At 64.1% G+C, this 110,059-nt stretch carries 110 protein-coding genes and 2 pseudogenes (1 of these 112 cut by a window edge); 61 read left to right on the top strand and 51 right to left on the bottom strand.

Annotation, left to right across the window (positions count from 1 at the left end):
• From AC1TXO_RS19900 to AC1TXO_RS19890, 3 genes are all read right to left on the bottom strand, one after another.
• Positions 1-375, bottom strand: the 5' portion of a protein-coding gene (locus AC1TXO_RS19900; protein ID WP_486403322.1) for an ATP-binding protein. 2,478 nt of this gene lie to the left of the window's left edge; only the first 375 of its 2,853 coding nucleotides appear in the window; it begins with the start codon at positions 373-375; its stop codon lies off the left edge, out of view.
• Between the two features lie 895 nt (positions 376-1,270).
• Positions 1,271-1,801, bottom strand: a complete 531-nt coding sequence (locus tag AC1TXO_RS19895) for a cyclic nucleotide-binding domain-containing protein (protein ID WP_486403321.1) — start codon at positions 1,799-1,801, stop codon at positions 1,271-1,273.
• 6 nt (positions 1,802-1,807) lie between these two features.
• Positions 1,808-2,548 (bottom strand): SDR family oxidoreductase, encoded by a 741-nt coding sequence (locus tag AC1TXO_RS19890; RefSeq protein WP_486403320.1) that lies wholly within the window; start codon positions 2,546-2,548, stop codon positions 1,808-1,810.
• Positions 2,549-2,703: 155 nt separating this feature from the next.
• On the opposite strand from AC1TXO_RS19890, the gene AC1TXO_RS19885 reads away from it, so the two are divergent.
• Both AC1TXO_RS19885 and AC1TXO_RS19880 read left to right on the top strand, forming a co-directional pair.
• On the top strand, positions 2,704-3,594 hold the full coding sequence (locus AC1TXO_RS19885; RefSeq protein WP_486403319.1) for a LysR family transcriptional regulator: 891 nt from the start codon (positions 2,704-2,706) through the stop codon (positions 3,592-3,594).
• 79 nt (positions 3,595-3,673) lie between these two features.
• A complete protein-coding gene (locus AC1TXO_RS19880; protein ID WP_486403318.1) occupies positions 3,674-4,534 on the top strand; it encodes an alpha/beta fold hydrolase in 861 nt (286 codons plus the stop codon).
• Between the two features lie 6 nt (positions 4,535-4,540).
• Here the strand turns inward: AC1TXO_RS19880 and AC1TXO_RS19875 are convergent, their stop codons facing one another.
• From AC1TXO_RS19875 to AC1TXO_RS19860, 4 genes are all read right to left on the bottom strand, one after another.
• Positions 4,541-5,428, bottom strand: coding sequence for a LysR family transcriptional regulator (locus AC1TXO_RS19875; protein ID WP_486403317.1), 888 nt, complete (start codon positions 5,426-5,428; stop codon positions 4,541-4,543).
• A 118-nt stretch (positions 5,429-5,546) separates the two neighbouring features.
• Complete coding sequence (locus AC1TXO_RS19870) at positions 5,547-6,443, bottom strand: bestrophin family protein (RefSeq protein WP_486403316.1); 897 nt, start codon at positions 6,441-6,443, stop codon at positions 5,547-5,549.
• 21 nt (positions 6,444-6,464) lie between these two features.
• Positions 6,465-7,469, bottom strand: a complete 1,005-nt coding sequence (moaA, locus tag AC1TXO_RS19865) for a GTP 3',8-cyclase MoaA (protein WP_486403315.1) — start codon at positions 7,467-7,469, stop codon at positions 6,465-6,467.
• A gap of 144 nt (positions 7,470-7,613) precedes the next feature.
• Entirely contained in the window at positions 7,614-8,072 is a 459-nt protein-coding gene (locus tag AC1TXO_RS19860) for an Lrp/AsnC family transcriptional regulator (protein ID WP_486403314.1), read from the bottom strand.
• Positions 8,073-8,222: 150 nt separating this feature from the next.
• Between AC1TXO_RS19860 and AC1TXO_RS19855 the strand changes: the two genes are divergently transcribed.
• Positions 8,223-9,392: a trans-sulfuration enzyme family protein gene (locus tag AC1TXO_RS19855; RefSeq protein ID WP_486403313.1), complete on the top strand. Its 1,170-nt coding sequence runs from the start codon at positions 8,223-8,225 to the stop codon at positions 9,390-9,392.
• Between the two features lie 61 nt (positions 9,393-9,453).
• On the opposite strand, the gene AC1TXO_RS19850 is transcribed toward AC1TXO_RS19855, so the two are convergent.
• Positions 9,454-9,690 (bottom strand): HP1242/YdcH family protein, encoded by a 237-nt coding sequence (locus AC1TXO_RS19850; protein WP_486403312.1) that lies wholly within the window; start codon positions 9,688-9,690, stop codon positions 9,454-9,456.
• A gap of 277 nt (positions 9,691-9,967) precedes the next feature.
• Between AC1TXO_RS19850 and AC1TXO_RS19845 the strand changes: the two genes are divergently transcribed.
• The 4 genes from AC1TXO_RS19845 to AC1TXO_RS19830 all read left to right on the top strand — a co-directional run bounded on the left by AC1TXO_RS19845 (position 9,968) and on the right by AC1TXO_RS19830 (position 14,136).
• Positions 9,968-11,605 (top strand): phosphoethanolamine transferase, encoded by a 1,638-nt coding sequence (locus AC1TXO_RS19845; protein ID WP_486403311.1) that lies wholly within the window; start codon positions 9,968-9,970, stop codon positions 11,603-11,605.
• A 103-nt stretch (positions 11,606-11,708) separates the two neighbouring features.
• Complete coding sequence (gene rnd, locus AC1TXO_RS19840) at positions 11,709-12,842, top strand: ribonuclease D (protein WP_486403310.1); 1,134 nt, start codon at positions 11,709-11,711, stop codon at positions 12,840-12,842.
• On the top strand, positions 12,839-13,132 hold the full coding sequence (locus AC1TXO_RS19835; protein ID WP_486403309.1) for a YcgL domain-containing protein: 294 nt from the start codon (positions 12,839-12,841) through the stop codon (positions 13,130-13,132). Before rnd ends, AC1TXO_RS19835 begins: the two co-directional genes overlap by 4 nt.
• 71 nt (positions 13,133-13,203) lie before the next feature.
• The gene (locus tag AC1TXO_RS19830) at positions 13,204-14,136 is read left to right on the top strand and encodes a D-2-hydroxyacid dehydrogenase (RefSeq protein WP_486403308.1); all 933 of its coding nucleotides are present in this window, start codon (positions 13,204-13,206) and stop codon (positions 14,134-14,136) included.
• Positions 14,137-14,220: 84 nt separating this feature from the next.
• Here the strand turns inward: AC1TXO_RS19830 and AC1TXO_RS19825 are convergent, their stop codons facing one another.
• Positions 14,221-14,814 (bottom strand): nitroreductase family protein, encoded by a 594-nt coding sequence (locus AC1TXO_RS19825; RefSeq protein ID WP_486403307.1) that lies wholly within the window; start codon positions 14,812-14,814, stop codon positions 14,221-14,223.
• A gap of 147 nt (positions 14,815-14,961) precedes the next feature.
• On the opposite strand from AC1TXO_RS19825, the gene AC1TXO_RS19820 reads away from it, so the two are divergent.
• Both AC1TXO_RS19820 and AC1TXO_RS19815 read left to right on the top strand, forming a co-directional pair.
• Positions 14,962-15,411: a YcgN family cysteine cluster protein gene (locus AC1TXO_RS19820; RefSeq protein WP_486403306.1), complete on the top strand. Its 450-nt coding sequence runs from the start codon at positions 14,962-14,964 to the stop codon at positions 15,409-15,411.
• A gap of 41 nt (positions 15,412-15,452) precedes the next feature.
• Positions 15,453-16,661 carry a hypothetical protein gene (locus tag AC1TXO_RS19815; RefSeq protein ID WP_486403305.1) on the top strand — a complete coding sequence of 403 codons (1,209 nt, stop codon included), beginning with the start codon at positions 15,453-15,455 and terminating at the stop codon, positions 16,659-16,661.
• 111 nt (positions 16,662-16,772) lie between these two features.
• Here AC1TXO_RS19815 and AC1TXO_RS19810 read toward each other — a convergent pair whose 3' ends face one another.
• Both AC1TXO_RS19810 and AC1TXO_RS19805 read right to left on the bottom strand, forming a co-directional pair.
• The gene (locus tag AC1TXO_RS19810) at positions 16,773-17,114 is read right to left on the bottom strand and encodes a YgaP family membrane protein (protein ID WP_486403304.1); all 342 of its coding nucleotides are present in this window, start codon (positions 17,112-17,114) and stop codon (positions 16,773-16,775) included.
• Positions 17,115-17,255: 141 nt separating this feature from the next.
• On the bottom strand, positions 17,256-20,120 hold the full coding sequence (locus tag AC1TXO_RS19805) for a dermonecrotic toxin domain-containing protein (RefSeq protein WP_486403303.1): 2,865 nt from the start codon (positions 20,118-20,120) through the stop codon (positions 17,256-17,258).
• Between the two features lie 280 nt (positions 20,121-20,400).
• On the opposite strand from AC1TXO_RS19805, the gene AC1TXO_RS19800 reads away from it, so the two are divergent.
• From AC1TXO_RS19800 to AC1TXO_RS19775, 6 genes are all read left to right on the top strand, one after another.
• On the top strand, positions 20,401-21,123 hold the full coding sequence (locus AC1TXO_RS19800; RefSeq protein ID WP_486403302.1) for a GntR family transcriptional regulator: 723 nt from the start codon (positions 20,401-20,403) through the stop codon (positions 21,121-21,123).
• Between the two features lie 95 nt (positions 21,124-21,218).
• A complete protein-coding gene (locus AC1TXO_RS19795) occupies positions 21,219-22,538 on the top strand; it encodes an NAD(P)/FAD-dependent oxidoreductase (RefSeq protein WP_486403301.1) in 1,320 nt (439 codons plus the stop codon).
• 184 nt (positions 22,539-22,722) lie between these two features.
• Entirely contained in the window at positions 22,723-24,051 is a 1,329-nt protein-coding gene (locus AC1TXO_RS19790; protein ID WP_486403300.1) for an MFS transporter, read from the top strand.
• Between the two features lie 64 nt (positions 24,052-24,115).
• Entirely contained in the window at positions 24,116-25,018 is a 903-nt protein-coding gene (locus AC1TXO_RS19785; protein WP_486403299.1) for a dihydrodipicolinate synthase family protein, read from the top strand.
• 1 nt (position 25,019) lies between these two features.
• Complete coding sequence (locus tag AC1TXO_RS19780; protein WP_486403298.1) at positions 25,020-26,510, top strand: aldehyde dehydrogenase; 1,491 nt, start codon at positions 25,020-25,022, stop codon at positions 26,508-26,510.
• 271 nt (positions 26,511-26,781) lie between these two features.
• Positions 26,782-27,693 (top strand): DMT family transporter, encoded by a 912-nt coding sequence (locus tag AC1TXO_RS19775; RefSeq protein ID WP_486403297.1) that lies wholly within the window; start codon positions 26,782-26,784, stop codon positions 27,691-27,693.
• A 34-nt stretch (positions 27,694-27,727) separates the two neighbouring features.
• On the opposite strand, the gene AC1TXO_RS19770 is transcribed toward AC1TXO_RS19775, so the two are convergent.
• Complete coding sequence (locus AC1TXO_RS19770) at positions 27,728-28,198, bottom strand: RNA methyltransferase (RefSeq protein WP_486403296.1); 471 nt, start codon at positions 28,196-28,198, stop codon at positions 27,728-27,730.
• A 73-nt stretch (positions 28,199-28,271) separates the two neighbouring features.
• Positions 28,272-28,643, bottom strand: coding sequence for a YajD family HNH nuclease (locus tag AC1TXO_RS19765; protein WP_486403295.1), 372 nt, complete (start codon positions 28,641-28,643; stop codon positions 28,272-28,274).
• A 131-nt stretch (positions 28,644-28,774) separates the two neighbouring features.
• Between AC1TXO_RS19765 and AC1TXO_RS19760 the strand changes: the two genes are divergently transcribed.
• A complete protein-coding gene (locus AC1TXO_RS19760) occupies positions 28,775-29,044 on the top strand; it encodes a hypothetical protein (RefSeq protein ID WP_486403294.1) in 270 nt (89 codons plus the stop codon).
• Here AC1TXO_RS19760 and AC1TXO_RS19755 read toward each other — a convergent pair.
• Both AC1TXO_RS19755 and AC1TXO_RS19750 read right to left on the bottom strand, forming a co-directional pair.
• On the bottom strand, positions 29,041-29,514 hold the full coding sequence (locus AC1TXO_RS19755) for a cyclic nucleotide-binding domain-containing protein (protein ID WP_486403293.1): 474 nt from the start codon (positions 29,512-29,514) through the stop codon (positions 29,041-29,043). The two genes, AC1TXO_RS19760 and AC1TXO_RS19755, sit on opposite strands and share 4 nt — an antisense overlap.
• Before the next feature lie 78 nt (positions 29,515-29,592).
• Complete coding sequence (locus AC1TXO_RS19750) at positions 29,593-31,635, bottom strand: S9 family peptidase (protein WP_486403292.1); 2,043 nt, start codon at positions 31,633-31,635, stop codon at positions 29,593-29,595.
• Between the two features lie 108 nt (positions 31,636-31,743).
• Here AC1TXO_RS19750 and AC1TXO_RS19745 point away from each other — a divergent pair, with 108 nt between their 5' ends.
• The 3 genes from AC1TXO_RS19745 to AC1TXO_RS19735 are packed head-to-tail and all read left to right on the top strand — an operon-like array spanning position 31,744 to position 33,564.
• Positions 31,744-32,250 (top strand): MFS transporter, encoded by a 507-nt coding sequence (locus AC1TXO_RS19745; RefSeq protein ID WP_486403291.1) that lies wholly within the window; start codon positions 31,744-31,746, stop codon positions 32,248-32,250.
• A 16-nt stretch (positions 32,251-32,266) separates the two neighbouring features.
• Positions 32,267-33,034, top strand: coding sequence for a class II glutamine amidotransferase (locus AC1TXO_RS19740; protein ID WP_486403290.1), 768 nt, complete (start codon positions 32,267-32,269; stop codon positions 33,032-33,034).
• A gap of 8 nt (positions 33,035-33,042) precedes the next feature.
• Entirely contained in the window at positions 33,043-33,564 is a 522-nt protein-coding gene (locus tag AC1TXO_RS19735) for a DUF2937 family protein (RefSeq protein ID WP_486403289.1), read from the top strand.
• A gap of 40 nt (positions 33,565-33,604) precedes the next feature.
• On the opposite strand, the gene AC1TXO_RS19730 is transcribed toward AC1TXO_RS19735, so the two are convergent.
• The gene (locus tag AC1TXO_RS19730; RefSeq protein ID WP_486403288.1) at positions 33,605-34,516 is read right to left on the bottom strand and encodes a LysR family transcriptional regulator; all 912 of its coding nucleotides are present in this window, start codon (positions 34,514-34,516) and stop codon (positions 33,605-33,607) included.
• A gap of 149 nt (positions 34,517-34,665) precedes the next feature.
• Here AC1TXO_RS19730 and AC1TXO_RS19725 point away from each other — a divergent pair, with 149 nt between their 5' ends.
• From AC1TXO_RS19725 to AC1TXO_RS19710, 4 genes are read left to right on the top strand one after another with little or no spacing between them, the layout of a single operon-like run.
• Positions 34,666-35,952: an MFS transporter gene (locus AC1TXO_RS19725; RefSeq protein WP_486403287.1), complete on the top strand. Its 1,287-nt coding sequence runs from the start codon at positions 34,666-34,668 to the stop codon at positions 35,950-35,952.
• Between the two features lie 9 nt (positions 35,953-35,961).
• The gene (locus AC1TXO_RS19720) at positions 35,962-36,738 is read left to right on the top strand and encodes a 5-oxoprolinase subunit PxpA (protein WP_486403286.1); all 777 of its coding nucleotides are present in this window, start codon (positions 35,962-35,964) and stop codon (positions 36,736-36,738) included.
• A 10-nt stretch (positions 36,739-36,748) separates the two neighbouring features.
• A complete protein-coding gene (gene pxpB, locus AC1TXO_RS19715; protein ID WP_486403285.1) occupies positions 36,749-37,444 on the top strand; it encodes a 5-oxoprolinase subunit PxpB in 696 nt (231 codons plus the stop codon).
• Positions 37,441-38,358, top strand: a complete 918-nt coding sequence (locus AC1TXO_RS19710; RefSeq protein ID WP_486403284.1) for a 5-oxoprolinase subunit C family protein — start codon at positions 37,441-37,443, stop codon at positions 38,356-38,358. Before pxpB ends, AC1TXO_RS19710 begins: the two co-directional genes overlap by 4 nt.
• 221 nt (positions 38,359-38,579) lie before the next feature.
• On the opposite strand, the gene AC1TXO_RS19705 is transcribed toward AC1TXO_RS19710, so the two are convergent.
• From AC1TXO_RS19705 to AC1TXO_RS19685, 5 genes are all read right to left on the bottom strand, one after another.
• Positions 38,580-39,536 (bottom strand): IS110 family RNA-guided transposase, encoded by a 957-nt coding sequence (locus tag AC1TXO_RS19705; RefSeq protein WP_486406870.1) that lies wholly within the window; start codon positions 39,534-39,536, stop codon positions 38,580-38,582.
• Positions 39,537-39,811: 275 nt separating this feature from the next.
• Positions 39,812-40,558, bottom strand: coding sequence for a hypothetical protein (locus AC1TXO_RS19700; RefSeq protein WP_486403283.1), 747 nt, complete (start codon positions 40,556-40,558; stop codon positions 39,812-39,814).
• A gap of 245 nt (positions 40,559-40,803) precedes the next feature.
• Positions 40,804-41,982: a vWA domain-containing protein gene (locus AC1TXO_RS19695; RefSeq protein WP_486403282.1), complete on the bottom strand. Its 1,179-nt coding sequence runs from the start codon at positions 41,980-41,982 to the stop codon at positions 40,804-40,806.
• A gap of 10 nt (positions 41,983-41,992) precedes the next feature.
• Complete coding sequence (locus AC1TXO_RS19690; protein ID WP_486403281.1) at positions 41,993-42,838, bottom strand: AAA family ATPase; 846 nt, start codon at positions 42,836-42,838, stop codon at positions 41,993-41,995.
• Between the two features lie 211 nt (positions 42,839-43,049).
• The gene (locus AC1TXO_RS19685; protein ID WP_486403280.1) at positions 43,050-44,123 is read right to left on the bottom strand and encodes a DUF748 domain-containing protein; all 1,074 of its coding nucleotides are present in this window, start codon (positions 44,121-44,123) and stop codon (positions 43,050-43,052) included.
• Between the two features lie 135 nt (positions 44,124-44,258).
• Between AC1TXO_RS19685 and cysK the strand changes: the two genes are divergently transcribed.
• The 3 genes from cysK to AC1TXO_RS19670 all read left to right on the top strand — a co-directional run bounded on the left by cysK (position 44,259) and on the right by AC1TXO_RS19670 (position 47,608).
• Positions 44,259-45,233 carry a cysteine synthase A gene (gene cysK, locus AC1TXO_RS19680; RefSeq protein WP_486403279.1) on the top strand — a complete coding sequence of 325 codons (975 nt, stop codon included), beginning with the start codon at positions 44,259-44,261 and terminating at the stop codon, positions 45,231-45,233.
• A gap of 162 nt (positions 45,234-45,395) precedes the next feature.
• Positions 45,396-46,331 (top strand): aspartyl/asparaginyl beta-hydroxylase domain-containing protein, encoded by a 936-nt coding sequence (locus AC1TXO_RS19675; RefSeq protein ID WP_486403278.1) that lies wholly within the window; start codon positions 45,396-45,398, stop codon positions 46,329-46,331.
• Positions 46,332-46,726: 395 nt separating this feature from the next.
• Positions 46,727-47,608 carry a DMT family transporter gene (locus AC1TXO_RS19670; protein ID WP_486403277.1) on the top strand — a complete coding sequence of 294 codons (882 nt, stop codon included), beginning with the start codon at positions 46,727-46,729 and terminating at the stop codon, positions 47,606-47,608.
• A gap of 8 nt (positions 47,609-47,616) precedes the next feature.
• On the opposite strand, the gene AC1TXO_RS19665 is transcribed toward AC1TXO_RS19670, so the two are convergent.
• Positions 47,617-48,492 carry a DMT family transporter gene (locus AC1TXO_RS19665; protein ID WP_486403276.1) on the bottom strand — a complete coding sequence of 292 codons (876 nt, stop codon included), beginning with the start codon at positions 48,490-48,492 and terminating at the stop codon, positions 47,617-47,619.
• Between the two features lie 168 nt (positions 48,493-48,660).
• Here AC1TXO_RS19665 and aceK point away from each other — a divergent pair, with 168 nt between their 5' ends.
• Positions 48,661-50,376 carry a bifunctional isocitrate dehydrogenase kinase/phosphatase gene (gene aceK, locus AC1TXO_RS19660; RefSeq protein WP_486403275.1) on the top strand — a complete coding sequence of 572 codons (1,716 nt, stop codon included), beginning with the start codon at positions 48,661-48,663 and terminating at the stop codon, positions 50,374-50,376.
• A gap of 19 nt (positions 50,377-50,395) precedes the next feature.
• On the opposite strand, the gene AC1TXO_RS19655 is transcribed toward aceK, so the two are convergent.
• Entirely contained in the window at positions 50,396-51,256 is an 861-nt protein-coding gene (locus AC1TXO_RS19655; RefSeq protein WP_486403274.1) for a DUF6279 family lipoprotein, read from the bottom strand.
• Positions 51,257-51,380: 124 nt separating this feature from the next.
• On the opposite strand from AC1TXO_RS19655, the gene AC1TXO_RS19650 reads away from it, so the two are divergent.
• On the top strand, positions 51,381-52,217 hold the full coding sequence (locus tag AC1TXO_RS19650; protein ID WP_486403273.1) for a CvfB family protein: 837 nt from the start codon (positions 51,381-51,383) through the stop codon (positions 52,215-52,217).
• Here the strand turns inward: AC1TXO_RS19650 and AC1TXO_RS19645 are convergent, their stop codons facing one another.
• Positions 52,218-52,598 carry a hypothetical protein gene (locus tag AC1TXO_RS19645; RefSeq protein WP_486403272.1) on the bottom strand — a complete coding sequence of 127 codons (381 nt, stop codon included), beginning with the start codon at positions 52,596-52,598 and terminating at the stop codon, positions 52,218-52,220.
• A gap of 103 nt (positions 52,599-52,701) precedes the next feature.
• Positions 52,702-54,174 (bottom strand): right-handed parallel beta-helix repeat-containing protein, encoded by a 1,473-nt coding sequence (locus AC1TXO_RS19640; RefSeq protein ID WP_486403271.1) that lies wholly within the window; start codon positions 54,172-54,174, stop codon positions 52,702-52,704.
• A 216-nt stretch (positions 54,175-54,390) separates the two neighbouring features.
• Here AC1TXO_RS19640 and AC1TXO_RS19635 point away from each other — a divergent pair, with 216 nt between their 5' ends.
• The 3 genes from AC1TXO_RS19635 to def all read left to right on the top strand — a co-directional run bounded on the left by AC1TXO_RS19635 (position 54,391) and on the right by def (position 56,242).
• Positions 54,391-54,570, top strand: a complete 180-nt coding sequence (locus AC1TXO_RS19635) for a CsbD family protein (protein ID WP_486403270.1) — start codon at positions 54,391-54,393, stop codon at positions 54,568-54,570.
• A gap of 179 nt (positions 54,571-54,749) precedes the next feature.
• Entirely contained in the window at positions 54,750-55,706 is a 957-nt protein-coding gene (locus AC1TXO_RS19630) for a YihY/virulence factor BrkB family protein (RefSeq protein WP_486403269.1), read from the top strand.
• Complete coding sequence (def, locus tag AC1TXO_RS19625; RefSeq protein WP_486403268.1) at positions 55,706-56,242, top strand: peptide deformylase; 537 nt, start codon at positions 55,706-55,708, stop codon at positions 56,240-56,242. The genes AC1TXO_RS19630 and def overlap by 1 nt, the downstream gene beginning before the upstream one ends.
• Here the strand turns inward: def and AC1TXO_RS19620 are convergent.
• Positions 56,197-56,646, bottom strand: a complete 450-nt coding sequence (locus AC1TXO_RS19620) for a GNAT family N-acetyltransferase (RefSeq protein ID WP_486403267.1) — start codon at positions 56,644-56,646, stop codon at positions 56,197-56,199. The two genes, def and AC1TXO_RS19620, sit on opposite strands and share 46 nt — an antisense overlap.
• Before the next feature lie 220 nt (positions 56,647-56,866).
• Here AC1TXO_RS19620 and AC1TXO_RS19615 point away from each other — a divergent pair, with 220 nt between their 5' ends.
• A complete protein-coding gene (locus AC1TXO_RS19615; RefSeq protein ID WP_486403266.1) occupies positions 56,867-57,121 on the top strand; it encodes a DUF2790 domain-containing protein in 255 nt (84 codons plus the stop codon).
• Positions 57,122-57,145: 24 nt separating this feature from the next.
• Here the strand turns inward: AC1TXO_RS19615 and AC1TXO_RS19610 are convergent, their stop codons facing one another.
• Positions 57,146-58,492: an aminotransferase-like domain-containing protein gene (locus tag AC1TXO_RS19610; RefSeq protein ID WP_486406869.1), complete on the bottom strand. Its 1,347-nt coding sequence runs from the start codon at positions 58,490-58,492 to the stop codon at positions 57,146-57,148.
• A 90-nt stretch (positions 58,493-58,582) separates the two neighbouring features.
• On the opposite strand from AC1TXO_RS19610, the gene AC1TXO_RS19605 reads away from it, so the two are divergent.
• From AC1TXO_RS19605 to AC1TXO_RS19585, 5 genes are all read left to right on the top strand, one after another.
• Positions 58,583-59,536, top strand: coding sequence for a threonine dehydratase (locus AC1TXO_RS19605; RefSeq protein ID WP_486403265.1), 954 nt, complete (start codon positions 58,583-58,585; stop codon positions 59,534-59,536).
• Complete coding sequence (locus AC1TXO_RS19600) at positions 59,514-59,846, top strand: type II toxin-antitoxin system HicB family antitoxin (protein ID WP_486406868.1); 333 nt, start codon at positions 59,514-59,516, stop codon at positions 59,844-59,846. The genes AC1TXO_RS19605 and AC1TXO_RS19600 overlap by 23 nt, the downstream gene beginning before the upstream one ends.
• Positions 59,847-59,997: 151 nt before the next feature.
• The gene (locus tag AC1TXO_RS19595; protein ID WP_486403264.1) at positions 59,998-60,423 is read left to right on the top strand and encodes a YybH family protein; all 426 of its coding nucleotides are present in this window, start codon (positions 59,998-60,000) and stop codon (positions 60,421-60,423) included.
• 24 nt (positions 60,424-60,447) lie between these two features.
• Positions 60,448-60,792, top strand: coding sequence for a YciI family protein (locus AC1TXO_RS19590; protein WP_486403263.1), 345 nt, complete (start codon positions 60,448-60,450; stop codon positions 60,790-60,792).
• Between the two features lie 48 nt (positions 60,793-60,840).
• Positions 60,841-62,076: an RNA polymerase sigma factor gene (locus AC1TXO_RS19585; protein WP_486403262.1), complete on the top strand. Its 1,236-nt coding sequence runs from the start codon at positions 60,841-60,843 to the stop codon at positions 62,074-62,076.
• A gap of 49 nt (positions 62,077-62,125) precedes the next feature.
• Here AC1TXO_RS19585 and AC1TXO_RS19580 read toward each other — a convergent pair whose 3' ends face one another.
• Both AC1TXO_RS19580 and AC1TXO_RS19575 read right to left on the bottom strand, forming a co-directional pair.
• On the bottom strand, positions 62,126-62,596 hold the full coding sequence (locus tag AC1TXO_RS19580; RefSeq protein WP_486403261.1) for a MaoC family dehydratase: 471 nt from the start codon (positions 62,594-62,596) through the stop codon (positions 62,126-62,128).
• A 33-nt stretch (positions 62,597-62,629) separates the two neighbouring features.
• Positions 62,630-63,574: a lysophospholipase gene (locus AC1TXO_RS19575; protein WP_486403260.1), complete on the bottom strand. Its 945-nt coding sequence runs from the start codon at positions 63,572-63,574 to the stop codon at positions 62,630-62,632.
• A 201-nt stretch (positions 63,575-63,775) separates the two neighbouring features.
• Here AC1TXO_RS19575 and fadD2 point away from each other — a divergent pair, with 201 nt between their 5' ends.
• Positions 63,776-65,464 (top strand): long-chain-fatty-acid--CoA ligase FadD2, encoded by a 1,689-nt coding sequence (gene fadD2, locus AC1TXO_RS19570; protein WP_486403259.1) that lies wholly within the window; start codon positions 63,776-63,778, stop codon positions 65,462-65,464.
• A 314-nt stretch (positions 65,465-65,778) separates the two neighbouring features.
• On the top strand, positions 65,779-67,476 hold the full coding sequence (fadD1, locus tag AC1TXO_RS19565; RefSeq protein ID WP_486403258.1) for a long-chain-fatty-acid--CoA ligase FadD1: 1,698 nt from the start codon (positions 65,779-65,781) through the stop codon (positions 67,474-67,476).
• Between the two features lie 43 nt (positions 67,477-67,519).
• Here the strand turns inward: fadD1 and AC1TXO_RS19560 are convergent, their stop codons facing one another.
• Both AC1TXO_RS19560 and AC1TXO_RS19555 read right to left on the bottom strand, forming a co-directional pair.
• A complete protein-coding gene (locus AC1TXO_RS19560; RefSeq protein WP_486403257.1) occupies positions 67,520-68,827 on the bottom strand; it encodes an NAD(P)/FAD-dependent oxidoreductase in 1,308 nt (435 codons plus the stop codon).
• 31 nt (positions 68,828-68,858) lie between these two features.
• Positions 68,859-70,223, bottom strand: a complete 1,365-nt coding sequence (locus AC1TXO_RS19555) for a glutamine synthetase family protein (RefSeq protein WP_486403256.1) — start codon at positions 70,221-70,223, stop codon at positions 68,859-68,861.
• Positions 70,224-70,735: 512 nt separating this feature from the next.
• Here AC1TXO_RS19555 and hrpA point away from each other — a divergent pair.
• Positions 70,736-74,641, top strand: a complete 3,906-nt coding sequence (hrpA, locus tag AC1TXO_RS19550; protein WP_486403255.1) for an ATP-dependent RNA helicase HrpA — start codon at positions 70,736-70,738, stop codon at positions 74,639-74,641.
• A gap of 202 nt (positions 74,642-74,843) precedes the next feature.
• On the top strand, positions 74,844-75,965 hold the full coding sequence (locus AC1TXO_RS19545; protein WP_486403254.1) for a beta-ketoacyl-ACP synthase III: 1,122 nt from the start codon (positions 74,844-74,846) through the stop codon (positions 75,963-75,965).
• A gap of 240 nt (positions 75,966-76,205) precedes the next feature.
• Here AC1TXO_RS19545 and AC1TXO_RS19540 read toward each other — a convergent pair whose 3' ends face one another.
• Positions 76,206-77,450, bottom strand: a complete 1,245-nt coding sequence (locus AC1TXO_RS19540) for a putative porin (protein WP_486403253.1) — start codon at positions 77,448-77,450, stop codon at positions 76,206-76,208.
• Positions 77,451-77,714: 264 nt separating this feature from the next.
• Here AC1TXO_RS19540 and AC1TXO_RS19535 point away from each other — a divergent pair, with 264 nt between their 5' ends.
• Entirely contained in the window at positions 77,715-78,842 is a 1,128-nt protein-coding gene (locus AC1TXO_RS19535) for a GNAT family N-acetyltransferase (RefSeq protein ID WP_486403252.1), read from the top strand.
• Between the two features lie 89 nt (positions 78,843-78,931).
• Here AC1TXO_RS19535 and AC1TXO_RS19530 read toward each other — a convergent pair whose 3' ends face one another.
• The 4 genes from AC1TXO_RS19530 to AC1TXO_RS19515 are packed head-to-tail and all read right to left on the bottom strand — an operon-like array spanning position 78,932 to position 83,121.
• On the bottom strand, positions 78,932-80,764 hold the full coding sequence (locus tag AC1TXO_RS19530) for an ABC transporter ATP-binding protein (RefSeq protein ID WP_486403251.1): 1,833 nt from the start codon (positions 80,762-80,764) through the stop codon (positions 78,932-78,934).
• Positions 80,765-80,820: 56 nt separating this feature from the next.
• Positions 80,821-81,378 (bottom strand): peptidylprolyl isomerase, encoded by a 558-nt coding sequence (locus AC1TXO_RS19525; protein ID WP_486403250.1) that lies wholly within the window; start codon positions 81,376-81,378, stop codon positions 80,821-80,823.
• Positions 81,372-82,184: an alpha/beta fold hydrolase gene (locus tag AC1TXO_RS19520; RefSeq protein WP_486403249.1), complete on the bottom strand. Its 813-nt coding sequence runs from the start codon at positions 82,182-82,184 to the stop codon at positions 81,372-81,374. Before AC1TXO_RS19520 ends, AC1TXO_RS19525 begins: the two co-directional genes overlap by 7 nt.
• 13 nt (positions 82,185-82,197) lie before the next feature.
• On the bottom strand, positions 82,198-83,121 hold the full coding sequence (locus AC1TXO_RS19515; protein ID WP_054893297.1) for a PA3225 family LysR-type transcriptional regulator: 924 nt from the start codon (positions 83,119-83,121) through the stop codon (positions 82,198-82,200).
• 49 nt (positions 83,122-83,170) lie between these two features.
• Here AC1TXO_RS19515 and AC1TXO_RS19510 point away from each other — a divergent pair, with 49 nt between their 5' ends.
• Positions 83,171-83,485 carry a 3-phosphoglycerate kinase gene (locus AC1TXO_RS19510; RefSeq protein ID WP_486403248.1) on the top strand — a complete coding sequence of 105 codons (315 nt, stop codon included), beginning with the start codon at positions 83,171-83,173 and terminating at the stop codon, positions 83,483-83,485.
• Between the two features lie 110 nt (positions 83,486-83,595).
• On the top strand, positions 83,596-84,195 hold the full coding sequence (locus tag AC1TXO_RS19505; RefSeq protein WP_486403247.1) for an FMN-dependent NADH-azoreductase: 600 nt from the start codon (positions 83,596-83,598) through the stop codon (positions 84,193-84,195).
• A 101-nt stretch (positions 84,196-84,296) separates the two neighbouring features.
• Here AC1TXO_RS19505 and AC1TXO_RS19500 read toward each other — a convergent pair whose 3' ends face one another.
• On the bottom strand, positions 84,297-85,178 hold the full coding sequence (locus AC1TXO_RS19500; RefSeq protein WP_486403246.1) for a LysR family transcriptional regulator: 882 nt from the start codon (positions 85,176-85,178) through the stop codon (positions 84,297-84,299).
• Between the two features lie 225 nt (positions 85,179-85,403).
• Here AC1TXO_RS19500 and AC1TXO_RS19495 point away from each other — a divergent pair, with 225 nt between their 5' ends.
• The 3 genes from AC1TXO_RS19495 (at position 85,404) to AC1TXO_RS19485 (ending at position 88,479) form a co-directional block, all read left to right on the top strand.
• The gene (locus AC1TXO_RS19495; protein WP_486403245.1) at positions 85,404-86,480 is read left to right on the top strand and encodes an NAD(P)H-dependent flavin oxidoreductase; all 1,077 of its coding nucleotides are present in this window, start codon (positions 85,404-85,406) and stop codon (positions 86,478-86,480) included.
• A gap of 180 nt (positions 86,481-86,660) precedes the next feature.
• Positions 86,661-87,536 (top strand): carboxylate/amino acid/amine transporter, encoded by an 876-nt coding sequence (locus tag AC1TXO_RS19490; RefSeq protein ID WP_486403244.1) that lies wholly within the window; start codon positions 86,661-86,663, stop codon positions 87,534-87,536.
• Positions 87,537-87,543: 7 nt separating this feature from the next.
• On the top strand, positions 87,544-88,479 hold the full coding sequence (locus AC1TXO_RS19485) for an AEC family transporter (protein WP_486403243.1): 936 nt from the start codon (positions 87,544-87,546) through the stop codon (positions 88,477-88,479).
• Between the two features lie 55 nt (positions 88,480-88,534).
• Here the strand turns inward: AC1TXO_RS19485 and AC1TXO_RS19480 are convergent, their stop codons facing one another.
• From AC1TXO_RS19480 to AC1TXO_RS19440, 9 genes and pseudogenes are all read right to left on the bottom strand, one after another.
• The gene (locus tag AC1TXO_RS19480) at positions 88,535-89,152 is read right to left on the bottom strand and encodes an isochorismatase family protein (protein WP_486403242.1); all 618 of its coding nucleotides are present in this window, start codon (positions 89,150-89,152) and stop codon (positions 88,535-88,537) included.
• A 156-nt stretch (positions 89,153-89,308) separates the two neighbouring features.
• Positions 89,309-90,175: a pirin family protein gene (locus AC1TXO_RS19475; RefSeq protein WP_486403241.1), complete on the bottom strand. Its 867-nt coding sequence runs from the start codon at positions 90,173-90,175 to the stop codon at positions 89,309-89,311.
• 102 nt (positions 90,176-90,277) lie between these two features.
• Entirely contained in the window at positions 90,278-91,189 is a 912-nt protein-coding gene (locus tag AC1TXO_RS19470) for a LysR substrate-binding domain-containing protein (RefSeq protein ID WP_486403240.1), read from the bottom strand.
• 97 nt (positions 91,190-91,286) lie between these two features.
• Positions 91,287-92,804 (bottom strand): GMC family oxidoreductase, encoded by a 1,518-nt coding sequence (locus AC1TXO_RS19465; RefSeq protein ID WP_486403239.1) that lies wholly within the window; start codon positions 92,802-92,804, stop codon positions 91,287-91,289.
• Positions 92,805-92,847: 43 nt separating this feature from the next.
• The gene (locus AC1TXO_RS19460) at positions 92,848-93,783 is read right to left on the bottom strand and encodes an alpha/beta hydrolase (RefSeq protein WP_486403238.1); all 936 of its coding nucleotides are present in this window, start codon (positions 93,781-93,783) and stop codon (positions 92,848-92,850) included.
• Positions 93,784-93,947: 164 nt separating this feature from the next.
• Positions 93,948-94,397, bottom strand: coding sequence for a cupin domain-containing protein (locus tag AC1TXO_RS19455; RefSeq protein WP_486403237.1), 450 nt, complete (start codon positions 94,395-94,397; stop codon positions 93,948-93,950).
• Between the two features lie 361 nt (positions 94,398-94,758).
• A pseudogene (locus tag AC1TXO_RS19450) lies at positions 94,759-94,872 on the bottom strand (GNAT family N-acetyltransferase); the annotation flags it as partial.
• A 112-nt stretch (positions 94,873-94,984) separates the two neighbouring features.
• The gene (locus AC1TXO_RS19445) at positions 94,985-95,464 is read right to left on the bottom strand and encodes a surface-adhesin E family protein (protein ID WP_486403236.1); all 480 of its coding nucleotides are present in this window, start codon (positions 95,462-95,464) and stop codon (positions 94,985-94,987) included.
• On the bottom strand, positions 95,461-96,105 hold the full coding sequence (locus AC1TXO_RS19440; protein ID WP_486403235.1) for a hypothetical protein: 645 nt from the start codon (positions 96,103-96,105) through the stop codon (positions 95,461-95,463). Before AC1TXO_RS19440 ends, AC1TXO_RS19445 begins: the two co-directional genes overlap by 4 nt.
• Before the next feature lie 248 nt (positions 96,106-96,353).
• On the opposite strand from AC1TXO_RS19440, the gene AC1TXO_RS19435 reads away from it, so the two are divergent.
• From AC1TXO_RS19435 to AC1TXO_RS19420, 4 genes are all read left to right on the top strand, one after another.
• Positions 96,354-96,707, top strand: a complete 354-nt coding sequence (locus AC1TXO_RS19435; RefSeq protein WP_486406867.1) for a gamma-glutamylcyclotransferase family protein — start codon at positions 96,354-96,356, stop codon at positions 96,705-96,707.
• A 100-nt stretch (positions 96,708-96,807) separates the two neighbouring features.
• Positions 96,808-97,416, top strand: coding sequence for a hypothetical protein (locus tag AC1TXO_RS19430; protein WP_486403234.1), 609 nt, complete (start codon positions 96,808-96,810; stop codon positions 97,414-97,416).
• A 407-nt stretch (positions 97,417-97,823) separates the two neighbouring features.
• A complete protein-coding gene (locus AC1TXO_RS19425) occupies positions 97,824-98,066 on the top strand; it encodes a hypothetical protein (protein WP_486403233.1) in 243 nt (80 codons plus the stop codon).
• Positions 98,067-98,280: 214 nt separating this feature from the next.
• Entirely contained in the window at positions 98,281-98,550 is a 270-nt protein-coding gene (locus AC1TXO_RS19420) for a DUF3077 domain-containing protein (RefSeq protein ID WP_054894681.1), read from the top strand.
• 298 nt (positions 98,551-98,848) lie between these two features.
• Here AC1TXO_RS19420 and AC1TXO_RS19415 read toward each other — a convergent pair whose 3' ends face one another.
• Positions 98,849-99,031, bottom strand: a complete 183-nt coding sequence (locus AC1TXO_RS19415) for a hypothetical protein (protein WP_486403232.1) — start codon at positions 99,029-99,031, stop codon at positions 98,849-98,851.
• Between the two features lie 172 nt (positions 99,032-99,203).
• Here AC1TXO_RS19415 and AC1TXO_RS19410 point away from each other — a divergent pair, with 172 nt between their 5' ends.
• The 3 genes from AC1TXO_RS19410 (at position 99,204) to AC1TXO_RS19400 (ending at position 101,481) form a co-directional block, all read left to right on the top strand.
• Complete coding sequence (locus AC1TXO_RS19410) at positions 99,204-99,353, top strand: hypothetical protein (protein WP_486403231.1); 150 nt, start codon at positions 99,204-99,206, stop codon at positions 99,351-99,353.
• Positions 99,354-99,505: 152 nt separating this feature from the next.
• The gene (locus AC1TXO_RS19405) at positions 99,506-100,714 is read left to right on the top strand and encodes an MFS transporter (RefSeq protein ID WP_486403230.1); all 1,209 of its coding nucleotides are present in this window, start codon (positions 99,506-99,508) and stop codon (positions 100,712-100,714) included.
• A gap of 155 nt (positions 100,715-100,869) precedes the next feature.
• Entirely contained in the window at positions 100,870-101,481 is a 612-nt protein-coding gene (locus AC1TXO_RS19400) for a TetR/AcrR family transcriptional regulator (protein ID WP_486403229.1), read from the top strand.
• A 75-nt stretch (positions 101,482-101,556) separates the two neighbouring features.
• Here the strand turns inward: AC1TXO_RS19400 and AC1TXO_RS19395 are convergent.
• Positions 101,557-101,973: pseudogene (locus tag AC1TXO_RS19395) on the bottom strand (MAPEG family protein); the annotation flags it as partial.
• Positions 101,970-102,284, bottom strand: coding sequence for a DUF2834 domain-containing protein (locus tag AC1TXO_RS19390; protein ID WP_486403228.1), 315 nt, complete (start codon positions 102,282-102,284; stop codon positions 101,970-101,972). The pseudogene AC1TXO_RS19395 and the gene AC1TXO_RS19390, both read right to left, overlap by 4 nt.
• A 106-nt stretch (positions 102,285-102,390) precedes the next feature.
• On the opposite strand from AC1TXO_RS19390, the gene AC1TXO_RS19385 reads away from it, so the two are divergent.
• From AC1TXO_RS19385 to AC1TXO_RS19375, 3 genes are all read left to right on the top strand, one after another.
• A complete protein-coding gene (locus tag AC1TXO_RS19385) occupies positions 102,391-103,215 on the top strand; it encodes a helix-turn-helix domain-containing protein (protein WP_486403227.1) in 825 nt (274 codons plus the stop codon).
• 106 nt (positions 103,216-103,321) lie between these two features.
• Complete coding sequence (locus AC1TXO_RS19380) at positions 103,322-103,591, top strand: contact-dependent growth inhibition system immunity protein (RefSeq protein WP_486403226.1); 270 nt, start codon at positions 103,322-103,324, stop codon at positions 103,589-103,591.
• A gap of 681 nt (positions 103,592-104,272) precedes the next feature.
• On the top strand, positions 104,273-104,494 hold the full coding sequence (locus tag AC1TXO_RS19375) for a hypothetical protein (protein ID WP_486403225.1): 222 nt from the start codon (positions 104,273-104,275) through the stop codon (positions 104,492-104,494).
• 79 nt (positions 104,495-104,573) lie between these two features.
• Here AC1TXO_RS19375 and AC1TXO_RS19370 read toward each other — a convergent pair whose 3' ends face one another.
• The gene (locus AC1TXO_RS19370; protein WP_486403224.1) at positions 104,574-105,848 is read right to left on the bottom strand and encodes a mechanosensitive ion channel family protein; all 1,275 of its coding nucleotides are present in this window, start codon (positions 105,846-105,848) and stop codon (positions 104,574-104,576) included.
• 139 nt (positions 105,849-105,987) lie between these two features.
• On the opposite strand from AC1TXO_RS19370, the gene AC1TXO_RS19365 reads away from it, so the two are divergent.
• Positions 105,988-107,310 (top strand): DEAD/DEAH box helicase, encoded by a 1,323-nt coding sequence (locus AC1TXO_RS19365; protein ID WP_486403223.1) that lies wholly within the window; start codon positions 105,988-105,990, stop codon positions 107,308-107,310.
• A gap of 63 nt (positions 107,311-107,373) precedes the next feature.
• Here the strand turns inward: AC1TXO_RS19365 and AC1TXO_RS19360 are convergent, their stop codons facing one another.
• A complete protein-coding gene (locus AC1TXO_RS19360) occupies positions 107,374-107,646 on the bottom strand; it encodes a hypothetical protein (RefSeq protein ID WP_486403222.1) in 273 nt (90 codons plus the stop codon).
• Positions 107,647-107,800: 154 nt separating this feature from the next.
• On the opposite strand from AC1TXO_RS19360, the gene AC1TXO_RS19355 reads away from it, so the two are divergent.
• The 3 genes from AC1TXO_RS19355 (at position 107,801) to AC1TXO_RS19345 (ending at position 109,874) form a co-directional block, all read left to right on the top strand.
• A complete protein-coding gene (locus AC1TXO_RS19355; protein ID WP_486403221.1) occupies positions 107,801-108,205 on the top strand; it encodes a transcriptional regulator in 405 nt (134 codons plus the stop codon).
• 99 nt (positions 108,206-108,304) lie between these two features.
• The gene (locus AC1TXO_RS19350) at positions 108,305-109,231 is read left to right on the top strand and encodes a DMT family transporter (protein WP_486403220.1); all 927 of its coding nucleotides are present in this window, start codon (positions 108,305-108,307) and stop codon (positions 109,229-109,231) included.
• Between the two features lie 397 nt (positions 109,232-109,628).
• Positions 109,629-109,874, top strand: coding sequence for a DUF3077 domain-containing protein (locus tag AC1TXO_RS19345; RefSeq protein ID WP_486403219.1), 246 nt, complete (start codon positions 109,629-109,631; stop codon positions 109,872-109,874).
• Positions 109,875-110,059: the final 185 nt, after the last annotated feature.

Below are 110,059 nucleotides of genomic sequence, written 5' to 3'. Positions count from 1 at the left end.
ACGGATGGTCACCGGGGCCACGAAGCGGTAGCCGCGGCCCGGCACGGTGACGATGTAGGTGAAGTCGCCTTCTTCGCCGAGCACCCGGCGCAAGGTGGTCATCTGGGCGCGCAGGTTGCACTCCTCGACGATCACCTTGGGCCAGACCAGCGCCAGCAGTTCGTTCTTTTCCAGCAGCTCGCCGGTTCGGCTCGCCAGCGTGACCAGCAGTTGCAGCGCACGGCTGCCCAACTGCACCAGCTCCCCGTCCTTGAACAGCAGATGCTGTTGGGGGTAGAGCACGAATGACCCAAAGCACAGGGCGTTTTCCGGATCAGGGGTATCCAGAGCGTCCAGGGTAGCTATCTTTCCGGGCTTGGTCTTGGTCAGGGGCATGATTAAACCTTTATGAATGAGTTAGTTATTGGCGATCTTCAGGGGCGCCTTTGTTGTTTCACATGTTCAGGATAAGCAGCACGATCCGACGTAAGGTCTGCCTTGGAGGCACGCTCGAACTTCAATAGCCATGGGCCATTCTTTTGTCATTGTTCGTTCATGATTCGCAAGGCATGGCGCTGAAGGACTCAGCGGCGAAGCAAGTTCTGGCAAGTATCGTGCCATGGATCCAATTGTTATCGGGTAACAGGCGTCCTTGAACTTTCGCATCACGCTGGTAACAACGGCCGTCGGCGGCTGTTTTATTCGGGATTCCGAATGTTTCATTCGTATGACGTTCGGCTGGCCGAATGAGGGTGTCCCCCGGGCGGCCGCGCAGGATGCGGCTGACGGGTGGAAGCTGTGTAATTCGCGAGCTGTAGAAATCATGACGGTGTGTACTGAAAAAAACCGTTTCGCGTCTGGCGGTTCCCCGCCATGCCTGACGAAGGCCTGTTACAGCGTGCTTTGGGCAGGGGCCAGGCGCTATTCACTGGAAGGCGGGGATAAATGACCCCGCCGATGTTCACTATTTAGAACACTGTTTTGTGTCGTTTATTAGTTGGCGGTAATCCGCCATATCATTGTTTGTGAACAATTTCGCAGTTGTCGTCTTTGTCATGAAAACCGTGGCGTGTTTGCGGTATGGTCCACGGTCGTCTCGAGGCGGGCGTTGTAATAGCGTGATTTGTTATTGGCTGTTTTTATTGGGAAAGTTTGAAAAGTTTGAGTAATTGCTCGAGAAAGTTGCGGGCAGATATTTTTTTTCGCCTGAAAACAGCAGTGGCGACAAACCGCCAGCAACGACAACACCCCGGTCCGGGAGCCGGGCCAGGGTGCAAGGGGCAGGAAAGCATCAGGGCAATGCGTGAGCGGTATCTGCTGCCAGGCGCGCGTAGAAGCGGTTGCCGGCGTCCAGGTGACGCTCGAACGGGAACCCCCGGTCGAGCATCTGCGCCATGGCCTCGGTGGGGATCAGCATCACGTAGCTGTGCTCGCTGGCGACCAGTTCGGCCGGTTCGGGCAACGCCCGCTGCTCGAACCACTTGCCTGCGGCGTCGTGTCCGCTGCGATAGCTGCGCTGGTGATAGCCCAGGCTCCAGCCACCGTCGAGCAATACCCAGTAGCCTTCATCGGTCACCTTGGCGCCGCTGCCGACGATAACGGCACCAGGCTGGGCCTCCCATTCCCGCGAATGATCGATGACCCAGCGCAGTTGCTCGGTGTTCAGCGCGGTGAAGAACGGCGTATGGCGCAGCAGGTGCAGGTAGGTCACGGAAGGAGTCATGGCGCGTTCCTCTGGCGGCTTGCGCCAGGCGCAGGCCGTGCAGGCGGCGATCAGGGCGCCGGCCAGCAGGGCTGGCCAGCGCAGGCGGGAGCCGGACATCGCGGCTCAGGCCACGCCGCCGTTGGCGCGCAGGATCTGACCGTTGACCCAGCCGCTGTCAGGGCCGGCGAGGAAGGCCACGACACCGGCGATGTCGTCGGGCTGGCCAAGGCGACCCAGGGGTGGCGCCTGGGTGGCGGCCTGGATCTGCTCGGGCGTCTTGTCGGTGAGGAACAGGTCGGTCTCCACCGGGCCGGGGGCGACGGCGTTGACGGTGATGTTGCGACCGCGCAGCTCCTTGGCGAACACCTGGGTGAAGGCCTCGACCGCTGCCTTGGTGCCGTTGTAGATGGCATAGCCTGGCATCTTCAGGGCCAGGGTGGTGCTGGTCAGGTTGATGATCCGACCGCCGTCGTTCAGGCGTGTGGCGGCAGCGCGCAGGGTGTTGAACACGCCCTGGGTGTTGATCGCGAAGTTGCGCGCGTACAGCTCGTCGCTGGTCTGGGCCAGGGGCATGACCTTGAGGATGCCGGCATTGTTGACCAGCACGTCGATGCGGCCCAGTTGCTGCTCGATGGTGTCGAACAGGGTCTGCACCTGGCCTGGGCTGGAGACATCGGCCTTGATGGCGATGGCCTTGCCGCCAGCCTCGCGCAGTTCGGCGGCCAGTGCGCCGGCCTCGGCGTCGTTGCTGGCGTAGTTGATCGCCACGGCGAAGCCGTCACGGCTCAGGCGGCGGGCGATGGCGGCACCGATGCCACGGGAGGCGCCGGTGATCAGGGCTACGGAAGAGGTCATGCTGGGCATCCTTCTGGGTGGGTGTGGGAAGGAGTGTGGACTGTTGGCGAAAAAAAATAATTGCGTGCCAACTGCGATCAGTGTTCCATTTACTTTAACTATTCACGTGCTGTCTCCGACTGCTCGACACCAGCGTAGTCGTTACCCGCCAGGAGAACCCGACCATGGACCGTTTCCAGGAAATGCAGGTGTTCGTGCGCATCGCCGAGCGCGGCAGCTTCTCCCAGGCCGCCGAGGACCTGCAGATTCCGCGCGCCACCGTGACCAACCTGATCAAGCGCCTGGAGAAACGCATCGGTGTGCGCCTGCTCGAGCGCACCACCCGGCATGTGCGCATGACCCACGACGGCGAGGCTTACTACCACCGCTGCGTGCGCCTGCTGCTGGACCTGGAGGAGACCGACAGCGCCTTTCGCAATGCCCCGCCCAAGGGCCTGCTACGGGTCAATCTGCAGGGCACGCTGGCCAAGTACTTCGTCATGCCGGCGCTGGGGAGCTTTCTGGCGCAGTACCCGGACATCACCCTGCACATCGGTGAAGACGACCGCCTGGTCGACCTGGTGCGCGAAGGTGTGGACTGCGTGCTGCGTGCGGGCCTGCTGCAGGACTCGTCGCTGATCGGCCGACAGATCGCCAGCCTCGAGCAGGTCACCGTGGCCAGCCCTGACTATCTCGCCCGGCATGGCACGCCGCAGACGCTGGAAGCGCTCGAGGGGCACTTTGCCGTGGACTACCTGTCGAGTGCCACCGGGCGCCCGCTGCCGCTGGAGTTCAGGGTCGGGCGCGAGGTGGTGGAGCGGTTGCTGCCGGCCCGGGTGTCGGTGACCGGCGCCGACCTGTACACCGGCGCGGCGCTGTCGGGGTTGGGCATCGTCCAGGTGCCGCGCTACCGGATCGCCGCGCAGTTGGCGGCCGGCAGCCTGTGCGAACTGCTGGTGCAGTGTCCGCCCCCGTCGATGCCGGTGTCGGTGGTGTATCCACAGAGCCGGCAACTGTCGGCGCGGGTGCGGGTGTTTTCCCAGTGGTTGGCGCAGCGCCTGGAAAGCGGGCTGTGACGATTGGCCAGGCGGCCAGGGAATAAACCCCGGCGATGTCCGTTTACCGGGGACAACCCCAACGACCGGAGTCGTCACCATGCCTCACCTGCGCACCCTTGCCCGCGGTACCCTGCTGCTCGGCAGCCTTGGGCTGGCCCTGCTCGGCGCCAGCGCCCAGGCCGCCGAAACCTGGGAGATGCTCCCGCCCACCCCGCACTTTGCCGGGCCGTTCAAGACCGCCGAGGTCAATGGTGTCCAGCTCGCCTACCACATCGAGGGCAAGGGCGCGCCAGTGTTCCTGCTGCATGGCGGCCCGGCCAACGCCGACTACCTGGCCGGCCAGGCCAAGGTGCTGGCCACCCATTACCAGGTGATCTCGGTCGATACCCGCGGGCACGGGCGCAGCAACGCCAACGGCCTGCCGCTGAGCTACGACGCGATGGCCGATGACGTGGTCGGGCTGATGAAGCAACTGGGCCTGAACAAGGCCGATGTGGTCGGCTGGAGCGACGGTGGCATCACCGCCCTGGACCTTGCCATGCGCTACCCGGACAAGGTTGGCCGGATCATCGCCTTCGGCGCCAACACCGACCCCACCGGCGCCTTCGCCGATGCCGACAAGAAGCCGGCCTTCGCGGCCTTCTTCACCCGCGCGGCGCAGGAGTACCAGCAGCTTTCGCCCACCCCGGACGGCTTCGAAAAACTCAATGCCGCCCTGACCCAGATGTACCAGCAGCAACCGAACTGGACACCTGCGCAACTGGCGACGATCAAGGCGCCGACCCTGATCGTCGATGGCGATCACGACGAGGCGATCAAGCCTGATCATACCCGCTACATCGCCAGGAGCATTCCCGGTGCCAAGCTGCAGTTCATCGAGGGCACCAGCCACTTCGCGTTCCTGCAGAAGCCCGAGGTGTTCAACAAGGTGATGCTGGATTTCCTGGCCAGGCGCTGAGCCAGTTCAGCCTGCGCTGAACAGTGCCCGTGCTTCCTCGAAGCACTGTTCGGCGATGGCCGAGCGCGGCTCGCTGCGGCGCAGCAGCAGGCCCAGCGGGCTGTGGATGCTGGCCTCGGCCACCGGGAGGATGCGCAGGTGTTCGCTGAGCGCCTCCAGTCCGCAATCCAATGGCATCACCGCGCAGCAGATGCCGGCGTTCAGTGCCTGGATCAGGTGGAAGGTCGAGTCGCTTTCCAGCACGGCCTGGGGTTCCAGGCCGCGGCTGCGAAAACTCAGGTCCAGCGACTGGCGGTAGTGCATGCCCTTGCTCAGCAGGCCCAGCGGCAGGCCGTCGAGTTCTTCCCAGCGCAACTGCTCGGTGGCGAACCGGAAGTGCCGGGTGTCGTGCAGCAAGCCCATGGTGGTGGTGCCCAGCTCGATCACGTCGAAGAAGCTGGCGTTGACCTGGTCGAGGTAGCAGATGCCCAGGTCCAGCTGGTTGCGGCTCAGGCCGTCGATGATCTGTTCCGAACTCAGCGAAGTCAGCTGGAAATGCAGTTCAGGGTACTTCTCGCGCAGTGGCAGCAGCAGTTCCATGGGATTGAAGCTGGCCAGCGGCACGGTGCCCAGGCGCAGGCTGCCCACCACCTGGCCGCGGCAGCTGGCGGCCTCGGCCTGCAGGCCGTCGTGGGCGGCGAGCAGGGTCTTGGCCCAGGCCAGGATACGCTCGCCGGCTTCGGTGAACCCCTCGAAGCGCTGGCCGCGCTTGACCAGTACCAGGTCCAGCTCGTCCTCCAGGTTGCGCAGGCGCATCGACAGGGTCGGCTGGGTGATGTGGCACAGCGCGGCAGCCTGGCCGAAGTGGCGGGTCTGGTCGAGGGCGATGAGGAACTTGAGCTGCTTGATGTCCATGGTCGGGCCTGGCGATGGAGAAGGATCGCACGGTACGTCGTATCGACTGGACGCTCGCGCCGGGCCCCTAGCGTGACGCAAAAACCCCCATGCCGACAAATCCTGTGATCGGCCGTCTTCAGCTCAGCACATGCCTGACCGGTTCCAGCACCGCAGGCAGCGGCTCGCCCAGTGCCGACAGCACATCGCGTTCCAGGGTGCGCACCAGGGCATCGGTGGGCAGGTCGTTCTCGTCGCGGCCGAACGGGTCTTCCAGCTCGTTGCCGATCGCATCGAGGCCCAGGAAGGTGTAGCTGACGATGGTGGTGAACAGCGGCGCGAGCCAGCCCAGCGGCTGGGCGAGGGCGAACGGCAGCAGCAGGCAGAAGATGTAGATGGTGCGGTGCAGCAGCAGGGTGTAGGGGAACGGCAGCGGCGTGCCCTTGATCCGCTCGCAGGTCGCCTGCACCTCCGACAGCCCCAGCAGCCGCTGTTCGAGCACGGTGTAACGGAACTCGCTGATGTGTTGCCCTTGCGCCAGGCGCGAACAGTGTGCGCCGATCTCGCGCAGGATGCCGTCGCAGGCATTGTGCGTGCCGACCTGGGCATCTTCGGTCAGCCAGGGCCGTGCAGCCTGCAGTTCGTCCTCGTTGCGCAGGCGCGCGTTCAGGGCGTGGGCGAAGCCGCACAGACCGCGCAGCAACTCGGCGCGCAATGCCGGGTCGGCGATCACCACGCTTTCGCGAATGAACGAGCGGGTCTCGATGATCATCCGCCCCCAGGCCTTGCGCCCCTCCCACCAACGGTCATAGCAGGCATTGTTGCGAAAGCTCATGAAGATCGACAGCGACAGCCCGAGCAGGGTGAAGGGCGTTGCGCTGACCGGATAGAACAGCGCGGGGTAGCGGCGCTCGACCAGCACGATCAGCGCGGCCAGCAAGGTTACCATCAGGCAGCGCAGGGCGATGCGCTTGACGATCGAACCGCGCAGGGTGAACAGCATGCGCAGCATGTCGGTGTTGGAGTGGACGATCAAGGCGGTTCCAGAGACGGCCGCTCAGCCGCCGGTCATGTTCATGAAGCGCAGGATCTGCACCTCGCCGCCGACCTCGAAGTGATGACGGTAGGGCTTGAGGTGCATGGCCTCGCGGATCGCCTGCTCCAGGCGCGCACTGTCCCCGGGGTGGCTGCGCAGGACCTGCTTGAGGTCCATGGAATGCTCGTTGCCCAGGCACAGCAGCAACCGGCCTTCGACGGTCAGGCGAACGCGGTTGCAGGTGGCGCAGAAGTTGTGGCTGTGCGGCGAGATGAAGCCGACTCGCGTCTGCGGTGCTTCGGCCAGGCGCCAGTAGCGGGCCGGGCCTTGTGACGACTCGGCCGATTCGATCAGGGTGAAGTGTGGCTCCAGGCGCTCGCGCACATCGTCGCTGGAATAGAACGACTCGCCGCGCTCGTGCTCGCTGATCACCCCAAGCGGCATTTCCTCGATGAAGGTGATGTCCAGCTCGCGGTCGATGGCAAAGCGCACCAGGTCGACGATCTCGTCGTCGTTGCGGCCCTTGAGTACCACGCAATTGAGCTTGGTGCGGCGAAAGCCTGCCTGACGAGCGGCATCGATGCCGGCGATCACCTGGGCCAGGTCGCCGGTGCGGGTCAGGGCCTTGAAGCGCTGGGGGTCGAGGCTGTCGAGGCTGATGTTCAGGCGGGTGACGCCGGCATCGAACAACGGCTGGGCCAGGCGGCCGAGCTGCGATCCGTTGCTGGTCAGGCACAACTCGCGCAGGCCGGGCAGGGCGGCAATGCGCCCGCACAGGTCGACGATACCCTGGCGTATCAGCGGCTCGCCGCCGGTCAGGCGGATCTTGCGCGTGCCGAGGCTGACGAAGCGTTCGGCGACCAGGTAGAGCTCTTCGAGGCTGAGGATCTGCTGGCGCGGCAGGAACTGCATGTCTTCGGCCATGCAGTAGACGCAGCGGAAGTCGCAGCGGTCGGTGACCGACATACGCAGGTAGTCGATTTTCCGGTTGAAACCGTCGATCAGGGCCTGGCTGCTGTGTTCCACGTGGGCGCTCGGGAAGGTGGGATTGCGATAATGTCCACGCTATAACCTGCAGCCACGGGCGTCAAATTGCTTTGCCCGACTGCTTGATAGGTCCGATCTATCAAGCGATCAGCGGGGCCGCACCAGGCCGCTGCCGCGACCGTTTCACCGATGAACCGGAAACGCCGTGGTGTACTTGATCTGTTCCATGGCAAAGCTGGAGGTGATGTTCGACAGCCCTTCGGTGCTGGTGATCAGCTTCTTGTAGAAGCGGTCGTAGGCAGCGATGTCGCTGACCACCACGCGCAGCATGTAGTCCCAGTCGCCGGACATGCGGTAGAACTCCATGACCTCCTCGAAGCCGGTCACGGTCCTGGCGAAATGCTCGAGCCAGGCGCTGTCGTGGCGCTGGGTCTTGAGCTGGACGAACACGCTCAGGCCCAGGTTGATGCGCTCGGGGTCGAGCAGGGCGACGCGGCTGCGGATATAGCCTTCGTCTTCCAGGCGCTTGACCCGTTTCCAGCACGGCGTGGTGGTCAGGTTGACCGCTTCGGCAAGGTCCTTGAGGGAGATCGAGGCGTCGCGCTGGAGCAGGGTGAGGATGTGCTGGTCGAAACTGTCCATGGCGATAGGGGCCGGCTTTGCAGAAAAAGTTTCTCGAGAATAGCCTGATCGAGGAATTGCTTGCTACAGCGGGCGCCGCTGCAGCGGGTCGAACCGGGATATGCGATAGTGGCGGTTTTCTCCCTGCCCCTTCTGTCAACGGATCCGACCATGGCCGAAAAACCGCGCAATTTCGCCACCCGCACCATCCACGCCGGCGAGCAGTCCAGCGTTGCCGACAATGCTATCTTCCCGGCCATCGTCACCTCCAGCTCGTTCATCAAGCGCGGCCTGGACGACAACCCCGAATACGCCTACAGCCGTGTCAGCAACCCGACCCGGCACGCGTACGAGACCTGCGTCGCGGCGCTGGAGGAGGGCGTCGGTGCGGTCGCCTGCGCCTCGGGTGTCAGCGCTACGGCCACGGTGCTCGAACTGCTGCCCAAAGATGCCCATGTAGTGGTGATGAACGGCGTCTACGGCGGCACCTTCCGCCTGATGGAAGACTACCGTGCGCACACCTCCGGCCTGACCACCACCTACGTCGACCTCAACGACCTGGACGCCGTCGCCGCAGCGATCCGCCCAGATACGAAGATGATCTGGCTGGAGTCGCCGACCAACCCGCTGCTGCACCTGGTGGACATCAAGCCGCTGTGCGACATGGCGCGCGAGCGCGGCATCCTCACCTGCATCGACAACACCTTCTGCTCGCCCTGGAACCAGCAGCCGATCACCCTGGGGGTGGACCTGGTGATGCATTCGGCGAGCAAATACATCGGCGGTCACTCCGACCTCACCGGCGGGGTGGTGGTGGCGGGCAACCACGAGCTGCTGGCGCGCCTGCGCAAGATCAGCATGGCGGTGGGCGCGATCCAGGGGCCGTTCGACTGCTACCTGGCGCTGCGCGGGCTGAAGACCCTCGATGTGCGCATGGAGCGCCAGAGCGCCAACGCCCTGCGCGTGGCGCAGTACCTTGAACAGCACCCGCAGGTCGAGGAAGTGTTCTATCCGGGGCTTGCCAGCCATCCGCAGCATGCGCTGTGCGAGCGTCAGATGCGTACCGGCGGTGCAGTGGTGGCTCTGCGCGTGAAGGGGGATCGGGCGGCGGTCAATCGTTTGGTCGAAGCGCTGTCGATCTTCGTCCTGGCCGATTCGCTGGGCGGGGTGGAGAGCATGATCAACCACTCCTGGAGCATGTCGCACAACTCGCTCAGCCCCGAGCAGAAGGGCGTGATGGGTATCAGCGAGAACCTGGTGCGCTTGTCGATGGGGATCGAGGATTACCGCGACCTGATCGAGGACCTGGAGGCGGGGTTGCAGGCGGCGGGCTCTGCGTAACGGCGGCTGACGCCATCGCGGGACAAGTCGGAGTCCCGCGATGGCATTGCAATGTTCGACCTCAACCCTTGGGCGGATGAATGATCCGCTCGATCTTGTCCTTGATCAGCAGGCGTTCCTTGCGCAGGCGGTTGACCGCCTCGTCGTTGGTGCCGTTGCCTTCGGCGGCCAGCACCTCCTTGTCCTTGGCGTTGTATTCCTTGTGCAGCTTGTGCAGCTCCTGATCCTTGTCGATCAGGGCCTGGAACTTGTCTTCGGTAATGTGCAGGTCGGCTAGCAGATCGTGCGGAACTGGCATCTCTTCACCTCTGTTTCAGGGGTTGGTAAAAGTCCTGATCCTTGAGGATAGCTGCCTTTGCCGACGGCGGGAGCGGTTCGCCGGGAATGGCTGCAGCGTCGCAACGCTGCTGAATGGCAGCTGAATGAACGTTAATTAATCATGAAAGACGCCTGGCAACCGATTGTTGGCGTCTTTTTCACAAAAAATTGATGCTACGCTTTCTAAAGTTCGGCCAACTTCCCAAGGTGCCCGTCCGGGCATTCCTGGTCGCTTCCAAACTCTGATTGCGAACGCCATGCTGAAAATCAAATCACTGCGGACCGAGTGGGTCACGCTGCTGGCCAGCCTTTACCTGCTGATCGGCCTCAACCTGTTCCTCTGGGAACACCTGGAAACCATCCTGCCCCCCGGCATGGTTGGGCTGTGGCTCGGTCTGGCGTTCGCCGTGCTGATGCTGTTCGCGTTCAACCTGATATTGACGTTGTTGGCCTTCAAGTATGTTTTGAAACCGGTATTGATCCTGCTGTTCATGAGCGGCGCTGGTGTCGCCTACTTCATGAATCAATATGGCGTACTTATTGATGCCGGCATGTTCCGCAATGTCGCCGAGACCAATATCGCGGAAGTGCGCGACTTGCTCTCGTTGAAGTTTGCACTCTATATGCTCGGGCTGGGTGTAGTGCCTTCACTGCTGATCTGGAAGGCACGCATCGACTACCGTCCCTGGCACCGCGAACTGCTGGGCAAGCTGGTGGTCAGTGGCGCCTGCGTCGCGGCCCTGGGCTCGATCGGCCTGGTCAATTACCAGGGGCTGTCATCGCTGTTTCGCAACCATCACGAACTGCACCTGATGCTCACCCCGAGCAACATCGTCGGCGCCTCGTTCAGCTACGCCAGTGAAAAACTCGGCAGCGCTGCCAAGCCGTTCCAGAAATACGGCGAAGACGCCCGCCGTGATGCCGCCTGGCAGAAGCATGAGCGCAAGTCGCTGACCGTACTGGTGGTGGGTGAAAGTGCCCGGGCCGAGAACTTCGGTGTGCTGGGCTATGCCCGCGATACCACGCCCCGCCTGGCGAAGGAGGCCGGCCTGCTCGGCTTCACCGACGTGCATTCATGCGGCACCGAGACGGCGGTGTCGGTACCCTGCATGTTCTCCGGGATGGCACGCAAGGACTACGACCCGAGCCTGGCCAGCCGCCGCGAAGGACTGCTGGATATTCTCGGCCGCGCCGGCATCGAGGTGCAGTGGCGCGACAATCAGTCGGGCTGCAAGGGCACCTGCGATCGATTCAACTACGTCAACCTCACCAGCGCCAAGGACCCGGTCCTGTGCGCCGATGGCGAGTGCCACGACCAGATCCTGCTGCAGAACCTCGACGCGCTGCTCGACAACCTCGACAAGGATACCGTGCTGGTGCTGCACCAGATGGGCAGCCACGGCCCCGACTACTACAAGCGCTATCCCGCAGGCTTCGAGCGCTTCAGCCCGGTGTGCCGCAGCAACGCGCTGAACCAGTGCAGCCAGCAGGACATCGTCAACAGCTACGACAACACCCTGGCCTACACCGACGAGGTGCTGGCGTCCTTGATCGACACCCTGCGCAAGCACCAGGACCAGGTCGACACGGCGATGATCTACCTCTCCGACCATGGCGAGTCGCTGGGCGAATACAACCTGTTCCTGCACGGCACCCCCTACATGCTGGCGCCTGACCAGCAGAAGCACATTCCGTTGCTGGCCTGGTTCTCCGACAGCTATCGCCAGGACTTCGCCGTCGATACCGACTGCCTGGCGAAGATGCGTGACACGCCGCTGAGCCAGGACAACCTGTTCCACTCGATGCTGGGTCTGCTGCAGGTGCGCACCGAGGTGTACCAGCAGTCGCTGGACATGTTTGCCGGGTGCAGGCCCTGGTTGACGGCCAGGAATTGACCGCACGCCATCGTTACCGCTGATCGCCACCATGGAAGGCCCGGGTTTCACGAGCAGTGCCCGCGCCGTATATACTGCGCGCCAATGTTTGTGGGAGAGCCTTGTGGCCATCGAAATACACTGGATCCGTGATGACCAGACCCTGGCCGAGCGCTGCCGGGCGTGGCGCGAGCTGCCCTTCGTGGCCGTCGATACCGAATTCATGCGGGTCGATACCTTCTATCCCAAGGCCGGCCTGATCCAGGTCGGCGATGGCAAGAGCGCCTGCCTGATCGATCCGCTGCTGATCGGCGACTGGCAGCCGTTGGGCGAACTGCTCGAAGACAGCGCCGTGGTCAAGGTGCTGCATGCCTGCAGCGAAGACCTCGAAGTCCTGCTGCGCCTGACCGGCAAGCTGCCGCAACCGTTGTTCGACACCCAGCTGGCCGCAGGTTACCTGAACATCGGTTTCTCCATGGGCTATTCGCGCCTGGTCCAGGAAGTGCTCGGCATCGAACTGCCCAAGGGCGAAACCCGCTCCGACTGGCTGCAACGCCCGCTGTCCGAGACCCAGGTCAGCTACGCCGCCGAAGATGCGGTGCATCTGGCCGAACTGTTCACCGCCCTGCGCCCGCGCCTGTCGGACGACAAGTACGCCTGGGTGCTCGAGGACGGTGCCGAGCTGGTGGCGCAGATGCGCCGTGAAGTCGAGCCCGAAACCCTCTACCGTGACGTCAAGCTGGCCTGGAAGCTTGGCCCGCAGCAACTGGCGGTCCTGCGTGAGCTGTGCGCCTGGCGCGAACGCGAAGCGCGCAGCCGCGACGTGCCGCGCAACCGCATTCTCAAGGAACATTCGCTGTGGCCCATGGCCAAGAGTCAGCCCGACAACCTGTCGGCGCTGGCCCGGATCGAGGAGATGCATCCACGCACCATCCGCCAGGATGGCGCGCACCTGCTCGAGCTGATCAAGCGCGCTGCCGAACTGCCTGCCGAACAATGGCCGGCGGTGCTGCCCGAGCCGCTGCCGATCGAAGCCGCCGGCATTCTCAAGCGCCTGCGTGCCATCGGCCAGGCCGAAGGCGAACGCCTGCAGATCGCCCCTGAGCTGATGCTGCGCAAGAAGGCCCTGGAAGCCCTGCTCAAGAGCGGCTACCCCAACGGCCCCTATCAATTGCCCGATTCGCTGCGCGGCTGGCGCCGTGAGCGGATGGGCCAGGCCCTGCTCGATGACCTCGCAGGCGCCGGAGAGACCCGATGAAACGTATCTGCTCGATCTACAAGAGCCCGCGCAAGCGCGAGATGTACCTCTATGTGCTCAAGGCCGACGGCCTGGAGCGTGTGCCTGAAGGCCTGCTGCCGTTCTTCGGCACGCCGGTGCATGCCTTCGACCTGGTGCTGACCCCCGAGCGCAAGCTGGCACGGGAGGATATCGTCAAGGTGCTGGAGAATCTCGACAGCCAGGGCTATCACCTGCAGATGCCACCGCCGGACGACGACTACATCGAGCATCTGCCCGAAGAGCTGCTGCGCCGCAACGACCCGGCCTGAGCCGGGCGCGAACCCCTTTACCAGGCGGCCCCGACGGGCCGCTTTCGTCGTTCTGCAAGGTTGTCATCGAGATGCGCGTTCTGATCGCTGAACAGGATCATGCCCTTTACGCTCGCCTGTTGGGCGAGCTGGCACCGGACCTGGAGGTCCTGACCAGTGACGATTCCGCCGAATTGTCGCGCCATGCCCCCGCTTGCCCGATCTGGCTGGGCGAACCGCACCTGGTCGCCAGCCTGCTGCGCCAGGGCCACAAGCCGGCCTGGATGCAGTCCACCTGGGCGGGCATCACGCCGCTGCTGGCCGACGGCCTGCCGCGCGACTATCGCCTGAGCCGCGCCGTGGGCATCTTCGGCCAGGTCATGGCCGAGTACATGCTGAGCTACATGCTGATCCACGAGCGCGATGTGCTGGCGCGCCTGGTGAGTCAGGTCGAGCGGCGCTGGGATGGCCGGCCGGGCAGCAGCCTGGAAGGGCGCAAGGTGCTGATTGTCGGAACCGGTGACATCGGCCAGCGGGTTGCCGAGTTCCTGTTGCCGTTTGGCGTGACGCTGTATGGCGTGGCCAGCAGCCCGCGCGAGCAGGCGCCGTTCGTCGAAGTGGCGGGGCTGGATGCGCTGCCGCGGCTGGTCGGCCAGGTCGATTATGTGCTCAACCTGTTGCCGGATACCCCGGCCACCCATGATCTGTACGATGCAGCGCTGTTCCAGTGCTTCAAGCCCACTGCGCTGTTCATCAACGCCGGGCGCGGTGTGGCGGTGGTCGATGCCGACCTGGTCGAGGCGCTCAAGAGCGGGCACCTGGCCGGCGCGGTGATCGATGTCTGCCGCCAGGAGCCGCTGCCCCAGCGCCATCCGTTCTGGACCGCCTGGGGATTGTTGTTGACCGGGCACAGTTCGGCGCCGACCTCGCCGGTGGCGATGACGCGGTTGTTCGTCGAGAACGTGCGGGCCTATGCGGCGGGGCAGGGGTTGCGCGGGGAAGTGGATTTTTCGCGGGGGTATTGAGGTCGTTGTATCGGCCCTATCGCAGGTAAACCCGCTCCCACGGCCGGTAGGAGCGGGTTTACCCGCGAAGAAGGCGATCCTATCTTACAGGCTGAAATCGCCCTCAGCTGCCAACTCGCTCAGCGGCCGACGCGGGCTCGGTGCTTCACGCGCCTGCAGCGCCTCGATCAGGCTGGCCTTGTCGCCCAGCTTGCCGATCGCCACCATCGCGTGCAGCACATAACCCTCGGGGATCTTCAGCTCCTTGCGCGCCAGGTCCTGGTCGAACCCGGCCATGCCGTGGGTGTGCCAGCCGCTGATGCTCGCCTGCAGCGCCAGGTGGCCCCAGGCCGAACCGGTGTCGAAGGTGTGCCACAGGGCCGGTGTTTCTTCGCTGGCGCCCGGGGCTGCGAAGGTGGTCTTGGACAGGATCAGTACCAGCGCCGAGGCCTGCTGCGCCCAGCTGCGGTTGAACGGCACCAGCAATTGCAGGAAGCGTTCCCAGTTCGGTGTGTCGCGTCGGGCGTAGAGGAAGCGCCAGGGCTGCGAGTTGTAGGCCGACGGCGCCCAGCGCGCGGCTTCGAGGAAGCTCAGCAGGGTGTCTTCGCTGATCGGTTCGGCGGTGAACGCACGGGGTGACCAGCGGTTGATGAACTGCTCGTTGATGGCGTAGTCGGCGATGCGGGGATTGGCGCTCATGGAGGCTCCTGCGAAAGATCGGCACAAAGCCTGAACGCTACTGCGTCCGCCTGGCGCTGACAAGCGGTATGGCAATGCGCAGGCACAGGCTCTAGACTGGCGCCGCCGCGCGCCGCGGCCTTCAAAGTGATTGCAGGAAACCGTGTGATGATCGCCGACCCCGCGCCCTTCTGGCGGCGCAAGACCCTCGACCAGCTCGACCCGCAGGAGTGGGAGTCGCTCTGCGACGGCTGCGGGCTATGCTGCCTGCAGAAGCTCGAAGACGAGGACGACAACAGCATCTATTACACGCGCATCGCCTGCAAACTGCTGGACATGCACAGCTGCCAGTGCAGCGACTATCCCAACCGCTTCGAGCAGGTGCCCGACTGCATCCAACTCACGCCGGGCAAGGCCGACCAGTTCAAGTGGCTGCCGAGCACCTGCGGCTATCGCCTGGTCAGCGAGGGCAAGGACCTGCCGGCCTGGCATCACCTGGTCTGCGGCGACCGCGAGCAGGTCCATGAGCAGCGCATTTCCCAGTCCGGGCGGATGCTCAGCGAGAACGACGTCGACGAAGACGACTGGGAAGACCACCTGATCTTTCGCGCCGGCTGATCCATCCGGCCATCCGCCTCTGGGGAACAAGGAGTTTCTGTATGCGTCGCCCGTTGTTGTTGGTCCTCGGCCTTGCGGCCAGCTTCCCGGCCTGGGCGAAGAAGGTCGACCTCGATTATCAGGTGCGCCTGCTGCCCCAGAGCGGCCAGGCCGAGGTGCGCCTGACCCTGGCCGAGGGCAGCGCGGTACGCAGCCTCGACTTCGACCTGGGCAGGCAGGGTGCCTACAGCGACTTCAAGGCCGACGGCCAGTGGCAGGTGCAGCAGGCGCGCGGTGTCTGGCACCCGGGTCCGGGCAAGACCAGCCTGAGCTATCGGGTGCAGCTCGATGTGAAACCGCACGGCAGTGCGCATGAGGCGCGGATCACGCCGCACTGGGCGTTGTTCCGCGGCGAGCAGTTGGTCCCGCCGGCACGCCTTGACCAGCAGGACGGCACCGAGCTGGTGGCGCGCCTGGCCTTCGAGTTGCCGCCCGGCTGGCAGAGCGTCGAAACCGCCTGGCCGCGCATCGGCAAGCAGAAATTCCGCATCGACAATGTCTCGCGCCTGTTCGACCGTCCCAGCGGCTGGATGCTGGCCGGCACACTGGGCAGCCGCCGCACGCGCCTGGGCGACACCGAAGTCACCGTTGCTGCGCCGCAGGGGCAGGGCATGCGCCGCATGGACACCCTGACCCTGATGACCTTCGTCTGGCCGCAGTTGCAGGCGGTGTTCCCGCGCAATCCGCCCAAGCTGCTGGTGGTCGGCGCGCGCGACGACATGTGGCGCGGCGTACGGGCTTCACACAATTCGCTGTACCTGCACAGCACCCGTGCGCTGATCGGCGAGAGTGGCAGCAGCCCGCTGCTGCGCGAGCTGGTACAACTGTTCGCGCAGATCGACGACCGCGATCGCAGCGACTGGCTGGGCGAGAGCCTGACCGACTACTACGCCACCGAGCTGCTGCGCAGGGCCGGCGGGATGAGCGATGACCGTTACCAGACGCTGCAAAAGCGCCTGCAGAAGGACGGCGCCAAGGTCAAGACCTTGCGTGGCGAGCGGGCCGAACCGGCACAGGTGGCCAGGGGGGTGCTGTTGCTGCAGGCGCTGGACCGCGAGATTCGCCTGCACAGTCACGACAAGCGTTCGCTGGACGACGTCACCCGTGCGCTGATGCGCATGGCCAGTGTCAGCACCGAGGAGTTCATCCAGATCAGCGAGAGCGTGCTTGGGCGGCAGTCCGAGGTGCTCGAGAGCAAGTTGTTGCGATGAGCCGGGGCTGAAGTCTTCGCGGGCAAGCCCGCCCCCACAGGCGTTCTACCACCCTCAAAACTGTGGCGGTCCTGTGGGAGCGGGCTTGCCCGCGAAAAGGCCTCCGCTGATTCAGACCCCTGCCAACGGATCCTTGCCGGTTACCGTCACGGTGCGGGTCGCCGCCTCGGCACTGGCCTTGAGCGCCCTCAGGTCCGCTGCCCCGCGCTCGATGTCGGCGTGCAGCCGGCGATACTCCGCGCGATGCTTGCACAACCAGGCCTTGGTCGCGCAATGCCCCTTGATGCCCCGGGCCAGTGCCATGCCGCCCACCGCCACCTGCAGCAGGCCGATCAGGCCGCCGTGGCGCATCCCCTTGCTGATCATCAGGGCGCCCCCAGCCAGTGAGCTGACACGCTCCCAGCCCTGGACATTGTGTTCGTGCCTGTCTGCCGCCGAATGGATATCGAGCATGGTCGGTCTCCTTTTGAGTGGGTCAATCAACTGACCCTGTCCCGGCTGCGCGCGTTCAGTGCAATTGCCCAGTTGCGATTCGTACTGCCATGCATTGCAGCGGGCAGGCCTGGGCGCGATCGTTCGCGCACAGGCCGGACCTCACGTCACCAACTGGAAGCCGTAGTGCCTCAGGTCTTCTACCAGCTGGTCCAGGTTGTCATATTGACGCTCGTTCACAGGCCCAAGCCCAGGCACCTGGATGCGGTAACGGTCATCGACAGTCTGGACCCTGACTTCGGTCTGCTGGTTATCCTTGAGTCGTATCGTCAGCAGCCAGCTATCGCCAGAAGGCTTGATCCTGAAGCTCTTGTGCGGCAGCAACCCTGTGGGCCTGATCATGTCAATGGCCAGGAGCCCCTTGAACGGCGTGGGGGTGCTGAGGACATAGGCGCTTTTCAGCAGGTCTGCCGGCTGGTTGCCCAAGGCCGGTATGAGCAGTCCGGGGTCAGGTTCGATACGGGTGGAAACTCCAGGTTCCACATCCTCGAAGCGGATCGTGGGTACCTCCAGCAACTGATCCAGGCCGACAATGCCGTGGTAGGCACTGGCATGTGTCTGCCCGACCAAGGCCACCCATTTGCCTGCGCCACGGCCAGGACTGTCGTTCTCGATGCGCAGGTAGGCATGATAGTTGAGCGTGCTCTGGCGCAGATTCAGGTCCGGGTCTTCGAGGCTCAGGGTGTGTGCGCTGGCCAGGTTGTCGAGCGGCACCACACGGATACCTGCTTCGCTGGCAAGGCTGACCAGCCTGCCGTAGGTGAAACTGGTCTTGCCGGTCAGCCCATGGGCGAGGTCGAGTGCCTTCAACCACTGCTGCAGTTTCTCGGGCATGCGCTGTTCGAGCAGCGTCGTTGCCAGGTCCGCTTGGTGAAAGTCTCCCAGCAGATGCTCCATGTACAGGGTGGTGACGCCTGCCTTGCGCAAGCTCTGCAGGTTCCTGATCAGGAACCCTTTGGCACCTGTGTCCGAGTGTACCTCGCCAAGCACCAGGCCGGCCTTGCCCTCGAGGAGGCTGTTGATGATGCTCCGTGCGCTGGTGTGTGGATCGACGTTCGGAACCTGCGGCAATGCGCCGATGGGGTGGGAAAGATGGAAGGCCTGGGCATCCATGACCAACCCTTCGCGCTTGCCGCGAAAGATTTCCAGGGCATTGTTGGCGGCGCTGTCACCGGCGATGTGCGATTCATCGTCGTCGAACACCTCGCTGGTCGGGTCGTTGACATGAGCAGCCAGGGCTTCGCGGTGCTCGGGAGGGATGGCATACGGGCCGCCGGGTGGGGGTTGGTAGGCAGGGACGGGATCCACCCCTCGCAGCCGCCCGAGCGTGCCGCCGCCGCCAGCCAGACCGGGCAGCGGCACAAGCTGCCACGCTCCGTCCTCGCCCAGGCGCACCAGCGCATGCCGGCCAAAGGCGTAGGGTGAGGCCGGGTCGACGATTCGCCAGCAGTTCAGGGCACTGGAGCGGCGCACTTCATAAACCGCGCCCTGCAGCTGTATGTAGAAGTGCCCGTCGAGGGTATGGATCCCCTGCATATCCCCTTGCGTACCTGCGCTCACCCCGTCCAGAGACTTGTTCATCTGGAAGTGTTGCGCGAGCAGGTCGTCGGTCGGGTACAAGCGTTCGGGCACGGCCTCGGGCAGGGTGAGGGAGGTGTCGGCAGGTGCGGGCAAGGGCGCTGTGCTGCTGGGTTGGTGCCCTTGCCACAGCGTCAGGCTGTCGAAGAACAGGTTGACGCAGGCCAGGGCGGCGGCGGTGTAGTGGCCCTGGCGTGCAGCACTGTTGCGACTGTCCAGCGCCAGGTCCAGATGCAGGCCGATTTCTGTGCTGTCGACGATCACGCAGGCCAGTGCAACCGGCCAGTCGGCGGCAGCCATCGGGCCGAAGATGCGGCTGAAGGTGCCGAGGTAGTTCAGCCATAGTTGTTTGCCCAGCGTCGCATTGCTCACCAGCTTGAGCTGGGCGTCATCGAGCATCCGCGCCTGCACGCGACGTTGCAGGGCGCTGAATGGGTCCTCGTTCAAGGCCTCGCCGACCGGCACCAGCAGATCGCGATTTCCGGCGCCCCAGGCGCTGTAGAGCAGATCGAGGGTGTGGTTGAGCGGATCCTTGCCGTCCTCGGCCAACGCGCTGCGCAAGGCAAAGTGGCGCACGAAGCGCGCGCGGTTGTCGGCTTCGTTGCAATGCATCAGCAGCCACCAGTGCAGCGCCTCGATACCCTCGCAAGCCACCCAGGGCTCAACTTCGCCAGGAAGGTACAGGTAATGCCGCTGGTCGTTCAGCAGGTGCAGGATGTCGGTCGCCTGGTGCTGGCCGATGCGCAGAAACCCGATCGGGGCAGTTGGCACCACGCGAGCCTTGAGCATCTCGAGGTCGGCGTCGGGTCTGCTGCTGTCGGTCAGGGCGTCGAGGATGAAGGTCGCGTCGGTATCGGTGAGGGTGCGATGGGCCTGCGCCTGCACCACTTCGGCGATGGCCCGAGCTTTGGCCAGCGTCCGGTAGTCGTCGCCGTGTGCGTTCCAGAACCCCTCGGCCTCGGCCTGGAAACGTGTGGCGAGGTCGATCGACCAGAACAGCTTCAGCGCTTCACTGGGCAGGATCGGCACTTCATTGCGTTCATCGAAGTAGTCGGCATCGGCGCCTGCGCGGTAGAAGCCCGACTGGGCGTCCAGCGCGTCGACATACTCGCTGTCCTCGGCGCCGAACCGCTCCACCACCAGCTCTACCAGGGTCAGGCTCTGGATCGGCTTCTGGTAGTGTACCCAGCCGCTGAAGGCCGACGGGCTGCTGGCCTGGTCGATGAAGCGGTGCCAATGGACCTGGTCGGGGTCATCGTCAAGCGAGTGCCTGGCCAGTAATTGTCGGGCGATATCACGCGCCTGCTGCTGCAGGTCGGGGCATTGTGTGACGACAGTGCGCGCCACGGCACGCAGGGCTTCACGCTCTGTGGATTGCGGAATGGTCATGATCAGGCTCCTGAAAGAGGAGCAGGTAGCCTGTTCGCAATGACTGGCTCGAGGTGGTAGTTATCTAGGGGGCCGGCCCGGCAGCGTGCGCAGGCAGCCTTGTGCGATGTCGTGTTCAGGCACTGTTCTGTCTGCTTCGGACATGCAAAAAGAGTGATCCGGCACCGTATCGAAATGATTGAACCACTCATCGAAATAGCTGTAGACACATTGTCTAACGCCATCCTATATTCATTATACAAATTGTAGACACAGACCTATGACCAGCAAGAAGGCCGCCATGAAAGCCAGTCCTGATGTCCAGCCGCTCAACAGCGAGGCGCCACCTGACCGCAAGGGTGTGCTCGCCGAGGCACTGCGTCGGCGCATCCTGAGCATGGAGCTGGCGCCCGGTGCGGTGGTGGACGAACTGGCCCTGTGCGAAGAGTTCGGGCTGTCGCGACCGCCGGTGCGCGAGTTGCTGCGCCAGATCGCTGCTGAGGGATACATCGAGCTCGAAGCCAACCGCGCCCCACGGGTGGCGGCGATGAACCACGATTCGCTGCACAGCTTCTTCCTTGCCGCGCCGCTGATCTACATCGCCACCACGCAATTGGCCGCGACCCACGCCAGCGCTGGCGAGATCGAGACGCTCAAGGCGATCCAGGCGCTGTTTCGCCAGGCGATCGAACAGAAGGATGTGGAAAACCGCGTGCTCTACAACGACGCCTTCCACCTGGAGATCGGCAAGATGGCGCACAACGACTACCTGATGCCCAGCCTGCGCCGCCTGCTGATCGATCACACCCGCCTGGGCAAGATCTTCTATCGCCATCCGACCACCGACGACATGCAGCGCGATCTCGAGCTGGCCTGCGTGCAACACGAACAGATGATCGAGGCGATCGAGCGCCGCGATCCCGAAACCGCCGGGCAGCTGGTGCGCGAGCACTTCGAGCTGTCCCGTCGCCGCATGGCCGAATACGCGGCGCCCCAGGGAATGGAAGTGGCACTGGCCATGTAGATGCAGCACTCACCGCCACCCCATGCACCGGCAGGACGCCGGGCGGGGCGGGCGTGATGAGGAACAGACGCCAACAACAATATCTGGTTCCTGAAATGACAAAGATCACCTCGTTGCCCGCCGATGACAGTGGCTGTGGCTGGTATCACCTGAGCAAGGGACGCATGGTCAAGGCCGCGCACAGTGGCCACAGTGCAGCACGCTGGGTCGTGGTCGGTGCCGGTTTCACCGGGCTTGCCGCGGCGCGCCAGCTGGCCCTGCACTTTCCTGACGACCAGGTGGTGCTGCTCGAAGCCCAGGAGGTCGGTTTCGGCTCGTCCGGACGCAATGCCGGTTTCGCCATCGACCTGCCCCACGACATCGGCGCCGAGGACTACATCGGCGACATCACCATCGCCCGCAAGACCCTCAAGCTCAACCTCAGTGGCCAGTCGTTCCTCAAGGAACTGGTCGAGCGCCATGGCATCGATTGCCAGATGAAGCACTGCGGCAAGTACCAGGCCGCCATCGAACCTCGTGGTATCGCCGTGCTCGAGGCCTACCGCCGGGGCCTTGACCGGCTCGACCAGCCGTACCAGATGATCGAGGCGACCGAGTTGCCCGAACATATCGGCACCGACTTCTATCGCAAGGCCCTGTTCACTCCGGGCACCTCGCTGATCCAGCCCTCGGCGCTGGTCAAAGGGCTGGCCGACAACCTTCCGGCCAACGTCACGCTTTACGAGCACACGCCGATCACCGAGGTGCAGTACGGCGTCAGGACCGTGCTCAAGCACGCCCAGGGTTCGATTACCGCCGACAAGCTGGTGCTTACCACCAATGCCTTTGGCATGAGCTTCGGCTTCCTCAAGGGGCGGATGCTGCCGGTGTTCACCTACGCCAGCCTGACCCGGCCCATGACCGAAGAAGAGCAGGCGCGCCTGGGCGGCAAGCCCTATTGGGGCTTGATTCCGGCCGATCCGTTCGGCACCACCGTGCGGCGCACCCCGGACAACCGCCTGCTGATTCGCAACAGCTTCAGTTTCAACCCCGATGGGCGGGCCAACGGCAAGTACCTCGAGCGTTTCGCCCTGCGCCACCGCGATGCCTTCGCCCGGCGTTTTCCGATGCTGGCCGGGATGCCGTTCGAGTATACCTGGGGCGGTGCCCTGGCGATGTCGCGCAATCACATGGGTTATTTCGGCGAGTTGTCAGCCAATGTCTACGCCGCGCTGTGTTGCAATGGCCTGGGCGTGACCCGTGGAACAGCCACCGGCAAGTTGCTCGGCGACTGGCTTGCGGGTGAGAAGAATGAATTGATCGAGTTCGTCCTCAATGCACCGGGACCCTGTGCCAACCCGCCGGCGCCGCTGGTTTCGCTGGGTCTCAATTTCAACCTGAAGTGGGGCCAGTATCGCGCCGGACAAGAAAGCTGAGTTCAATTAAGGCGTTATAAACAACTTGATATGCGCTGGGTTCGATAACCCGGCCTGCGGTTTCCATTGCGTGCTGTTTCGGTTCGAAGTGCAACTTCGGGCTCACGGGGCTGAAAGTCTTTTCAGTGTCGCGGGTTCGTTCGTCCTGAAATCGGCCTGCGTTCGATGATGACAGGAGACAATAATGACAACTCACAATGTATCAATCGAAGATGTACCGCTTAATCGCTTTCACCAGTGGCTGACCCTGCGCTCCGGCGGTGGCTCGTTCGTCGATGGCTATGTCCTGAGCATCATCGGCGTGGCCATGGTGCAGATGACTGCCGGGCTTTCGTTGAACAGCTTCTGGCAGGGCATGATTGCCGCGTCCGCATTGATCGGCATTTTCTTCGGTGGTTTCTTCGGCGGCTGGCTGACCGACCGCTTCGGCCGCAAGCGGGTGTTCTTCGTCGGCCCGACCCTGTTCATCCTCGCCTCGCTCAGCCAGTTCTGGGTGGAGTCGGCGCTGGCGCTGTTCCTGCTGCGCTTCGTGGTCGGGGTGGCGGTGGGCATCGAGTACCCGGTGGCCACCTCGCTGCTGGTGGAGTTCCTGCCCAAGCGCAACCGTGGCCCGCGCCTGGCGACCTTGACCATTCTCTGGTTCGCCGGCGCCGCATTCGCCTACATCCTTGGGGACTTCCTGCTGCGTCAGGGCGGTGACGATGCCTGGCGCCTGGTGCTGGCCAGCCCTGCGTTGATCGGCGCGCTGCTGTTTGTCATCCGCCTTGGCACCCCCGAGTCGCCGCGCTGGCTGCTGAGCAAGGGCCGGGCGCGGGAGGCCGAGGCGGTGATCCGCAGCGTGTATGGCGAGGATTTCTCCTTGCGCAATCTGCCGGAGGAGCCGGTGCAGAAGCGGCTGTCGTTCCTCGACCTGATGCACTCCGGCTATGGCAAACGCATGATGTTCGTCGCGGTGTTCTGGTCGTGCTCGGTGATCCCGGTGTTCGCCGTGTACGCATTCGCGCCCAAGGTGCTCGGCGCGCTCAATCTCAAGGGCGACTGGGCATCGTTCGGTTCGGTGGCGATCACCTTGCTGTTCGTCGTCGGCTGCATCGTCGCCACACGCCTGATCAACGGCATGGGCCGGCGCAGCATGCTGATCCACAGCTTCTTCTGGTCGGGGCTGGCGCTGCTGGGCCTGGGCGTGTTCCACGCCGGTTCCGAACTGCTGATCCTGACCCTGTTCGGTGCCTACGCGCTGTTCATCGGCGGTGCCCAGGTGCTGCAACTGGTGTACCCCAACGAGCTGTTCCCCACGGAAATCCGTGCCAACGCGGTGGGCGTCGGCACTTCGCTGTCGCGGGTCGGCGCCGCGATCGGGACCTGGCTGGTGCCGATGGTGCTCGACAGCTACGGCATCGCTTTCACCATGTACGCCGCTGCGGCGGTGACCTTGCTGGGCCTGGCCGTGTCCTGGGCGCTGGCCCCCGAAACCCGCTCGCTGAACCTGCAGCAGGCGGCGTCCCTGAGCTGACTCATCAACGTTGCCCGGCTGGCGCCGGGCGGCCCGAACCTTTGCTTGCACTGGAGATCCGCAAATGAAATTCGAAGGTATCTACACCCCGGCCATCACCCCGCTGGCTGCCGATGGCTCGATAGACAAGGCAGGTTTCGCCGAGGTCCTGGACTATCTGGTCGAATCCAGAGTCCACGGAGTGATCATCGGCGGCTCGACCGGCGAGTACTACGCCCATACCAGCCAGGAGCGCATCGAGCTGGTGGCCCAGGCCCGGGACGTGCTCAACGGGCGCCTGCCGCTGATCGTCGGCACCGGTGGCATCCGCACCGAGGACGCGGTGGCCTTTGCCAAGCACGCCAAAGAGATCAAGGCCGATGCGCTGCTGGTCGGTACGCCGCCCTACGCGCTGCCGACCCAGGAAGAAATCGCCCTGCACGTGAGGGCGGTGGACGCTGCCGCCGACCTGCCGATCATGCTCTACAACTACCCGGGGCGCATGGGCGTGAGCATGGGCGAGGCATTCTTCGATGCCGTGGCCGATATGAAGAACGTCGTCGCCATCAAGGAGAGCTCCGGCGACATGAACCAGTTGCATCGCCTGGCGATCAAGCGCCCGAACATCCAGGTTTCCTGCGGTTGGGACGACCAGGCCCTGGAGTTCTTCGCCTGGGGCGCGCAGAGCTGGGTCTGCGCCGGTTCCAACTTCATCCCGCGCGAGCATGTGGCGCTGTACGAGGCCTGCGTGATCGAGAAGGACTTCGCCAAGGGTCGCCGCATCATGGCGGCGATGATGCCGCTGATGGATTTCCTCGAAGGCGGCAAGTTCGTCCAGTCGATCAAATACGGCTGCGCGCTCAACGGCTTGCGCACTGGCGGCGTGCGCAAGCCGCTGCAAGACCTGAATGACGACGAGAAGCAGGCGCTGCAGGCCGTGGTCGTCGAGCTCAAGCGCAGCATCGCGCAGATCACCGGGGAGGCCTGAGATGAGTGAACTGCTGAGCAAAGCCCAATACGCCGCCATCGCCGCCGAACTGCAACCGCGGACCCAGGCCTTCATCGACGGCGAATTCCGCGATGCGATCTCGGGCAACACGTTCGTCACCACCAATCCGGCCACCGGCAAGGCACTGGCCGAGGTCGCTGCCTGCGATGTGCAGGACGTCGATCTCGCGGTCGTTGCGGCCAAGCGGGTGTTCGAGGCCGGCAGCTGGTCCAGGCTGCAGCCGGGCGAGCGCAAGCAGGTGCTGCTGAAATTCGCCCAGTTGCTGGAAGACAACGCCCACGAGCTGGCGGTGCTGGAAAGCCTGGACAGCGGCAAGCCGGTCAGTGAGTGCCAGAATGTCGATGTGCCGGAGACCATCCACACCCTTCGCTGGCACGCCGAACTGATCGACAAGATCTACGACAGCACCGCGCCGACGGGCAATGCTGCGGTGACCATGGTGGTGCGCGAGGCCATCGGCGTGGTCGGCCTGGTGCTGCCCTGGAACTTCCCGCTGCTGATGCTGGCCTGGAAGATCGCGCCGTCGCTGGCAGCAGGCTGCTCGATCGTGGTCAAGCCGGCCAAGGAAACCACCCTCAGCGCCCTGCGTGTGGCCGAGCTTGCGCACCAGGCGGGTATACCGGCGGGGGTGTTCAACTTGGTGCCTGGCGGTGGCCGTGAAGTGGGCGAGGCCATTGGCCGGCACATGGACATCCCCATGGTCAGCTTCACCGGCTCCACCGACACCGGGCGGCTGTTCCTCAAGTACGCCGCCGAATCCAACCTCAAGCGCATCGTGCTGGAGCTGGGGGGCAAGAACCCGGCCGTGGTCATGAACGACTGCGAGGACCTGGACGAAGTGGCGCAGTTCGTCACCGCCGGTGCGTTCTGGAACATGGGCGAGAACTGCTCGGCGTCGTCGCGGCTGATCGTGCACAGGGAGGTGAAGGACGCGCTGCTGGGCCTGATCGGCAAGCACCTGAAGGACTGGAAGCTGGGCGACCCGCTGGACCCGGACAATCGCCTGGGCGCGATGGTCAGCAAGGCGCATTTCGAGAAGGTGCGCTCGTACCTTGAACACGCCGCCGAACACAAACTCAAGGTGGTGCAGGGCGGCGAGACCCAGGACGGGGTGTTCGTGCAGCCGACCATCGTCGACGACGTGGCGCGTGACGACCGCTTGTTCGTCGAGGAGATCTTCGGGCCGGTGCTGAGCGTGACCAGCTTCGAGACGATCGAAGAGGCCATCGAACTGGCCAACGACACGGTCTACGGGCTGGCAGCCTCGGCCTACACCGGCAGCCTGCGCAATGCGCTGCGCCTGTCGCGCGAGATCCGCGCGGGGGTGGTGACGGTGAACTGCTTTGGCGAGGGCGACGCCTCGACGCCGTTCGGCGGCTACAAGGAGTCCGGATTCGGCGGGCGCGACAAGTCGGTATGGGCGCATGACCAGTACACGGAGCTCAAGACCATCTGGATCAATGCTTCCTGAGTTGAGTGACAGGGCGCTGTTCTGACGGAGTTCAGTGCTTTTGTCGTTGGGGCGGTGTCGGGTTTTTCGCGGCCAACACCGACCCCAACCCCTTTCTGCAACACCAGCGAATAAGCAGCACGGCTCGCAAGAGCCAGACAAGGCTGCGGCGCTGCAGGCCTGGCGGATCACCGCAGGCCACACATTCCCCCAACGAAACCGAACCCGTGCACAGGCCCCTGGGGGAATGGCTGCGTGCGCCATTTTTCATTTCTTTGCGAGTTCACTGCCCATGATCGTCTCCCAGACCCGCAGGCTCAGCCCTGCACTGTCACACCGCAACGCCCTGATCCTGGCGCATGTCGCCGCCGTGCTGTTCGGCCTGACCGGCATCCTCGGCGCGCTGATCCAGGCCGATGCCAGCGTCATCACCTTCGGCCGTGCCGCCTTCGCCGTGCTTGCCCTGGGGCTGGTTGCGCTGCTGCAGCGACGGGCCTTGTTCCGGGGGCTGGACCGCCGTCGTGTCGCCGTGCTGCTGTTCACGGGAGCCATGCTGGCCGCGCACTGGGTGACCTTCTTCCTCGCCGTGAAGATCGGTGGCGTGGCGGTGGCGACCCTGGGTTTTGCCAGCTTTCCGGCATTTATCGCCTTGCTCGATTGCCTGGCGTTCGGCGAGCGCATCCGCCTGCGCGAATGGCTGCTGCTGGCCCTGGTGAGCCTGGGCCTGGTGCTGGTGGTGCCGACCTTCGACCTGCTCGACCAGGGCACGCAGGGGTTGCTCTGGGGGTTGGCTTCGGGCCTGTCGTTCGCCTTGCTGGCGATTGCCAACCGGCGCTGGGCCAGCGGCCTGAAAGCCGTGCAGGTGGCGTTCTGGCAAAACCTGGTGGTGGCGGTGCTGGTGCTGCCGGTGGCCCTGGACAACCTGGTGGGACAGGGCTTGCAGACGGCGGACTGGATCTACCTGGCGCTGCTCGGGGTGTTCTGCACGGGCCTTTCGCAGTACCTGTTCGTCAAGAGCCTGAAGGGCCTGGCGGCACGCAGCGCAGGGATGATCCTGGCATTGGAGCCTGTGTACGCGATCGCCTGCGCCTGGGCGCTGTTCGCCGAGGCGCCGTCGCTGCGTATGCTGGCCGGGGCGGGGTTGATCATCCTGGCCACGGTGCTGTCGGCCTGGGGCAAGCCTGCCAGCGAGCGGATGGCGTGAGGTTGCCGGGGGTGCGCCGCAGCCCTGCCTGCGGTTACTTGAACTTGGGACCGGACCGGGTGTTCAAGCCCTTGGCCAGTCGGTCGTACAGCACCACGTTGACGGTCGCGGCCAGGTTCATGCAGCCCTGGGTGGGGATGTAGATGGTCTCTTCGCACCAGGCGCGCACGCTTTCGTCGAGGCTGCCGTCTTCCGGGCCGAAGATGTAGATCGCCCGATCCGGGTGGGTGTACTCGGGCAGTGGTCGGGCACCCTCGACCAGTTCCACCGCCACCGGCGTGCAACCGAGCGGGATGATGCGCTGCAGGTCGTCGATGCCGATCAGCGGGATGTCGTAGTGCACGCGCTTGGTGTCGGTGACGAAGTCGCGGGCGCGCTCGTAGCGCTTGCCGGTGTAGAACACCGAGTTGACGCCATAGCAACCCGCCGCACGCATCACCGAGCCGACGTTTTCAGCGGATTTGGGGTTGAACAGGCCGATGCAGCTGTACCGTTTGTTCGCCACGAGTCGGGGCCCTTCGCAAAAAAAGAGCGCGATTATACGGGCTTGCCGACGCCGTGGGCGGATGAATCGACGGTCAGTCCTTCTTCATCAGCGCGGCCAGGCCGGCGAAGGGGTTGTGCGTGGCCACGTTGGTTTTCGGCGTGCTCAGCGAGCCTTCGCCGAAATACTGCTGGTCGGTGTAGCGCGAATGCTCGTTGTCGTGGCAGTACAGGCACAGCAGCTCCCAGTTGGAGCCGTCCTGGGGGTTGTTGTCGTGGTTGTGGTCGCGGTGGTGCACGGTCAGCTCCGACAGGCGCTTGCCGGAGAACTCGCGGGCGCAGCGGCCGCAGACGTGCGGGTACATTTTCAGCGCCTTGTCGCGGTAGCCCATTTCCTTGTCGCGCTTGGCGTCGGCGAGGATGCGGTCGAGGCGGGCGGTGGCGGCGGAGGTGGAGGCCGTGCTCATGGTGTTACCTTTTTCGTTATCAGGGCAATGACGGTTATGGCATGAGTCTAGCGCGCCTGCGGGCCTTGCGGACAGGCAAAAACGCGCAGTTGGGCGTAGTCTGTAGGCAGGTTCCGGACGGGAGGTTGCCGATGTTGCCTGTGATCCTTGCCACGTTCATCCTGCTTGCCGCCCCACTGGCCGAAGCCGCCGGCCAGCCGTCGGGGAGCATCACCCCGGTGCCCGGCGCACCAGGGACGCCCACGCCCACCCCTTACCCGCAGATCACCCCGAGCACGCCACCGAAGGCTGGCGGCAGCCAGCCTGGCGCGCCATTGCTGCCGCCGCTGCCGTTACCCGGGCCGCCGAAGGACCAGCCGTTGCCGGGGTTGTCCCAGGACCCACCGAAAAAGACCGACTAGACCTGTTGCGAGAGGCGTTGGCCGTCCTGCATGCGCAAGCGCTTCGACAGGGCCACGGCGAGTGCGCGGATGATGCGGGCGGCGATGCGCGGGGCGTCGTTGAGCATCTTGTCCAGCGAATCCTTGCCCAGCGTCAGCAACTGGCAGTCGCTGGCCGCCACGCAACTGGCCGAGCGCCGCTCGCCGTCGAGCACGGCCATTTCGCCGAAGGCGCGGCCCTTGCGCAGGGTGGCGATCTCGACTTGCTGGCCGTTGCCGTCGGTCTTGCGCACCGACACCACGCCGCGGTGCAGGATGCACATGAAGGTGCCGGCGTCGCCTTCGGCGAAGATGGTCTGGCCCTCGCTCATCGTGGTGATGGCGAAGTAACCGGCGACCGCCTGGAAGTCGCCGGGCTGCAGGTTGTCGAACAGGCCGCAGTCCATGAGCATGTCGCGGATCTCGGCGCCGAGGAGGCTTGGGTCAGGCATGTGCGTTGTCCGGTATTTGAGAGATTCCACATGCCCCTGAGGGGCATGTGAGAACGCTATGACAACAAAAAACGCGTTTTACACCACACCCAGCTCATTGAATACGAACGCGTACTCCAGGGCCACGTCGCGCAGGCCCTGGTAGCGGCCGCTCATGCCGCCGTGGCCGGCGCCCATTTCGGTCTTGAGCAGCAGCAGGTTGTCGTCGGTCTTGCAGGTGCGCAGGCGCGCCACCCACTTGGCGGCCTCCCAGTACTGCACGCGGCTGTCGTTGTAGCCGGCGACCACCAGCATGGCCGGGTAGGCCTGGGCCTTGACGTTCTCGTACGGCGCATAGGCCTTGATCCGTGCGTGCACCTCAGGCTCTTCGGGGTTGCCCCATTCGTCGTACTCGGTGACGGTCAGCGGCAAGTCCGGGTCGAGCATGGTGTTGAGCACATCGACGAACGGCACTTCGGCAATTGCGCAGCGGAACAGCTCCGGTCGCTGGTTGAGCACTGCGCCCATCAACAGGCCACCGGCGCTGCCGCCGCTGATGGCCAGGCGCTCGCTGCGGGTCACACCCTGGGCGATCAGGTGTTCGGCGCAGGCGATGAAGTCGTCGAAGCTGTTCTGCTTGTGTTCCTGCTTGCCGGCCCGGTACCAGGCTTCGCCCAGCTCGCCGCCGCCGCGCACATGGGCGATGGCGAAGGCCACGCCGCGTTCGAGCAGGCTCAGGCGGGCGTGGGAGAACCAGGGGTCGAGGCTCTCGCCATAGGCGCCATAGCCGTAAAGGTACAGCGGCACGTCGCGGTCCAGGTCCTGGCGGCGACGGACCAGGCTGATCGGCACCTGGGTGCCGTCCTTGGCCGTGGCCCACAGGCGTTGGCTGACGTAGTCGTCGGCATCGAAGCGGCCGAGCACCGGGGTCTGCTTGAGCACCTGCTGCTCGCCGCTGGCCAGTTCCAGCTGGCGGACCTGGGCCGGACGGTTGAGCGCCTCGTAGCGTAGGCGAATGCGCGGGCTGGAGAATTCCAGGCTGTCCTGCACGTAGAGGCTGTAGGCGGCGTCCGGCAGCTCGACGCGATAGGCCTGCAGGCCTTGCGGGCGCACTTCGATGATCGGCAGGCCGCCTTCGCGCAGGCTCAGCGACAGTGCCGAGGCGTTCAGGCTCAGGCCTTCGAGCATGACGTCGTCGCGGTGCTCCACCAGTACCTGCCACTGCGTGCGCTCGGGCACCTGGTCGGCTGGCGCGTGGTACAGGGCGAAGTTGATGCCGTCCTGGTTGCTGCGCACGAACCAGCGCCACTGACCGTCGAGCTGACCGTGGTCGGGGAAGTATTCGTGGCCTTCGACGCGCGGCGCCAGGCAGGTGAAGTCGGCCAGCGGCGTGGCTGCATCGAGCACCCAGGCTTCGCTGGTGGTCTTGCTGTTGAGCAGCAGCACCAGCTGACGCTCGGAGCTGGCCCGGTAGCAATGCAGGAAGAAGCGCCCGTCCGGTTCCTCGAACACGGTGTGGGCGTCGCCTTCACCCAGCGTGTGGCGGCGCAGGCGCCATGGGCGGTGGGTGTCGTCCAGTTCGGCGAAGAACAGCGTGCGGCTGTCGTTGGCCCAGGTCAGGCTGCCGTCGCAGTCGTCGAAGGGCAGGGTGGTGACGCTGCCGCTGTCCAGATCCTTGACATACAGGGTGTAGATTTCGTCGCCGCTGGTGTCGAGGCTGTAGGCCAGCAGGCGGTGGTCGGGGCTGACGTTGAATGCGCCCAGGGCCAGGAAGCCGCCGTTGGCCAGGGCGTTGGGGTCGAGCAGCAGTTGCTCGGCGCTTTCGTCGACGCGGTTGCTGTCGTCGGCCGGGCGCGGGCAGCGGTAGTGGCGCGGGTATTCGTCGCCCGCCGTGGTGCGCGTGTAGTAGAGGTACGGGCCCCAGGGCGAGGGCAGCGACAGGTCGGTTTCGAGGATGCGGCCCTTGATCTCTTCGAACAGTTGTTCGCGCAGCGGGGCCTGGTCGGCAAGGCAGGCTTGCTGGTAGGCGTTTTCCTGCTCCAGGTAGGCCAGCACTTCGGGGGTGTCGCGTTCCTGCAGCCAGGCGTAGGGATCGGCGGCCTGGGCCTGGCGGGCGATGGGGGGCTTGGGTCTGGTATGCATTGACGGTCTCGTGGTGGGGTGGCGGTGCCGGCCTCGAGCGGGAAGAGGCGCCTGTGCCCGTAAAAGTGTTTATCATAGGCATCTCTTTGCCTGCCTTGCACGGACACCATGATCGAACAAGACTACACACTGGCCTGGGGCCTCTACGCTGTCGCCGCCCTGGGCTGCCTGCTGGTGGCCTTCAAGTTCACCGGCTGGATGTGGCGCTGGTTGCGCGAGCCGCTGCGGGTGATCGTCGCCGTGCTGCTGTTCACCCCCACCATCGTCGACCCGGTCAAGGACAGCTTCGCCCCGGCCATCGCCATCACCGCCCTGGACCTGGCGTTCAAGGTGGGCAACAACGCCTGGCGCGCGGCTTCGGACCTGGCGATGTACGGCATGATCGCCTTCGGCCTGTACTTGCTGTTCGTGCTGCTGCGCTGGCCGCTGGAAAAGCGCGCCCGCGAGCGCCGTGAACAGGCCGAGGCAGCGGCCAAGCGCCGGGCCGCCGAGGACGACGTGGTCATGGCCGATGCGCCGGTCGCCGACCGCCGCGACCGCTACCGCGAAGCGCCTCCCGCCGCTGCATTGCGCCGTCCGGGCAATGGCGGCGGTCGCGTCGAGCCACGGGTCTAGGACGGAGCGCCGGCCAATGTGTGAACTGCTGGGCATGAGTGCCAACGTCCCCACCGATATCGTCTTCAGTTTCACCGGCCTGATGCAGCGTGGCGGGCGTACCGGTCCGCACCGCGACGGCTGGGGCATCGCCTTCTATGAGGGGCGCGGCCTGCGGCTGTTCCAGGACCCGGCCGCGAGCAGCGAGTCGGAGGTGGCCAACCTGGTGCAGCGCTACCCGATCAAGAGCGAAGTGGTGATCGGCCATATCCGGCAGGCCAACGTCGGCAAGGTCTGCCTGTCCAACACCCACCCGTTCGTGCGTGAACTGTGGGGCCGCAACTGGTGCTTCGCGCACAATGGTCAGTTGGCCGATTTCACCGCGCAGAAAACCTACTATCGTCCGGTTGGCGACACCGACAGCGAAGCGGCCTTCTGCGACCTGCTCAACCGCGTGCGCGCGGCGTTTCCCGAGCCGGTCGAAGTCGAGGCGCTGTTGCCGGTGCTGGTCGAGGCGTGTGCCGGCTACCGCGAAAAGGGCGTTTTCAACTGCCTGCTCAGCGATGGCGACTGGCTGTTCTGCTACTGTTCGACCAAGCTGGTGCACATCACCCGTCGCGCACCTTTTGGTGCCGCACGGTTGAAGGATGTCGACCTGATCGTGGATTTTCAGTCTGAAACCACCCCCAACGACGTGGTCACGGTGATCGCCACCGAGGCCCTGACCGAGAACGAGACCTGGCAGCGCTACGAGCCCGGTCAGTGGGCCTTGTGGCGGCACGGCGAGTGCGTCGCCAAGGGCTGAGGACGGACATGTTCAGAAGTTACCTGCGGTTGCTGCTGTTCACTTTCGGCTTGCTGGCCGGGGTCCAGGTACCCGGGCTGGTCAAGGACTACAGCCAGCGGGTCGAGGCGCACATGCTCGAGTCGCGCGAGGCGCTGGCGGGCTTCCAGGAAACCGCCGAGCGCTTCTTCAAGGGCGACCTGCAGGCGCTGGTGCGCCATTACCGCACCAGTGACGACCCGGTGTTCAACAGTGATGCCAACAGCATCGAAAGCCTGATGATCCGCAGCCAGCTGCTGGAGAACGAGTGGCAGGCGCTGCAGGGCAACTGGGCGAGTCGCAGCTGGCATGTGCTGGCGCAGGCCGATCCGCAGTTGCGCGAGGAAACGCTCAAGGGCTACAGCTACCAGATCCTGCTGGTGCCCGAGGCGATCGGCTGGGGGATTGCCAGCGGCTTCCTGTTGGCGTTCGTGGTCGAGAGCGTACTGCTGGGCATTGGCTGGCTGGCCCTGGGTGGGCGGCGCCGGGCGGTGAAGGAAAGCTGGCGCTAGGTTGCAGGAATTGTGTTGCCGTCACCGGCACTTCCCTGGCTCAGACCAGCGTGATCCGCTGCACCCCGACATCCTGTGCGTAGCGTTCCAGCACCTGCTGGCACAACCCCACCACCTCGTCGACCAGTTCCACCCCGGTCTGCCACGACACCACCAGCTCCAGGCTGGGCGGGGGCTGCAGCCCGGTCAGCATCACCAGTTCGCCGCGTGCCAGCTCGGCCTCGACCAGCGCCGGGGGCAGGGCACCGATGCCGAAGCCGTCGCGCAGCAGCCGGGTGATCGCCGACACCGAGTTCACGCAGTTCAGCCGTGGCGTCTCGCTGCCTGCGCCCTGCAACAGGCTGAACACCTCCTGGTGCGGCCGCGAGTTGCGTGAAAAGGTGATGATCCGCTCGCGCCCGAGCTCGGCCAGCGAGGCGTAGTCGCGATGGTGCGGCGACCCGCGGGCGACGATCCAGGCCATGGGGTAGCGCGCCAGGTCCAGGCTGCGGATGCTCTCCTGGCGCAGCAGGTCGGTCTGCAGGATCACGTCGAGAAAGCCCTTCTGCAACTGGTCGCGCAGGTTCAGCGAGGTGTCTGCGACCAGCTCGATCTCCACCTGCGGGTAGCGCTCGGTCAACTCGGCCACCAGCGCACTCATCCAGGTGTGGATCACCGTGTCCATCACGCCCAGGCGCACCCGTCCGATCACCGCCCGCTCGCCGCCCAGCGACTGCTTCATCGCCTTGGCGGTGTCGAGCATGCGCTCGGCGTACTCCAGCACCTTGCTGCCTTCCGGGGTCAGGCTGACGCCGCGCGAGTCGCGCAGCAGCAGCTTCACGCCCAGGTCCGCCTCCAGCGCGGCAATGCGGCTGGACACCGAGGCCTGGGTGGTGAACAGCTTCTCGGCGGTGAGGCGAAAGCTCTTGAGCCGGGCCACCCAGACGAAGGTTTCGAGAAATCGCAGGTTCATCGTGTGCTCGCAAGGCAGGGCGATCAGGTTTTCTTGTTCCAGACCGAAGGTTTTTCTCGTTGGACGCTGGTTGCGCAGGCTTTGAACAATAGCGCCCAGGCCGCGAGACCGCAGTCGTTCCTCAACAATACCAACAAGCCGAGGTATCCATGAACCCCACCGGCGTACAGCAGCAGGCAGCCACCCGATCCTCGGGCGGGCCTTTCGCCTGGTACCGTGACATCGACTCCCAGCAACGACGCACCTTCTGGAGCTGCAAGATCGGCTATGGCCTGGACGGCATGGACACGCAGATGCTCAGCTTCGTCATCCCCACCCTGATCATGATCTGGGGCATCAGCACCGCCGAGGCCGGCCTGATCCACACCAGCACCCTGATCGCCTCGGCCATCGGTGGCTGGATCGCCGGTATCCTCTCCGACCGTATCGGTCGCGTGCGCACCCTGCAGCTCACCGTGCTGTGGTTCGCCTTCTTCACCTTCCTCTGCGGCTTTGCCCAGAGCTACGAACAATTGCTGATCGCCCGCACCCTGATGGGCTTCGGTTTCGGTGGCGAATGGACCGCCGGTGCGGTGCTGATCGGCGAGGTGATCCGCGCCCAGGACCGCGGCAAGGCAGTGGGCATGGTGCAGTCCGGCTGGGCCATCGGCTGGGGCCTGACCGCGATCCTCTACGCGCTGCTGTTCTCCTGGCTGCCGGCCGAACAGGCCTGGCGCGCGCTGTTCCTGCTGGGGCTGCTGCCGGCGATCTTCGTGATCTTCGTGCGCCGCCTGGTCAAGGATCCGGAGGTCTATCGCCAGGCCAAGAGCGCGGAAAAGCCCGACGCGCCTTCGCATTTCTACGAAATCTTCGCCCCCGGCATGCTCTGGACCACGATCCGCGCCTCGCTGCTGACCACCGGCGCCCTGGGCGGCTACTACGCCATCACCTCCTGGCTGCCGACCTTCCTCAAGAACGAGCGCGGCCTGAGCGTGCTCGGGACCGGTGGCTACCTGGCCATGGTCATCGTCGGCTCCTACATCGGTTATGTGATCAGCGCCTACCTCAGCGACGTCCTGGGACGGCGCAAGAACTTCATCCTGTTCGCCGTGGGGTCGTTCGTCATCGTCCTGCTCTACACGCAGATGCCGGTCAGTGATGGCGTGATGCTGTGGCTGGGTTTCCCGCTGGGCTTCTTCGCCTCGGGTATCTTCAGCGGCATGGGCGCCTTCCTCACCGAGCTGTTCCCCACCCGCATCCGCGGCTCGGGGCAGGGCTTCTGCTACAACATCGGCAAGGTACTGGCGGCGATGTTCCCGCTGTTGATCGGCCTGCTCGGCGAGAAGATCCCGTTGGGCCTGGGCATCGGTGCGTTCGCTGCAGTCTCCTACGGTATCGTGATCGTTGCCGCGCTGAGCCTGCCGGAAACCCGTGGCCAGGAACTGAAGGCGCGATAAGGTAGACCTATGAACAGCTCAACAGGAGTACCACAGGTGAACCGCCTGCTTCTCAATTGCGACATGGGCGAAAGCTTCGGCAACTGGCGCATGGGCCTGGACGCCGAGGTGATGCCCTTCGTCGACTGCGCCAACATCGCCTGCGGCTACCATGCAGGCGATCCCGGCACCATGCGCCGCACAGTAGCGCTGGCGCTGCAGCACGATGTGACCATCGGCGCGCACCCGGCCTACCCGGACCTGGTCGGCTTCGGCCGCCGCTCCATGGCCTGCAGCGACGACGAGATCCGCGACCTGCTGCACTACCAGATTGGCGCCCTGGACGGTATCTGCAAGGTGCTCGGTGGCCGCGTGGCCTACGTCAAGCCGCATGGTGCGCTGTACAACGACATGATGGCCGACCCGCACAAGCTGCGTGCGGTGCTGGAGGCCGTGGCCGCCTACGACGCAGGCCTGCCGCTGATGCTGATGGCCACCGCCGACGACAGCGCTGCACAGGCCCTGGGCGACGAGATCGGTGTGCCGCTGTGGTTCGAAGCCTTCGCCGACCGTGCCTATACACCTACCGGCCACCTGGTATCGCGCCGCCTGCCCGGCGCCGTGCATCATGACCCGGCGCTGGTGGTCGAGCAGGCCGTACGCCTGGCCCGTGGCGAGACGTTGATGGCCAACGACGGCAGCGCGCTGCGGCTGAACGCTGCCACCTTGTGCGTGCATGGCGACAACGAAAGCTCGGTGGCCGCCGTGCGGCAGATCCGCCAGGCTCTCGATGCCCTGCAGCCATGAGGATGCACCGATGAAGCCACGTATCGAAGTGGTGGCGATCGACAGCCTGATGGTGCGGCTGTTCGACGCCATCGACGAGGCCAACATGCCGTGGATCCTTGCCGCCGGCCAACGCCTGCGCGCTGCGTTCGGCGTGCACCTGATCGACCTGGTGCCCTCGTATACCACCCTGATGCTGCAGTCGGACCTGGCCCCGGGCGAAGCGCGCCTGCGCATCGGCAAGGCGCTGGAAGGTTTGCAGCCCGATGCCGGCAACAGCGGTCGGCGTCACGAGATTCCGGTGTGGTACCACGCCAGCGTCGGGCCGGAACTGGCGCTGCTGGCTTCGCGCAGCGGCCTCAGCGAAAGCGAGGTGGTCCGCCTGCACAGCGAGCGCGACTACCCGGTGTTCGCCCTTGGCTTCGCGCCGGGCTTCGGCTTCATGGGGCTGGTGGACGAACGCCTGGCCACGCCACGCCTGAGCACGCCGCGCAAGCGCGTGGCGGCGGGCAGCGTGGGTATCGCCGAACGGCAGACCGCCGCTTATCCGGCGGTGTCGCCGGGCGGCTGGAATCTGATCGGGCGTACGCCGGTGCGTCTGTTCGACCGCGAGCGTGATGGCTACAGCCTGCTGCAGCCGGGCGACCGGGTACGGTTCGTGGCGGTGTCGCACGCCGAATTCATGGCCCTGGGCGGCGATGACCGCCCTATGGAGGCGCTGGCATGAGGCAGTTGAGGATTGAAGCCAGCACCGCGCTGTGCCAGTTGCAGGACGGCGGGCGCCTGGGCGTGCGTCACCTGGGCGTGACCCAGGGCGGAGCGCTGGACTGGGTGGCGATGAACTGGGCCAACTGGCTGCTGGGCAATACGCTGGACGCGCCAGTGGTGGAGGTGGCGCTGGGTGGGTTCAGCCTGCTCGCCGAACAGGACTGCGTACTGGCCCTGGCTGGCGCCGACCTGGACGCCCGGGTCGACGAGCAGCCGCTGGCGCCCTGGCGCAGCTTCGCCCTGCACAAGGGCCAACGCCTGACGTTGCGGCAACCGCGCCAGGGTGTACGTGCCTACCTGGCCGCTCCCGGCGGTTTTGCCGGCGAAGCGGTGCTGGGCAGCTGTTCGACGGTAGCGCGTGAAGCGCTGGGGGGCATCGAGGGGCGCGGTGAGGTGCTGGCGAAGGGGCAGGTTCTGCGCTTTGCCGAGGGCGCACCGGCCTTGCGCGAAGTGCCCGAAGCCCTGCGCCCGGTGTATCCGGCCAAGCCGCTACTGGACCTGGTGATGGGCGCACAGATCGGCGACTTCAGCGGTACCAGCCTGTTCGAGGCCTTCAACAGCGACTGGACGCTGGACAGCCGTGCCGACCGCATGGGCAGCCGTTTGCTGGGGCCGCAACTGGTCTACCAGGGCGCGCCGATGATTTCCGAGGGCATTCCGTTGGGGGCGGTGCAGGTGCCACCGGATGGGCAGCCGATCGTGCTGCTCAATGATCGCCAGACCATCGGCGGCTATCCGAGGCTGGGCGCCCTCACGCCACTGGCGCTGGCACAACTGGCGCAGTGCATGCCGGGGGCGGTGGTGCGGTTCAGGGCGGTGGTGCAGGAGACAGCGTGGCGCGAGCAGCAGAGGTATCTGCAGCGCTGGGCGTGAGCTATCGGGCCCTATCGCGGGGCGAGCCCGCTCCCACAGATACCCCACCGTCCTTGCGAACAATGGGGTATCTGTGGGAGCAACTGTCTTGCTCAAAATCCAGAGGCCAGCCCAATTCCTGTGGGAGCGGGCTTGTCCCGCGAACACGGGCGTAGCCCGTGCCATGCAGCGCGGTGCTTTCTTCGCGGGTAAACCCGCTCCCACACGTACTGTGTTCGGATTTACGTCGGCGTTGCACTCTCGTATCGAGGCAGTTCCACATCCTGCCATGGAGTACCGGTTCTTAGCATCGCATTGAGCCGTACGATGAAAGCTCTCATGCATGCCACAATCGCGACCTTGGCTACCTTCCCTCGTGCACGCAGTGCTTCGTACTTCGCCTTGAGCGAGGGGTTGTGCCTTACAGCCACCAGACACGACATGTACAACGTGCGCCTTATCTCAAACCGACCTCCCGAGATCGAGCGCTTGCCTACGGATGTTCCACTGTCGTGATTGAAAGGTGCCACCCCGACCAGCGAGGCTATCTCTCGGGTTTCCACGTGGCCCAATTCCGGCAACAGCGTCACAAGCTTCCCAGCCGTCACCAGCCCGATACCTTTGACCTGGACCAACTGGGCAATTCGTTCATCGCCCAGCCCTGCGGTGTGCAGCTCGATCTCATGCTCAATCTGCTTGATTTGAGACCAGAAGTGCTGAAGGTTGGACTTCAGGAAGTTGGCAACCACCTCAGACTGAGCCTGTTTCAGGCGCCGCTTGTCGTCATCTCGCTGCTGGACCAGCCGATCACGCTGCTGCAGCAGCTCGCGCAGCAACGCCCTCTGCGGACTGACCTGCAGAGTCGGTTTATCGGGGATAACTTCGGCGAAATGCGCTAATGCCGCAGCGTCGATGGCGTCGGTCTTGGCTTTGATATTCATGGACTCGGCAAACGACCTGGCTCGTCTGGGATTGACGCGAATGACCTTGTAGCCAGCGCTCTGCAAAAAGCTCAGAACCTCACGTTCGTATCCGCCTGTCGCCTCCAGCAGGACACGCTTGATCTTCAGACCTCGAAGGCTCTCCACCAATACCTCGAAACCTGCCAGATCATTGGTGACATTGAACTTGAGGCCCTGGGGACGGACCGCTATGTCCAGCGTACGACGAGAAACATCGATACCCACAAAGGAAACCATCACCAAAATCTCCTAGACTCAACAGAGTGAGAGAACTTTGGCTTGGCCCACGCTTGTGATTCGAGATCAGAGCCGCATCCAACTGTTCGGGCTCTCGCCAAAGTGGAACGGTGAATGGCAGCTTGTGCTCCCACTCGTGCTCAAGGCACATGCGGCATTCAGCTTGCCATTCACCGCTCTCACTCCAGATTCTAAACCCCTATCAAGACACAAGCGGGTTTGCCCAGCGATAGGGCGGGTACAGGCTACTCTCAGTTTTTCTCGCCTTGCAAAAGCTAAATTTCAAACGTTTTTGTGAGTCTGTGCGCGTGCTGAGAATAGGTCGGATCTTCGAACTCGAAGTAATTGCCCACTGCATGAATCAGCGTTGACCCAAACCGCGTGTACTCCTTGCTCCAGACCTGATAAAGGGATTCGCTCGGATGGCTCCGGTACGATAAAAGGTCTCCAGGTTCTACACAGGCTGCCGCCTGCTTGGAAGGCACGTCCTTGTAAAAATAGTGATCATAGCCTTCCAGTTTCACAAACAATGTGTAGTTGTCAAAATCTCGTCTGTGAATGATTCGGTGGGCGGTCTTTGTTTGAGGGATGCTTGCAGTCGTTACAACAGTATTTTTAGGCGCTACAAGCGCAAACTCATGCTCAACGTGAGGCCCATCCTGGACCGGCGTCGGCATGCGCTCATAGTTAATGTCTATCCGATTGGGTAAAGAGATTTTCTCCGCAACGTAATAGTAGTTATCCTGGTCGATGAGGGTATCCAGCGGTGTGGTACAGAGCCTGGAAGACAGGGTGTTCACGATGCTTTGCAAGCGCGCGCCGTTATTCAGTACCACGCCTACCAGAGTCATGTCATTCTCGATGTCCTTGAAGAAGCGTGCCATCACTCGGCCACCTGTCCCCATGCCCCAATAGAGGGTGTTCACGTTGGCCGCGAGCAGACCTTGCCCCTCCACGTGCATCAAGGGCTCCTTCGAGTTTCGTATGTCGTACGTAAAAAAAAGCTCATTATTTTTTGACATGCCGATATCTCCGTGTGGGGAGAATACCGTAGCGGTGTTCGTTGCCAGAGGTAACTGTCAAATCTACCAGTCACTGCCTGGAAAAAGTTTCGCGGGCAGCGCATGAAACAAGCCCGTGGAACCATCGTTTTAGCGCGTTCTACGAGCGTGCCGGAGTGCATCACGGATAGGCGGTTGTCTTTCAACCAAACGAGCATGGGCTCAACCCCATTCCCCTGACGGTATCCTGGCCGTGGCAGAAGATGCTATTTCGACAGATACCTCATCGCTTCTTCCAACCCTTGCAACGTCAGCGGGAACATCCGGTCCTCGACCAGTTCGCGCACCAGTTGGGTGGAGGCGGTGTAGTTCCAGGTCTGCTTGGGGTAGGGGTTGATCCAGACGATCTTCCTGAATTTCTCCATGAAGCGCTGCATCCACACGTACCCGGCCTCTTCGTTCCAGTGCTCGACGCTGCCGCCCGGCTGGGTGATCTCGTAGGGCGCCATCGCGGCATCGCCAACGAACACGACCTTGTAGTCATCGCCGTACTTGTGCAGCAGGTCGAAGGTGGAAAAGCGCTCGGAGGTGCGGCGCAGGTTGTTCTTCCACACCGACTCATAGACGAAGTTGTGGAAGTAGTAGTACTCCAGGTGCTTGAACTCGGTCTTGCAGGCCGAGAACAGTTCTTCGCACACTTTCACGTGGGCATCCATCGAGCCACCGATATCGAACAGCAACAGCAGCTTGACCGTGTTGCGCCGCTCCGGGCGCATCTGGATGTTCAAAAGCCCCGCATCGCGGGCGGTGTGGTCGATGGTGCCGTCGATGTCGAGTTCTTCGGCAGCGCCTTCGCGGGCGAACTTGCGCAGGCGGCGCAGGGCCAGCTTGATGTTGCGCGTACCCAGTTCGACCTGGTCGTCGAGGTTCTTGTACTCGCGCTGGTCCCACACCTTGACCGCCTTGCCCTGGCGCTTGCCGGCGTCGCCGACACGGATGCCTTCGGGGTTGAAGCCGCCTGAGCCGAACGGGCTGGTGCCGCCGGTGCCGATCCACTTGTTGCCGCCGGCGTGGCGTTCCTTCTGCTCTTCGAGGCGCTTCTTGAACTCTTCGATCAGCTTGTCGAGCCCACCGAGCGACTGGATCTGCGCGCGTTCCTCATCGCTGAGCGAGCGCTCGAACTCCTTGCGCAGCCACTCCTCGGGGATCAGCGCTTCAAGATGCCGGTCGAGATTTTCCAGCCCCTTGAAATAAGCGGAGAAGGCCCGGTCGAACTTGTCGAAATGGCGCTCGTCCTTGACCAGGATCGCCCGCGCCAGGTAGTAGAATTCGTCCATGTCGGCGAACACCACGCGCTGCTGCAGGGCGTTGAGCAGGTCGAGCAGTTCGCGCACCGACACCGGCACCTTGGCCGCGCGCATTTCGTTGAACAGGTTGAGCAGCATGGCCAGCCCCTCAGCGGTTGCCGCGTCGGCTCATGAAGGCCAGGCGCTCGAGCAGTTGCACGTCCTGCTCGTTCTTGACCAGGGCGCCGGCCAGTGGCGGGATGGCCTTGGTCGGATCGCGCTCGCGCAGCACCGCTTCGCCGATGTTGTCGGCCATCAGCAGCTTGAGCCAGTCGACCAGTTCGGAGGTGGAGGGCTTCTTCTTCAAACCTGGCACCTTGCGCACATCGAAGAATACGTCCAGTGCCTCGCTGACCAGCGATTGCTTGATGTTCGGGTAGTGCACATCGACGATGCGCTGCAGGGTTTCGCGGTCGGGGAAGGCGATGTAGTGGAAGAAGCAGCGGCGCAGGAAGGCGTCGGGCAGCTCCTTCTCGTTGTTGGAGGTGATGATGATGATCGGGCGCTGCCTGGCCTTGATGGTCTCGTCGATTTCGTAGACGTAGAACTCCATCTTGTCGAGTTCCTGCAGCAGGTCGTTGGGGAACTCGATGTCGGCCTTGTCGATCTCGTCGATCAGCAGGATCACCCGCTCATCGGCCTCGAAGGCTTCCCACAGCTTGCCTTTCTTCAGGTAGTTGCGCACGTCGTGGACCTTGTCCACGCCCAGTTGCGAGTCGCGCAGGCGGCTGACGGCGTCATATTCGTAGAGGCCCTGGTGGGCCTTGGTGGTCGACTTGATGTGCCAGGTGATCAGGCGCGCACCGAAAGATTCTGCCAGATGCTCGGCCAGCATGGTCTTGCCCGTGCCTGGCTCGCCCTTGACCAGCAGCGGGCGTTCGAGGGTGATGGCCGCGTTGACCGCCAGCTTCAGGTCGTCGGTGGCGACGTAGTTGCGGGTACCTTCGAATTTCATGGAGCCGATCCTCTGCGCGGTGTCAGTGGCGGCCTCATCGCGGGGAAAGCCCGCTCCCACAGGGGAGGGTACCTTGTGGGAGCGGGCTTGCCCGCGAAAAGGCCGGCACCGAGAACGGGTGTCTTTGGTGTGCCCCCGACTATAACGCGGCCCCAGGCAGCTGCAAACGCAGACCGGGTATTCAGTCCCTGAATGGCCCGTCACCCAGGTTTCAGTCAGCCTTGGGCGGCGGCTGCTCGTAGCGGGCGTTGAACGCCCGGACGAAACCATTGCGCAAGATCTGCAGGAATGCCTCGAATGCGCTGATGTTCTGCTGGTGCACGCTGCCACTGAGTTCGACGCGGGTGGCGAACTGGTTTTTCGGCTGGTTCTTCAGCACCGTTTCGCTGGCACCGACCACCGCCTCCCAGATCGAACGGAAGAAGCCCTTGTCCTTGTCTTCGACGTCCTGCTGCCAGTCGAACACATCGACATCGCGCAGCAATGGCTTGATATAGCCATTGAGCCGGCCGTTCTCGGCCTGGGCCTCGATCACCAGATCGCCGTGCCCGGCATTGAAATCGAACTTGCCATAGGCACTGGCGAAGTCGTTGAGCCGACGCAGTTCCAGGCCCTCGGCGCGCAGGCGGAACTCGAAGTCGTCGAAGTCGCTGAACGGATCGAAGGTGGCGCGGCTCTCGACCCGGGCATCCCCGGCAATCAGGGCGGTGGCCTCGAAGCTGGCGTCGCGCCGGCCCTTTTCATCGCGCACGTTGGTCAGGTTGCGGATGCTGGCCTGAAGCTGGGTGGCCTTGAGATTCACTGGCGGCTTGGAGCTGAAGTTGCGAAAGGTCAGGGTGCCGTCTTCGATGCGCACCTCGTTGAGGGTGATCGGCAGCAGCTTCTCCAGTTGCTGGCGCCAGTCGGTGCCCTGGCCGGTCTGCGAGTTCTGTTTGCTGCCGCCATCGACGAAGTTGAGTTCGGGATGCACGAACGCCACTTCGGCGACCACGGCCTGGTCGTACCACAGCGAATGCCAGCTCACCGACAGGTCGATCAGCGGCGCGTCGAGCAGCGGCACCGGCACCTTGCCGGTGGTCTTGACGATCTTCAGCCCGTTGATCTGGTAGGCGCCGCGCCACCAGGCCAGGTCGACGTCGGCGACCTGGCCGCGGTAGTCGCCCATGTCGGCGAGCTTGTCGTTGAGGTAGTCGCGCACCAGGTAGGGCAGGGCCAGGTGCAGGGCCACCAGCAGCACGACCAGGCCGGTCAGGCCGATCAGCGGCCAGCGATAACGGGCTTTCATCGCAAGCTCTCCAGGGCAGGTTGTGCGGTTGACCGCCACGCGCCGGGCTTGGTTCGAACGGGCTTTACGGGCTGCCGGGGCAGGCTTACCCTTGAGGCTTTCCCGCCTGTTTCCAGTGATCCAAGGACCCCAGCCATGAGCCGTATCTACGCCGACAACGCCCACTCCATCGGCAACACGCCGCTGGTGCAGATCAACCGCATCGCCCCGCGCGGGGTGACCATCCTGGCCAAGATCGAAGGGCGCAACCCGGGCTACTCGGTGAAGTGCCGGATCGGCGCGAACATGGTCTGGGACGCCGAGGGCAGCGGCAAGCTCAAGCCCGGCATGACCATCGTCGAGCCCACCTCGGGCAACACCGGCATCGGCCTGGCGTTCGTCGCAGCGGCGCGCGGCTACAAGCTGATCCTGACCATGCCGGCCTCCATGAGCCTGGAGCGGCGCAAGGTGCTCAAGGCGCTGGGCGCCGAGTTGGTGCTGACCGAACCTGCCAAGGGCATGAAGGGGGCGATCGAGAAAGCCAACGAGATCGTCGCCTCCGACCCTGCGCAGTATTTCCTGCCCGGGCAGTTCGAGAACCCGGCCAACCCGGCGATCCACGAGAAGACCACCGGCCCGGAAATCTGGAACGACACCGACGGCGCGGTGGATGTGCTGGTCGCCGGGGTCGGCACCGGCGGCACCATTACCGGCGTGTCGCGCTACATCAAGCACACCCAGGGCAAGCCACTGCTGTCGGTGGCCGTCGAGCCGGCGGCGTCGCCGCTGATCAGCCAGACCATCGCCGGTGAGGAGCTCAAGCCCAGCCCGCACAAGATCCAGGGCATCGGCCCGGGCTTCGTGCCGAAGAACCTCGATCTTTCGATCGTCGACCAGGTCGAGCTGGTCACCGATGAAGAGTCCAAGGCCATGGCCATCCGCCTGATGCAGGAGGAGGGGATTCTTTGCGGCATCTCCTGCGGCGCGGCGATGGCGGCGGCGGTGCGCCTGGCCGAGAAGCCGGAGATGCAGGGCAAGACCATCGTCGTGATCCTGCCCGACTCGGGCGAACGCTACCTGTCGAGCATGCTGTTCAGCGACCTGTTCAGCGAGCAGGAAAACCAGCAGTAACCTCGATCACTGCAGCAGACAGCCAGCCGGCGGTGCTGATCCGGGTCAATCGTCCGCGATCTTCATCCGCCGGCCAGCAGCTTGTGGCTTGCAGCCGCCTTCGATGGGTTTATCATGTCCGGCTATCCGGGGATGGCCTGATTTCCCCTCAAGGAGTGTTGCATGACCTTTTCCTTCGTCGCCAAGGCAGGTGTCCTGCTGGTGTTCATCGGCAGCGTGCTGTACGTGCACCTGCGCGGCAAGGCGCGCCTGCCGGTATTGCGCCAGTTCGTCAACCATTCGGCGCTGTTCGCTCCGTACAACAGCCTGATGTACCTGTTCTCCGGCGTACCGTCCAAGCCCTACCTGGACCGCCAGCGCTTCCCCGAGCTGGATGTGCTCAAGGATAACTGGCAGGAGATCCGCGAAGAGGCCATGCGCCTGTTCGACGAGGGCTACATTCGTGCAGCCGAAAAAGACAACGACGCCGGTTTCGGTTCGTTCTTCAAGAAGGGCTGGAAGCGTTTCTACCTGAAATGGTACGACAAGCCGCTGCCTTCGGCCCAAGCGCTGTGCCCGCGCACCGTCGAGCTGGTCAGCCGTATCCCCAACGTCAAGGGCGCGATGTTCGCCCTGCTGCCCGGCGGCAGCCACCTGAACCCGCACCGTGACCCGTTCGCCGGTTCCCTGCGCTATCACCTGGGGCTTTCCACGCCGAACTCCGACGACTGCCGCATCTACGTCGATGGCCAGGTCTACGCCTGGCGTGACGGCGAGGACGTGATGTTCGACGAAACCTACGTGCACTGGGTCAAGAACGAAACCGACGTGACCCGGGTGATCCTGTTCTGCGACGTCGAGCGCCCGCTCACCAGCCCGCTGATGACCCGCCTCAACCGCAAGGTCAGTGCCTTCCTCGGCCGCGCCACTGCGCCGCAGAACACCGACGACGAGCGAGTCGGCGGGATCAACCAGGCCTACGCCTGGAGCAAGCGCTTCAGCAACCGGATCAGCACCCATGTGAAGCAGTTCAAGCGCTCCAACCCCAAGGCCTACCGCATCCTGCGGCCGGTGCTGGCGGTGGTGGTGGCCTATCTGCTGTATCGCTGGTTGTTCTGATTCGCCGTGCCTCTTCGCGGGTTTGCCCGCGAGGAGGCTGGTCCGGGTAACCTGGGGTGTTGCCCAAGCTCCGATTCACCGCTATATTCCGAACCATCCATCTTCCCCGAAGACCTGTTCATGCCCGCCACCGTTTCCACCACTGCCTACGTTCTCGCGCCTGTCGCGGGCGTTGTCGTGCGTGGCAGCCAGCAGCCGGCCATGATCAGTCACTACCCACCACCTGTCAGTGGCGTCGTCGGCGGCGTATCCCCGCCCCGCTGCGTGGTCGTGCTGGGCTGATCGGCGTTCTCGCCGGCCCTCTCGCACCCGCAACCTACTGAACACGGTCGGCCTCTTCCCTCGCTGAAGCGCGCCCACCGTCTGGCTATCGCCTATTTTTCAGGTGGCACTACATGTCTATCCTTAGCAAAGCATCCGTGGCCTCGGCGGCCACCACCAGCCTGTTCGTCCTGCTGTGGAGCAGCGGGGCGATCGTCTCCAAGCTCGGTCTGGCCCAGGCCAGCCCCCTCGCCTTCCTGTTGCTGCGTTCGGCGCTGGCCCTGGCCGGCCTACTGCTGATCGGCCCGCTGCTGGGGCTGCGCTGGCCGCGCAGCCGCAGCGCGATCCTGCGGGCCCTGGGCACTGGTTGCGTGCTGCTCGGCGCCTACCAGATCTTCTACCTGCTGGCGCTCGACACCCACGTGACGCCCGGCGTCATGGCCACGGTCATGGGCGTGCAACCGATCCTCACCGTGGTGCTGATGGAGCGTCGGCGCTCCTGGAGTCGGCTGTTCGGCCTTGGCCTGGGGCTCGCTGGCCTGGTGATGGTGGTCTACCAAAGCATCAACCTGGGCGGGGTGTCGCTGGCCGGGATGCTGTTCGCCTTGCTGGCGCTGGCCAGCATGACCTTCGGCTCGATCCTGCAGAAGCGCATCACCGACAACCCGATGGGCACCTTGCCGCTGCAGTACATGGCGGGGTTTGCCCTGTGCGCGGTGTTCGCGCCGTTCCAGCCGCTGCAGGTGCAGTGGAGCGCCGGCTTTGCCGGTGCCCTGCTGTGGATGGGCCTGGTGGTGTCGCTGCTGGCGACCTTGCTGCTGTACCGGCTGATCGCCCGTGGCAACCTGGTCAACGTCACCAGCCTGTTCTACCTGGTGCCGGCAGTGACCGCGGTGATGGACTTCATCATCTTCGGCAACCGCCTGGCGCCGCTCAGCCTGCTGGGCATGGGGCTGATCGTGGTGGGCCTGCTGTTCGTGTTCCGCAAGCCAGCGGCCAAGCTGGCCGAGGCCTGACCAGGCCCTCAGCCACGGGCCGGCCGCAGCACCAGCCACAGTGCTGCGGCAATCAGCACGCCACCATACAGGTGCGCCATCGACAGGGGTTCACCCAGCAGCCAGGCGCCCCACAGCACCCCGAACACCGGAATCAGGAAGGTCACGGTGCTGGCCTTGACCGGCCCGATTTCGTTGAGCAGGCGGAAGTACAGGATGTAGGCGAATGCCGTGCAGATCAGCCCCAGGCCCAGCAGCGACAGCCACACCGACCAGCCGCCCCAGCTGGCGGGCGGATGGCTCAGGGCGCTCCAGGCGAACAGCGGCGTCATGAGCAGCGTGGCACCGAGCATGCTGCCCAGGGCCGAGAGGCGGCTGTCCAGGCCGCTGACCCAGCGTCGGGCGAGAAAGCCGGCAAAACCGTAGCAGGTGGTGGCGGCCAGGCACGCCAGGGCTCCCTGCACCAGGGCCATGTCCAGCGCCACCGGGCCTGCCCCGCTGAGAATGCCGACACCGAGCAGGCCAAGGAAGATGCCGCACAGCTTGGGCACGGTCATGGCCTCACGGAAGAACAGTGTGCCGATCAGCACGCCCATCAGCGGCGTGGTGGCGTTGAAGATCGCCGAGTAGCCTGCCGGCAGGACCTGTGCGGCCACCGAGTAGAAGGTGGCCGGAATCCCCGAGTTGATCATGCCCAGCACCAGGCAGGCGCCGAGCTTGCCCTGGAAGTCCCAGCGCACCCTGGCTGCGGCGAGAATGCCGATCAGGCCCAGACAGGCAATGGAGACGCGAAAGAAGGCGGTGGGCACGGTGCCGAGTTCCGGAGCGATGATGCGCATGAACAGGAAGCTCGCCCCCCAGACAGCAGCGAGAGTCAGCAGGCGGGTGAGGGCGATGGGGGTCACGGGGGGGCTCCGGCAGTCAGGCAAGGGCGGGAGTGTACGTGAGGCAGGGGCCGGTTGCCTGTCGTTTCTTGCGGATGTTTTTCCGGCCCTGTCGCGGTGCCGACAAAACCTGCGAACTATCTGGATCGGGCTAAGCTCAGCCGTTGAACCCTGTGCAGAGATCTTCCTATGCCCCCGTCATGGCCGGCCGCCGCCATCGCCCGGATGATCCTCGATGGCTTCGACAACTATCGCGAGCACTTCCGGCGCATCACGCTGGGCGCTCGCGAGCGCTTCGAACAGGCGCGCTGGCAGGCGATCCAGGACGCCGCTGCCGCCCGGATAAACCTCTACGAAGACAAGGTCGCCGAGGTCAACGGCTGGCTGCGACAGGGCTTCGACGCCGCGCTGCTGCTGGATGTGGAGCAGTGGCCGCTGGTCAAGAACGCCTATATCCGCCTGATCGACCCGCGCCTGGACGATGAGCTGGCGGAGACCTGGTACAACTCGCTGTTCTGCAGCCTGTTCAGCCACGACCTGATCAGCGACGGCTGCATGTTCATCCACACCACGCGCCCGGCCATGCGTGGCCATGAGCGTGCGACGCAGACCCGCACCTATCACCTGCGTGACGGCCTCGGTGGCCTGTTGCGGGCGATCTTCGCCGATCACCCGTTCACGGTGGCCTATGCCGACCTCGACGGTGACCTGGCGCGGCTCGAGGCGCAGTTGCGCGAGAGCCTGCCCGACTGGGTGTGCAAGGACCCGGCGCTGGCGCTGGAGCTGTTTTCGCCGGTGCTGTACCGCAACAAGGGCGCCTACCTGGTCGGTCGCCTGCACACCCGCGACGAGCAGTGGCCACTGGTGATCCCGCTGCTGCACCGCGAGGGCCAGGGTATCGAGGCCGATGCGCTGATCACCGACGAGGCCGAAGTGTCGATCATCTTCTCCTTCACCCGTTCGTATTTCATGGTCGATGTGCCGGTGCCGGCGGAGTTCGTCAACTTCCTCAAGCGCATCCTGCCGGGCAAGCATGTCGCCGAGCTGTACACCTCGATCGGCTTCTACAAGCATGGCAAGTCGGAGTTCTACCGGGCGCTGATCAATCACCTGGCCGGCAGCGACGACCGCTTCGTCATGGCCCCCGGTGTGCGCGGCATGGTGATGAGCGTGTTCACCCTGCCGGGCTTCAATACCGTGTTCAAGATCATCAAGGACCGCTTTTCGCCCTCCAAGACCGTCGACCGCGCCACGGTGATCGACAAGTACCGTCTGGTAAAGAGTGTCGATCGTGTCGGGCGCATGGCCGATACCCAGGAGTTCGCCGATTTTCGCTTTCCCGTGGCCAAGTTCGAGCCTCGATGCCTGGCCGAGCTGCTGGAGGTCGCGCCCTCGACGGTGGTCGTGGAGGGCGACAGCGTGCTGATCCGCCACTGCTGGACCGAGCGGCGCATGACGCCGCTGAACCTGTACCTGGAACAGGCCAGCGAGGCCCAGGTGCTCGAGGCGCTGGAAGACTACGGCCTGGCGATCAAGCAGCTGGCGGCGGCGAACATCTTTCCCGGCGACATGCTGCTGAAGAACTTCGGTGTGACCCGGCACGGGCGGGTGGTGTTCTATGACTACGACGAGATCAGCTTTCTCACCGAGGTGAATTTTCGTCATATCCCGCCGCCGCGTTACCCGGAGGACGAGATGTCCGGCGAGCCGTGGTATTCGATCGGGCCGCACGATGTGTTTCCCGAGGAGTTTCCACCCTTCCTGTTCGCCGATATCGGCCAGCGGCGCCTGTTCAGCCGGTTGCATGGCGAGTTGTATGACGCAGGTTACTGGCAGGGGCTGCAGGCGGCGATACGGGAAGGGAAGGTGATCGATGTGTTTCCCTATCGGCGCAGGGGCCGGTGAGGGTAGCCACCACCCGGCGTCACCCCTTGAGGCACTTCAACTCGCTGAAATCACTGCGCACCTTGGCCAGCCGGTCCTGCAGGAACTGGCGCTGCGTCGGGGTGCTCTGCTGCATCAGGTCCACCAGCAGGCTGCGGGCCTGCAGTTCGGTGTTCTCGAAGGCGTTGCGATACGCCGGTGACCACAGGCTTTCCTTGCGCTGCAGCAACTGCGCCAGGCGCGGCTCGAACGCCGGGCTCTGGCGTTGGTCCATGGCCAGCACCAGTTGCTGCTGCCAGGCCTCGCGGTTGGCGATCCATTCGCGGTTCTGGTCGCCCAGCGCCTGCGACCAGGTCATCACCCGCAGGCGCTGGCGGGCATTGAGTTCGCCCAGCCACGGCTTGAGGCGCTTCTCCATGCGCGTGGCGCGTTCCTGGATCTGCCGGGGCAGCGGAGTGTCGACATAGTCCTTCTGGCGTTCGGCAATGTCGTCGCTGAAGGCCTTGCGCATTTCGGCCACCTGCGTATCGCTCATGCCCCGCAGCAGTTCGGTGGCCGAGGGGGTGATTTCCTCGGCGACCCGACCGATGGCCAGGCGCGCCTCGGCCGTGCGCTGCTGCAGGGCTTCGTCGGTCACGGCCTGGTTGGCGACCATCAGGCGCACCCTGTCGAGCCAGTCGAGGTAGCCGGGCAGTTGCGTCTTGCAGTGCCAGGCCAGGTGGCCTCTGAGCCGTTCGTCGAGCAAGGCCTTCTGCTGGCGGTTCATGTCCAGGTAGTCGCCCAGCGACCAGGGCACCAGGCGGTCGAGGTTGCGATAGGCGAGGTCGATGCGGCTGCAGGCCGCGAGCGTGAGGGTGAAACCGAGGATGAGCAGCAGGGCTCTGGTCAGGCGGACAGGCATGAGCGAATCCTTGCAGGTTGCTTGCCAGGCAATAGACGCGGGGCGCTGCCGACGGTTCCCACGGATCGGGCAGGCGGGCAGCTTCGGGTGTAGAATAGCCGCCTTGTCTTGAGGAACATCGGAAATGGCTCTGCTTGGGCGTTACAACAGTTTGCAAATCGTGAAACACGTGGAGTTCGGTCTGTACCTGGACGGCGGCGCCGACGGCGAGATCCTCCTGCCCAGGCGCTACTTCCCCAAGGACGCGGAGCTCGAGCTCGACGACTGGCTGAACGTGTTCATCTACCTGGACAGCGAAGACCAGCTGATCGCCACCACCGAGAAGCCCAAGGTGCAGGTCGGCGAGTTTGCCAGCCTCAAGGTCAAGGATATCAACGGCGCCGGTATCTTCCTCGACTGGGGTCTGTCCAAGGACCTGCTGATGCCTTACTCGGAAGAGGCGCAGCAGCTGAAGATCGGTGACTACTGCGTGATCCACGCCTACCTCGACAAGCGCACCCGGCGCATCACCGCCACCGCGCGCCTGGACCGCTACCTCGACCGCACGCCGGCCGACTACAAGGCGGGCCAGCCTGTCGAGCTGCTGGTGGCAGGCGAAACGCCGATGGGCTTCAAGGCGATCATCAACAACCGCCACTGGGGCCTGATCCACAAGAACGAGGTGTTCAAGTTCCTGCGTTCGGGCATGCACGAGAAGGGTTTCGTCAAGGAAGTGCGCCACGACGGCAAGATCGCCCTGAGTCTGCAACCGGTGGGCGCGGCGTTGGCAGATGGCCTGCAGGCGCAGATCCTCAAGCGCCTGGACGAGGCCGGTGGCGTGCTGCCGGTGTGCGACAAGAGTGCGCCGGAGGAGATCACCCGGCTGTTCAATGTCAGCAAGGGCAACTTCAAGAAGGCCATTGGCGGCCTGTTCAAGCAGGGGCTGATCGTCATCCATGACGATCGCATCGAGCGGGTCTGATCAGGCCTGGACGAAGGTGCTGAAGTCCAGCTGGTCACCGCCCGGGCGGGTGTCGCGCAGCAGCGAGTCGCGGTCGGCGCTCAGCGCCAGGCTGATGGTCGAGCGACGCTTGCCGGGGTGGCGGATCTCCATCTGCTCCTGGTGAGCGCGCAGGAAGTTGACCGGCACTTTCAGGTGCTGCAGCTCGTCGGTTTCCGGGGTGTGCAGCAGCAGGTTGACCCAGTCGGGCTGGCCCTTGCGCAGCAAGGCCGCCGGCACCTCGAACCACCACAGGTTGCGTTTCTTGTCGAGGATGGCGAACAGGGTGTTGTCGCGGTCGAGTACCGGCCGGGCCAGCGCTTGGTTGCGCCGGGCGATGGCGGTGGGTTTGTCGAGTTTCATGCAGGTTCCTGCGGGTTGACGCCAGAAAGGCCTGACATTGTGCGGGGTGGCGCGCAGCGCAGCAAGGGTCGAGGGGGCTGGGCCTGCGAAGAGGCCCTGAGCGTCACCGCCGCAACGGCTGGCTCAATTCCGAGGTCGCGCCATCGGCCGTCGTCACCGTCGCGGTGAAGCTGTTCAACCCGGTAGCGGCATCGAGCCGCTTCTCGAAGCGCGCCTTGCCCTGGGCATCGCTGGCGACCAGCACCTCCCCCAGATACTGCTCCGCCTCCCGCCCGTGCGCCGCCGCATTGCCGAACACCTCGATGCGCAACAGGCTGGATGCCGGGCCTTGCACTTCACCTTGCAGCACCTGCCCGGACAACCCGGTCAACTGCGGCGCCTGCTGGTTGTGATTGGGCAGCGGCTGGCACGGCTGGGGTTGGCCGTTGCCATCGCAGATGATCGCCTGGTCCTTTTTCGCCAGCTCCGCGCCGACACCGCGCGAGCCGACGTACAGCGCATGCGCCTGGGCCGGCACACCGAAGATGATCGCGCCGGTGCGCTGGTTGGCCACGCACGAGCCACCCGCCTCGCAGCGCCGGATATCCAGGCCGTTGCCCCAGATGCGGTTGGCCGTGACGCGTGTGGCGGTGACTTGCGGTTCCGGGCGCAGGGCCACGCCGATGCGGTTGCCGTGGATCAGGTTGCCGTCGAGGATGTTGCCCTCGCCGGTCACGCTGATGCCGATGGAGTTGCCGGTGAAGGTATTGGCACCCAGATAGTTGCGCTTGCCCCAGTTGATCTGCAGGCCGTCGGAATAGTTCTCGAAGCGGTTGCGCACCACGCTGTTGTCGTTGCCCAGCAGGATCTCGATGCCTTGGGAGGGCTCGGGGTTGGCGGCGGTGGAGCGGAACAGGTTGTCCGCGACCAGGTTGAACGCCGCACCGCGGGTCAGCTCAAGCCCGTCGCCGTTGTCGATCAGCTGGTTGCGCAGCACCTTGTTGTTGAGCGTGGTGGTCGCGGTGGGGTTGCCCGCGCCGTCGTCGCCGGTGAGCATGATCCCGGCACCGCCCTTGTTGGCAACGATGCGGTTGTCTTCGATGACGTTGCCGCTGGCGCGGTTGACCAGGATGCCGATGCAGAAGTTGCGCACTTCCAGGCCGCTCAGGTGCACGCCCTGGGTATCGCGCAGCACCAGCCCGGGGTGGGTGGTGCTGCGCACGTTGGTGCCGAACTGGCCGGGTACGGCGCCGGGGCAGGTGTGCACGCCCTGGTCCTTGATGTAGCCGCTGCCGTCGATGGCGATGTATTGGCCGTCGCGTGCCCAGGACAGCCCGGTGATGCGCACGGGCCCCTGGATGGCCGGCAGCGGCCGGGTCGGGCGGATCACGTAGGGCGGCGCGCCGACCGCGGCGATGTCGATGCGGTAGTGGCCGGGGTTGCGGTTGCTGGTTTCCAGTGCCCAGCGCAGGGTACCGGGCTGGTCGTCGTCGCTGTAGCGCTCGACGCGCAGGGTTTGCACGGGGGATGAATCGGTGGCGAAGGCGGGCAGGGGCAACAGCGGCAGCAGGGCCGTGAGCAGGCAGGACACACGCATGGGCAGGATTTCCGTGAGTTGTTGTTCTTGTGAGTGGCCGGATTCTAGAGCTGCGGGCGCTGTGTACGCAGCCGGGCGGGCTCGATTCGGTGCGGTATTCGCCCGCTGTTTGCCGTTTGCGCCGATCACTGCGAAATGATTGAAACTCTCGGCCAAGCGAGCCGGTCCACCTTTTGTCGACACGGTTCACGTGTCTCTTTTTGCAGGAGATTCGCCATGAGCGGCACCAAAGACAAAGCCAAGGGGCTGGCCAACGAAGCGGTTGGCAACATCAAGCAGGGCGTCGGCAAGGTGACCGACAACGACAAGTTGCGTGCCGAGGGCAAGGCCCAGGAACTCAAGGGCGAGGCGCAGCAGAAGGTCGGCCAGGTCAAGGATGCGGTGAAGAAGCCTTGATCGACGCTTGATGCGCCGGGCTCATGACGGACAGGCGTACAAGGCGTGTCCGCCATGGGCCTTTTTTTGTCCGTAGCCGTTTTCCTGAATTCTCCAGTGAGCAGTACGTCAGCCGCGTGGTCTATTAGACTTGTCTGCACAGTTGCAACCACGATGATCAAGCGGCGAAAGGAGACGCTATGATTTTTCCCGCCTTGCAGGGCCTGCCTCTGCACCGCGTACTGGTGCGTACCGTCAAGGAATTCCTCGACGACGAGATGTCCACCTATGCCTCGGCACTGGCCTACCAGATGCTGTTCTCGCTGTTCCCCTTCATCCTGTTCCTGATCGCCCTGATCGGTTTCCTGCACCTGCCGGACTTCTTCTCCTGGCTGCGCCTGCAGTCCGAACTGGTGCTGCCGCCCCAGGCGCTGGAACAGGTCAATCCGGTCATCGACCAGTTGCAGCAGTCGAAGGGTGGGCTGCTCTCGGTGGGTATCGTCATTGCCCTGTGGACGGCCTCCGCTGGCGTGCGCCTGATGATGAGCGCCATGAACGCCGCCTATGACGTGCCCGAGGGCCGGCCGGTGTGGAAGCGCATCCCGCTGTCGATCTTCTACACCATCGGCATCGCCGGCATGCTCCTGGCGGCCGCCGCATTGATGGTGCTGGGGCCGCAGGTGATGGAGTGGATCGCCGCGCAGGTCGGCCTGCAGGAAGTGATCGTGACGGTGTGGACGGTGCTGCGCTGGCCGGCGATCGTCATCCTGATGATGGTCGCAGTGGCGCTGATCTACTACGTGATGCCCGACGTGAAGCAGAAATTCCGTTTCATCACGCCAGGTTCGGTGCTGGCGGTGGTGGTGTGGATCATCGCCTCGCTGGGCTTTGCCTACTACGTCAAGACCTTCGCCGACTACAACGCCATGTACGGCAGCATCGGGGCGATCATCGTGCTGCTGCTGTATTTCTATATCTCCGCCGCCGTGCTATTGCTGGGTGCCGAGATGAATGCAGTGATCGAGCACATGTCCGCCGAAGGCAAGGACCCCGGCGAGAAGGATTTCGACGGCGAGCAGCCGAAGGACACCATCACCGTGCTCGGCCATGAGCATCCCGCTCAGCCCGAACCCCAGACCCGCGAGCCGAACACCTGATGATCCGTGACATCCTCAAGATGGGCGACGAACGCCTGCTGCGCATCGCCCCTCCCGTGCCCGAGCACCTGTTCGGCAGCGCCGAACTGCAGCAACTGATCGACGACATGTTCGAGACCATGCACCATGTCGGCGGCGTCGGCCTGGCCGCGCCGCAGATCGGTATCGACCTGCAACTGGTGATCTTCGGTTTCGAGCGCAGCGAGCGCTACCCCGATGCCGAGCCGGTGCCGCAGACCATCCTGCTCAATCCGCTGATCACGCCCATGTCCAGCGAAGTCGAGGAGGGTTGGGAGGGGTGCCTGTCGGTGCCTGGCCTGCGTGGTGTGGTGCCGCGCTATAAGCACATCCGCTATGACGGCTTCGACCCGCAGGGCAACCCGATCAATCGCTTCGCCGACGGTTTCCATGCCCGCGTGGTGCAGCACGAGTGCGACCACCTGATCGGTCGGCTCTACCCTTCGCGCATCCAGGATTTCTCCCGGTTCGGCTATACCGATGTGCTGTTCCCAGGGCTCGACGTCGCCGACGACTGAGCCCGCACCAACGCCACCAATGGCTTGCTGCGCTGGTAGCGGGCCAGGCGCGAGGCGAGTTCGGCGGGCAGGGTGCTGGCTGCCACGAACCCTTGGCGTGCATAGAAGGCGTGCAGGTCCGGGTGACAGAACAGCCAGGTCGGGCCTGTGCAGTCGGCCAGCGCGGCATTCACCAGCCCGGCGGCAACGCCTCGGCCGCGCCATTGCGGCGCCACGAACAGGCCTGTGAGCCAGTGGCCGTCGCCGACCGGTGTCAGGTTCAGCCCACCGATCATTGTCGAGGCACGCGCTACCCACAACCGGCCCTCGGCAACGGCGCGCATGCGTGATCCGTGCTGGCGATAGAAATGGTCGAGCAGACGGCGCCGCGTTCGACATAGCGGCTGGTATCGGGGCGTGATCATGGGCGGCTTTGTCGCAGATTGTTGCAAATCTGACAAGGGTGAATATCCCACTACGGGGTTCAAGTATTAAGCGGCGGGCGTAGAATTCACTCATCCCTTCTGCAGTACGACGATGCGGGATCGGTGCTTCGTGTCATCGCAGTCGATGACAACTTCTCCGCGCCATTGACGGCATAAGAAGTCAATCGATCAGCTTGATTGCTTTCAAGGCCACACACTCATGAAACCACTTCTGATTCTTGCATTGGTCGGGATGTCTTCGTTCGCCCTCGCCGACGAGGCCAAGACCGCCCAGACCCAGACTCCCGTGCAGTACGACTACTCGATGAACCTCGATATCAAGCGGGTGATCAACCTCTCGACCATCCCCGAGGTGTGCGACGTGGTGCCGGCGACCATGACCTATGAAGACCACCAGGGCCAGGTCCACACCATCCAGTACCGGGCCATGGGGGAGGGTTGCCAGCAGGGTTGATGCGCGCCCCCAAGCCCCGCGCCCTCACATTGTGCCGAGCACCGCGCGTACCACCTCCAGCCCCTGCTTGAGGTGCGCGCGGCTGGCGGCAGCCGACAGGCTGATGCGCACCGCTCGCACGTCATCGCCACCCACCGCGAAGACGCTGGCGGGCACCACTTCCACACCACGCTCGCGACATGCCGCCACCAGTTGTTCGGCAGGCCCTGGTGTGCGTACCCAGACATGCGGCGAAGGCTGTTCCTGGCCTGGCAAGGCCTCACCCAGCAGTCGTCGCGCCAGACGCCAGCGTTCGCCGACCTCCTCCCGTTGCCAGGCCAGCCGCCGTGCAGCCGTGCCATCGGCGATCCACTGGCAGGCGATGCGCAGGTTCAGCGGCGACACCGGCCAGTGCGTGGCGCGGGCATGCGGGTCGATCTGTTCGAGCAGCTGCGCCTGGGCGGCGATCCAGCCCAGGCGCAGCCCGGCGGCGACCGTCTTGGACAGGCTGCTGACCAGGATGCCCTGGCCCTCGAGCAACGGGTACAAGGGCGGCCGATCGCTCAGCGCGCCGTAGACATCATCCTCGATCACCCGCAGACCGTGGCGCCTCGCCACCTCGGCGATGGCCTGGCGACGGTTGTCGTCCATGCAGGCTCCGGTGGGGTTGTGCAGGGTGGGGGTGGTCACCAGGACCCTGGCACCACTGGCCCGTGCGACCCGGTCCAGTTCATCCGGGCGCAGCCCCTGGTGATCCAGGGCCACGCCATGTACCGGCAGGCGCAACTGGCGACACGCAGCCTTGATCCCCGGTGCGGTCAGGGCTTCGACCAGCACCGCCTCGCCGGGCTGGCACAACGACTGCAGCACACAGGCCAGGCCCTGCTGGGCGCCGCCGCACAGCAACAGGTCGTCGGCACCCACCGACAGCCCGCGCAGGGCCAGCCAGCGCGCGCCGTGCAGGCGCCCCAGAAGCAGCTGGTCGTGGTCGAGATAGTGATCGAGCAGGTCGGAGCCCGCTTCCTGGAGCAGGACCTGGAGGCTGTGCTGCAGGTCGTGCGGGTGTGGGTCGGCCACCGGCACGTTGGTCGACAGGTCGATCAGCGGGGTGTGCCGGTCGTGCTGCTTGAGGCGAAACAGCGTGGCCTCCTTGCTGCCAGCCAGCACATAGGTGCCGCGGCCCACTTCGCCGGCCACCAGGTGCCGGGCGGCGGCCTCGCGGTAGGCCTGCTGGGTGGTGCTGGGGTTGAGCCCCAGCTTCCAGGCCAGGCGCCGCTGCGGTGGCAGGCGTTCACCGACTTTCAGTTCACCGCGCTCGATGGCGGCGGCGATGGCGTCGACCAGCGCCAGGTAGCGCGGCTGGCCGTCGTCGAGCAGTTGCGGAGTCCACACGAAATTGCCGCCCATGCAATATAAGGTTTGACCCATACAATGCCCGGCGCTCAGGATCGTGGCAACTGCCCTCGATGAAGGATGATCGCCATGTTCGACCTGACCGCCCTGCGCGAAGCCGCCGACTATGTTCACCGCTACGTGCCGCCGACCCCGCAGCACGTCTGGCCGCTGCTCGCCGAGCGGGCCGGCTGCCAGCTCTGGGTCAAGCATGAGAACCATGCGCCGACCGGAGCATTCAAGGTGCGTGGCGGGCTGGTGTATGTGCGTTCGCTGATGGCCAGCGGTGCCGTGCCGCCGGGGCTGGTGACCGCCACCCGCGGCAATCACGGCCAGAGTATGGCCCTGGCGGCGCGCCAGGCCGGCCTGCCGCTGGTGATCGTGGTGCCGGAGGGCAACTCGCGGGAGAAGAACGCCGCCATGCGTGCGCTGGGCGCCGAGCTGATCGAGCATGGCGTGGATTTTGACGTGGCGCGCGAGCACGCCGCGCAACTGGCCCAGGCGCGCGGCTACCAGATGGTGCCCTCGTTCCACCCCGAACTGGTGCGCGGCGTGGCCACCTATGCGCTGGAGCTGTTCGAGGCCGTGTCGAAGCTCGATACCGTCTACGTGCCCATCGGCATGGGATCGGGGATCTGCGGCCTGATCCAGGCGCGCAACCTGCTGGGCCTTGAGACCGAAATCGTCGGGGTGGTCTCGGCTGCAGCCGATGCCTATGCGCAAAGCTTCGCCCTGGGACATATCGTCACCACCGCCACCGCCGAGACCTTTGCCGACGGCATGGCCTGCCGTGTGCCGCACCCGGAGGCCTTCGCCCTGGTGCGCGAGCATGCCGCACGCATCGTGCGGGTAAGCGATGACGAGATCGCCCAGGCCATGCGCCTGTACCACGAAACCACCCACAACACGGCCGAAGGCGCAGGTGCTGCAGCGCTGGCCGCACTGTTGCAGGAGCGTGAGCAGCAACAGGGCAAGCGGGTGGCGGTGGTGTTGAGCGGGGCCAATGTCGATCGGCAGCGTTATGCGCAGGTGCTGGCTGGCTGAGACAGCTGCAACGAAAAATCCTGAATCATACTCCGACCTGTTCGTCGGCCGTGTGCTGGGTATGCGTGACATCATCAGCTTTCACGCAAGCTCGGTGCCTGCGTTGCACGAGGCTTTCGCCCAGGCGTTGGACGATTACCTCGCCGATTGTGCCGAGCAGGGCATTGCCGCGGAAAAACCGGCCTCTGGCAAAGTGATGCTGCGTATTCGTCCTGAAGTGCACGCGGCCGCAAGCATCGCGGCGCGTGCAGCAGGCAAGAGCCTCAATCAGTGGGCCGACGAGGTGTTCGAGCAAGCGTCACGGGCTTGAGCCTGCGCAGGCTTGTTGCGGCAGGCAGACAAGGCCAGGCCGCAAAAAAAGTTTTCCAGCCTTGTCGATTTCGCCAAGCCCCGGTCGACCATCAGTGAAAGCGCCATGAACCTTCGGCGCTCCCCACTGCTGACTCGCTGGAGGATTGCCCATGAACACCCCCGCCGAAACCGAAATCCGTCAACTCATCGAAGGCTGGATCCAGGCCGTGCGCGAGCGCGACCTGCCGGCCATCGTCGCGCCCTATGCCGATGACATCGTCGCCTTCGACGCCATCCAGGCCCTGCAATTCAAGGGCAAGGCCGCCTACCAGGCGCACTGGGAGATGTGCATGGGCTTTTGCACCGGGCCGATGGTCTTCGAAGTCGCCGAACTGAGCGTGCTGGCCGACGGCGACCTGGCCATGGCGCACTGGCTCAACCGTTGCGGCCCGGCCGATGACGAAAGCCAGTGCGGCTTCATGCGCGTCACCGTGGGCTATCGTCGTAGCGGTGGGCGCTGGCAGGTGATCCATGAGCACTGGTCGGCGCCGTTCGACATGGAAACCCAGAAGGCCCGCTTCGACCTCAAGCCCTGAGCCGCCCGTCGCCTGGAGACGATCATGAAATACCTGTGCCTGGTCTATTGTGACGAAGGGCTGCTGCATAGCCTGCCCGACAGCCCCGAAGATGCCGAATGCATGGCCTACGCCGAGTCGCTGCAGGGTTCGGGGCGCATGCTTGCAGCCGAGGCGCTGGAGCCGGTGCGCAGCGCCACCACCGTACGCATCCGCGCCGGGAGGATGAGCCTGACCGACGGGCCCTTCGCCGAGACCAAGGAGCAACTGGCCGGTTTCTACCTGGTCGATGCCCGCGATCTCAACGAAGCGCTGAACATTGCCAAGGGCATTCCGGCGGCCCGGGTCGGCAGCGTCGAAGTGCGGCCGGTGCGTGAGCTGCAACCCTGAGGTCGACCAGCAAAGGTGAGCCAGCATGATGCCCCAGGCTGCGACGCGATGACCGATGATCAACTGCGAGCCCAGGTCGAGGCGGTGTACCGCCGCGACTCGCGGCGCATCCTGGCGACCCTGATCCGCCTGCTGGGCGATTTCGACCTGGCCGAGGAGGCCATGCACGAGGCCTTCTTCATCGCCGTCGAGCGTTGGCAGCGCGATGGCATCCCTGGCAATCCGCGAGCCTGGCTGGTGTCGGTGGGGCGCTTCAAGGCCATCGACGCCTTGCGCCGACGCGCCCGTTTCGACCGCTCGCAGGCGGAGTTGATCATGTTGCTCGAAGGCCAGGCGCAGGACCCGAGTGAAGAAGAACTGCTGGCCGACGATCGTCTGCGGCTGATCTTCACCTGCTGCCATCCGGCCTTGTCCGCTGACGCCCAGGTGCCTCTGACCCTGCGCGAGGTGTGCGACCTGACCACCGAGCAGATCGCCCGGGCCTTCCTGCAGCCAGCCTCGACCATCGCCCAGCGCATCGTGCGGGCCAAGGCCAAGATCCGCGAAGCGCGGATCCCCTACCAGGTGCCTGCGCAGGGTGAGTTGGGCGAGCGCCTTGAAAGTGTGCTGAGGGTGATCTACCTGGTGTTCAACGAAGGCTATTCGGCGTCGGCGGGCGAAGACCTGATCCAGTACGAACTGTGCGACGAGGCCATTCGCCTGGGGCGGCTGCTGGCGCAGTTGCTGCCTGATCCCGAGGTGTTCGGCCTGCTGGCCTTGCTGCTCTTGCAGGCTTCACGCCAGCGGGCGCGCACCGATGCCGAGGGGGAACTGGTGCTGCTCGACGAGCAGGACCGCAGCCTGTGGGACAAGGCGCAGATCGACGAGGGCTGCGCCCTGGTGCGCCATGCGCTGGGCCGTCGCGAGGTCGGCCCCTACAGCCTGCAGGCGGCGATTGCCGCGCTGCACGCCGAGGCGGCCAGTCCCCAGGACACGGACTGGGTGGAAATCGTCGGCTTGTATGATGTGCTGCAGCGCCACTGGCCCTCGGCGGTGATCGAACTCAATCGTGCCGTGGCCCTGGCCCACCGCGACGGACCGGCGGCGGGGCTGGCTGCGGTCGAGGCGATTCTGGGGCGTGGGGCGTTGCTCGACTATCACCTGGTCCATGCGGCGCAGGCGCAGTTTCATCAGCAACTGGGGCACCGGCAGCAGGCCCGGGAGGCCTGGGGCAGGGCGCTCGTGCTGACCCGGCAGGGGCCGGAGCGGCGGCATATCGAGCGCTGTCTGCAGGCGCTGGATTGAAGCAGCGGCGTCCCGGTTCGGTAATGGAAAGGCGGGACGCCCCGGTCAATCAGCCGGCCACGAAGTGCGGAGGCGATACCAGCTCGACGGTCTGCTGCTTGCGTGGCGCGAGGATTTCGGCTTCGCCCGAGACTACCAGTTCGTCGCGCTGGTTGTAGACATTGGTGGCGATGCGCACTTTGAACTTGGGCAGTTTCTCGAGGATTTCCAGGCGCACGGTCAGGGTGTCGCCGATCTTCACCGGCTTCTGGAAGCTCATCTGCTGGCCCAGGTAGATGGTGCCCGGCCCAGGCAGGGTGCAGGCGACGGCGGCGCTGATCAGCGCACCGCTGAACATGCCGTGGGCGATGCGCTCGCGGAACATGCTCTTGGCCGCGAATTCGGGATCCAGGTGCACCGGGTTGTGGTCACCGGACATGGCGGCGAACAGCTGGATGTCGCGTTCTTCCACCGATTTTTCATAGCTGGCCGTCTGGCCTACTTCGAGGGCTTCGTAGGGCGTGTTGGTGACCTGGGTCATCAGGGCTTCCTTGGGTGGACGAGGTGTGGCGCATCATTCACTGCGGGCAGGGCGGCCAAGGGCCAGTGCCTGCTCCAGCCAGGCGATGATGTCGTGGGTGACCTCGTCTCTATTGGTTTCGTTGAGCACTTCGTGCCGGGCATCCGGGTAGACGCGCAATTGTACATGGCGGTTGCCGGTCGCGCGCAGGGCGTCGGCCAGATGGGTGAGACGCTTGCCGGCACTGACCGGATCACATTCGCCGCCGATGACCAGCAGCGGCAGGTTCGGATCGATCTGCGCCAGGTGCCGGGGCTGGCTGATCTGCGCCAGCCCCTGCAGCAGGTCGAGCCACAGCTGGTTGCTGCAACGAAAGCCGCACAGCGGGTCCTGGACGTAGGCATCGACCTCGGCCGGGTCGCGACTGAGCCAGTCGAAGGCGGTGCGGTTGGGTTTGAACGCCTTGTTGAACGAGCCGAACGACAGCCAGTCGATCAGCGCGCTCTTGCCCAGCGGCCCCTGGCGCCAGGCCTCCAGGCGGGCGACCAGGCGCGCTGCGCGGTACAGCGCAGCCGGTTGCAGGTTCGAGCCGCTGAGCACGGCCCCGTGCAGGCTGCCACTGTGGTGCAGCAGGTAGGCCTGGGCGATGTAGCTGCCCATGCTGTGGCCGAACAGGAACAACGGCGTGCCGGGGAACTGCTGGCCGATGTGCTGGCTGAGCAGGCCCAGGTCGTTGACCACCGTATTCCAGCCGTGCTGGTGGGCGAACAGGCCCAGGCTGCCCAGTTCCGCGGTGCGGCCGTGGCCCCGCAGGTCAGGGGCGAGCAGGGCGAAACCGGCTTCGTTGAGCGCATGGCCCAGCCGACGGTAGCGTCCGGCATGCTCGGCCATGCCGTGGGCCAGCAGCACCACGGCCTTGACTGGCGTCTGCGGCAGCCACTGGTGGACGTACAGGCTGCAATGCTCGCTGGCGGGCAGCCAGAAGGCGTCGTGGGGCATGGCGGATCCTTCGTGCACGGGATTGAGCTCAGTGTATGCACAATGACCAGGATTGCAGCAGGGGCACAAATAAGATTCACAATGTTAATGGCAGCCCTTGGCGTATTTGCCACCCCGGGCTTACCTGCTAACGTCGGCTGAACGCCTTTTTGCCGCTGGGCAATCAGGTCATGGACGGTTCAGGCTGAGGAACAACAATAAATGCAAGCCGAATTCTGGAATGACAAGCGCCCGGCGGGCGTGCCTTCCACCATAGACATCACTGCTTACAAATCCGTCGTCGAGGTGTTCGAGCGTTCCTGCAAGCGCTTTGCCGACCGCCCCGCCTTCAGCAACCTCGGTGTCACCCTCAGTTATGCCGAACTCGAGCGGCACTCTGCTGCCTTCGCCGCCTGGCTGCAGCAGCACACCGACCTCAAGCCCGGCGACCGTATCGCCGTGCAGATGCCCAACGTCTTGCAATACCCCATCGCCGTGTTCGGGGCGATGCGTGCCGGGTTGATCGTGGTCAACACCAACCCGCTGTACACCGAGCGCGAGATGCGTCACCAGTTCAAGGACTCCGGCGCCCGCGCGCTGGTGTACCTGAACATGTTCGGCCAACGGGTCCAGGCGGTGCTGCCGGACACCGGCATCGACTACCTGATCGAAGCGAAGATGGGCGACCTGCTGCCAGCCGCCAAGGGCTGGCTGGTCAACACCGTGGTCGACAAGCTGAAGAAGATGGTGCCGGCCTACCGGCTGCCCCAGGCGGTATCCTTCAAGCAGGTGCTGCGCCAGGGCCGTGAGCTGACCCACAAGCCGGTGCCGCAGTCGCTGGAGGATGTCGCGGTGCTGCAGTACACCGGTGGCACGACCGGCCTGGCCAAGGGCGCGATGCTCAGCCACGGCAACCTGGTGGCCAACATGCTGCAGGTCCTGGCCTGCTTCGCCCAGCATGGCCCTGACGGCCAGCCGCTGATCAAGGAAGGGCAGGAGGTGATGATCGCACCGCTGCCGCTGTACCACATCTATGCGTTCACCGCGAACTGCATGTGCATGATGGTCACCGGCAACCACAACGTGCTGATCACCAACCCGCGCGATATCCCAGGGTTCATCAAGGAGCTGGGCAAGTGGCGCTTCTCGGCGTTGCTGGGGCTGAACACGCTGTTCGTCGCACTGATGGACAACCCCGGATTCAGGAACCTCGATTTTTCGGCGCTGAAGGTGACCAACTCCGGCGGCACCGCGCTGGTCAAGGCCACCGCCGAGCGCTGGGAGAGCCTGACCGGCTGTCGCATCGTCGAAGGCTACGGGCTGACCGAAACCTCTCCCGTGGCCAGCACCAACCCCTACGGGCAACTGGCGCGGCTGGGCACGGTGGGTATCCCGGTGGTGGGCACTGCGTTCAAGGTCATCGACGATGACGGCAACGAGATGCCGCTCGGTGAGCGCGGCGAACTGTGCATCAAGGGGCCGCAGGTCATGAAGGGTTACTGGCAGCAACCTGAGGCCACGGCCCAGGCGCTGGATGCCGATGGCTGGTTCAAGACCGGCGACATCGCGGTGATCGACGCCGACGGCTTCACCCGTATCGTCGACCGCAAGAAGGACATGATCATCGTCTCGGGCTTCAACGTGTACCCCAACGAGATCGAGGACGTGGTGATGAGCCACCCGCAAGTGGCCAGCTGCGCGGTGATCGGCGTGCCGGACGAGCGCTCCGGCGAGGCGGTGAAGCTGTTCGTGGTGCCGCGGGCGGGCGGTGTCAGCGTCGAGGAACTGAAAACCTTCTGCAAGGCCAACTTCACCGGCTACAAGGTGCCCAAGCACATCGTGCTGCGCGATTCACTGCCGATGACGCCGGTAGGCAAGATCCTGCGGCGGGAGTTGCGCGACATCGCCTGAAATCCACAGTCCCTGTGGGAGCGGGCTGGCTTCTGGATTTTGAACAAGACAGTTGCTCCCACAGAGGCCGAATCGGTGCACCAGCCACGCGAAAGCGACATTTTGGTTAAATACTCTAGAAATGACTTGTACTGTTCTTTGAGTCACTTTAGTGACTGTTCGGGCTTGAGCAGGCCTCTAGGCGACCCCAGGCAAAGCTGTTACTCTCGGCGCGCTTTCAGATGATGCAGTTTGCAATGAACTCCCTCATCTCATATCAATAATAAACGCATCGACGCGTGAAGAATTCGCTGTTGCTAAAGGAGTGGGCTTCCATGATCGAACATTTTTGGAAGGATAAATACCCAGCCGGAATTACGGCGGAAATCAATCCTGACGAATTTCCCAACATCCAGGCCGTACTGAAGCAATCCTGCCAACGCTTTGCCGACAAGCCGGCATTCAGCAACCTCGGCAAGACCCTGACCTACGGCGAGCTGTATACCCTGTCCGGCGCTTTCGCCGCCTGGCTGCAGCAGCATACCGACCTCAAGCCCGGCGATCGTATCGCCGTGCAACTGCCCAATGTACTGCAATATCCGGTCGCCGTGTTCGGTGCGATGCGCGCCGGCCTGATCGTGGTCAACACCAACCCGCTGTACACCGCGCGCGAACTGGAGCACCAGTTCACCGATTCCGGTGCCAAGGCGGTGGTGTGCCTGGCCAACATGGCGCACCTGGTCGAAAAGGTACTGCCCAAGACCCAGGTCAAGCACGTCATCGTCACCGAGGTGGCCGACCTGTTGCCGCCGCTCAAGCGCGTGCTGATCAACAGCGTCATCAAGTACGTGAAGAAGATGGTGCCCGCCTACCACCTGCCCCAGGCGGTACGGTTCAACGATGCCCTGGCCAAGGGCCGTGGCCAGCCGGTGACCGAAGCCAGCCCGCAGGCCAACGACGTCGCCGTGCTGCAGTACACCGGTGGCACCACGGGGGTGGCCAAGGGGGCGATGCTGACCCACCGCAACCTGGTCTCCAACATGCTGCAGTGCCGCGCGCTGATGGGCTCGAACCTGCAGGAAGGTTCCGAGATCATCATCACGCCGCTGCCGCTGTACCACATCTACGCCTTCACCTTCCATTGCATGGCGATGATGCTGATCGGCAACCACAACGTGCTGATCAGCAACCCCCGCGACCTGCCGGCCATGGTCAAGGAGCTGGGCAAGTGGAAGTTCAGCGGCTTCGTCGGGCTGAACACCCTGTTCGTCGCCCTGTGCAACAACGAAACCTTCCGCGGCCTGGATTTTTCCGCATTGAAGGTGACCCTGTCCGGCGGCATGGCCCTGCAGTTGAGCGTGGCCGAGCGCTGGAAGGCGGTGACCGGCTGCGCCATCTGCGAAGGCTACGGCATGACCGAGACCAGCCCGGTTGCGGCGGTCAACCCGGCCGAGGCCAACCAGATCGGCACCATCGGTATCCCGGTACCCTCGACGCTGTGCAAGGTCATCGATGACAGTGGCCAGGAGCTGGCCCTGGGCGAGATCGGCGAGCTGTGCATCAAGGGCCCGCAGGTGATGAAGGGCTACTGGCAGCGCGACGATGCCACGGCCGAGATCCTCGACAGCGAAGGCTGGCTGAAGACCGGCGACATCGCCGTGATCCAGCCTGACGGCTACATGCGCATCGTCGACCGCAAGAAGGACATGATCCTGGTCTCGGGCTTCAACGTGTACCCCAACGAGCTGGAAGACGTGCTGGTGGGCCTGCCGGGCGTACTGCAGTGCGCCGCGATCGGCGTGCCGGACGAGAAGTCGGGCGAGGTGATCAAGGTGTTCATCGTTGCCAAACCGGGTGTCACCCTGACCAAGGAGCAGGTGATGGAGCACATGCGTGCCAACGTCACCGGCTACAAGGTGCCGCGCTTCATCGAGTTCCGCGATGCCCTGCCGACCACCAACGTCGGCAAGATCCTGCGTCGCGAGCTGCGCGACGAAGAGATGAAGAAGCTGGGGTTGAAGAAGATCGCCTGATCCAGACCTGCCCGCTCTTTGCAGGAGCGGGCAGACTCGGGTTTCAGCGCAGTTTCTCCAGCATCTGGTAGTACCACATTCCCACCGACAGCAGCGGATTGCCCAGCAAATCCCCCATCGGCACCTTGATGTGCTTGCACGCGGCAAAGGTGTCGAACTTCTCCAGCGTGCCGGTCAGCGCCTCGGCCATGATCTCGCCCATGATGTGGCTGGTGGCGATGCCATGCCCCGAGTAGCCCTGGCAGTACCAGACGTTGTCCGACAGCTTGCCCAGTTGCGGGATGCGATTGACCACGATGCCCATGGCACAACTCCACTGGAACTCGATCGGCACGCCCTTGAGCGCCGGGAAGGTGCGCTCGATGCAAGGGCGCAGCTCGCCTTCGATATCCCGCGAATCACGGCCTGAATAGTTGGCGCCACCGCCGAACAGCAGGCGTTTGTCGGCGGTCAGGCGGTAGTAGTCGAGGACGAAGCGGCAGTCGTACACCGCCAGGCCCTCGGGGTTGATCTGTTCGGCCAGCTCGCCCAGCGGCGCGGTGGTGACGATGCCGCCCATGGCCGGGAAGATCTTGCCCTTGAGCTGGCGCTGTTCGAGCTTGTGGTACACATCGCCGGCCAGCAACACCTGGCGCGCCTCGATCCGGCCGTTGGCGGTGACCACGGCCGGGCGCGGGCCGTGGACGATGTCCAGCACTTCTGAATTCTCGAAGATCAGTGCGCCGAGGCTGTGCGCAGCCCGCGCCTCGCCCAGGCACAGGTTGAGCGGGTGCAGGTGCAGGTTGCGTGTGTTCTTCAGCGCCCCGAGGTACAGCGGGCTCTGCAGGTGCTGCGAGACGCCCTGGCGGTCGAGCAGTTGTACCTGGTCGCCCATGCCGCGGCGCTGGGCTTCGGCCTCGAAAGCGCGCAGCTCCTGCAGGTGCGAGGGTTTCATCGCTGCGTGCAGGTGGCCGCGCTTGAGGTCGCACTCGATACCGTAGCGCGCCACTCGCTGCTCGATGATCTGGTGCCCGCGCCAGCGCAGGTGCCAGATGAAGTCGTCCACCTCGCTGCCCAGTCGTTCGCGCATCTGCGTACGCATGGCCTCGTCGCCCGAGAGGCTGCCGGTCACCTGGCCGCCGTTGCGCCCGCTGGCACCCCAGCCGATGCGGTTGGTCTCGACGATGGCGACCTTCAGGCCGCGTTCGGCCAGTTCGACTGCGGTGGCGACGCCGGTGAAGCCGCCACCGATGATCGCCACGTCGACCTGCTCGGTGCCCTTGAGCGTCGGGTACTCGGTCCTGTCGTTGAGGGTGGCGCTGTAGTAGGACGGCGCGCGCTGCGCCGGGCCGTTGTTCAGTGCTGCGTTCATGCGGTGTTCCTTGTTCTGGAGAGGGTAGTGCTCAGGCCTGGTGCAGGTACCAGCGCCAGTCCTGCTCGCCGACTTCGGCCATGAACTGGCGGTATTCGGCACGCTTGACCTTCAGGTACACCCCGAGGAAGGCCTCGCCCAGGGCTTCGCGCGCCCACGCCGAGCGCTCCAGCGATTCGAGGGCGGTGAGCCAGTCGGTGGGCAGGTGCTCGGTGGCCTGGGCGTAGCCGTTGCCTTCGACCGGCGCTCCCGGGTCCAGCTGCTCGCGGATGCCCTGGTGGGTGGCGGCGAGAATGGCGGCGGCGGCCAGGTACGGGTTGGCATCGGCGCCGCAGATGCGGTGCTCGATATGCCGGCTGGGCGCCGGTCCGCCGGGCACGCGCAGGCTCACGGTGCGGTTGTCGACGCCCCAGGTCGGCGCCAGGGGGGCATAGCTGTTGGCCTGGAAGCGGCGGAACGAGTTGGCGTTGGGGCAGAACAGCAGCAGCGAATCGCGCAGGTGGCGCAGCATGCCGGCCACGGCCTGGCGCAGCAGCGGCGTGCCCGCCGGGTCTTCGCTGGCGAACAGGTTGCGGCCTTCGCTGTCGGCCAGGCTCAGGTGCATGTGCATGCCGGTGCCGGCGATCTGGGCGAAGGGCTTGGCCATGAAGCAGGCCTGCATGCCGTGGGCGTGGGCCACACCCTTGACCAGGCGCTTGTAGCGCACGGCCTGGTCCATCGCCGCCAGGGCATCGCCGTGCTCCAGGGTGATCTCCACCTGGCCGGGTGCGTACTCGGAAATCGCCGTGCGCGCCGGAATGCCCTGGGCCTTGCAGGCGGCATACAGGTCGGCGAGGAAGGGCTCGATCTGCTCCAGTTCGCGCAGGCCATAGACCTGCGTGCTGCGTGGCCGTCCGCCGTCGCTGTCCAGCGCCGGTTGCGGGCGGCCCTGGGCGTCACGCTGCTGGTCGAGCAGGTAGAACTCCAGCTCGCAGGCCATCACCGGGTGATAACCCTCGGCCTTCAGCGCCTCGATGGTGTGCAGCAGCACATGACGCGGATCGGCGACACTGGCCGGCAAGCCTTCGCTGGGGTGCATGCTGACCTGCACCGCCGCGGTCGGCACCTTGCGCCAGGGCAGGCGCACCAGGCTGCCGTCCAGTGGATAGGCGCGGCAGTCGATGTCGCCGACCTCCCAGACCAGCCCGGAGTTTTCCACGTCGTCGCCATTGACGGTCAGGCCAAGGATGGTGCTGGGCAGCGGCCGACCGCTTTCATACACGGCCATCAGCTCGTCACGGTGCAGCAGCTTGCCGCGTGGTACGCCGTTGGCGTCGAGGATGAACAGTTCGAACAGTTCGATATCGGGGTTGTCGGCCAGGAAGCGCCGGGCTTGTTCGGGGTTGGCAAAGTGCATGGGGGCTCGCTTTGGCACCTGTCGTTCAGGTGCGCACAAGACCACCGCAGGTTGGCGCGGTGCGTCGGACGGATTCAAGCAGCCACAGGGCTGCGGTCGAGTCAGTTGGCGGCGAGCGAGGTATCTGGCGGGCGGGCATGACGGCAATGCCACAGGGCCCAGAAGGCGAGGATGACGTGGACCAGCGGATTTTCACCGGCGCGGGCCCTGACCTTCGGCAGCGAAGGACGGGACAGCGGGGGCGCGGTGATCGGGTCGGGCATCATGCCTTGGATACTCACATGCTGGATAAGGTTGATTAAAGCAGTGAATGGCGACGTTTACTCCGTACGCTGCTAAACATTTGTGTGGTTTTGCGAGCGGGTCTCGGAAACGTCCTGCTGAATGTTCTGACGGGGGCGACCCCGGTTCCGAGCCCAGCCAGCAAACCCCCGACAAATCTGCGACAATTGCCCGCTTATATGAATGCCGATCATGCAAAAGCAGGCTCACCTGCATCACCAGAAAGCCCCATGACTGACCACGCCATCGACAAACTGCTGCAAAACCTCGACCACGCCATGATCGCCGACCGCCATCGTCTGCGCCGGCAACTGCACGAGCTGCGCAAGCGCCCCGACGAGGGCAAGCTGGCGCAGTGGGTGGAGAAGGTCCAGGCGTCCTGCGCCCAGGTCACCGCGCGCCAGCTGAGCGTGCCGAGCATCCGCTACGATGACAACCTGCCCATCGCTGCCAAGCGCGACGAGATCAAGAAGGCGCTGGCCGAGCACCAGGTACTGGTGATCGCCGGGGAAACCGGCTCGGGCAAGACCACCCAGCTGCCGAAGATCTGCCTGGAACTGGGCCGTGGCAGTCATGGCCTGATCGCTCACACCCAGCCTCGCCGGATTGCCGCGCGCAGCGTGGCGGCGCGGGTGGCCGAAGAATTGGGCACGCCGCTCGGGGCGCTGGTGGGTTACCAGGTGCGTTTCGAGGACCAGAGCGACGCGAACACCCTGGTCAAGCTGATGACCGACGGTATCCTGCTGGCCGAGACCCAGCACGACCGCTTCCTCGAGCGCTACGACACGATCATCGTCGACGAAGCCCACGAGCGCAGCCTGAACATCGATTTTCTGCTCGGCTACCTCAAGACCCTGCTGCACCGGCGATCCGACCTCAAGCTGATCATCACTTCGGCGACCATCGACCTGGAGCGCTTTTCCAAGCACTTCGACGGCGCGCCGATCATCGAGGTGTCCGGCCGCACCTACCCGGTGGACACCTGGTATCGCCCGCTGACCAGCGAGCAGGACGAGGAGGGCAACCAGGTCGAGGACGACCTCACCGTCGACCAGGCCATCCTCGCCTCGCTGGACGAGATCGCCCAGCACGAGCGCAGCCAGGGCAAGGGCCCGGGGGACGTGCTGGTGTTCCTGCCCGGTGAGCGCGAAATCCGTGATGCCGCCGAGATCCTGCGCAAGGCGCAACTGCGCCATACCGAGATCCTGCCACTGTATGCGCGCCTGACCCCGGCCGAGCAGCAGAAGATCTTCCAGTCCCACAGTGGCCGGCGCGTGGTGCTGGCGACCAACGTCGCCGAAACCTCGCTGACCGTGCCCGGCATCCGCTATGTGATCGACAGCGGCACCGCGCGCATCAGCCGCTACAGCTACCGCGCCAAGGTCCAGCGCCTGCCCATCGAGGCGGTGTCGCAGGCCAGCGCCAACCAGCGCAAGGGCCGCTGCGGGCGGGTCGAGCCGGGTATCTGCATCCGTCTGTACAGCGAGGACGACTTCAACGGTCGCCCGGCGTTCACCGATCCCGAGATCCTGCGTACTAACCTGGCCGCGGTGATCCTGCAGATGCTGCACCTGCGCCTGGGCGCGATCGATGCGTTCCCGTTCATCGAACCGCCGGATGGCAAGGCCATCAGCGACGGCTTCAACCTGCTGCAGGAGCTCTCGGCGGTCAACCGCGAGAACCAGCTGACGCCGCTGGGCCGCCAATTGGCGCGCCTGCCGATCGACCCGCGCCTGGGGCGCATGCTCCTCGAAGGCGCGCGCCAGGGCAGCCTGCAGGAAGTGCTGATCGTCGCCAGTGCGCTGTCGGTGCAGGACCCGCGCGAGCGTCCGCCGGAGCGTCAGCAGGCGGCCGACCAGGCGCATGCGCAGTGGAAGGATGTCGACTCGGACTTCGCCGCGCTGGTCAACCTGTGGCGCGGCTTCGAGGAGCAGCGCCAGGCGCTGACCGCCAACCCCCTGCGCAACTGGTGCCGCAAGCAATTCCTGAGCTACCTGCGCCTGCGTGAATGGCGAGACGCCCACCGCCAGCTGTCGCTGATCTGCCGCGACCTGCAGCTGGCGGTGAACAAGGACCCCTCGGACTACCAGCGCCTGCACAAGGCGATCCTCAGCGGCCTGCTCAGCCAGATCGGCCACAAGACCGAAGAGGGCGATTACCAGGGCGCACGCCAGCGGCGCTTCTGGGTGCACCCCTCGTCCGGCATTGGTCGCAAGCGTCCGCAGTGGGTGATGGCCGCCGAACTGGTGGAAACCACCAAGCTGTATGCACGCATGGTCGCCAAGATCGAGCCCGACTGGATCGAGCCGCTGGCCGGGCACCTGATCAAGAAGAACCACTTCGAGCCGCATTGGGAGAAGAAGCGCGGCCAGGTGGTGGCCTACGAGCAGATCACCCTGTACGGGCTGATCCTGGTCGGACGCCGCCCGGTGCACTTCGGTCCGATCGACCCGGTGGTCTCGCGCGAACTGTTCATCCGCGAAGGGCTGGTCGGCGGCGAGATCCAGTCGAAGGCCAGGTGCCTGGCGGCCAACAAGCGCCTGCTCGAACAGCTCGACGAGCTGGAAGCCAAGGCCCGCCGTCGCGACATTCTTGCCGACGAAGAAACCCTGTACGCCTTCTACGAGGCGCGCCTGCCGGAGGAAATCCACCAGACCGCGACCTTCGACAGCTGGTACCGGATGAACAGCCAGAAGGACGCCAACCTGCTGATCATGCGCGAAGAAGACGTGCTGGCCCGTGAGGCCAGCGAAGTCACCGCCGCGCTGTACCCCGACCACCTGCAGGTGGGCGAGTTGCGCCTGCCGCTGAGCTATCACTTCGAGCCCAACCACCCGCGTGACGGGGTGACCGTGCGGGTGCCGGCGCCCTTGCTGCCGAACCTGCCGGGCGAGCGCCTGGAGTGGCTGGTGCCGGGGTTGCTGGAAGCCAAGTGCGTGGCATTGGTGCGCAACCTGCCCAAGGCCCTGCGCAAGAACTTCGTGCCGGTACCGGACTTCGTCAAGGCGGCGCTGGCGCGCATGAGCTTCGGCCAGGGCGCCTTGCCGCGGGCCCTGGGCCAGGAGCTGCTGCGCATGACCGGGGCACGGGTGTCGGACGAAGCCTGGGCCGAATCGGTCGGCCAGGTCGAAGGGCACCTGCGCATGAACATCGAGGTGGTCGACGGCCAGGGCAAGCTCCTTGGCGAGGGCCGCGACCTGGTCGAGCTGACCGCGCGCTTTGCCGCCGCCAGCCAGGCTGCGCTGGCCTTGCCGCGCAACGAGAAAACCGAACAGCCGGTGCAGGCCAAGGCCTTCGCCCAGGTGGCGCAGACCGCCCAGCAGAAGATCGCCGGCCTGTCGCTGACAGTCTACCCGGCGCTGGTGGAAGACAACGGCAGCGTGCGCGAGGGCCGATTCTCGACCCAGGCCGAGGCCGAGTTCCAGCATCGCCGCGCGCTGCAGCGCCTGTTGCTGCAGCAGTTGGCCGAGCCTGCCAAGTTCCTGCGCGGCAAGCTGCCGGGGCTGACCGAGCTGGGCCTGCTGTACCGCGAGCTGGGACGGGTCGAATCGCTGGTCGAGGATATCCTGCTGGCCAGCCTCGACAGCTGTGTGCTCGAAGGCGAGTCGCCGCTGCCGCGTGACGGCGCCGCACTGGCCTCGCTCGCTGAACGCAAGCGTGGCGACTGGGCCGAGCACGCCGAACGCCTGGCCCGCCAGACCCTGGAAGTGCTCAAGCTGTGGCACGCTTTGCAGAAGCGCTTCAAGGGCAAGATCGACCTGAGCCAGGCCGTGGCGCTGAACGACATCAAGCAGCAGCTGGGCAACCTGGTGTACCCGGGGTTCGTGCGCGAGACACCGGCGCAGTGGTTCAAGGAGCTGCCGCGTTATCTCAAGGCCATCGAGCTGCGTCTGGAGAAGCTGGGCTCGCAGGTGCAGAAGGACCGGGTCTGGAGCGGTGAGCTGGGCAACCTCTGGAGCCAGTACAAGGCCCGCGCCGACAAGCATGCCCAAGAGGGCAAGCGCGATGCGGAACTGACGCTGTACCGCTGGCTGCTGGAGGAATACCGCGTGTCGCTGTTCGCCCAGCAGTTGGGGACCAAGGTAGCGGTTTCGGACAAGCGCCTGAGCAAGCAGTGGAGTTTGGTGGAAGCCTAAATTCCCTGAGTTGTGGCAATATTGGTGCAATTTTGGGCTGCGTTGCGGCCCATCGCGGGACGAGCCCGCTCCCACAGGCAGGAGACTTGTGGGGGCGGGCTTGCCTCGCTTCACGATTTCAAATTGGTACTAAAGTGCCATTAATCACAGCCCATCCCGGCCAACGCCCGCCAGGCGCAGGCCACAGACCAGAGGAACGACCGTGCACAACGTCGTGATCAGCGGCACCGGCCTGTATACCCCGGCCCAGAGCATCTCCAACGAAGAACTGGTGGAATCCTTCAACACCTGGTCGCAACAGTTCAACCACGACAACGCCGACGCCATCGCGCGCGGCGAGGTCGAAGCCGCGCCGTTGTCCGATGCGGCGTTCATCGAAAAGGCCTCCGGCATCAAGAGCCGCTTCGTCATGGACAAGGCCGGCATCCTCGACCCGCAGCGCATGAAGCCGCGCCTGCCGGAGCGCTCCAACGACGAGTACTCGATTCTCTGCGAAATGGCCGTGGCCGCAGCCCGCCAGGCCCTGGAGCGCGCCGGCCGCAGCGCCGCCGACGTCGATGGGGTGATCGTCGCCTGTTCCAACCTGCAGCGCGCCTATCCGGCCATCGCCATCGAAGTGCAGCAGGCCCTTGGCATCCAGGGCTTCGGTTTCGACATGAACGTGGCCTGTTCCTCGGCCACCTTCGGTATCCAGAACGCCGCCAACGCCATCCAGCTCGGCCAGGCCCGGGCGATCCTGATGGTCAACCCGGAGATCTGCACCGGCCACCTGAACTTCCGCGACCGCGACAGCCACTTCATCTTCGGCGACGCCGCCACTGCCGTGCTGCTCGAGCGTGCCGACAAGGCCACTTCCAGGCATCAGTTCGAGATCGTCAGCACCAAGCTGCTGACGTCCTTCTCCAACAACATCCGCAACAACTTCGGTTTCCTCAACCGTGCGGCTGAAGAAGGCGAGGGCACGCGCGACAAGCTGTTCGTGCAGGAAGGACGCAAGGTGTTCAAGGAAGTCTGCCCGATGGTTGCCGAACTGATCGGCAAGCACCTGGCCGAAAACGACCTGCAGCCCGCCGACGTCAAGCGCTTCTGGCTGCACCAGGCCAACCTGAGCATGAACCACCTGATCGTCAAGAAGCTGCTGGGGCGTGAAGTGAGCGAGCAGGAGGCTCCGGTGATTCTCGACCGCTATGCCAACACCAGTTCGGCGGGGTCGGTGATCGCCTTCCACCTGTACCAGGATGACCTGGCCGAGGGCTCGCTGGCGGTGCTGAGCTCGTTCGGGGCGGGGTATTCGATTGGTAGCGTGATTCTGCGCAAGCGCTGATAACGGCTGCGGCCCTTTCGCGGGCAAGCCCGCTCCCACAGGATGGGCTGCCCCCGAGAGTTGGATTTGTGTCCAACTTTTTGGGGGCAGTCCAGGATTGACTGCCCTTGAAGGCAGTGGTGTACCTGTGGGAGCGGGCTTGCCCGCGAAAGGGCCGCTGTTTTTTCAGCAGACGAAAAAAAGCGGGAAGCGCCGGATGGGGTCGGCACTTCCCGCTGAGCTACGCAGGGGAGCGTTCGTTTAGAACTTGGCTTCCAGGTCGACCTGCAGGGTGTCGACGTCTGCATCGGTGTTCGGCAGCTGCGAACGGTCGGTCTTGGCCATCAGGTAGGCTGCGCCGACGGCGAAGTTCTTGTCGATTTCGTAACCGACCTTGAACTTGTGACCGCGAGCACCGGTGAAGCCGTTGCCGAAGTCGGAGTCGGTGAAGGCGCTGACCACAGCGTTGCGCTGCACGTCGCGGTAGTTGTAGTCCAGGCTCCAGGCGCCGAGCTTGGTCTTGACACCGGCCAGCCAGGCCTTGTCTTCGCCGTCGGTGCTTTCGGTGTTCTTCACGTACTGGCCGTAGGCAGCCAGCGGAATGGCGAAGCCGGTGAAGTCGATCTGACCGAAGCCTTCCACCAGGTTGAATTCGTTGGTGGTGTTGCCGAACTGACGCAGGGCGGCAGATTCCTTGTCGTTGTCGTAGCCGTAGATGCTGCCGCCAACGGTGACCTTGAGGCTGTCAGCCGGTGCGAAGCGAGCACCCAACTGGCCGTGGTACAGCTGGGCGTCGTGCTTGAACTGCACGCCGTCGCCGTCGACGTTGTCCTTGAGGGTGTACTGACCGGCGCTACCGAACAGCTCGGTGCTGCCCAGGTTGGTCTTGTAGGTGACTGCCACACCTTCAGGGTTCAGGTCGCTATCCCAGATGATGTCGCCCATGCTCACCCAAGGCTGCTGCATCTTGCCGCCGATCAGGTGCAGGTTCGGGATGGCGGTCGGGTGCCAGTCGAGGTAGGCCAGGTCGACCCACAGCGATTTCTTCTCGAAGTAGTTGTCCAGGCTCTGGTTGGTCGAGCGGCCATCGGCGCTGCTGCCGGTGGCGATACGTACGCCAGCGTCGACCTGCGGGTTGATTTCGCTGTAGAAGCCGACGCGGGCACGGACGCGTTCGCGGTCCTGGTTGCCGCTGCCGCTGCGTGGGTTGTCGACGTTGACGTCTTCGTAACGCAGGCGCACGTCACCCTTGATCTGGGTCTTGGCGGCCCATGCCACTTTCTGTTCGAAGGAGCTCAGGCGCTCGGACTGTGCCTTCTGGTCGGCCTTTTCCTTGGTTTCTTTTGCCAGATCGGCCTGCAGTTCGCTGTACTGCGCCTGGTTGATCGAGCCATTGGCGCGGAGCATTTCGAGCAGCTTGGCGTCGACTGCAGCACTGGCCGGGGCGCTCAGGGCCAGCATCATGCCGGTGAGGCTAACTCCGGTAAGTGTAGAAACAAGACGCATAAGGTTCTCCCTATTGGAAAAGTGTGGGGAGGCTTTTTTGCGCCCACCCCCAAGTTGGCATGTCTCCGGAAAAGGCCTGACTAGACAGGTTCTCGGCATCCGAAAAACAGGCGCAAGTATTGCGAGGGGGGATTACAGAATAATGTCTATTTAGTGGCACCTCTGTGAAGTAATTACTCACATGGGTATAGGAACAGTCCTCGGCATTTGAGTGAATCGGCGCCTTTGGTGATACTGGCGGCCTGAGCCCAGGGAGTCGAAGTCGTGACCAGCCTCTACAGTCTTGCCCACCTGCGTGATATCCCGGCACTGTCCTGGGACGCCCTGGTACCTGCTGGCCAGCCATTCCTGCGCCATGCCTTCCTCAGCGCGCTGGAAGACAGCGCCAGCGTCAGCCGCCAGACGGGCTGGGCCGCCGAGCACCTGGTGCTGGAGCGCGACGGTCAGGTGCGGGCACTGCTGCCGGCGTACCGCAAATGGCATTCTTTCGGCGAGTACGTGTTCGACCATGGCTGGGCCGGAGCCTGCGAGCGTGCGGGCATCCCGTACTACCCCAAGCTGCTCGGGGCCGTACCCTTCAGCCCGGTCAGCGGGCCGCGGCTGTTGAGCGTCGAGCCTGCCGATGGCCTGCTGTTGCTGCAGGCCTTGCCGCAATACCTGGTGCAGGGCGAGTTGTCCGGTGCGCACATCAACTTCACCGACAGCGCCCTCGACCAGCAGATGCTCGGCCAGCCCGAGTGGATGGAGCGCCTGGGTTGTCAGTTCCACTGGCGCAACCCTGGTTACCGCGACTTCCAGGATTTTCTCGACACCCTGAGCTCGCGCAAGCGCAAGCAGATACGCAAGGAGCGCGAACAGGTGGCGGGGCAGGGCATCGATTTCGAGTGGTTGCGCGGCGACGCGCTGGACCAGGCGCGCTGGGACTTCATCTACCGCTGCTACGCCAACACCTACGCCGTGCGCCGTCGTGCGCCCTACCTGACCCGCGAGTTCTTCAGCCTGCTGGCCGAGCGCATGCCCGAGGCGTTGCGGGTGGTGATCGCGCGGCAGAACGGCCGTGACGTGGCCATGGCCCTGAGCCTGGTCGGTGGCGACAGTTTCTACGGTCGCTACTGGGGCTGCCTGGACGAATTCGACCGGCTGCACTTCGAGACCTGTTTCTACCAGGGCATGGACTACGTGATTGCCGAGCGACTGCAGCGTTTCGATGCCGGGGCTCAGGGCGAGCACAAGCTGATTCGCGGCTTCGAGCCGGTGCTGACGCGCTCCTGGCACTACCTGCGTCATCCGGGGCTGCGGCGGGCGGTGGACGAATTTCTGGCCGAGGAACGCGAAGGGGTCAGGGCGTATGCCGAGCAGGCGCGGGAGATGCTGCCTTATCGGCGCGAGTGAGCAGGGGGTTGGATGCTTCGCGGGTCAGCCCGCTCCCACAGGTTGGTTGTGGGAGCGGGTTTACCCGCGAAAAGCCCCTTGCATCGACATCAATCCACCCCGACGAACCCGCCGGTCTGGTGATGCCACAACCGCGCATACAGCCCCTGCTGGGCCAGCAGCTCGGCGTGGCTGCCGCTTTCGACGATACGCCCCTTTTCCAGCACCACCAGGCGGTCCATCCGGGCGATGGTCGACAGGCGGTGGGCGATGGCGATCACGGTCTTGCCCTGCATCAGCGTTTCCAGGCTTTCCTGGATAGCCGCCTCGACTTCCGAGTCCAGCGCCGAGGTGGCTTCGTCCATGATCAGGATCGGCGCGTTCTTCAGCAGCACCCGGGCAATGGCGATGCGCTGGCGCTGACCACCGGAGAGCTTGACCCCGCGCTCGCCGACATGGGCATCGAAGCCGGTGCGGCCCTGGGCGTCGGACAGCTGCGGGATGAACTCGTCGGCACGCGCGCGGCGCACCGCCTCCCAGACCTCCTCGTCGCTGGCATCCGGCCGGCCATACAGCAGGTTGTCGCGGATCGAGCGGTGCAGCAGCGAGGTGTCCTGGGTGATCATGCCGATCTGCGCGCGCAGGCTGGCCTGGTTGACCTGGGCGATGTCCTGGCCGTCGATGAGGGTGCGCCCGCCCTGTACGTCGTACAGTCGCAGCAGCAGGTTGACCAGTGTCGACTTGCCCGCCCCGGACGGGCCGATCAGGCCGATCTTCTCGCCCGGGCGGATGTCCAGGTTCAGACCGTCGATGACCTTGCCGCCCCTGCCGTAGTGGAAGTCCACGTCATCGAAACGCACCGCGCCACGGTTGACCTTGAGCGCCGGGGCATTGGGCGTGTCGGTGACCGAGACCGGCTGGGCGATGGTCTGCAGGCCGTCCTGGACCATGCCGATGTTCTCGAAGATGCCGTTGACCACCCACATGATCCAGCCGGACATGTTGACGATGCGGATCACCAGGCCGGTGGCCAGGGCAATGGCGCCGACGCTGATCAGCGACTGGCTCCACAGCCACAGCGCCAGGCCCGTGGTGGCGACCACCAGCAGGCCGTTGAGGGTGGTGATGACCACGTCCATGCTGGTGATCACGCGTGAGGCCAGTTGGGTTTTCTCGGTCTGTTCGCTGATCGCCTCGCGGGCATACTGCTGTTCGTGGTCGGTGTGGGCGAACAGCTTGAGCGTGGCGATGTTGGTGTAGCCGTCGACGATGCGCCCCATCAGTTTCGAGCGCGCATCCGACGACACCACCGAGCGCTCCTTGACCCGTGGCACGAAGTAGTAGAGCGCGGCGATGTAGCCGACGATCCACACCAGCAGGGGGATCATCAGGCGCCAGTCGGCCTCGGCGAACAGCACCAGCGAGCTGATCGCGTAGATCAGCACGTGCCACAGCGCATCCACCGCCTGCACCGCCGAGTCGCGCAGCGAGTTGCCGGTCTGCATGATGCGCTGGGCGATGCGCCCGGCGAAGTCGCTCTGGAAGAAGTTCAGGCTCTGCTTGAGCACGTAGCTGTGGTTCTGCCAGCGGATCAGGCTGGTCATCCCCGGGTTGATGGTCTGGTGCACCAGCAGGTCGTGCAGGCCGAAGAACACCGGGCGCAACACCAGCACCACCACCAGCATCCAGATCAGCTCGCCCTTGTGCTCGCTGAAGAAGTTGATGTTGGGCGTCCCCTGGGCCAGGTCGATGATGCGGCTCAGGTAGCTGAACAGCGCAACCTCGATCAGCGAGGCGACCAGGCCGACCACCAGCAGGGCGAGAAAGCTCGGCCACACCTGGCGCAGGTAGTACAGGTAGAACGGCCAGACCGTGCTCGGCGGCGCCTCGCTGGGCGCCTCACGGAAGATATCGATCAGTTGCTCGAAACGACGGTACAGCATGGGCACTCCTGTTGATCCCGCTCGCGGGCGGCTTCACGTCCCTGTGAGACCCGCGATCAGTCGATACGTTTGGCCGACTTGATGTAGACCGGGTCGGTCGGTACATCGCGCATGCCTTTCTTGACGGTGGTGGGCGAGTTGACGATCTGGTCGACCACCTCCATGCCCTTGGTCACCTTGCCGAACACGGCGTAGCCGGCGTCGCGGCCCGGGTTGAGGAAGTCGTTGTCGGCCACGTTGATGAAGAACTGGCTGGTGGCCGAGTTCGGATTGGAGGTGCGCGCCATCGACAGGGTGCCGCGGGTGTTCATCAGGCCATTGCTGGCTTCGTTGCGGATCGGATCCTTGGTGTCTTTCTGCACCATCTGCTCGGTGAAGCCGCCGCCCTGGACCATGAAGCCCGGGATCACGCGGTGGAAGATGGTGTTGTTGTAGAAGCCGCTGTCGACGTACTGCAGGAAGTTCTTGGTGCTGATCGGTGCCTTCTCGGCGTTCAGTTCGATCTCCACCTGGCCGAAGCTGGTATCCAGCAGCACGTGAGGGGTCTTGTCGGAGGCCATCACGCTGGCGGCGAAGGCGAACGAGCAGGCGGTGATCAGGAGTTTCTTCAGCATGGGCTCAATGATCCTTGAGAGGTGGATGCCGCTGCGAGAAAGCGCAGCAGGGTCTGGTTGAAGACCTCGGGTTGGTCCAGGGGCGTAGCGTGCCGCGAATCCTCGATGACCGCCAGTGTCGCGTGGGGCATCAGGGCGACGTAGCGCTCTTTCTGCTGGATGGGGGTGTAATCGTGGTCGGCGGCGATCACCAGCGTCGGACACTGGATCTGCCCGATGCGTTCCTGCACGCCCCAGTCGACGATGGCATCGAAGCTCTTGAGATAGGCGCGCTTGTCGTTGCGTGCCCAGCGCTCGGCCATCTTGCGCCGCAATTCGCCCTGTTCGGGCTTGGGGAACAGGCGCGCGGCCAGGCCCTTGCCGACCGTCTCGACGCTGAGCAGGCGCGCCAGGCTCCAGCGCTTGGCCCACCAGATCCAGTGTTCGAGGTTGTGGCGCTTGACCTCGGGGGCGCTGTTGACGATGCACAGGCTGCGCAGCCAGTGCGGATGGTCGACGGCAAGCTGGAAGCCGACCATGCCACCCATCGACAGCCCCACGAAGTGCACCGGGCCTGTGCCAAGGTGCTCGAGCAGGGCCAGCAGGTCTTCGCTGAAGGTCTTGATCCGGTAGCCGTTGCGAGGCTTGGCCGACTGGCCGTGGCCGCGGATGTCCATCAGGATCACCCGGTAATGCCGGCTCAGCTCGGGAACCTGCAGCTCCCAGTCCTGGCTGCTCGAACCGAGCCCGTGCAGCAGCACCAGGGGCTCGCCCTGGCCGTGTTGTTCGTAGTGCAGGCGGCATCCGTCACGTTCGAAACAGGCCATGGGCGCGGTCCTCTCAGGCTTGCGGGGGGGCTGCGAAGGGCACGTCCAGTGGCGCGGTGTCGAAATTGCGCAGCAGCTCGATGAGGATCTGCGTGGCCGGACCCAAGGTCTTTTCCTTGCTCGAGTAAAGGTAGAACAGCGGGTGGCGACTGCCACCCTGATCGAGCGGCAGGGGCTTGAGCAGGCCTTCGCGCAGCTCGCGTTCGATCATGTGCCGGGGCAGCCAGGCAAAGCCCAGGCCGCTGCCGACGAAGGTCGCTGCGGTGCCCAGGCTGCCCACGGTCCAGCGCTGCTCGGCACCCAGCCAGCCGACATCGCGCGGCTGGCTGCGACCGGAGTCGCGGATCACCACCTGCAACTGGCTTTCCAGGTCCTGGAAGGTGATCTCGCGGCCCAGCCGGTGCAGGCTGTGCTCGGGGTGGGCGACGGCGACGAACTCCACCGCGCTCAGTTCGGCGCCCAGGTAGCCGGGAATGTTGAAGCTGCTGATGGCAAGGTCGGCGATACCTTCGTGCAGTACTTCCTCGACGCCGGACAGCACCTCTTCACGCAGGCGCACCCGGCAGCCACGGCTTTGCGGCATGAAGGCGCTGAGTGCGCGCACCAGGCGGGCGCTGGGGTAGGCGGCATCGACCACCAGGCGCACTTCGGCCTCCCAGCCCTGTTCCATGTGGTGGGCCAGGTCCTCGAGCTGGCTGGCCTGTTTGACCAGTTGCCGCGAGCGGCGCAGCAGCACGCTGCCAGCCTCGGTCAGCACTGCCTTGCGCCCGTCGATGCGCAGCAGCGGCACGCCCAGTTGCTCCTGCATGCGCGCCACGGTGTAGCTCACCGAGGACTGCGAGCGGTGCAGGGCCTCGGCGGCCTGGGCGAAACCGCCGTGATCGACCACTGCCTGCAGGGTCCGCCACTGATCCAGGGTCACGCGCGGCGCTTTCATCTTCGGCTCCTGTTGTCCTAAGCTGCGCTCACTACAAGGAGAGCGCGAAATGAAGAAATGGTTTGCAGCACTGCTGACGTCCCTGCCCCTGAGCGCCATGGCCTATCCGATCGATGTGCAGAAGGAGATCGAAGGGGTCAAGCTCGACTACACCGCCTACGACACCGCCTACGATATCGGCAGCATCAGCCTGAACAACTACGGGCAGGTCGCCGCCGCCTGCAAGGTGACGATGCGCAACGGCCCGGAAGCGCCGCGGGTGCGCCGGGTCAACGTGCCGGCCGGCAAAAACGTGGACGTTACCGCCAAGTTCAATCGGCAGATCATCAAGCTGCGCATCGATCTGAGCTGCAAACCCGAATAAAACAATTTATTCGATAGAATGATCCCACTTTTTACGCTTTTTTATCGATAGGTCAAGCCTTAATCTCACCTCCATCGAATCGCAACCCTTTTTGCCGATGGAGGCACCCCATGTCCCGCGTACTGATCATCGAAAGCAGCGCCCGCCAGCAGGATTCCGTTTCCCGTCAACTGACCCGGGACTTCATCCAGCAGTGGCAAGCGGCGCACCCGGCCGACGAGATCAAGGTCCGCGACCTGGCGGTCAATCCGGTGCCACATCTGGACGCCAACCTGCTGGGCGGCTGGATGAAGCCTGAAGCGCAGCGCAGCGCCGCCGAGATCGATGCGCTGGCCCGTTCCAACGAGCTGACCGATGAATTGCTGGCGGCAGATGTGCTGGTGATGGCCGCGCCTATGTACAACTTCGCCATCCCCAGCACCCTCAAGGCCTGGCTCGACCACGTGCTGCGCGCCGGCATCACCTTCAAGTACACCCCGACCGGCCCGCAGGGTTTGCTCAACGGCAAACGTGCGATCGTCCTGACTGCCCGTGGCGGCATCCACACCGGCGCCACCAGCGACCACCAGGAACCCTACTTGCGCCAGGTGATGGCCTTCATCGGCATCCACGAGGTGAACTTCATCCACGCCGAAGGCCTGAACATGAGCGGCGACTTCCACGAGAAGGGGCTGAACCAGGCCAAGGCCAAGCTGGCCGCAGTGGCCTGATGCCTGAAGGGCGAACGAATTCCCAACCCTGACACCTGTTGCTCCTTTGGGTGTATGTGCCCGGTCATGCGAATGACCGGGCTTTTTTTTGCGCGCCAGGCTCAGTGCAGGTCCACTGCTTCCCTGCGCTGCTGCGCCATCTCGATGAAGGCGCTCATCGCCGAGGTCGGCAGCGCATCCTGGCGGCGGATGAACACCGTCGATACGCGAGAGAACGCCACGGGCAGCTCATGGCAGCGAATCGCATGACGCACGCTGCAGCCCTGCGCGACCGACCTTGGCAACAGGGTTACGCCCATTCCGGCCGACACACAGGAAAGGATGCCATCCAGGGTGCCCATCTCCATGATCTGGTTGGGGGCCAGGCCCACCTGGTAGAACCAGTTCTCCAGCGTCGAGCGGTAGAAGCAGCCGCTGCGGAACACCAGCACCGTCTGCGAAGGCATGCGCGCCATCAAGGTGTCGAGCGAATCGAACTGGCCGCTGCTGACCAGCACCAGTTCCTCGCAGAACACCTCTTGCTGGGCAAGCGCCGGATTCTGGTGAAACCCGCCGACGAACGCGCCGTCGATCCGGTGGGATTCGATGGCCTTGATCAGCTCGGCCGTGGTGCCGGTGAGCAGCGACAGTTGCACGTCGGGATGCTGCTCGCGATAGCGCGTGAGGATCTGCGGCAGGCGAATGGCTGCGGTGGTCTCCATCGAACCCAGGCGCAGCGGGCCGCTGGGGACGCCGGTATCGAGCAGGGCGTTGCGGCTTTCTTCGGTCAGTTGCAGGATGCGCCGGGCGTAACCGAGAAACGTCTCGCCGGCGGCCGTGAGCATCACGCCGGACTTCCTGCGGATGAACAGCTCGCGGTTGAGCTCGACCTCGAGCTCCTTGATCCGCATGGTCACGTTGGACTGCACCGTATTGATCCTGACCGCCGCAGCGGTGAAGCTGCCCAGCTCGGCCACTGCGCAGAAGATCTTCAACTGACGCATTTCCATGAGTCTTGCCCATCACTGATTATGATCGATGGCGTGTTTATGCATCATTTCATGAGCGGATTTCCAGTGGTACGGGCAGCGTCTGCTGTCCGAATGACGCTTCACCATTGGTGATGGATTCCATCGTTTATCATCATTTGTGTGGATGTGTTCGAGTGCTTAAGGTCGCAGCTGGGGCTCGATCAGCCCGCCCTGCACACTCCATGATGAGCAATCTCCATGAGCACAGATATCCAGGCCTTGCTGAACATCCGCTTCCCCATCATCCAGGCGCCCATGGCGGTGGTCTCCACGCCGCAGCTGGCGGCAGCGGTCTCGAACGCCGGGGCCATGGGGTCGCTGGCGATCGGGCCGTGTTCGGTCGCACAGGCGCGCCAACGCATCCGCGATACCTTCGCGCTGACCCGGGCGCCGTTCAACGTCAACGTGTTCTGCCATCGCCCGGCGGTGCGCGAGGACGCGCGCGAAGACGCCTGGCTGCAAACCCTCGAATCGCGGTTTGCCGAGTTCCAGGCGCAGCCGCCGCAGGGCTTGCAGGAAATCTATCGCTCGTTCGTCGAAGACACCGAGATGCTGCAGATGCTGCTGGAAGAAAAGCCGGCGGTGGTGAGTTTCCATTTCGGTCTGCCGCCGCAGTCGTACATCGAGGCGCTCAAGGCGGCCGGCATCGTGCTGCTGGCCTGCGTCACCAGCGTGGACGAGGCGCTGCAGGTGCAGGAAGCCGGCGTCGATGCGCTGATCGCCCAAGGTTACGAGGCGGGCGGCCATCGCGGGATCTTCGACCCCGAGCATGATGACGAACTGACCACCCTGGCACTGGTGCGCCTGCTCGCCGGGCGGGTTCGACTGCCGATCATCGCGACCGGTGGGATCATGGACGGCGCCGACATTGCCGAGGCCTTCGCGCACGGCGCCAATGCGGCGCAGTTGGGTACGGCGTTCCTGCTCTGCCCGGAGTCGGCGACCAACCCTGCCTATCGCGAGGCACTGGCCGGGCCGCGGGCGCAGCAGACGCAGATCACCAGCGCAATCTCCGGACGGCCTGCGCGGGGTATGGTCAACCGGGCGTTCGAGATCACCAGTGCTGCCGGTGTGCCGCAATACCCCCGCACCTACGATGCCAACAAGCAGCTCAATGCCGTGGCGACTGCCCAGGGCAGCAGCGACTTCGCCGCACAATGGGCCGGCACCGGCGCCCACCGGGCGCGCTCCATGCCGGCCGCGCAATTGGTCGAGGTGCTGATGGCCGAGTTCGAAGCACAGCGCTGGCAGGCAGGGCCTGGCGCAATGACTTGAATGTGGGAGCAACTGTCTTGCTCAAAATCTAGAGGCCAGCCCAATTCCTGTGGGAGCGGGCTTGTCCCGCGAACACCGGCACAGCCGGTGCCATCCACCGCCGAATCTTCATCATCCTCCCGGTTGCCCAGAGCCCCCCGTACCCGCTAAGGTCGCCGCCTTGATCCACGAGAGGCAACCATGGGCTACCTGATTATCGTCGCGCTGATCCAGGCGTTTTCCTTCAGCCTGATCGGCGAGTACCTGGCCGGCCACGTCGACAGCTATTTTGCCGTGCTGGCGCGGGTGCTGCTGGCGGGGCTGGTGTTCCTGCCGCTGACCCGCTGGCGCCAGGTCGAGCCGCGCTTCATGCGCTCGATGCTGCTGATCGGCGCGCTGCAGTACGGCATCACCTATGTCTGCCTGTACCTGAGCTTTCGCGTGCTCACCGTGCCTGAGGTATTGCTGTTCACCATCCTCACGCCCTTGCACGTCACCCTGATCGAAGATGCGTTGAACCGCCGTTTCAACCCGTGGGCGCTGTTCGCCGCCCTGGTGGCGGTGGCCGGTGCCGCGGTAATCCGCTTCGACAGCATCAGCGGCGAATTCTTCATGGGCTTCCTGCTGCTGCAACTGGCCAACTTCACCTACGCCGCCGGACAGGTGCTGTACCGCCACCTGATCGCCCGCCACCCCAGCGACCTGCCGCACTACAAGCGCTTCGGCTACTTCTACCTCGGTGCGCTGATCGTCGTGCTGCCGGCCTTCCTGCTGTTCGGCAACGCCCAGCACCTGCCGAGCACCGACGTGCAATGGCTGGTGCTGCTGTTCCTCGGCCTGTGCCCGACCGCGCTGGGGCTGTACTGGTGGAACAAGGGCGCGTGCCTGGTTTCCGGCGGCACCCTGGCGGTGATGAACAACTTGCACGTGCCGGTCGGGCTGCTGCTCAACCTGCTGATCTGGAACCAGCACGAACCGCTGGGGCGGCTGTTCATCGGTGGGGCAGTGATCCTCGCCTCGGTGTGGCTGAGCCGCCTGGGCGAGCGCCGCAGCCCGGCACTGGCCGGCAAGGCCTGAGGCGCGCATGCATACCATCCTGGTCATCGTCGCGCCGATCTTCGCGCTGATCCTGGTCGGCTACCTGTGCCGCAAGACCGGCAAGCTCGGCGAGCAGGCCGCCGCCGAGATCAACCGCATGGTGGTCTGGCTGTGCCTGCCGGCGCTGCTGTTCAAGGTGACCGCCACCGCGACCTGGAGCGAAATCTGGCATCCCGGGTTCATCGTCGCCTTCGGCGCCGGGGCACTGGCGATGTTCTTCGTCACCCTGGGTTGGCGCCTGTTCAGCGGCCATGGGCTGGTCGCCGCGAGCATCGATGGCCTGAGCGCAGGCTACGCCAACACCGGTTACATCGGCATCCCGCTGTGCCTGTTGCTGTTCGGCCAGCCGGGGCTGCAACCGGCGTTGATCTCTTCGCTGATCGTGGTCTGCCTGGTATTCGCGATTTCCCTGACGCTGATCGAGATCGGCCTGCAGGAAGAGCGCCAGATCGGCCGTGCCGTGCTGCTGGTGGGCAAGGCGCTGGCGAAGAACCCGCTGGTGATTGCGCCGCTGGCAGGCGCGGCCTGGGCCATGTCCGGCCTGGGCCTGGCCGAGCCGGTGATGCACTTTCTCGACATGCTCGCGCTGGCGACCACGCCCTGTGCACTGGTGTCGCTGGGTGCATTCCTGGCCGAGAAACGTACCGGCAGCCAGGCCAGCCCGTGGCCGCTGGTGGGGCTCAAGCTGGTCGGGCAACCGGCACTGACCTGGGTGCTGGCGTTCAAGGTATTCAGCCTGCCGACCATGTGGGCGTCCTCGGCGGTGCTGCTGGCGGCGCTGCCGACCGGCACCGGGCCGTTCATGCTGGCAGAGTACTACAAGCGCGAGGCAGGCCTGATATCGCGCACCATCCTGCTGTCGACCGTGGTGTCGCTGGTAACCCTGACCGGTCTCATGTACCTGCTCGGCGTGGCCGGCTGACAGGCACGCAAAAGGCGCCCATCGAGGGCGCCTCTGGTGTATTGCCGGTGTTGCTTCAGCGCGCGTAGGCGCTGGCCATCTGGCCGACCAGGGTGGCCCATGGCATGTCCAAGGCACCGTACACCGGGCCGGCTTCGGCACGGCCGTTGTCCTTGAGGATCTCCACCATCAGGCTGGCGTAGTCCGACAGCACCACGCCGGCCTGCAGCATGCGCAGCAGCCCGACTTCGCGCTTGGTCTGGCTGAAGGTGCCGGAGGCGTCCACCGCCACGTAGGCGTCCAGGCCGCGTGAAACGGCGGTCATGGCCGGGAAGGCCGCGCACACTTCCAACGAGATGCCGGCGAAGATCAGCTTGCTGCGCCCGGTGGCTTCGATGGCAGCCGCCACGCGTTCGTCGTCATAGGCGTTGACCGAGGAACGGTCGATGATCTGTACGCCCGGCAAGGCCGCAGTCAGCTCGGGGAAGGCCGGGCCCCACATGCTGTCGGCGGCGGTGGTGGTCACCACGATCGGCAGGCCCAGGGCCTTGGCCGCCTTGGCCAGGGCAACGACATTGTGCTTCAGTTCGCCGGTCGAGTAATCACGAACACCAGACATCAGGCCCACCTGATGGTCTACCAGTACCAGGGCGGCGTTGTCGGCGGTCAGTGGTTCATAGGTGCGAGTGGTCATGGCTGCATTCCTTCGATTGGGTAAGGTCGGGCTTGCGTGTCGGGATGACGGGTTAAACGTTACGGGCGGATGCGGATGGGCAGAAGTCCCTCATCTGGCGACGTAGCGTCCAAGCAGCCGGACGATGATCGTGGACCGTCCGGCGCTGTTGCAGGCTCAGGCCGGAACCCGGCCGAACTCCCCGCGGGCATGGCTTTCCAGGGTGCTGCGCACTTCGGCTTCGGTACTCATCACCAGCGGCCCGTACTTGACGAAGGCCTCGCTGATCGGCCTGGCGGCGATCAGCACGAAGTGCGCCGCGTGTTCGGCGTGCACGACGATGCCTGCGCTGGCGCCAGCGCCCAGGGTGATGGCCTGGCCCGGGGCCAGGGCCTGGTGTTCACCGGCGCAGGCGATCTGCAGGTTGCCATCGACCGCATAGACCCAGGCTTGATGGCCGGTGGGCAGCAGGTGTTCGAAGCGACCGCCCGGCTGCAGGTGGCCGTCGAGCAGGGTGATCGGCTCCGGTGTGCCCTGGGCACCGCTGACCGTGCCGCTGTGGCCGAGCACGACCCGCACCCGGTGCTTGTCGCCCGCCAGCATCGGCACCGTGTTGCGCGGTACGTGCAGGGTGCGCGCAGGTTCGTGCTTGAGCCGTGCCGGCAGGTTGACGAACAGTTGCAGGGCATGCACCCGGGCGCCTTCGGCTGGCCGCTCCTCGTGTACCGCGCCGTTGGCGGCCGCCAACCAGTAAGTGTCGCCGGCGCGCAGGGCAACGGTGTTGCCGAGGCTGTCGCGGTTGATGAAGTCGCCCTGGGCGTCCTCGAACATCACCGTGACCGCCGACATGCCGGCGTGCAGGTGCGGGGCGAAGGTCGGCGCGGTCATCACGAAATGATCGACCATCAGCAGCGGGTCCATGCGGGTGCCGAACATCTCCTCGGAGAAGTGTCGGGCGCTGAAGCCGCTGCCGATCTCATGCGGCTGGCCGTCGACGACCTCGCTGAAGCGTGGTGTGTGCAAGGGTTTTATCGGGTGGTTCATGGCGGGTTCCTCTCGATTGATCCGACAGGTTCAATCTAGGGAGCCCGCCCGGGGCTGAGAAGCCGCTGGCGCCGGGACTCTACGTCCAAGGCGCTGGACGATCTACATCAGCACCGCCTTGGGAAACTCCGTGGCCAGGTGATCGAGGAAGGCCCGCACCGAGGGCAGCAGGCCCTGGCGGCTGGGGATCAGCGCAGTGATGCTGGCATCCCCGGCGATCCACTCCGGCAGGATCCGCTGCAGCGCACCAGAGCGTACGGCGCTGCGGCACACGTAGCCGGGCAGGGCGACGATGCCCAGGCCGCGGATCGCCGCCTGCTGCAGGCCGAGCATGTCGTCCGACTGCAGGCGCGGAGCCAGGGGCACGATCACTTCGTCGCGGTCCTGTTCGGCATGGCGCAGGCGCCAGATCGGCGCCACGCCGGCGCGCAGCATGAACAGCGCCGGATGCTGTTGCAGTTCGGCAGGCGTGCGCGGTGCACCGTGGCGGGCCAAGTACTCGGTGCCCGCGAACAGGAACCATGGCGCCGGCGCCAGGGTGCGCTGGATCAGGTCCGAGTCGGGCAGGGGGCCGGAGTGGGCGCGGATCGCCACGTCATAGCGTTCGCCGACGATGTCCACCGCCCGATCCGCCGAATGCGCCACCACATCCACCTTGGGGTAGGCGATGAGGAAGTCGGCGATGATGTCGGACAGCGCGCATTGCATCGTTGCCGTGCCGGCAGTGCAGCGCACCACGCCGCAGGGTTCGCTGAGGCGGGCGCGAATCACTGCCTCGGCCAGCTCCGCTTCCTTGAGCATGGACTGCGCATGGCGGTAGAAGTCCTTGCCGGCCTCGGTCATGCCGAAGCGCCGCGAAGTGCGGTTGAGCAGGCGCACGCCCAGGTCGTTCTCCAGGTGCTGGATGCGATGGCTGAGGGTGGACTTGGGAATCTGCAAGGTCCGACCTGCCGCAGTGAAACCGCCCTGGTCGACCACGTGAACGAAGAAGTAGAAGTCGTTTAGGTCCAGCACGCGACACCCATTGTTCGTTGTTGTAGGTGAGGTCCGATTGTGCAGAGCGCGGCGCAAGGCGTCCAGAGAGCATCTGGCGCCGCGGCCCTGGCACGCATCACAGGCGCGGGGCGATGGCCTCGGCGAGCATGATGGTGGTGAGGTTGGTGGCCACAGACGGGATGTCCGGCATGATCGACGCATCGATCACATGCAGGCCCTGCAGGCCATGCACCGCGCCGCGTTCGTCAACCACGGCATGAGGGTCGTCGGCGCGGCCCATGGGCGCGGTCGAGGTCGGGTGCGCGTAGCCATCGACCTGCTCGATCACCGTGCGGCGCAGTTGTTCCTCGTCCTCCAGGCCGATCGCTTCGCCCGGCGCGATCTCGAAGGCCACGCTGGCGCTGAACGGCGCGGTGCGGCCCAGGCGGCGCGAAAGCTTCACCGCCTCCATCAGCCGGCGCAGGTCGCTGGGGTCGTGGAAGAAATTGTAATGGATGATCGGCGCGACCCGTGGATCGCGGCTGGCCAGGCGCACGCTGCCGAGCGAATTGGGCAGGGTGACGGCGCAGGCGAGCACGATGGCGCCGCCGGTCGGGCTCAGCGCCGGGTCGAACAGGTGAGTGGCGGAGACGTGCAGGTCCAGCTCGTCGTCGGCTGCTTCGCTGGAGCGGGTCCAGATGATCGCCCCGGCGGCTGGGGTCATGGCCCGCGCCTCGGGTGTCAGGGCGTAGACGTTGTAGTAGAACGGGTGCTCCTTGAGGCGCTCGCCCACCGGTGCATCGACCAGCAGCGGAATGCCCAGTGCCTGCAGGTGCTCGGCCGGGCCTACGCCCGAGCGCATCAGGATCGCCGGGCTGTTGAAGGCCCCGGCGCTGAGAATCACCAGGCTGGCCTGCACGCTGCTGCCGTCGAGCAGCACCACGCCGGTGGCGCGTCCGCTTTCGATCAGCACCCGGTCCACCTCGCTTTCACCACGGATGGTCAGGTTGGGACGGGCGCGCACCTCGTCGGTCAGGTAGGCCATGGCGGTGTTGATGCGCTTGCCGTCCACCACATTGAGCGGGTAGGGCGACACACCATGCTGTTGCGCGCCGTTGAAGTCGCTGACCCGTGGCAGACCAAGGGCATTGGCGGCCTGGACGAAGGCGCGCATCGACGGGGTGTTTTCCTCCATGGTGCGCTGGCGCACCGGGAACGGCCCGCTGCGACCATGCCAGGCGTCGTCGCCGCTGGGGGTGTTCTCCAGCGCCTTGAACACCGGCAGCACCTCATCGAACGACCAGCCCTCGAGACCCCGGGCCGTCCAGCGGGCGAAGTCGGCGGCGCGGGCACGCATGGCCACCGCCGCGTTGACCGCCGAACAACCGCCCAGCACCTTGCCGCGCAGGGCATTGACGTCATGGCCCAGGCCGTCGCGGTCCTGGGTGCGGTAGCCCCAGTCATGGCGCGGATCGCCACCGACCCGGTCGGCGTTGGCCAGCACGTCGGGGAACTGATCGGCGTGATAGGCGGGGCCTGCCTCCAGCAGCAGCACCCGACGCGCCGGGTCGGCGCTGAGACGGTTGGCCAGTACCGCGCCGGCAGAGCCGCCGCCGACGATGATCACGTCGAAGTGCGAGGGTTGAACGGTCATGATGGTGCTCCTCTGATTATGGGTCTTGTGCGTTCAAGGGGAATCAGGCGGCGCCGTGCAGCGCCTGGTGCAGAAACGCTCCGGCGCGGTCCAGCGCCTGGCGGCTGCTGGCCAGGTGCGCGACATCGAGCTGGAACACGTGATGCAGCCCTTCCCACAGTTCAAGGCGGGCATCGACACCCGCCTGCTGCGCGCGCTCGGCGAACTGGCGGGCGTCATCGAGCAGGCGCTCGTCGCTGCCGACCTGCAGCAGCAGCGGCGGCAGGCCGTTCAGATCGGCGAATAGGGGCGAGGCGAGCGGATCGCGCGGATCGACATCGCCCAGGTACTGGCGGGCGCATTGCTGCAGGTAGGCATGGCCGATCAGCGGATCGACGATGTCGGCAGCGGTCATCGACGGGCCACTGAACGACAGGTCGGCCCAGGGCGAGAAGGCAACCCCGGCCACCGGTTGCGGCTGCTGCGCCTTGGCCGCCAGACGTGCCAGCAGGGCCAGGGTCAGGCCACCACCGGCCGAATCACCGACCACCGCGATGCGCGAATGACCCTGATCGAGCAGCCAGTGCCAGGCTGCCAGCACCGCATCGGCGGCCTGCTGCATCTGGGCCTCGGGTGCCAGCGGGTAGTCGATGACCAGCACTGGCGCCTGGGTGCGGCTGGCCAACTGGCTGGCGAAGTGCCGATAGCCCCGGGCCGACCCCTGCACATAGCCGCCGCCGTGGATGTAGAGGATGACCTGCCCCGGCGTGGTATCGACAGGGCGTGCCCACCAGCCGGCGACGGTGTCCGCTTGCAGCGCCTCGAAGTGCACGCCTTCGGCCAGTGGGGTGGCGCCGATGAAACGGTCGTAGGTTTCGCGCTGGGGGCCAGTGGCCGTGGCCCAGAAGTGTGCGAAGCGCTCGCGCAGGGATTGCTCGCGATGGCGTTCTTCGGGAGTCAGTGGGAAGCGTTCAAAGGCGACCTGTTTACGGGGTTGCATGATCGAGCTCCTGTTGGCGTCCGGGGTGGGGCCAATCTAGGAGGTCGGGGGAGTGGGGAGAAGACGGGGGAAGCTGGATCCAGTGTTCAATGGGTTGGACGATGGGGTGGCGCTACCGCTTGAGACGCCTGTGCATATCGCAAAGGCGTCGTTGTCAGCGGCGATTACTTGTCTTTTATAACCAACGGCACGTCGGGCGTGCCTGCGTAGAAGACGATCAACTCCACCGGCTCATCCTGCGCTTCACCGCGATGCGGTGCATCGACCGTCTCGGGCAACACATCGCCAGGACCAATCATCATGGACTTCATGTCGCTCTTGCGCACCACCTTCAGATGGCCCGACACCACATAAGCTGCGTTGATCACGGGATGAGAGTGCCAAGGCAGTATGCTGTGCGCAGGGATCTTGTAGCGCAATATCGTGACTTCAGGCTGAGTCGTCGGATACTGTTTGTACTGAGTGCCATCCCAGGAGTGGGTGGTCTTCAACAGCGGTGTAACTTCGATTCCCGGCTCAGCAGCTGAAGCGCCGACGCTGTACAGGTGGATACCCAGAAAAGGCACTATCAATAGGGCGTTGAAACACATCCGCTTGACGTTACGGCGCACCATGACGCTTCTCCAAATGAGGCTTGTTGGCGAGCTTTCGGATCTTTATTGTAATGGGCTTTCATGAACCCGGTGTGCTTTAAGTAAATTGGTATTTTGAGTTTGACTTTTAAATGCTTTCGAAATACTTGATTTACTTTTTCGCGCGCCAAGGTCTTGAAGATTATTGCAATAAAGCGTTGTTTTGAGGCCGGCAAACTCTACGATAATTTAAAAAATCGCGGATGAAGATTTTTTAATCGTATTCGTGTTTGTTCATGGAATAGATTGTCATGGGCAAGTGTTATCGCGCGAGGCTGAATGTTTCGTTCAGACACGTCGTTGCCGCAGTAACCTTACCCACCTATGTAAGGTTGGGCGCTGCGTGAACGGCATCCATCAGATGCCGGCCTATTCCGCTCTTTGAGTGAGCAGGGTCAACGAAAACACTTCTGACCACGTCAGCGTCGAGGTCGGCAGTGCCGACAATTTTTTCGCCCGGGGCGAACGTGACACTCCATGCTGAGGCCCTGATCCGGAAGCGTCACAGCTTGGCCCATCGCAATGTGCCTATCCGGACGCCTAGGGCCTCATTGTCGTTGGACGACGCGCTATTGCGCCTTGCCCGCTCGCAGATGCGTCGCATCGATCTTGCACACCGAATCGCGCAGGTTGCCGATCAGCGACTGCCGCTGCAACGGCTTCCACTGCGCAATATCGTCCTTGCGCGCCACTTCCTGTCCCTGGGCAAAGGGCTGGGAGAAATACACCCGGCCGAACTGCGCCGTCTGGTCCTGCTCGCAATTGATCACCCGGACCACCCGCGAACTACGGATCTCTGAAGGCTTATCGCCGGTGGCGGTGGGTCCGAGGTAATTGTTGATCAGGTAGAACTGACGCAACTGCGGATTGCCCTGATACAGCGCGACGGAACGGGCGTCGAAGTAGGTTGCCAGTTCGGCGTCCTCCAGCAGTTTGAACATGCCGGGAGGTGGGGTGACTGGCGCTTCGGCCACAGCCTTGTGCGGCGCCGTGCCGTGGGCGCAGCCGCCCAGCAGCAATACCGCGGCCAGGTACGACAGGCGTTTCATCGTGTGGCCCCTTGCGCAATGTCCGGACGCTCCTGCTGCAACAGGCGCTCATCGACGCTGCCCTGCAACGAGCAGAGCAGGCGGGTCTTGCCGTCCTCGACGCTGAGCATCAGGAGCTTTTCCGCAGAACCCGCTGCCGGAGCAATGCCCGAGGCCGCTGCAGGGTTGTCCTGCCAGGCGGAACTGGCATCCGCTTTGATCTTCGGCCTGGAAATGAAGTACTCGCCGGCCTCCTGCCATTGCGCATTCGGCAACTTGGCCATGACCTGCTCGCGGCTGGCATCGATTTCGAAGCCCCAGAAGTAGTAAGTGCCTTGCTCGCCGAGGTCCATGACCCGGTCGTAGTAGCTGGTCAGGCGCAGGCCCTGATCGTCGACAGCGGGGCTGAAGTGCTGGAACGCGGTGTCGAAATCGCGGCGGTCCGACACCGGTAGCCAGGCCAGGCCGCGCTGGTCGGTGGCCAGCTTGACGGTCTTGCCCAGGTCGGCGCGTTGGGCGTAGAGCTGCTTGAAGAATGACGGCTCACACGAAGCCAGGCTTTCGCTGAGGCCGCCGGCCAGTGCATTGCCGGAGCACAGGCCGATGAAAAGGGGGAGTAGTGCTTTGCTGCAGGGGAGGGATAAAAGGCGACGCATGTCCATTGCTGGAAGATTCCTGGTGGGGGAAAGACGCGATCTTAATGGCGTCAGGACGGTGGTACAAATTGAAAGAGATGAAAAAGTGTTCAAGGCAGGTTGCGTGCAACTCAAGCTCAGGGCCAGAGCAGTGTTGCTGTTATGAGATAAAGCCAATGGATTGAATTTTAATTGACTTTGGAGGGTGCTATCCTCGCCCCGGAAATGTAATAGCGCTTATGGCTTACGCCATGATGATCGTTCCCGGGGAAATCATGACTCAACACCAAGGCTTCGAAATACTGTTGTTCTCTTACGGTACGTTGCAGGACGATGCCGTTCAGTTGAAGAATTTTGGTCGAACATTGGTCGGTCGCGACGATCAGATGACTGGCTATCGGCTTTCCTATGTTGAAATTACCGACCCCGAAGTGCTGGCCACGAGTGGCAAGACACATCACCCTATTGTCAGCCCCAGTGAAAACCCTGATGACACTGTTCCAGGTATGGTTTTCCAGATCACGTCGCAGGAACTGGCCGCGGCTGATGCCTATGAGGTTTCCGATTACAAGCGTGTCGCGGTGGGACTCGTTTCTGGGTTGACTGCATGGGTTTACGTCAAAGCTTGAGGTGACAGGGGCAGAATCTTCAGGGATTCGAAGAGCCAGTATTTGGCGGTCAGCCCCGTGTGTCAGGTGACGCGGGTCAGGTTCTACCGGAGACGAAGTGATGTCGTTGGATAAGGACTGGCAGCCGAGCTTTGGGGAAATCGTCACGTGGTTCGCCATGGACAGGCATGGACGCATAGCGGTGATGGTCAACAATTGTTTCGGCCCTTTGCCGTCGGCGTTGCTGGCCATTCCCGAGCTCGAGGCGAAGCTCGATCGGCTAAACGAGTTCATGTGGGAAGAGTCGAGTGAAGTTGAAGACTACCCAGATAACAAGAACGGCCAGACGCTGTTGGATATCTATAACTTCCGCAGGCACGTCAGTACCCCCTCGCGCGCGGAAATGGAGTCGGTCGTTGCAGAAAGATCAAGGTTCGATCAAGCGCTTACCGAGTATTCAGTGCCATCCATAAAAGGGTTTTATATTTATCATGCGTTGGAAGAGTATGCTTCCAGCGAAGATTGTCCGGTCGGCTATGAGGGCAGGCCGGTAATTGGGGATTACTTTCGGTATTTGATGCCAACCGTACACGCGGGTATCGAGGACTTCCCCGAACAATTGAGGCCGTTCATCGCTGTTTCAGACACGTTGGACTTCACCGTTGATCGCGCCATTTCAGGCGATTCGATCAACCAGGCGTTCAAGCGGGTTGTTGATCAGCAAGGGTGAAGGAACAGCCGCTTGAATTAAAGGCATCATTCGGTTTGCTTGCAGGAGGGGCTTTATACGGTCGCAGTGATCCACATCGTCCCTTTTCAAACGCATGCTCGATCGTTCAAAAATCAGAAAATGCGCCTTTCGTGTAGTCCATTTTCCAAAGATACTCCTACCGCCTTTTTTCCGTTGCGGCTGATTGGGCAGCGCTCTAGTCTCGGCGCGTCGTTGTACATCAACGACACAGCTTTGACAGGCTGTGATGGTACATGGCTTGCAGCTTCCTTTTATGGCGGCTGTACGTGCGGGCACGCTTGCGTGCGCCGGAACTTGCTATGTCCGCCGGTCTGTCAACCCACGTACAGCTGCCACCCTTCTGTTTGACAGCAGGCAGGTGACCGCCTTTCTCAAAGGACGTAGTCATGCTGAAAGTTGTTCCCGATCCACCCCACAATAATCACTCCCTCGAAGACACCATCATCCAGGCCACCGAGTACGCACTCTGCGCGCAAACCGTGGCTCATCAAGCGTTTCTCCTCCAACCCAAGTCCCCCGTCTCGCTCCTGGTAATGGCTGCCATCCATGAAATGGAAGCGCTGAGGATTTTGCTGGAGTCGGCTTTGATACAGATTCAGATGCCGGCAGAGTCGCAGACGGCTCACTGAGTTGAATGGGATGTGGCGGGGCTGGCCTCTTCGCGGGCAAGCCCGCTCCTACTAAGCCCAGCGCGGGCTGCAGGGGTGGTGATGTGACCTGTTGTAGGAGCGGGCTTGCCCGCGAACACCGGCGAAGCCGGTGCCACCCACCGCGTTGTGTTCTTCGCGGGCAAGTCCACAACAAGTTCTTCAGCGAGCATCAGGTTTTCAGGGAGATTGAGGGATGGATACAAGCGACACCACACCGAACACCACCGTCGGTAAAACACGGTTCTACCAAGGCAAGGGCCTGACCCAGCCGCTGTTCTGCATAGAGCCCGGCATCCCGTGCGAGCGTGCGCGTGAGCAGGCTTCGGAGTTGATGGGGTATGTGCGCGACATGACCTTGAGCGGGGTGATGGATGAGAACCCGCAACTGGTCTGGGCTTCGTATTACCTGAGTGCACTGGCCAAGGCATTGATGGACGATGCGGAGCTGGGGATGCGCCGGTAAAGACGGTTGTACCGGACCTCGAGTTGAGTGGGTTGTGGGAGTGGCGGTTCGGCGTCGCGACTTGCCCGCGAGAAAGGCACCGCGGTGGATGGCACCGGCTATGCCGGTGATCGCGGGGCAAGCCCGCTCCTACAGAGGCCGGAACAGGATGCGGGGGAATTTGCCAGGGCCTGTGAGCGGCGTGCGTGGGCTAATTGCCAAGAGCGAATCTCGCTGAGGTATTGCGAATATCTGCTTCGGCAGCAGAAATAGTGACGGATGCTCCTTTCTTTACGTCCCCCGCGCCAATTTGTTTCGATCAGGCGCCGTTCTCAACAGAGACAGTAGTGGTCAGAAACTGGTCGTTTACCAAAACGACAATGGCGTGGTGCTTTGAGGCTTTGCCTTCCACAGTAAGCGGGAATTTGAGGTCCGAGGATGACGCCCCCGCGTCCACGGTTTTCTGGTTGGCATCTTTAACTGAAGTAATCGTGATGGTCATCGGTTATCTCCTGAAAAATTGACTGCTCTATGAACTTATTGATAGAGCCTTTGGATAACAACTGGCAAAAATGTCAGTTGACCTGGGCAGATAAGAAAGTTTCCGCGTAGGGAAGCGCGAACGCCTACTTGTCGCCAAACAGCTATGCGTCCAAGCACGAGACGCACCCCAGGTGCCCACATGGAACTACGAAGTGGTGCATGTGCATGGCGATGCGTGTGATGCCGAAAGAAAACCTCCTGCGCCGCACCCTGTACCCGCTGACTCGCCACCAGGAGTCCAGGGAGATCACGCCCTGGAAGATGGGCGATGCTCCGCGTGAACAGGAAGAAGGGAGCCGAGCCACAGGGGTCTGGTCCGCCCATGGAGATTTACATTCAGAGCGTATGATAATAAGGTTCTAATCATACGGAGTGTATGTAATCTTGCCCTGGCCATGATCGCGCAAGGGCCTTTGGATAAGGAGATTCGAGAATGTTCGGCACCTACCGCGAGTTGTTTCAAGCCAGGGCTGTCAAGGGTTTTGCCCTGGCTGGCCTGTTGGCCCGGCTACCGTTGCCGATGACCGGGATCGGGATCATTACCATGCTGTCGCAGATCACCGGCAGTTATGGCTTGGCCGGTGCGGTGGCAGCCATTTTTGTGCTGACCTACGCGCTGATGTCGCCGCAGATTTCGCGCCTGGTCGACCGCCATGGCCAGCGTCGAGTATTACCAGCCGCCGCTGGGCTTAGCGTGCTGGGAACCCTCATGCTGCTGGCTTGCGGCTATTGGCAACTGGCGGAGTGGACGCTGTTCGTCGGCGCAGCACTTGCCGGCTGTATGCCCAGCATGTCGGCGATGGTGCGCGCACGCTGGACCGCGATCTACCGCGGCAAGGCGCAACTGCAGAGCGCTTATGCGCTGGAAACCGTTCTCGATGAAGTCACCTTCATTGCCGGTCCGCCGATTTCGGTGGGCCTGAGCGTGGCGGTACTGCCACAGGCAGGGCCGCTGGCTGCCGCCGTGCTCCTGGCCATCGGCGTGTTCGCCTTGGTGGTGCAGGTCGGCACCGAGCCGCCGGTGGAGGTCGAAGCCGTCACGGGGCAAGGCAGCAATTCGGTGATCCGGCTGCCCGACGTTCAACTACTCACCTTGCTGATGGTCGCCATGGGCGTGATCGTTGGTACCGTCGACATCGTCAGTGTGGCATTCGCCGAGCAGCAGGGCATGCCGGTCGCGGCAAGTGTGGTGCTGTCCTGCTATGCCATCGGTTCCTGTGTCGCCGGGCTGATGTTCGGTGCGCTCAAACTCGATACCCCGCAACACAAGCTGCTCCTGCTGGGCGGGCTGGCGACCGCGACGACGACCTTGCCGCTGCTGCTGGCGGGAAACATTGTCGGGTTGGCCGGCGCCGTACTGGTCGCAGGCTTGTCCTTTGCCCCGACAATGATCGTGGCCATGTCGCTGGTAGAGCGCATCGTGCCCGAAAGTAAGCTGACCGAAGGCATGACCTGGTTGCTCGCCGGCCTCAACATCGGCGTGGCCGGCGGTGCAGCGACATCGGGGCTGGTGGTTGATGCATGGGGCGCCAAGGCCGGATTCAACGTGGCCTTGGCCGCTGGGGCCGCAGTGTTGCTGGTCGCGCTCTGGGGCTACCAGCGCCTGCGCGCCCGGGCCCAGCAGGCGTCGTATTCGCTTTGATCGGCTTCGGACTGGCGACGGGCCATGTGGACTGGGGTTTGCCTGGCGCACGACGAGGCGGCAGGCTTGTCAGTGCGCCTCGCGCCCAAGACAATGAGCGCAAGGCATGAACACGCTTTGCCCATCCCATGCCGTTGAAGACAAGGAATAGCTTGATGGTCCGTCGCACCCGCGCCGAAATGCAAAAAACCCGGGCTCTGTTACTGGTCACTGCCCGCCAGATGTTCAGCGAGTCAGGGTATGCGCACACTTCGATGGACGATTTGACCGCCCGGGCGGGCTTGACCCGGGGGGCGCTGTACCACCACTTTGGCGACAAGAAGGGGTTGCTGGCGGCGGTTGTCGAGCAACTCGACGCCGAAATGGACGATCGCCTGCGTGCTATCACCGACACCGCCGAGAACGCCTGGGACGGTTTTCGCCAACGTTGCCGCGCCTATCTGGAAATGGCGCTGGAGCCCGAGATTCAGCGCATCGTGCTGCGCGATGCCAGAGCGGTGCTGGGCGGCGGCTCGCCTGAGGCCCAGCGGCATTGCATAGAGTCGATGCGCCAGTTGATCGAGAACCTTGTTCTGCAGGGTGTGTTTGTACAGGCGCAGGCTGAAGCGCTGGCCGCATTGATCTACGGCAGTTTGGCGGAGGCGACGGTATGGATCGCGGAAGTCGAGAACGGCGACACGCGGCTGGCGCAGGCAAGCCAGGCGTTCGACCTACTGTTGCGCGGGGTGTTAAAACGGCCTGCAGACTCTACAGGGGAAGCTGGCTAGTGCTGCTTGGTTTTTGATTGCAGGGGGCCGCTTTGCGGCCCTTTCGCGGGGCAAGTCGGGGCGCCGAACCGCCGCCCCACCGGAACTGATCATCACGCAAAACCCGAGTAGAGAAAGAACCCCGATACCATAGAAAACAATGCGCCAAGGCTGGATGCCATTCAAGTATGCCAACGTATGCAGCAACCTGGGCATGGTGAACAGGATGCTCAACCCTACCATAGCGGACGCAGGCGCATTCATGGCTAAGGCCAGCCTACCCAATGCGAAGAATGCCGGGATATTTTCCAGATCGTTCACCCAGGCCCTGTTCGCTCGAATCACTTTTGAAAGCTCCTTTTCACGAGCGACTTGATTGAAACCAGCGGCGTCCTCCGTGATGGTGAATGCTCTGTAGCGTAAGCGGAAAAACCCTTGGTAACAGGATATCGAAAACATCTTGAGAAACAGCACAACCACACAGACTGCATAAACGATCAAGGCATTTCTTATCGCCGGCGCCCTCGATCAAGGCCATTGACCACGATATACAGCAGCGGCCCGGCAGAAACGAATACAGCGGTCAACAGCAGGTAAGGAAACACGGCGATCGGTGCCCCGCCACGAGCACGATTATCCGTCACCATCCAGAAGCAGGCCATTCCCGCCATCAGGTACAAGTCAATGACCAACTGGGCTGTGTCAGGTCGTGAAATCAACTCAAGCCCAAAAGCCATCAGCGACTGTTCTGCAATCTGCATCGTCCAGCCGGTGTACATCGAAAAGAGCACCAGCGATACCAGCGCAATGAAGCGAAGTGCCATGGTCCAGTCCTTGATAGGGTTTACTGGCACAGTAGTGGTAGGGTTGTTGACGCTCAATGACCTGTGAGGTCATTGAGGTGAACTGCCAGGACGGTAGAGGAGAACCATGGATTACCAGTTGTTCCACCAGAAGTCACCTGCACCGACGACGACGGCGGGTCAGCACGTGCGTCACTTGCGTCGGCAAGCAGCACTCAGCCAGCTTGACCTTGCGCTCATGGCTGGGGTTTCCCAGCGCCACCTCAGCTGCGTTGAAACGGGGCGCGCCAAAGCCAGTCCCAGCACCTTGCACGCCATATTGTCGGCACTCAATACACCGCTGGATCAATGCAACGACGTTTTTCTTGCTGCTGGCTACGCGCCCCGTTACAGCGCAAAGCCGCTTGAGTCGCCCGCCCTGGATGTGGTTCGCACGGCCATTGACCATATTCTGCATGCGAACGATCCGGCACCTGCCATCGTTATCGACAGCAACTGGGATATCACTGCCGCCAACGTGAGTACAGGGCTGCTATTGGCGATGGCGGGCGTCGCGCAGGACGGGGCATCTGGCCTCAACCTCCTGGAAACACTCTTCTGCTCCGGCGGCCTGGGTGATCGGTTAGTCAATGCCCAGGAGATCCGAAGTGCGGCGTGGCAACGCGCCTCCCGGGAGTCCGTCAGTAATCCCGTGCTCGCAGAGCGCCTGAGCCGTTTTCCGCCGCCAGGCTTTGCCTTGCCGGCACCGACAGCCAGCCCTCTGCTACTGACGCGGGTGTGCACCGCAGACGGCGAGTTGAGATTCCTCTCAACCTTCACGACTTTCGGCATGCCCTTGGACATCACCGTTGAATCACTGCGGATCGAACACCTGATTCCAGCCGATTTATCGACCAGGCAGAGGATGATGCAAGCCTTCAACGATTGGAATGCAGATTACGGCCATGATTGAATGGGTCGCTAGCAGCCTTTCGCGAATGACCGTTAACGACCCGAAGCAGCCCTTCGCACTGCGTTTGAACTGTCGGTAAGATCCTTTTCCCAACCAGCACGAACAGATGCCAATGTCCCAACAGACGACACTAACCAGCATCATCGGCCCTTGGAAAGGAGAGGCGTCGACAACGTTACTGCAACGCTGTCGAGATGCTTGGGACACGCCCTTTAAAGAGCTTTCAGATCTCATGGTCGCTACTTTTCTGAATCAGCGAATCGCAGTTCCTCAAATGTTGGCCGAGGCCAGGCGGCGGCTGGATACAGAGCCCCGCGATGACACGGAATACTTCGATGGCCAGCTACTTGAGGCAGTTATCGGAGCCGACAACTGACCGCTTCTGGCCGATAGCAGCTATCTACGGAGGGCTGCTTTGGGTCGAAAGCTGTCGTTCGAGATTGACCAGTTTGGGGCTTTCATACCTCAACGCGCCAGAGACCAGATCTGTCATAGTGGCAAAGCCCTTTGAACATCCGCCATCATTCTGCAAGGGCTCTTCTAATGGGTTCGTACCTTGGAGATAGATAGGAGTGATGGGCGCTCTGGAGCAGCCTAACCATTGAATCCAATCACTTTCGTATCGATGCGCCTCTCTCCCTCCCCACTCCCAACTTGCACTATCCCCCACACCCAGCTAAATTCCCCCAGTCGCCGAAGCATCGGCGATACGACCTTGGCCGGTCGGAATCGAAAGGCGCATCAGCGCCAAATCGTCATCGCAGGCGCTTTTTTTGTGCCCGTGATGTCGAGTCATGGCAGTGGTGCGCGGGACACCTTCGGGTGTGCCGGGCTCCTTTCGTCCCGGTCGGCCAACCCGCGTACTGCTGCCACCTCAACTTGCTTGGCCGCGAGCGGTGGCAGTTCCACAACGAAAGGAACTCATGCATGACCACTGCACATCCGTCGAGGATCCTCGCATTCGCGCTCCACCATTGCTTACCGGTTCCGGTAACGCGAGCCCGTCGTTTCTATCTTCCTTACAGCCCGTTCACCCGCGAAGCGAAGCAGGTGACTCATGACTGATCATGAACGGCTTTCCACAATCCAATCTTACGCGTGGACCCTGGAGCTACTGGGCGAGGCCCTGGCTCAGCAGGATGAGTTGCTGGAGTGCGAGCACAATCCGCAATTGGGTGTTCGAGGTACGGCGGGGATTCATCAGGCGATCCGCATCATCAGTCGGTTGACGGCGGAGGAGTGTGGGAGGGTGATTGAATTGGCGGGGGAACCTGGGTAGTGCTGCTTGGTTTTTGATTGCAGGGGGCCGCTTTGCGGCCCTTTCGCGGGACAAGCCCGCTCCTACAGGGGAGCGCTTTTCAGGCCTCGCTCATCCGCTCGACCCGCGCCGCCAGCCCTGAGCGCATATCACTACCGCTAGGCTGCTGATAAAGACTCAACCCAAACTCCGGCAACACCGCCAGCAGGTAATCGAAAATATCGCCCTGAATCCGCTCGTACTCGGCCCACACCGTGGTGCGGGTGAAGCAGTAGATCTCCAGCGGCACGCCCTCGGCGCTGGTCTGCATCTGGCGGACCATGCAGGTCATGTTCGGGTGCACGTCGGGGTGGTTCTTCAGGTACGCCAGGGCGAAGGCGCGGAAGGTGCCGATGTTGGTCAGCTTGCGGCGGTTGGCCGAGAGTTCGGCGACCAGGCCCTGGGCTTCGTTCCAGTCGTGCAGCTCCTTGCGTTTGCCCGCCAGGTAGTCGCCGAGCAGGCGCACACCGCCCAGGCGCTGTTCTTCCTCGAGGGTGAGAAAGCGCACGCCGGTGGCGTCGATGAACAGGCTGCGCTTGATGCGCCGCCCGCCGGACTGCTGCATGCCGCGGTAGTTGCGGAACGACTCGCTCATCAGGCGCCAGGTGGGGATGGAGACGATGGTCTTGTCGAAGTTCTGCACCTTGACCGTGTGCAGGGTGATGTCGATCACATCACCGTCGGCGCCGACCTGAGGCATTTCGATCCAGTCGCCGACGTGGAGCATGTCGTTGCTGGTCAGCTGGACGCTGGCGACGAACGACAGCAGGGTATCCTTGTACACCAACAGCAGCACCGCCGACATCGCACCCAGGCCCGACAGCAGCAACAGCGGCGAGCGGTCGATCAGGGTGGCGACGATGACGATGGCGCTGAACACCCACAGCACCATCTTCGCCAGTTGCACATAGCCCTTGATCGAGCGGGTGCGCGCGTGTTCGGTGCGGGCGTAGATGTCCAGCAGGCCGTCGAGCAGGCACGACAGGGCGCGGGTGAGGAACAGCAGGGTGACGGCCAGGGCCAGGTTGCCGAGAAAATGCTGGGCGGTGGCCGACAGCTCCGGCACCAGCTTCAGGCCGAACTGCAGGATCAGCGACGGCGTGGTCTGCGCCAGGCGGTGGAAGACCTTGTTGTGGCGCAGGTCGTCGAGCCAGCGCAGCGGTGGCTGGCGGGCCAGCAGGCGGGTGCTGTGCAGCAGGAGGAAGCGCGCCAGGCGCCCGACCAGCAGCGACACCAGCAGCAGGACCACCACGCCGAGAGAGGCGTGCAGCAGCGGGTGTTGGTCGAGGGTGCCCCAGAGGTCCAGGGCGTCGTGCCAGATTCGTTGGATATCCATGTGTCGATGCATTCAGTGGGTCGAACGGAGCGCCATTAGAGCGCGGAACGCGTGGATGGTGCCAAAAGAAATTCGGCGTCAGCCACGGAAAACGTTACCCTATGCAACCGAATTGTCCGCATCTGTCTGAGGTACACCCGTGTTTTCCCAATTCGCCCTGCACGAACGCCTGCTCAAAGCCGTGGCCGAGCTGAAATTTGTCGAGCCGACCCCGGTGCAGGCAGCGGCCATTCCCCTGGCCCTGCAAGGGCGTGACCTGCGGGTCACGGCGCAGACCGGCAGCGGCAAGACCGCCGCCTTCGTGCTGCCGCTGCTCAACCGCCTGGTCGACCTCAAAGGCGGGCGCGTCGAGATCCGCTCGCTGATCCTGCTGCCGACCCGCGAACTGGCCCAGCAGACCCTCAAGCAAGTGCAGCTGTTCTCGCAGTTCACCTACATCAAGGCTGGCCTGGTCACCGGCGGTGAAGACTTCAAGGAACAGGCCGCCATGCTGCGCAAGGTGCCGGACGTGCTGATCGGCACCCCGGGCCGCCTGCTCGAGCACCTCAACGCCGGCAACCTCGACCTCTCCCACGTGCAGGTGATGATCCTCGACGAAGCCGACCGCATGCTCGACATGGGCTTCGCCGAAGACATGGAGCGCCTGTGCAAGGAGTGCGAGAACCGCGAGCAGACCCTGCTGTTCTCCGCCACCACCGGCGGTGCGGCGCTGCGCGACATCATCGGCAAGGTATTGAAGGACCCTGAGCACCTGATGCTCAACAGCGTCTCGCAACTGGCCGAAGGCACCCGCCAGCAGATCATCACCGCCGATCACGACCAGCATAAAGAAGCGATCGTGCAGTGGCTGCTGGCCAACGAGACCTTCGACAAGGCGATCATCTTCACCAACACCCGCGCCCTGGCCGACCGCATCTACGGTCACCTGGTGGCCAAGGATGTGAAGGCCTTCGTCCTGCACGGCGAGAAGGACCAGAAAGACCGCAAGCTGGCCATCGAGCGCTTCAAGCAGGGCAGCTCCAAGGTGCTGGTGGCCACCGACGTGGCGGCCCGTGGCCTGGACATCGACGGCCTGGACCTGGTAATCAACTTCGACATGCCACGCAGCGGCGACGAGTACGTACACCGCGTGGGCCGTACCGGCCGTGCCGGTGGCGAAGGCCTGGCGATCTCGCTGATCACCCACAACGACTGGAACCTGATGTCGAGCATCGAGCGCTATCTCAAGCAGCAGTTCGAGCGCCGCGTCATCAAGGAGGTCAAGGGCACCTACAGCGGGCCGAAGAAGGTCAAGGCTTCGGGCAAGGCCGTTGGCGCGAAGAAGAAAAAGGTCGACAAGAAGACCGGCGAGAAGAAAGCCGCCGCCAAGCGCAAGCCGACTGCCAAGCCGCGCCCGAACGCGCCGCTGGCCAGCTCCGACGGCCTGGCACCGTTGAAGAAGCGTACGCCGAAGGCGGAATAACAACCTCTCCATCCCTGTGTGAGCAAGACAGTTGCTCACACAAAGGGTGTCAGGCTGCTAGATTCAGCCCGCCTTTTGCTCCGCCTCTTTCAACTCCTTCACCCGTTTGTCGATCAGCTGGCATTTGTCCGGCAGGTCCTTGCTCGCCGTCCCCAGCTCCATGCCCTGGAGCTCATCGTTGATCTCCTTGGCCTTCTGCGGGTTCTGCTCGGTCAGTTGCGTTACCAGCTTGGCCAGTTCCTCGCGCTTTTGCGTGGCTTCTTCCGGGGTGCAGGCCCAGGCGGGCAGGGCGCAGGAGAGGCTGGCGAAGAGGGCGATGCGGCATAACGTATTCATTGAGATGGCCTCTGTGAGGGTTGTTCGGTTGAGGCTGGACGAGGCTGATAAGTTCAGATCGCTCAACTTTATGGCCAGCAACTCGGCTGAACGGATCCGACAGGCCTCCGGTCCGATGCTGTGTACCCACCGTCCACAGCAAGAGGCCACTGCCATGAGCACCTACGACTGGGACCTGATCGAACGCTTGCTGCACGAGGTGCAGAACGGCGCCGGTCACAGCTTCACCCCACGCCCCTACGCCGAGCAGCATGCTGCGGCGATGGCCGCCAAAGGCCAGCCGGTGGGCGATCTGGATCATCTGAAAACCCGCGCCTGTGAATACGAGAAGCTGCTGTTCGAGCGCGGGTTCATCGAAAGCCGGCCCGAAGACGATGGCGGCAACGGTGAGAACTTCGTGCTCACCGAGCGCGGCTCGCGCCTGCTCAGCCTCATCGACAGCGCCATTCCGGGGGCGGACAGCCCGCGCTTGAAGCTCGATCAGCAGGAAGACGCCCTGGATGAGTTCACCTTCGATCAGGTTTCGGCCAAGCCGCAGATCACCCCCGGTGCGATTTAGGCTGGCATCCCTGGGGCGGGGGCACCGATAATCGGCAATGGATCCATTTTCTGACTGCCGAGCGTTGCCCATGCCTTTGACCCGCCACGAGGCCCGCCCATGAGCGCGGCCCGCAAGAACACCGACGCCTTTGCCCTGCAGGTGATGCTGGGGCTGTGCCTGATCTGGGGCTCCCAGCAGGTGATGATCAAATGGGCCGCCGTCGATATCGCGCCGGTGATGCAGGCGGCGTTTCGCTCCGGTATCGCTGCGGTGCTGGTCGGGCTGCTGATGTGCTGGCGGGGCGGCTGGGGGCAGTTGGGCGCGACCTGGCGGGCGGGGTTGCTGGCAGGGGCGTTGTTCGGGCTGGAATTTCTGTTCATAGCCGAGGGGCTGAAGCTGACCTCGGCGGCGCATATGTCGGTGTTTCTCTACACGGCCCCAGTGTTCACCGCGCTGGGGCTGCACTTCATGTTGCCCAGCGAACGCCTGCGCTTGTTGCAATGGCTGGGGATCGCGCTGGCGTTTGCCGGGATTGCACTGGCATTTGCGGGCGGGCTGTCGCTGGATCAACTCGATGGGCGCGTGCTGCTCGGCGATGCCATGGCGGTGCTGGCGGGGCTGATGTGGGGCGCGACAACGGTGGTGGTGCGGGCTTCGCGGTTGTCGGAGGCTCCGGCGACCTTGACGTTGTTCTACCAGTTGATGGTGGGCTTCGTCGGCTTGTTGCTGATGGCATTGTTCAGCGGGCAGATCGGTGCGGTGTCGCTGACCCCGCTGGCGGTGGGCAGTGTGCTGTTCCAGGGATTGGTGGTGTCGTTCTTCAGTTACCTGACCTGGTTCTGGTTGCTGCGCCAGTACCTGGCATCGAACCTGGCGGTGTTTTCGTTCATCACGCCGTTGTTCGGGGTGACGTTCGGGGTGCTGTTGCTGGATGAGCCGCTGAGCATGAACTTCGTGGCGGGGGCGGTGATGGTGTTGGGCGGGGTAGTGCTGGTGAGTGCCGAGCCTTGGGTGCGGCGGCAGTTGCGGCGGGTGGTGGGGTAAGGCGGGCTGTGGCGTGTCTGATTTTTCCTAATTGTCGGGCGCCGGGTTCAGGTTTTGAGTGATTCGGAACTATCCTACGCGGCTTGCGGAAGCGTCTTAATTGTCGTGGAAATGCGTCAGGGATAACTTCGTTGGGTCGTCCAAACGACAGGGTGTGAGAACCCTAATCACGATAGCGTCCGCTCTGCTATGGCAGCCGTGCGCGGGCAGGTTCGTCCTGACCGGTTCCCCTATCGTGGCCGGGTTCTCACCCCGCGTACGACTGCCACCCAATCCTGTGAGAACGAGCGAGTGGCAGTTCCTGTTTTTCACGATGGGAGTCATGCCATGAAAAAGCTCGTCCCCGATCCACCCCGCCCGACCCTCGTTCCCCACACCGCCGTGAGGAGACGTGACCATGACTGATCGATCCGATGGCTACACCACCGCAGGTGTGGCGACTTTCCTGGACATGTACCGCGTGCAGCCTGGCATTCCTTTCGAGCGCGTGCTGGAAGAGGTGTCGGTGATCCTTGGCTGTGTCCGCGAGTTGAGCGAGCAGGAACAGGCGGATCCGGTGATCGTCACCGCGCTGCATTACCTGAGCTCGATGGCCAAGGCGTTGATGAACGACCTGGAGGTTGGGCGTAACTCGGTGCATTGAGGCACAGCCCGGCCATGAAACCGCCTCGACCCTGTAGGAGCGGGCTTGCCCGCGAAAAAGATACCGCGCTGCCTGGCACGGGCTACGCCCGTGTTCGCGGGCAAGCCCGCTCCCACAGGGATTGGGCTGGTCTTTAGATTTTCAGCAAGACAGTTGCTCCCACAGCGATGGGCTGGCCTTTAGAT

This window comes from Pseudomonas sp. FA117 (genome assembly GCF_057370475.1).
Note: the sequence above shows the minus strand (reverse complement) of the source record. Positions and strands in the feature narration are given on the sequence as shown.

Bases quoted from the DNA above. Each gene is read 5' to 3' on its own strand.
- AC1TXO_RS19500 (WP_486403246.1), bottom strand. From the start codon at position 85,178: ATGCGTCAGTTGAAGATCTTCTGCGCAGTGGCCGAGCTGGGCAGCTTC.
- AC1TXO_RS19735 (WP_486403289.1), top strand. From the start codon at position 33,043: ATGTTCAGAAGTTACCTGCGGTTGCTGCTGTTCACTTTCGGCTTGCTG.
- AC1TXO_RS19775 (WP_486403297.1), top strand. From the start codon at position 26,782: ATGATCGTCTCCCAGACCCGCAGGCTCAGCCCTGCACTGTCACACCGC.
- AC1TXO_RS19850 (WP_486403312.1), bottom strand. From the start codon at position 9,690: ATGCCAGTTCCGCACGATCTGCTAGCCGACCTGCACATTACCGAAGAC.
- AC1TXO_RS19555 (WP_486403256.1), bottom strand. From the start codon at position 70,223: ATGCACTTTGCCAACCCCGAACAAGCCCGGCGCTTCCTGGCCGACAAC.
- AC1TXO_RS19380 (WP_486403226.1), top strand. From the start codon at position 103,322: ATGCCAATGTCCCAACAGACGACACTAACCAGCATCATCGGCCCTTGG.
- AC1TXO_RS19355 (WP_486403221.1), top strand. From the start codon at position 107,801: ATGAGCACCTACGACTGGGACCTGATCGAACGCTTGCTGCACGAGGTG.
- AC1TXO_RS19605 (WP_486403265.1), top strand. From the start codon at position 58,583: ATGTTCGACCTGACCGCCCTGCGCGAAGCCGCCGACTATGTTCACCGC.
- AC1TXO_RS19630 (WP_486403269.1), top strand. From the start codon at position 54,750: ATGATTTTTCCCGCCTTGCAGGGCCTGCCTCTGCACCGCGTACTGGTG.
- AC1TXO_RS19720 (WP_486403286.1), top strand. From the start codon at position 35,962: ATGAACAGCTCAACAGGAGTACCACAGGTGAACCGCCTGCTTCTCAAT.
- AC1TXO_RS19620 (WP_486403267.1), bottom strand. From the start codon at position 56,646: ATGATCACGCCCCGATACCAGCCGCTATGTCGAACGCGGCGCCGTCTG.
- AC1TXO_RS19405 (WP_486403230.1), top strand. From the start codon at position 99,506: ATGTTCGGCACCTACCGCGAGTTGTTTCAAGCCAGGGCTGTCAAGGGT.
- AC1TXO_RS19560 (WP_486403257.1), bottom strand. From the start codon at position 68,827: ATGAACGCAGCACTGAACAACGGCCCGGCGCAGCGCGCGCCGTCCTAC.
- hrpA (WP_486403255.1), top strand. From the start codon at position 70,736: ATGACTGACCACGCCATCGACAAACTGCTGCAAAACCTCGACCACGCC.
- AC1TXO_RS19780 (WP_486403298.1), top strand. From the start codon at position 25,020: ATGAGTGAACTGCTGAGCAAAGCCCAATACGCCGCCATCGCCGCCGAA.
- AC1TXO_RS19505 (WP_486403247.1), top strand. From the start codon at position 83,596: ATGTCCCGCGTACTGATCATCGAAAGCAGCGCCCGCCAGCAGGATTCC.
- AC1TXO_RS19800 (WP_486403302.1), top strand. From the start codon at position 20,401: ATGAAAGCCAGTCCTGATGTCCAGCCGCTCAACAGCGAGGCGCCACCT.
- AC1TXO_RS19650 (WP_486403273.1), top strand. From the start codon at position 51,381: ATGGCTCTGCTTGGGCGTTACAACAGTTTGCAAATCGTGAAACACGTG.
- AC1TXO_RS19635 (WP_486403270.1), top strand. From the start codon at position 54,391: ATGAGCGGCACCAAAGACAAAGCCAAGGGGCTGGCCAACGAAGCGGTT.
- AC1TXO_RS19725 (WP_486403287.1), top strand. From the start codon at position 34,666: ATGAACCCCACCGGCGTACAGCAGCAGGCAGCCACCCGATCCTCGGGC.
- AC1TXO_RS19430 (WP_486403234.1), top strand. From the start codon at position 96,808: ATGTCGTTGGATAAGGACTGGCAGCCGAGCTTTGGGGAAATCGTCACG.
- aceK (WP_486403275.1), top strand. From the start codon at position 48,661: ATGCCCCCGTCATGGCCGGCCGCCGCCATCGCCCGGATGATCCTCGAT.
- AC1TXO_RS19530 (WP_486403251.1), bottom strand. From the start codon at position 80,764: ATGCTGTACCGTCGTTTCGAGCAACTGATCGATATCTTCCGTGAGGCG.
- AC1TXO_RS19765 (WP_486403295.1), bottom strand. From the start codon at position 28,643: ATGAGCACGGCCTCCACCTCCGCCGCCACCGCCCGCCTCGACCGCATC.
- AC1TXO_RS19480 (WP_486403242.1), bottom strand. From the start codon at position 89,152: ATGACCACTCGCACCTATGAACCACTGACCGCCGACAACGCCGCCCTG.
- AC1TXO_RS19540 (WP_486403253.1), bottom strand. From the start codon at position 77,450: ATGCGTCTTGTTTCTACACTTACCGGAGTTAGCCTCACCGGCATGATG.
- AC1TXO_RS19835 (WP_486403309.1), top strand. From the start codon at position 12,839: ATGAAACGTATCTGCTCGATCTACAAGAGCCCGCGCAAGCGCGAGATG.
- AC1TXO_RS19360 (WP_486403222.1), bottom strand. From the start codon at position 107,646: ATGAATACGTTATGCCGCATCGCCCTCTTCGCCAGCCTCTCCTGCGCC.
- AC1TXO_RS19390 (WP_486403228.1), bottom strand. From the start codon at position 102,284: ATGGCACTTCGCTTCATTGCGCTGGTATCGCTGGTGCTCTTTTCGATG.
- AC1TXO_RS19370 (WP_486403224.1), bottom strand. From the start codon at position 105,848: ATGGATATCCAACGAATCTGGCACGACGCCCTGGACCTCTGGGGCACC.
- AC1TXO_RS19740 (WP_486403290.1), top strand. From the start codon at position 32,267: ATGTGTGAACTGCTGGGCATGAGTGCCAACGTCCCCACCGATATCGTC.
- AC1TXO_RS19790 (WP_486403300.1), top strand. From the start codon at position 22,723: ATGACAACTCACAATGTATCAATCGAAGATGTACCGCTTAATCGCTTT.
- AC1TXO_RS19705 (WP_486406870.1), bottom strand. From the start codon at position 39,536: ATGGTTTCCTTTGTGGGTATCGATGTTTCTCGTCGTACGCTGGACATA.
- AC1TXO_RS19385 (WP_486403227.1), top strand. From the start codon at position 102,391: ATGGATTACCAGTTGTTCCACCAGAAGTCACCTGCACCGACGACGACG.
- AC1TXO_RS19495 (WP_486403245.1), top strand. From the start codon at position 85,404: ATGAGCACAGATATCCAGGCCTTGCTGAACATCCGCTTCCCCATCATC.
- AC1TXO_RS19445 (WP_486403236.1), bottom strand. From the start codon at position 95,464: ATGAAACGCCTGTCGTACCTGGCCGCGGTATTGCTGCTGGGCGGCTGC.
- AC1TXO_RS19600 (WP_486406868.1), top strand. From the start codon at position 59,514: ATGCGCAGGTGCTGGCTGGCTGAGACAGCTGCAACGAAAAATCCTGAA.
- AC1TXO_RS19425 (WP_486403233.1), top strand. From the start codon at position 97,824: ATGCTGAAAGTTGTTCCCGATCCACCCCACAATAATCACTCCCTCGAA.
- AC1TXO_RS19860 (WP_486403314.1), bottom strand. From the start codon at position 8,072: ATGGACAGTTTCGACCAGCACATCCTCACCCTGCTCCAGCGCGACGCC.
- AC1TXO_RS19475 (WP_486403241.1), bottom strand. From the start codon at position 90,175: ATGAACCACCCGATAAAACCCTTGCACACACCACGCTTCAGCGAGGTC.
- AC1TXO_RS19485 (WP_486403243.1), top strand. From the start codon at position 87,544: ATGCATACCATCCTGGTCATCGTCGCGCCGATCTTCGCGCTGATCCTG.
- AC1TXO_RS19795 (WP_486403301.1), top strand. From the start codon at position 21,219: ATGACAAAGATCACCTCGTTGCCCGCCGATGACAGTGGCTGTGGCTGG.
- AC1TXO_RS19745 (WP_486403291.1), top strand. From the start codon at position 31,744: ATGATCGAACAAGACTACACACTGGCCTGGGGCCTCTACGCTGTCGCC.
- AC1TXO_RS19875 (WP_486403317.1), bottom strand. From the start codon at position 5,428: ATGGACATCAAGCAGCTCAAGTTCCTCATCGCCCTCGACCAGACCCGC.
- AC1TXO_RS19415 (WP_486403232.1), bottom strand. From the start codon at position 99,031: ATGACCATCACGATTACTTCAGTTAAAGATGCCAACCAGAAAACCGTG.
- AC1TXO_RS19645 (WP_486403272.1), bottom strand. From the start codon at position 52,598: ATGAAACTCGACAAACCCACCGCCATCGCCCGGCGCAACCAAGCGCTG.
- AC1TXO_RS19375 (WP_486403225.1), top strand. From the start codon at position 104,273: ATGACTGATCATGAACGGCTTTCCACAATCCAATCTTACGCGTGGACC.
- AC1TXO_RS19350 (WP_486403220.1), top strand. From the start codon at position 108,305: ATGAGCGCGGCCCGCAAGAACACCGACGCCTTTGCCCTGCAGGTGATG.
- AC1TXO_RS19615 (WP_486403266.1), top strand. From the start codon at position 56,867: ATGAAACCACTTCTGATTCTTGCATTGGTCGGGATGTCTTCGTTCGCC.
- AC1TXO_RS19730 (WP_486403288.1), bottom strand. From the start codon at position 34,516: ATGAACCTGCGATTTCTCGAAACCTTCGTCTGGGTGGCCCGGCTCAAG.
- pxpB (WP_486403285.1), top strand. From the start codon at position 36,749: ATGAAGCCACGTATCGAAGTGGTGGCGATCGACAGCCTGATGGTGCGG.
- AC1TXO_RS19880 (WP_486403318.1), top strand. From the start codon at position 3,674: ATGCCTCACCTGCGCACCCTTGCCCGCGGTACCCTGCTGCTCGGCAGC.
- AC1TXO_RS19890 (WP_486403320.1), bottom strand. From the start codon at position 2,548: ATGCCCAGCATGACCTCTTCCGTAGCCCTGATCACCGGCGCCTCCCGT.
- AC1TXO_RS19580 (WP_486403261.1), bottom strand. From the start codon at position 62,596: ATGACCCAGGTCACCAACACGCCCTACGAAGCCCTCGAAGTAGGCCAG.
- AC1TXO_RS19685 (WP_486403280.1), bottom strand. From the start codon at position 44,123: ATGAAAGCCCGTTATCGCTGGCCGCTGATCGGCCTGACCGGCCTGGTC.
- AC1TXO_RS19435 (WP_486406867.1), top strand. From the start codon at position 96,354: ATGACTCAACACCAAGGCTTCGAAATACTGTTGTTCTCTTACGGTACG.
- AC1TXO_RS19400 (WP_486403229.1), top strand. From the start codon at position 100,870: ATGGTCCGTCGCACCCGCGCCGAAATGCAAAAAACCCGGGCTCTGTTA.
- AC1TXO_RS19655 (WP_486403274.1), bottom strand. From the start codon at position 51,256: ATGCCTGTCCGCCTGACCAGAGCCCTGCTGCTCATCCTCGGTTTCACC.
- AC1TXO_RS19575 (WP_486403260.1), bottom strand. From the start codon at position 63,574: ATGCCCCACGACGCCTTCTGGCTGCCCGCCAGCGAGCATTGCAGCCTG.
- AC1TXO_RS19885 (WP_486403319.1), top strand. From the start codon at position 2,704: ATGGACCGTTTCCAGGAAATGCAGGTGTTCGTGCGCATCGCCGAGCGC.
- AC1TXO_RS19805 (WP_486403303.1), bottom strand. From the start codon at position 20,120: ATGACCATTCCGCAATCCACAGAGCGTGAAGCCCTGCGTGCCGTGGCG.
- AC1TXO_RS19520 (WP_486403249.1), bottom strand. From the start codon at position 82,184: ATGGCCTGTTTCGAACGTGACGGATGCCGCCTGCACTACGAACAACAC.
- AC1TXO_RS19815 (WP_486403305.1), top strand. From the start codon at position 15,453: ATGCGTCGCCCGTTGTTGTTGGTCCTCGGCCTTGCGGCCAGCTTCCCG.
- AC1TXO_RS19525 (WP_486403250.1), bottom strand. From the start codon at position 81,378: ATGCTGAAGAAACTCCTGATCACCGCCTGCTCGTTCGCCTTCGCCGCC.
- AC1TXO_RS19455 (WP_486403237.1), bottom strand. From the start codon at position 94,397: ATGGTGCGCCGTAACGTCAAGCGGATGTGTTTCAACGCCCTATTGATA.
- AC1TXO_RS19700 (WP_486403283.1), bottom strand. From the start codon at position 40,558: ATGTCAAAAAATAATGAGCTTTTTTTTACGTACGACATACGAAACTCG.
- fadD1 (WP_486403258.1), top strand. From the start codon at position 65,779: ATGATCGAACATTTTTGGAAGGATAAATACCCAGCCGGAATTACGGCG.
- AC1TXO_RS19755 (WP_486403293.1), bottom strand. From the start codon at position 29,514: ATGCCTGACCCAAGCCTCCTCGGCGCCGAGATCCGCGACATGCTCATG.
- AC1TXO_RS19695 (WP_486403282.1), bottom strand. From the start codon at position 41,982: ATGCTGCTCAACCTGTTCAACGAAATGCGCGCGGCCAAGGTGCCGGTG.
- AC1TXO_RS19690 (WP_486403281.1), bottom strand. From the start codon at position 42,838: ATGAAATTCGAAGGTACCCGCAACTACGTCGCCACCGACGACCTGAAG.
- AC1TXO_RS19895 (WP_486403321.1), bottom strand. From the start codon at position 1,801: ATGTCCGGCTCCCGCCTGCGCTGGCCAGCCCTGCTGGCCGGCGCCCTG.
- AC1TXO_RS19515 (WP_054893297.1), bottom strand. From the start codon at position 83,121: ATGAAAGCGCCGCGCGTGACCCTGGATCAGTGGCGGACCCTGCAGGCA.
- AC1TXO_RS19810 (WP_486403304.1), bottom strand. From the start codon at position 17,114: ATGCTCGATATCCATTCGGCGGCAGACAGGCACGAACACAATGTCCAG.
- cysK (WP_486403279.1), top strand. From the start codon at position 44,259: ATGAGCCGTATCTACGCCGACAACGCCCACTCCATCGGCAACACGCCG.
- AC1TXO_RS19785 (WP_486403299.1), top strand. From the start codon at position 24,116: ATGAAATTCGAAGGTATCTACACCCCGGCCATCACCCCGCTGGCTGCC.
- AC1TXO_RS19460 (WP_486403238.1), bottom strand. From the start codon at position 93,783: ATGCAACCCCGTAAACAGGTCGCCTTTGAACGCTTCCCACTGACTCCC.
- AC1TXO_RS19595 (WP_486403264.1), top strand. From the start codon at position 59,998: ATGAACACCCCCGCCGAAACCGAAATCCGTCAACTCATCGAAGGCTGG.
- AC1TXO_RS19830 (WP_486403308.1), top strand. From the start codon at position 13,204: ATGCGCGTTCTGATCGCTGAACAGGATCATGCCCTTTACGCTCGCCTG.
- AC1TXO_RS19820 (WP_486403306.1), top strand. From the start codon at position 14,962: ATGATCGCCGACCCCGCGCCCTTCTGGCGGCGCAAGACCCTCGACCAG.
- AC1TXO_RS19845 (WP_486403311.1), top strand. From the start codon at position 9,968: ATGCTGAAAATCAAATCACTGCGGACCGAGTGGGTCACGCTGCTGGCC.
- AC1TXO_RS19640 (WP_486403271.1), bottom strand. From the start codon at position 54,174: ATGCGTGTGTCCTGCCTGCTCACGGCCCTGCTGCCGCTGTTGCCCCTG.
- AC1TXO_RS19855 (WP_486403313.1), top strand. From the start codon at position 8,223: ATGGCCGAAAAACCGCGCAATTTCGCCACCCGCACCATCCACGCCGGC.
- fadD2 (WP_486403259.1), top strand. From the start codon at position 63,776: ATGCAAGCCGAATTCTGGAATGACAAGCGCCCGGCGGGCGTGCCTTCC.
- AC1TXO_RS19585 (WP_486403262.1), top strand. From the start codon at position 60,841: ATGACCGATGATCAACTGCGAGCCCAGGTCGAGGCGGTGTACCGCCGC.
- AC1TXO_RS19590 (WP_486403263.1), top strand. From the start codon at position 60,448: ATGAAATACCTGTGCCTGGTCTATTGTGACGAAGGGCTGCTGCATAGC.
- AC1TXO_RS19760 (WP_486403294.1), top strand. From the start codon at position 28,775: ATGTTGCCTGTGATCCTTGCCACGTTCATCCTGCTTGCCGCCCCACTG.
- def (WP_486403268.1), top strand. From the start codon at position 55,706: ATGATCCGTGACATCCTCAAGATGGGCGACGAACGCCTGCTGCGCATC.
- AC1TXO_RS19490 (WP_486403244.1), top strand. From the start codon at position 86,661: ATGGGCTACCTGATTATCGTCGCGCTGATCCAGGCGTTTTCCTTCAGC.
- AC1TXO_RS19670 (WP_486403277.1), top strand. From the start codon at position 46,727: ATGTCTATCCTTAGCAAAGCATCCGTGGCCTCGGCGGCCACCACCAGC.
- AC1TXO_RS19510 (WP_486403248.1), top strand. From the start codon at position 83,171: ATGAAGAAATGGTTTGCAGCACTGCTGACGTCCCTGCCCCTGAGCGCC.
- AC1TXO_RS19420 (WP_054894681.1), top strand. From the start codon at position 98,281: ATGGATACAAGCGACACCACACCGAACACCACCGTCGGTAAAACACGG.
- AC1TXO_RS19750 (WP_486403292.1), bottom strand. From the start codon at position 31,635: ATGCATACCAGACCCAAGCCCCCCATCGCCCGCCAGGCCCAGGCCGCC.
- AC1TXO_RS19345 (WP_486403219.1), top strand. From the start codon at position 109,629: ATGACTGATCGATCCGATGGCTACACCACCGCAGGTGTGGCGACTTTC.
- AC1TXO_RS19710 (WP_486403284.1), top strand. From the start codon at position 37,441: ATGAGGCAGTTGAGGATTGAAGCCAGCACCGCGCTGTGCCAGTTGCAG.
- AC1TXO_RS19675 (WP_486403278.1), top strand. From the start codon at position 45,396: ATGACCTTTTCCTTCGTCGCCAAGGCAGGTGTCCTGCTGGTGTTCATC.
- AC1TXO_RS19825 (WP_486403307.1), bottom strand. From the start codon at position 14,814: ATGAGCGCCAATCCCCGCATCGCCGACTACGCCATCAACGAGCAGTTC.
- AC1TXO_RS19465 (WP_486403239.1), bottom strand. From the start codon at position 92,804: ATGACCGTTCAACCCTCGCACTTCGACGTGATCATCGTCGGCGGCGGC.
- AC1TXO_RS19440 (WP_486403235.1), bottom strand. From the start codon at position 96,105: ATGGACATGCGTCGCCTTTTATCCCTCCCCTGCAGCAAAGCACTACTC.